Annotated in this window: 102 protein-coding genes and 1 pseudogene (2 of these 103 only partly in view); 44 read left to right on the top strand and 59 right to left on the bottom strand. The window is 56.9% G+C overall.

Going from position 1 to position 115,343, the window contains the following annotated elements; translation table 11 throughout:
- Both LT85_RS12290 and LT85_RS12285 read left to right on the top strand, forming a co-directional pair.
- Positions 1-102, top strand: the end of a protein-coding gene (locus tag LT85_RS12290) for an acyl-CoA thioesterase (protein ID WP_081992321.1). It extends 378 nt beyond the left edge of the window; only the last 102 of its 480 coding nucleotides appear in the window; the start codon falls outside the window, past its left edge; its stop codon occupies positions 100-102.
- A gap of 54 nt (positions 103-156) precedes the next feature.
- Positions 157-1,962, top strand: coding sequence for a DUF885 domain-containing protein (locus LT85_RS12285; RefSeq protein WP_253273724.1), 1,806 nt, complete (start codon positions 157-159; stop codon positions 1,960-1,962).
- 36 nt (positions 1,963-1,998) lie between these two features.
- Here the strand turns inward: LT85_RS12285 and LT85_RS12280 are convergent, their stop codons facing one another.
- The gene (locus LT85_RS12280; protein WP_038496021.1) at positions 1,999-2,796 is read right to left on the bottom strand and encodes a transporter substrate-binding domain-containing protein; all 798 of its coding nucleotides are present in this window, start codon (positions 2,794-2,796) and stop codon (positions 1,999-2,001) included.
- A 124-nt stretch (positions 2,797-2,920) separates the two neighbouring features.
- Positions 2,921-3,472, bottom strand: coding sequence for a GNAT family N-acetyltransferase (locus LT85_RS12275; RefSeq protein WP_038489112.1), 552 nt, complete (start codon positions 3,470-3,472; stop codon positions 2,921-2,923).
- Between the two features lie 265 nt (positions 3,473-3,737).
- Between LT85_RS12275 and LT85_RS12270 the strand changes: the two genes are divergently transcribed.
- The gene (locus tag LT85_RS12270) at positions 3,738-4,307 is read left to right on the top strand and encodes a uracil-DNA glycosylase family protein (RefSeq protein ID WP_367379801.1); all 570 of its coding nucleotides are present in this window, start codon (positions 3,738-3,740) and stop codon (positions 4,305-4,307) included.
- A gap of 21 nt (positions 4,308-4,328) precedes the next feature.
- On the opposite strand, the gene LT85_RS26555 is transcribed toward LT85_RS12270, so the two are convergent.
- Positions 4,329-4,532 carry a hypothetical protein gene (locus LT85_RS26555; RefSeq protein ID WP_216595063.1) on the bottom strand — a complete coding sequence of 68 codons (204 nt, stop codon included), beginning with the start codon at positions 4,530-4,532 and terminating at the stop codon, positions 4,329-4,331.
- 65 nt (positions 4,533-4,597) lie between these two features.
- Between LT85_RS26555 and LT85_RS12265 the strand changes: the two genes are divergently transcribed.
- The 6 genes from LT85_RS12265 to LT85_RS12240 are packed head-to-tail and all read left to right on the top strand — an operon-like array spanning position 4,598 to position 10,228.
- Entirely contained in the window at positions 4,598-5,563 is a 966-nt protein-coding gene (locus LT85_RS12265; RefSeq protein ID WP_081992318.1) for a fatty acid desaturase, read from the top strand.
- A 26-nt stretch (positions 5,564-5,589) separates the two neighbouring features.
- Complete coding sequence (gene osmF, locus LT85_RS12260) at positions 5,590-6,519, top strand: glycine betaine ABC transporter substrate-binding protein OsmF (protein ID WP_038496017.1); 930 nt, start codon at positions 5,590-5,592, stop codon at positions 6,517-6,519.
- A complete protein-coding gene (locus LT85_RS12255) occupies positions 6,516-7,730 on the top strand; it encodes an ABC transporter permease (protein ID WP_081992315.1) in 1,215 nt (404 codons plus the stop codon). Before osmF ends, LT85_RS12255 begins: the two co-directional genes overlap by 4 nt.
- Positions 7,723-8,655, top strand: a complete 933-nt coding sequence (locus tag LT85_RS12250) for an ABC transporter ATP-binding protein (RefSeq protein ID WP_038489108.1) — start codon at positions 7,723-7,725, stop codon at positions 8,653-8,655. The genes LT85_RS12255 and LT85_RS12250 overlap by 8 nt, the downstream gene beginning before the upstream one ends.
- The gene (locus LT85_RS12245; RefSeq protein WP_038489105.1) at positions 8,652-9,437 is read left to right on the top strand and encodes an ABC transporter permease; all 786 of its coding nucleotides are present in this window, start codon (positions 8,652-8,654) and stop codon (positions 9,435-9,437) included. Before LT85_RS12250 ends, LT85_RS12245 begins: the two co-directional genes overlap by 4 nt.
- On the top strand, positions 9,434-10,228 hold the full coding sequence (locus LT85_RS12240; RefSeq protein ID WP_038489104.1) for a phosphate/phosphite/phosphonate ABC transporter substrate-binding protein: 795 nt from the start codon (positions 9,434-9,436) through the stop codon (positions 10,226-10,228). Before LT85_RS12245 ends, LT85_RS12240 begins: the two co-directional genes overlap by 4 nt.
- Here the strand turns inward: LT85_RS12240 and LT85_RS12235 are convergent.
- The 14 genes from LT85_RS12235 to cyoA all read right to left on the bottom strand — a co-directional run bounded on the left by LT85_RS12235 (position 10,168) and on the right by cyoA (position 24,735).
- The gene (locus tag LT85_RS12235) at positions 10,168-10,626 is read right to left on the bottom strand and encodes an FAD-dependent oxidoreductase (RefSeq protein WP_367379804.1); all 459 of its coding nucleotides are present in this window, start codon (positions 10,624-10,626) and stop codon (positions 10,168-10,170) included. The two genes, LT85_RS12240 and LT85_RS12235, sit on opposite strands and share 61 nt — an antisense overlap.
- A 160-nt stretch (positions 10,627-10,786) precedes the next feature.
- Positions 10,787-11,449, bottom strand: coding sequence for a tetratricopeptide repeat protein (locus LT85_RS12230; protein ID WP_052135116.1), 663 nt, complete (start codon positions 11,447-11,449; stop codon positions 10,787-10,789).
- Positions 11,450-11,572: 123 nt separating this feature from the next.
- Positions 11,573-13,663 carry a bifunctional 2',3'-cyclic-nucleotide 2'-phosphodiesterase/3'-nucleotidase gene (locus tag LT85_RS12225; RefSeq protein ID WP_038489098.1) on the bottom strand — a complete coding sequence of 697 codons (2,091 nt, stop codon included), beginning with the start codon at positions 13,661-13,663 and terminating at the stop codon, positions 11,573-11,575.
- 200 nt (positions 13,664-13,863) lie between these two features.
- Positions 13,864-14,625: an ABC transporter permease gene (locus LT85_RS12220; RefSeq protein ID WP_038489096.1), complete on the bottom strand. Its 762-nt coding sequence runs from the start codon at positions 14,623-14,625 to the stop codon at positions 13,864-13,866.
- Positions 14,626-14,636: 11 nt separating this feature from the next.
- Positions 14,637-15,557: an ABC transporter ATP-binding protein gene (locus LT85_RS12215; protein WP_038489094.1), complete on the bottom strand. Its 921-nt coding sequence runs from the start codon at positions 15,555-15,557 to the stop codon at positions 14,637-14,639.
- Positions 15,558-15,731: 174 nt separating this feature from the next.
- A complete protein-coding gene (locus tag LT85_RS12210) occupies positions 15,732-16,850 on the bottom strand; it encodes an ABC transporter substrate-binding protein (RefSeq protein WP_038489092.1) in 1,119 nt (372 codons plus the stop codon).
- A 406-nt stretch (positions 16,851-17,256) separates the two neighbouring features.
- Entirely contained in the window at positions 17,257-17,736 is a 480-nt protein-coding gene (locus tag LT85_RS12205) for an RDD family protein (RefSeq protein ID WP_038489090.1), read from the bottom strand.
- A 44-nt stretch (positions 17,737-17,780) separates the two neighbouring features.
- Entirely contained in the window at positions 17,781-18,317 is a 537-nt protein-coding gene (locus LT85_RS12200) for a response regulator transcription factor (protein WP_038489088.1), read from the bottom strand.
- Positions 18,307-19,656: an ATP-binding protein gene (locus tag LT85_RS12195; RefSeq protein WP_038496013.1), complete on the bottom strand. Its 1,350-nt coding sequence runs from the start codon at positions 19,654-19,656 to the stop codon at positions 18,307-18,309. The genes LT85_RS12200 and LT85_RS12195 overlap by 11 nt, the downstream gene beginning before the upstream one ends.
- Positions 19,640-20,527 (bottom strand): SURF1 family protein, encoded by an 888-nt coding sequence (locus LT85_RS12190; RefSeq protein ID WP_038489085.1) that lies wholly within the window; start codon positions 20,525-20,527, stop codon positions 19,640-19,642. The genes LT85_RS12195 and LT85_RS12190 overlap by 17 nt, the downstream gene beginning before the upstream one ends.
- A complete protein-coding gene (gene cyoD, locus LT85_RS12185) occupies positions 20,524-21,048 on the bottom strand; it encodes a cytochrome o ubiquinol oxidase subunit IV (protein ID WP_052135115.1) in 525 nt (174 codons plus the stop codon). Before cyoD ends, LT85_RS12190 begins: the two co-directional genes overlap by 4 nt.
- A complete protein-coding gene (cyoC, locus tag LT85_RS12180) occupies positions 21,045-21,674 on the bottom strand; it encodes a cytochrome o ubiquinol oxidase subunit III (RefSeq protein WP_038489083.1) in 630 nt (209 codons plus the stop codon). Before cyoC ends, cyoD begins: the two co-directional genes overlap by 4 nt.
- Positions 21,667-23,670 carry a cytochrome o ubiquinol oxidase subunit I gene (gene cyoB / locus LT85_RS12175; protein ID WP_038496009.1) on the bottom strand — a complete coding sequence of 668 codons (2,004 nt, stop codon included), beginning with the start codon at positions 23,668-23,670 and terminating at the stop codon, positions 21,667-21,669. The genes cyoC and cyoB overlap by 8 nt, the downstream gene beginning before the upstream one ends.
- A 144-nt stretch (positions 23,671-23,814) precedes the next feature.
- Positions 23,815-24,735: a ubiquinol oxidase subunit II gene (gene cyoA, locus LT85_RS12170; protein ID WP_038489081.1), complete on the bottom strand. Its 921-nt coding sequence runs from the start codon at positions 24,733-24,735 to the stop codon at positions 23,815-23,817.
- Between the two features lie 175 nt (positions 24,736-24,910).
- On the opposite strand from cyoA, the gene LT85_RS12165 reads away from it, so the two are divergent.
- The gene (locus LT85_RS12165; protein ID WP_038496008.1) at positions 24,911-26,260 is read left to right on the top strand and encodes an MFS transporter; all 1,350 of its coding nucleotides are present in this window, start codon (positions 24,911-24,913) and stop codon (positions 26,258-26,260) included.
- Positions 26,261-26,571: 311 nt separating this feature from the next.
- On the opposite strand, the gene LT85_RS12160 is transcribed toward LT85_RS12165, so the two are convergent.
- Positions 26,572-27,192 carry a TetR/AcrR family transcriptional regulator gene (locus tag LT85_RS12160; RefSeq protein WP_038489079.1) on the bottom strand — a complete coding sequence of 207 codons (621 nt, stop codon included), beginning with the start codon at positions 27,190-27,192 and terminating at the stop codon, positions 26,572-26,574.
- Between the two features lie 300 nt (positions 27,193-27,492).
- Between LT85_RS12160 and LT85_RS12155 the strand changes: the two genes are divergently transcribed.
- Positions 27,493-27,777 (top strand): DUF4148 domain-containing protein, encoded by a 285-nt coding sequence (locus tag LT85_RS12155; RefSeq protein WP_081992312.1) that lies wholly within the window; start codon positions 27,493-27,495, stop codon positions 27,775-27,777.
- Between the two features lie 44 nt (positions 27,778-27,821).
- Here the strand turns inward: LT85_RS12155 and LT85_RS12150 are convergent, their stop codons facing one another.
- Together LT85_RS12150 and LT85_RS12145 are read right to left on the bottom strand one after the other, a co-directional pair.
- Complete coding sequence (locus LT85_RS12150; RefSeq protein ID WP_038496003.1) at positions 27,822-28,481, bottom strand: class I SAM-dependent methyltransferase; 660 nt, start codon at positions 28,479-28,481, stop codon at positions 27,822-27,824.
- Between the two features lie 238 nt (positions 28,482-28,719).
- Entirely contained in the window at positions 28,720-29,637 is a 918-nt protein-coding gene (locus tag LT85_RS12145) for a LysR family transcriptional regulator (RefSeq protein ID WP_038489077.1), read from the bottom strand.
- A 175-nt stretch (positions 29,638-29,812) separates the two neighbouring features.
- On the opposite strand from LT85_RS12145, the gene LT85_RS12140 reads away from it, so the two are divergent.
- Together LT85_RS12140 and LT85_RS12135 are read left to right on the top strand one after the other, a co-directional pair.
- Positions 29,813-30,553: an SDR family oxidoreductase gene (locus LT85_RS12140; RefSeq protein WP_038489075.1), complete on the top strand. Its 741-nt coding sequence runs from the start codon at positions 29,813-29,815 to the stop codon at positions 30,551-30,553.
- Positions 30,554-30,607: 54 nt separating this feature from the next.
- Positions 30,608-31,507: an SDR family oxidoreductase gene (locus LT85_RS12135; protein WP_038489073.1), complete on the top strand. Its 900-nt coding sequence runs from the start codon at positions 30,608-30,610 to the stop codon at positions 31,505-31,507.
- 67 nt (positions 31,508-31,574) lie between these two features.
- Here the strand turns inward: LT85_RS12135 and LT85_RS12130 are convergent, their stop codons facing one another.
- A complete protein-coding gene (locus tag LT85_RS12130; RefSeq protein WP_172656974.1) occupies positions 31,575-38,129 on the bottom strand; it encodes a putative Ig domain-containing protein in 6,555 nt (2,184 codons plus the stop codon).
- 418 nt (positions 38,130-38,547) lie between these two features.
- Between LT85_RS12130 and LT85_RS12125 the strand changes: the two genes are divergently transcribed.
- The 4 genes from LT85_RS12125 to LT85_RS12110 all read left to right on the top strand — a co-directional run bounded on the left by LT85_RS12125 (position 38,548) and on the right by LT85_RS12110 (position 40,786).
- The gene (locus tag LT85_RS12125; RefSeq protein ID WP_253273723.1) at positions 38,548-39,054 is read left to right on the top strand and encodes a phage tail protein; all 507 of its coding nucleotides are present in this window, start codon (positions 38,548-38,550) and stop codon (positions 39,052-39,054) included.
- A gap of 28 nt (positions 39,055-39,082) precedes the next feature.
- Positions 39,083-39,616 (top strand): phage tail protein, encoded by a 534-nt coding sequence (locus LT85_RS12120; protein WP_038489070.1) that lies wholly within the window; start codon positions 39,083-39,085, stop codon positions 39,614-39,616.
- A gap of 71 nt (positions 39,617-39,687) precedes the next feature.
- Positions 39,688-40,224, top strand: a complete 537-nt coding sequence (locus LT85_RS12115; RefSeq protein ID WP_038489068.1) for a phage tail protein — start codon at positions 39,688-39,690, stop codon at positions 40,222-40,224.
- The gene (locus tag LT85_RS12110) at positions 40,202-40,786 is read left to right on the top strand and encodes a GNAT family N-acetyltransferase (RefSeq protein ID WP_038489066.1); all 585 of its coding nucleotides are present in this window, start codon (positions 40,202-40,204) and stop codon (positions 40,784-40,786) included. The genes LT85_RS12115 and LT85_RS12110 overlap by 23 nt, the downstream gene beginning before the upstream one ends.
- On the opposite strand, the gene LT85_RS12105 is transcribed toward LT85_RS12110, so the two are convergent.
- The 10 genes from LT85_RS12105 to LT85_RS12060 form a co-directional block, all read right to left on the bottom strand.
- Positions 40,779-41,069, bottom strand: coding sequence for a DUF6916 family protein (locus tag LT85_RS12105; RefSeq protein ID WP_038489064.1), 291 nt, complete (start codon positions 41,067-41,069; stop codon positions 40,779-40,781). The two genes, LT85_RS12110 and LT85_RS12105, sit on opposite strands and share 8 nt — an antisense overlap.
- Before the next feature lie 93 nt (positions 41,070-41,162).
- Complete coding sequence (locus LT85_RS12100) at positions 41,163-42,116, bottom strand: cupin-like domain-containing protein (RefSeq protein WP_038489062.1); 954 nt, start codon at positions 42,114-42,116, stop codon at positions 41,163-41,165.
- A gap of 47 nt (positions 42,117-42,163) precedes the next feature.
- Complete coding sequence (locus tag LT85_RS12095) at positions 42,164-42,466, bottom strand: hypothetical protein (RefSeq protein WP_038489060.1); 303 nt, start codon at positions 42,464-42,466, stop codon at positions 42,164-42,166.
- Positions 42,467-42,468: 2 nt separating this feature from the next.
- Entirely contained in the window at positions 42,469-42,795 is a 327-nt protein-coding gene (locus LT85_RS12090) for a YbjQ family protein (RefSeq protein ID WP_038489058.1), read from the bottom strand.
- A 169-nt stretch (positions 42,796-42,964) separates the two neighbouring features.
- Complete coding sequence (locus LT85_RS12085; RefSeq protein WP_253273722.1) at positions 42,965-44,206, bottom strand: DUF1501 domain-containing protein; 1,242 nt, start codon at positions 44,204-44,206, stop codon at positions 42,965-42,967.
- 29 nt (positions 44,207-44,235) lie between these two features.
- Entirely contained in the window at positions 44,236-45,774 is a 1,539-nt protein-coding gene (locus LT85_RS12080) for a DUF1800 domain-containing protein (protein ID WP_038489052.1), read from the bottom strand.
- 198 nt (positions 45,775-45,972) lie between these two features.
- Positions 45,973-46,344 carry an EF-hand domain-containing protein gene (locus LT85_RS12075; RefSeq protein WP_052135112.1) on the bottom strand — a complete coding sequence of 124 codons (372 nt, stop codon included), beginning with the start codon at positions 46,342-46,344 and terminating at the stop codon, positions 45,973-45,975.
- Between the two features lie 113 nt (positions 46,345-46,457).
- Positions 46,458-48,155, bottom strand: coding sequence for a S10 family serine carboxypeptidase-like protein (locus LT85_RS12070; RefSeq protein ID WP_038489050.1), 1,698 nt, complete (start codon positions 48,153-48,155; stop codon positions 46,458-46,460).
- Positions 48,156-48,649: 494 nt separating this feature from the next.
- Positions 48,650-48,943 carry a putative quinol monooxygenase gene (locus tag LT85_RS12065; RefSeq protein ID WP_038495997.1) on the bottom strand — a complete coding sequence of 98 codons (294 nt, stop codon included), beginning with the start codon at positions 48,941-48,943 and terminating at the stop codon, positions 48,650-48,652.
- A gap of 86 nt (positions 48,944-49,029) precedes the next feature.
- On the bottom strand, positions 49,030-50,055 hold the full coding sequence (locus LT85_RS12060) for an NADP-dependent oxidoreductase (protein ID WP_038489048.1): 1,026 nt from the start codon (positions 50,053-50,055) through the stop codon (positions 49,030-49,032).
- Between the two features lie 118 nt (positions 50,056-50,173).
- Between LT85_RS12060 and LT85_RS12055 the strand changes: the two genes are divergently transcribed.
- Entirely contained in the window at positions 50,174-50,731 is a 558-nt protein-coding gene (locus LT85_RS12055; RefSeq protein ID WP_216595062.1) for a GNAT family N-acetyltransferase, read from the top strand.
- Between the two features lie 24 nt (positions 50,732-50,755).
- Entirely contained in the window at positions 50,756-51,991 is a 1,236-nt protein-coding gene (locus LT85_RS12050) for a lanthionine synthetase C family protein (RefSeq protein WP_038489046.1), read from the top strand.
- 64 nt (positions 51,992-52,055) lie between these two features.
- Here LT85_RS12050 and LT85_RS12045 read toward each other — a convergent pair whose 3' ends face one another.
- From LT85_RS12045 to LT85_RS12030, 4 genes are all read right to left on the bottom strand, one after another.
- Entirely contained in the window at positions 52,056-52,553 is a 498-nt protein-coding gene (locus tag LT85_RS12045; RefSeq protein WP_172656973.1) for a GNAT family N-acetyltransferase, read from the bottom strand.
- 93 nt (positions 52,554-52,646) lie between these two features.
- Positions 52,647-53,288 carry a 3-isopropylmalate dehydratase small subunit gene (leuD, locus tag LT85_RS12040; RefSeq protein WP_038489042.1) on the bottom strand — a complete coding sequence of 214 codons (642 nt, stop codon included), beginning with the start codon at positions 53,286-53,288 and terminating at the stop codon, positions 52,647-52,649.
- On the bottom strand, positions 53,281-54,705 hold the full coding sequence (gene leuC / locus LT85_RS12035) for a 3-isopropylmalate dehydratase large subunit (protein ID WP_038489040.1): 1,425 nt from the start codon (positions 54,703-54,705) through the stop codon (positions 53,281-53,283). Before leuC ends, leuD begins: the two co-directional genes overlap by 8 nt.
- Before the next feature lie 17 nt (positions 54,706-54,722).
- Positions 54,723-55,607, bottom strand: a complete 885-nt coding sequence (locus tag LT85_RS12030; protein WP_038489036.1) for an alpha/beta fold hydrolase — start codon at positions 55,605-55,607, stop codon at positions 54,723-54,725.
- Positions 55,608-55,699: 92 nt separating this feature from the next.
- Here LT85_RS12030 and LT85_RS12025 point away from each other — a divergent pair, with 92 nt between their 5' ends.
- The 5 genes from LT85_RS12025 to LT85_RS12005 all read left to right on the top strand — a co-directional run bounded on the left by LT85_RS12025 (position 55,700) and on the right by LT85_RS12005 (position 59,308).
- Complete coding sequence (locus tag LT85_RS12025; protein ID WP_038489033.1) at positions 55,700-56,623, top strand: LysR family transcriptional regulator; 924 nt, start codon at positions 55,700-55,702, stop codon at positions 56,621-56,623.
- A 106-nt stretch (positions 56,624-56,729) separates the two neighbouring features.
- Complete coding sequence (locus LT85_RS12020) at positions 56,730-57,269, top strand: hypothetical protein (protein ID WP_038489031.1); 540 nt, start codon at positions 56,730-56,732, stop codon at positions 57,267-57,269.
- 103 nt (positions 57,270-57,372) lie between these two features.
- Entirely contained in the window at positions 57,373-58,479 is a 1,107-nt protein-coding gene (locus LT85_RS12015; RefSeq protein ID WP_038489027.1) for a saccharopine dehydrogenase family protein, read from the top strand.
- Entirely contained in the window at positions 58,476-58,844 is a 369-nt protein-coding gene (locus tag LT85_RS12010) for a DoxX-like family protein (protein ID WP_052135109.1), read from the top strand. Before LT85_RS12015 ends, LT85_RS12010 begins: the two co-directional genes overlap by 4 nt.
- The gene (locus tag LT85_RS12005) at positions 58,841-59,308 is read left to right on the top strand and encodes a DUF2269 family protein (protein ID WP_038489025.1); all 468 of its coding nucleotides are present in this window, start codon (positions 58,841-58,843) and stop codon (positions 59,306-59,308) included. Before LT85_RS12010 ends, LT85_RS12005 begins: the two co-directional genes overlap by 4 nt.
- 28 nt (positions 59,309-59,336) lie before the next feature.
- Here LT85_RS12005 and LT85_RS12000 read toward each other — a convergent pair whose 3' ends face one another.
- From LT85_RS12000 to LT85_RS11970, 7 genes are all read right to left on the bottom strand, one after another.
- On the bottom strand, positions 59,337-60,845 hold the full coding sequence (locus LT85_RS12000; protein ID WP_156117502.1) for an efflux transporter outer membrane subunit: 1,509 nt from the start codon (positions 60,843-60,845) through the stop codon (positions 59,337-59,339).
- 10 nt (positions 60,846-60,855) lie between these two features.
- The gene (locus LT85_RS11995; protein ID WP_038489023.1) at positions 60,856-61,998 is read right to left on the bottom strand and encodes an ABC transporter permease; all 1,143 of its coding nucleotides are present in this window, start codon (positions 61,996-61,998) and stop codon (positions 60,856-60,858) included.
- On the bottom strand, positions 61,995-63,008 hold the full coding sequence (locus tag LT85_RS11990; RefSeq protein WP_038489021.1) for an ABC transporter ATP-binding protein: 1,014 nt from the start codon (positions 63,006-63,008) through the stop codon (positions 61,995-61,997). Before LT85_RS11990 ends, LT85_RS11995 begins: the two co-directional genes overlap by 4 nt.
- Entirely contained in the window at positions 63,005-64,003 is a 999-nt protein-coding gene (locus LT85_RS11985; RefSeq protein WP_081992306.1) for an HlyD family secretion protein, read from the bottom strand. The genes LT85_RS11990 and LT85_RS11985 overlap by 4 nt, the downstream gene beginning before the upstream one ends.
- Before the next feature lie 13 nt (positions 64,004-64,016).
- Positions 64,017-64,691 (bottom strand): TetR/AcrR family transcriptional regulator, encoded by a 675-nt coding sequence (locus LT85_RS11980; RefSeq protein WP_038489016.1) that lies wholly within the window; start codon positions 64,689-64,691, stop codon positions 64,017-64,019.
- 185 nt (positions 64,692-64,876) lie between these two features.
- Positions 64,877-66,835 carry an SPFH domain-containing protein gene (locus tag LT85_RS11975; RefSeq protein WP_038489014.1) on the bottom strand — a complete coding sequence of 653 codons (1,959 nt, stop codon included), beginning with the start codon at positions 66,833-66,835 and terminating at the stop codon, positions 64,877-64,879.
- 307 nt (positions 66,836-67,142) lie between these two features.
- Entirely contained in the window at positions 67,143-68,267 is a 1,125-nt protein-coding gene (locus LT85_RS11970) for a heavy metal-binding domain-containing protein (protein WP_038489012.1), read from the bottom strand.
- Positions 68,268-68,615: 348 nt separating this feature from the next.
- Between LT85_RS11970 and LT85_RS11965 the strand changes: the two genes are divergently transcribed.
- Both LT85_RS11965 and LT85_RS11960 read left to right on the top strand, forming a co-directional pair.
- Complete coding sequence (locus LT85_RS11965) at positions 68,616-69,164, top strand: hypothetical protein (RefSeq protein WP_038489011.1); 549 nt, start codon at positions 68,616-68,618, stop codon at positions 69,162-69,164.
- A 151-nt stretch (positions 69,165-69,315) separates the two neighbouring features.
- A complete protein-coding gene (locus LT85_RS11960) occupies positions 69,316-70,602 on the top strand; it encodes a TCR/Tet family MFS transporter (RefSeq protein ID WP_038489008.1) in 1,287 nt (428 codons plus the stop codon).
- 30 nt (positions 70,603-70,632) lie between these two features.
- Here the strand turns inward: LT85_RS11960 and LT85_RS11955 are convergent, their stop codons facing one another.
- The 4 genes from LT85_RS11955 to LT85_RS11940 form a co-directional block, all read right to left on the bottom strand.
- The gene (locus tag LT85_RS11955; protein ID WP_052135522.1) at positions 70,633-71,775 is read right to left on the bottom strand and encodes an acyltransferase family protein; all 1,143 of its coding nucleotides are present in this window, start codon (positions 71,773-71,775) and stop codon (positions 70,633-70,635) included.
- 210 nt (positions 71,776-71,985) lie between these two features.
- A complete protein-coding gene (locus tag LT85_RS11950; RefSeq protein WP_038489005.1) occupies positions 71,986-73,338 on the bottom strand; it encodes a sigma-54-dependent transcriptional regulator in 1,353 nt (450 codons plus the stop codon).
- Positions 73,338-75,134 carry a sensor histidine kinase gene (locus LT85_RS11945; RefSeq protein ID WP_038489002.1) on the bottom strand — a complete coding sequence of 599 codons (1,797 nt, stop codon included), beginning with the start codon at positions 75,132-75,134 and terminating at the stop codon, positions 73,338-73,340. Before LT85_RS11945 ends, LT85_RS11950 begins: the two co-directional genes overlap by 1 nt.
- Positions 75,135-75,218: 84 nt before the next feature.
- Entirely contained in the window at positions 75,219-76,565 is a 1,347-nt protein-coding gene (locus LT85_RS11940) for an MFS family transporter (RefSeq protein ID WP_038488999.1), read from the bottom strand.
- Between the two features lie 445 nt (positions 76,566-77,010).
- On the opposite strand from LT85_RS11940, the gene LT85_RS11930 reads away from it, so the two are divergent.
- Entirely contained in the window at positions 77,011-77,229 is a 219-nt protein-coding gene (locus LT85_RS11930; RefSeq protein ID WP_038488991.1) for a SlyX family protein, read from the top strand.
- Between the two features lie 12 nt (positions 77,230-77,241).
- Here the strand turns inward: LT85_RS11930 and LT85_RS11925 are convergent, their stop codons facing one another.
- Positions 77,242-79,050, bottom strand: coding sequence for an aminopeptidase P family protein (locus LT85_RS11925; protein WP_038488988.1), 1,809 nt, complete (start codon positions 79,048-79,050; stop codon positions 77,242-77,244).
- 237 nt (positions 79,051-79,287) lie between these two features.
- Here LT85_RS11925 and fusA point away from each other — a divergent pair, with 237 nt between their 5' ends.
- On the top strand, positions 79,288-81,408 hold the full coding sequence (gene fusA / locus LT85_RS11920) for an elongation factor G (RefSeq protein ID WP_038488986.1): 2,121 nt from the start codon (positions 79,288-79,290) through the stop codon (positions 81,406-81,408).
- Positions 81,409-81,472: 64 nt separating this feature from the next.
- On the opposite strand, the gene ribA is transcribed toward fusA, so the two are convergent.
- On the bottom strand, positions 81,473-82,147 hold the full coding sequence (gene ribA, locus LT85_RS11915) for a GTP cyclohydrolase II (protein WP_038488983.1): 675 nt from the start codon (positions 82,145-82,147) through the stop codon (positions 81,473-81,475).
- Between the two features lie 363 nt (positions 82,148-82,510).
- On the opposite strand from ribA, the gene LT85_RS11910 reads away from it, so the two are divergent.
- The 5 genes from LT85_RS11910 to LT85_RS11890 all read left to right on the top strand — a co-directional run bounded on the left by LT85_RS11910 (position 82,511) and on the right by LT85_RS11890 (position 87,592).
- Positions 82,511-83,155, top strand: a complete 645-nt coding sequence (locus tag LT85_RS11910; protein WP_038488980.1) for a paraquat-inducible protein A — start codon at positions 82,511-82,513, stop codon at positions 83,153-83,155.
- A complete protein-coding gene (locus tag LT85_RS11905; RefSeq protein WP_052135107.1) occupies positions 83,152-83,868 on the top strand; it encodes a paraquat-inducible protein A in 717 nt (238 codons plus the stop codon). Before LT85_RS11910 ends, LT85_RS11905 begins: the two co-directional genes overlap by 4 nt.
- A 118-nt stretch (positions 83,869-83,986) precedes the next feature.
- Positions 83,987-85,636 carry an intermembrane transport protein PqiB gene (locus tag LT85_RS11900; RefSeq protein WP_052135106.1) on the top strand — a complete coding sequence of 550 codons (1,650 nt, stop codon included), beginning with the start codon at positions 83,987-83,989 and terminating at the stop codon, positions 85,634-85,636.
- On the top strand, positions 85,633-86,274 hold the full coding sequence (locus tag LT85_RS11895; protein WP_038488977.1) for a PqiC family protein: 642 nt from the start codon (positions 85,633-85,635) through the stop codon (positions 86,272-86,274). The genes LT85_RS11900 and LT85_RS11895 overlap by 4 nt, the downstream gene beginning before the upstream one ends.
- Before the next feature lie 43 nt (positions 86,275-86,317).
- Positions 86,318-87,592: a DUF445 domain-containing protein gene (locus LT85_RS11890; RefSeq protein WP_038488974.1), complete on the top strand. Its 1,275-nt coding sequence runs from the start codon at positions 86,318-86,320 to the stop codon at positions 87,590-87,592.
- Between the two features lie 30 nt (positions 87,593-87,622).
- On the opposite strand, the gene LT85_RS11885 is transcribed toward LT85_RS11890, so the two are convergent.
- The 3 genes from LT85_RS11885 to LT85_RS11875 form a co-directional block, all read right to left on the bottom strand.
- Positions 87,623-88,357 carry an rRNA pseudouridine synthase gene (locus tag LT85_RS11885; RefSeq protein WP_038488971.1) on the bottom strand — a complete coding sequence of 245 codons (735 nt, stop codon included), beginning with the start codon at positions 88,355-88,357 and terminating at the stop codon, positions 87,623-87,625.
- A 22-nt stretch (positions 88,358-88,379) separates the two neighbouring features.
- On the bottom strand, positions 88,380-88,604 hold the full coding sequence (locus LT85_RS11880; protein WP_038488968.1) for a hypothetical protein: 225 nt from the start codon (positions 88,602-88,604) through the stop codon (positions 88,380-88,382).
- A 142-nt stretch (positions 88,605-88,746) separates the two neighbouring features.
- Positions 88,747-90,297 carry a CYTH and CHAD domain-containing protein gene (locus tag LT85_RS11875; protein ID WP_052135105.1) on the bottom strand — a complete coding sequence of 517 codons (1,551 nt, stop codon included), beginning with the start codon at positions 90,295-90,297 and terminating at the stop codon, positions 88,747-88,749.
- A gap of 1,233 nt (positions 90,298-91,530) precedes the next feature.
- Here LT85_RS11875 and LT85_RS11870 point away from each other — a divergent pair.
- Together LT85_RS11870 and LT85_RS11865 are read left to right on the top strand one after the other, a co-directional pair.
- On the top strand, positions 91,531-94,170 hold the full coding sequence (locus tag LT85_RS11870; RefSeq protein ID WP_052135104.1) for a TonB-dependent receptor plug domain-containing protein: 2,640 nt from the start codon (positions 91,531-91,533) through the stop codon (positions 94,168-94,170).
- Positions 94,171-94,485: 315 nt separating this feature from the next.
- A pseudogene (locus LT85_RS11865) lies at positions 94,486-95,214 on the top strand (YoaK family protein); the annotation flags it as partial.
- A gap of 72 nt (positions 95,215-95,286) precedes the next feature.
- Here the strand turns inward: LT85_RS11865 and LT85_RS11860 are convergent.
- The 3 genes from LT85_RS11860 to LT85_RS11850 all read right to left on the bottom strand — a co-directional run bounded on the left by LT85_RS11860 (position 95,287) and on the right by LT85_RS11850 (position 99,357).
- Positions 95,287-96,963 carry an acid phosphatase gene (locus LT85_RS11860; protein WP_038488962.1) on the bottom strand — a complete coding sequence of 559 codons (1,677 nt, stop codon included), beginning with the start codon at positions 96,961-96,963 and terminating at the stop codon, positions 95,287-95,289.
- A gap of 62 nt (positions 96,964-97,025) precedes the next feature.
- Complete coding sequence (gorA, locus tag LT85_RS11855; RefSeq protein WP_038488959.1) at positions 97,026-98,390, bottom strand: glutathione-disulfide reductase; 1,365 nt, start codon at positions 98,388-98,390, stop codon at positions 97,026-97,028.
- A 106-nt stretch (positions 98,391-98,496) separates the two neighbouring features.
- Entirely contained in the window at positions 98,497-99,357 is an 861-nt protein-coding gene (locus LT85_RS11850) for a fumarylacetoacetate hydrolase family protein (protein WP_038488956.1), read from the bottom strand.
- Between the two features lie 237 nt (positions 99,358-99,594).
- On the opposite strand from LT85_RS11850, the gene LT85_RS11845 reads away from it, so the two are divergent.
- The 5 genes from LT85_RS11845 to LT85_RS11825 all read left to right on the top strand — a co-directional run bounded on the left by LT85_RS11845 (position 99,595) and on the right by LT85_RS11825 (position 104,236).
- Positions 99,595-100,227 (top strand): LysE family translocator, encoded by a 633-nt coding sequence (locus LT85_RS11845; RefSeq protein ID WP_038488953.1) that lies wholly within the window; start codon positions 99,595-99,597, stop codon positions 100,225-100,227.
- Between the two features lie 64 nt (positions 100,228-100,291).
- Complete coding sequence (gene cls / locus LT85_RS11840) at positions 100,292-101,713, top strand: cardiolipin synthase (protein WP_081992301.1); 1,422 nt, start codon at positions 100,292-100,294, stop codon at positions 101,711-101,713.
- A gap of 36 nt (positions 101,714-101,749) precedes the next feature.
- On the top strand, positions 101,750-102,139 hold the full coding sequence (locus LT85_RS11835; protein ID WP_038488950.1) for a VOC family protein: 390 nt from the start codon (positions 101,750-101,752) through the stop codon (positions 102,137-102,139).
- Between the two features lie 117 nt (positions 102,140-102,256).
- Positions 102,257-103,417, top strand: coding sequence for a DNA polymerase IV (gene dinB, locus LT85_RS11830; protein WP_038488947.1), 1,161 nt, complete (start codon positions 102,257-102,259; stop codon positions 103,415-103,417).
- A gap of 177 nt (positions 103,418-103,594) precedes the next feature.
- Positions 103,595-104,236, top strand: coding sequence for a class I SAM-dependent methyltransferase (locus tag LT85_RS11825; protein ID WP_081992298.1), 642 nt, complete (start codon positions 103,595-103,597; stop codon positions 104,234-104,236).
- A gap of 51 nt (positions 104,237-104,287) precedes the next feature.
- On the opposite strand, the gene LT85_RS11820 is transcribed toward LT85_RS11825, so the two are convergent.
- The gene (locus LT85_RS11820; protein WP_038488945.1) at positions 104,288-105,634 is read right to left on the bottom strand and encodes a galactosyl transferase GMA12/MNN10 family protein; all 1,347 of its coding nucleotides are present in this window, start codon (positions 105,632-105,634) and stop codon (positions 104,288-104,290) included.
- A gap of 485 nt (positions 105,635-106,119) precedes the next feature.
- Here LT85_RS11820 and LT85_RS25410 point away from each other — a divergent pair, with 485 nt between their 5' ends.
- Positions 106,120-109,485: an autotransporter outer membrane beta-barrel domain-containing protein gene (locus tag LT85_RS25410; RefSeq protein ID WP_052135102.1), complete on the top strand. Its 3,366-nt coding sequence runs from the start codon at positions 106,120-106,122 to the stop codon at positions 109,483-109,485.
- A gap of 379 nt (positions 109,486-109,864) precedes the next feature.
- Complete coding sequence (locus tag LT85_RS11810) at positions 109,865-110,155, top strand: SymE family type I addiction module toxin (RefSeq protein ID WP_038488942.1); 291 nt, start codon at positions 109,865-109,867, stop codon at positions 110,153-110,155.
- Between the two features lie 224 nt (positions 110,156-110,379).
- Here the strand turns inward: LT85_RS11810 and LT85_RS11805 are convergent, their stop codons facing one another.
- The 4 genes from LT85_RS11805 to LT85_RS11790 all read right to left on the bottom strand — a co-directional run bounded on the left by LT85_RS11805 (position 110,380) and on the right by LT85_RS11790 (position 113,790).
- A complete protein-coding gene (locus tag LT85_RS11805) occupies positions 110,380-110,835 on the bottom strand; it encodes a DUF2846 domain-containing protein (protein ID WP_038488939.1) in 456 nt (151 codons plus the stop codon).
- Positions 110,828-111,364: a hypothetical protein gene (locus tag LT85_RS11800; protein WP_253273721.1), complete on the bottom strand. Its 537-nt coding sequence runs from the start codon at positions 111,362-111,364 to the stop codon at positions 110,828-110,830. The genes LT85_RS11805 and LT85_RS11800 overlap by 8 nt, the downstream gene beginning before the upstream one ends.
- 269 nt (positions 111,365-111,633) lie before the next feature.
- On the bottom strand, positions 111,634-112,248 hold the full coding sequence (locus tag LT85_RS11795; protein ID WP_038488933.1) for a molybdopterin-dependent oxidoreductase: 615 nt from the start codon (positions 112,246-112,248) through the stop codon (positions 111,634-111,636).
- Between the two features lie 117 nt (positions 112,249-112,365).
- Entirely contained in the window at positions 112,366-113,790 is a 1,425-nt protein-coding gene (locus LT85_RS11790) for an MFS transporter (RefSeq protein WP_156117501.1), read from the bottom strand.
- Positions 113,791-113,881: 91 nt separating this feature from the next.
- On the opposite strand from LT85_RS11790, the gene LT85_RS11785 reads away from it, so the two are divergent.
- Together LT85_RS11785 and LT85_RS11780 are read left to right on the top strand one after the other, a co-directional pair.
- Positions 113,882-114,571, top strand: a complete 690-nt coding sequence (locus LT85_RS11785) for an ArsR/SmtB family transcription factor (protein ID WP_038495966.1) — start codon at positions 113,882-113,884, stop codon at positions 114,569-114,571.
- Positions 114,572-114,610: 39 nt separating this feature from the next.
- Positions 114,611-115,343: the 5' portion of a DMT family transporter gene (locus LT85_RS11780; RefSeq protein ID WP_038488930.1), read on the top strand. 317 nt of this gene lie beyond the right edge of the window; the window shows 733 of its 1,050 coding nt (coding positions 1-733); its start codon is at positions 114,611-114,613; its stop codon lies off the right edge, out of view.

Raw genomic sequence — 115,343 nt, 5'->3', positions numbered from 1 at the left:
CCGTTCAGCGCTGAGGAGAAACGGCGCTTTGAAGGCGCCATCCTGCGCAAGCAGTTGCGCCAGGAACTGGCACGCCGCTTTGAAGAGGTCAAGCCGACCTGAAGACGGTCTGTGGCCTTTTTCCAGGCTTTTTATCCTGGCGGTCTGCGCCTATGCATGATCGCATCACTATCGACAGAAACGGTTCCGATGATATCTTCGCGCGCACGCTTTGCCTGCTTGTTTGGACTGTACATCTTCTCAGCGGCTGCCGCGCTTGCTGCTACCGCACCACCCGTGACCGACGCCAGCCAGCAGTTCCATGCGCTGTACACGCAGGAATGGCTGTGGCGTCAGCAACAGTTTGCCGGCGCTGACGATGAGGACAGCCAGGGGTCTCCAGCCGACCATCTGCCCAAAGTGGACGCCGCTGCCCAAACCATGCGCGAGCAGTACTGGACCAAGGTGCTCAATCGGCTCAATGCGATCCCCAAGAATCGGTTGAAAGGCGAGGACCCGGTCAATTACGCCGTCTACAAACAACAGATCGAAGTACTGCTGGCAAGACAGAAATTCCGCATGTGGGAAATGCCGTTCAACAGCGATTCGGCGTTTTGGAGCGATCTCGGCTTTACCGCACGCGGCACGTTTACTTCTCTGAAGAGCTATCAGGACTATCTCGGCCAGCTGCATGATATGCCGCGCTATTTCGACGAGCAGATCGCCAATATGCGTTTAGGCCTGGCGCACGGCTTCGTCCAGCCGAAGATCATCCTCAAGGGACGTGATGAGGCGATCGCGACCATCGCCGACGCCATCGGCGAGCAGAACCTGTTCTACACGCCTTACAAGAAAATGCCCACAGTCATTCAGGCAGAGGAACAAGCCCGGCTTCGCGCCGAAGCACTCGCTGCAATCAAGCATGATGTCATCCCCGCCTACGCCAAGCTACTCGCCTTCATGCGCAACGAGTACATCCCCAAAGCGCGCGACAGTCTCGCCGCTGAAGACCTGCCTGACGGCAAAGCGTTCTATCGCTCACAGATTCTCGAATACACCACGCTGGACATGAACCCCGATGCGATCCACGCGCTGGGGCTTCAGGAAATGACCAGCATTCATCAGCAGATGCTGGACACCATCAAGGAGACCGGCTTCAAGGGCAGCTTTGCCGATTTCCTGCATTTCCTGCGTACCGACCCGCAGTTCTACGCCAAGACACCGGACGAATTGCTCAAGGACGCTGCATGGATCGCCAAGCAGGTTGATGGTAAGGTTGGCGACTACATCGGCCGCCTGCCGCGACGTCGCTTTGCGATCGAACCGGTGCCGGCAGAGCTGGCGCCGATCTATACCAGTGGCCGGGGCGGCCCGGGCACCTACCTGGTCAATACGTATGACCTGCCTTCCCGCCCGACTTACTCGTTGCCGGCACTGACGCTGCACGAATCTTCACCCGGCCATGCCTTGCAGATGCCGCTGGCCGCCGAGATGGATGGCTTGCCCGACTTCCGTCGCCGCAACTACATCTCGGCCTACGGTGAAGGCTGGGCGCTGTATAGCGAATACCTGGGCCAGGAAATGGGCATGTACACCACGCCCTACGCACGTTTCGGTTACCTGAGCTACCAGGCTTGGCGTGCGGCGCGACTGGTAGTCGACACCGGCCTGCATCATCTGCATTGGACGCGCGAACAAGCGCAGGATTACCTGCGCGAGAACACCGCGCTGGCCGATCATGAAATCGAAACCGAAGTTGATCGCTATATCAGCTGGCCGGCCCAGGCCTTGTCCTATTACCTGGGCGAGATGGCGATACGTGATGACCGCACCCGCGCCGAGCAAGCCCTTGGGACAAAATTCGACATCCGGGCCTTCCACGATGCCGTGCTGTCCACCGGTTCGGTCCCGCTGCCGGTACTGAATGCGCGGATCGATCAATTCATCAGCGATGGCGGCAAGTCGCCTTATCCGCAGCGGTAATGGGCGTTCTACTATTGGAAAATCACTAAAGGCAGTTCATTCAAGCTGTTTCGCCAGCTTTCCGGGCAACGGCACATTCAGCCATTTTTGCACGATGCCATTCAGCGCATTATCTTTCTTCGCTTGCGTCAGCGCGGCGTTGACGCTCGCCATCAACGCCGGTTCTTCCTTCAACAAACCCACATAGCAGGCTGATTCCTGGATGATGTATTTCATTTGCGGCTTGTTGCCGGCCGCCTTTCCCGCCAGCGCTACAGCGACGAAATCGCCGGTGCCGACCAGTTGCACCTGCCCAGCCAAATATGCGGAGATCATGCCGTTGTTATCTTCATAGCGTTTGATGGTGGCGCTCGCCGGTGCGGTATCGGTAAGCTGGCTATCCTGGAAAGTGCCCCGCGCCACGCCGATGGTCTTGCCTGCCAAATCGGCAGGACCTGAGACCTTAATCCCGGCCGGACCGAAAACGCTATTGTTATAGGGCGAATACGGCTGCGAAAACGCGATGACTTTTTCACGCTCGGCGTTCTTGCCCAAGGTGGATATCACCAGATCGGCCTTGTGCGTCTGCAGATAGGCGATGCGGTTAGCGCTGCTGACCGGCACCAATTCCAGCTTCACACCCATGTTCTTGGCGATCAGCGCTGCGACATCAATGTCCAGTCCTTGCAGTTTCAGGCCTGGCGTGACGGAGCCGAACGGCGCGAAATCCTGCGGCACGGCTACCCGCAGGATGCCGCGTTTCTGGACATCGCTCAAACCGTCGGCGCGTGCACTCTGTGCACACACAAGGAATGCATTGAGGGACAGCAGAAGCAGCAGTTTTGCAAGTCTCATCAGATTCACCTGAATGAAGATATTGATGGAGGGATAGTCGCGGCGCTTCAAGCAGTGTAACCGCGATCGTGCCGGACTGGCGCGCATACAATCTTACGCAATAAATATGCCAAGACCAGGGTCATCAACGCCAGTCCCATGCAATCACGCGCCATTCCGTGCTTCCCGCGCCGCCATGTGCGATATCCGTGAATCCGATTTGCCGGTGCGCCCCCAGGGATCGGGGATTATTGACCGACACCTCTGTAACAATAAAATCACATTCAGTGCGCATGTGCTCTCTCAGCGTTTCGTAGAGCCTCCTGAAAACACCCTTGCCGCGGAACGCCTTGTCGACACAGATTTGCCCCATGAAAAAATAAGGATGATCTCGCAGCGGCCTGCCGTCAAAAACGGCAGCCTCGGCGTCATCGAACATGCTGTCGAGAAATGGGAAAGAAGTCCGGCAATCCTTCATCATGGTCAGGGCATAACCGATGACGATGCCGTCGGATTTTGCTACGGCATGCCGGTACGCGCCGCACATGAGTTGCAACTCTTGGACCGTGTATTGCATGGTGACGAAGCCTTCCGTCAGCCGCTGGTCGGAAGCAACAGCATCCGGAAGATTGATCTGCTGTAGCTCAACAATACGTTCCAGATCGCCGATCTTGTCGCTCATCTCGAAGGTAATCATTGGTGTCTTCCGCTTTGTTGTGGACGGGTGAAAAGAGCATATCTTATCTTGGCGCCGTCTTCCTGCAGACGGGTTCTAGTCACCGTAGAAACAGGTGTTTTGCGATTGGCGGCTGCTCAAGAAGTGAAGGTTACAGCAATGCCAACTGGCATGGCAGCACCTCATATGCCTTGATCAATGGTCATTGCCAGCGCATTATTTGCTGCATGCGTATGCCATTTTTTGAAATAAGAAAGACTGTATGATCTCTCCTCAGTTCAGGTCCTTGCTGAAAGACGTCCATCAATGCGATGTCTGCGCCGAATTCCTGCCGCTCGGCCCCAATCCGGTGCTTCAGGCGCATCCGGCTGCGCGGATCCTCATTGCTGGCCAGGCTCCTGGTAAAAAGGTGCATTTGTCAGGCGTACCCTTCGACGACGCCAGTGGCGACAGGCTGCGCGACTGGATGGGGATCGACAGAGAGGTTTTTTATGATGAAAAAATGTTGGCCATCTTGCCTATGGGGTTTTGCTACCCTGGCACTGGAAAGTCCGGAGATTTACCGCCTCGTCCCGAATGCGCGCCAAAATGGCGGGCCAGGATCCTGTCTCAGCTGGCGCATGTCGAGCTGACCCTGGTGATCGGCCAGTACGCGCTGGCCTACCATTTCCCTGATAAATACAGCTCTCTTACCGAAGCCGTCCAAGATTGGCCGAATCGAGCGAAGGACATCATGGTGCTGCCGCATCCGAGTCCGCGGAACAATCTGTGGGTCAAACGTAATCCGTGGTTTGAAACCGAATTGATACCGGTCTTGCAACAACGCATTACCCGGATCTTGCAGGCCAATATCTGAGTTCCTGCGCATTTTGAGATTTTATCCGGGGAATATGGTTTGCGGCAGAAATGCAACCAGCTGCATTTGTTTCTTTGTTTCTTTGTTTTTTTGTTTTTTTGTTTTTTTGTTTTTTTGTTTTTTTGTTTTTTTGTTTTTTTGTTTTTTTGTTTCTTTGTTTTCCAGTTTAAAACAGGCAAAAAGAGACTGCGCTCGCATCCTCCGAATTTGCATATGCATACTCAAAATGATTCGTTCCGCTATCCGGCTTAAGCGCTCTATATTGGTGAAAAACCAATGGAGAGCCGCCCATGTACTCTTTCTTCCAGAGCGCGGCTGCGCGTCTGCCTGTCCACACCGGTCCGAATACCGCTACCGCCGGAAACAACCTATTTCCAGCCGCAGCCTGGTGGTCGCGGCTAGAGCTGCCGACATGGGGATTGATCTTCATAATCTACGGCGGCTGGCTAGTTTGCGTGCTGCATTGGCAGGCGCTTGGTCCCTGGCTGGGAACACCTCTGCTCATTATCCTGACTGCCTGGTACATGTCGCTGCAACATGAGCTGATTCACGGCCATCCGACAGCCAACACGCGCTTCAACGCCCTGCTTGGCCAGTTGCCGCTGGCAGTGTGGTATCCGTATGCGGTATACCGCGACAGCCATCTCGGTCATCACCATAACGAGACCCTGACGCTGCCTGGCGTCGATCCGGAAACCTATTATGTGTCTCAAATGCTGCCACCCCATAGCGACCGCCGCTTGCAATGGCGACGTTTTCGCAACACGTCGGCTGGCCGCCTGCTGATCGGTCCGGCATATGCGTGGTCGCAAACCATTCGTACAGCCTGGCTGTCGCGCAACCGTAAAACCGCAATTACCTGGGGCGGCCACGCCTTCTTGCTGGCCGGGATGCTGGCATTTCTTCAGCGTGCAGGCATATCGCCATTCTTCTATGTACTGATGATTGCCTACCCGGCGTTAAGCCTGACCATGGTGCGCTCCTTGTTTGAACATCGGGCGGAGACCGCCGAACATGCGCGCTCCGTCATCAACGAGGCGGCATGGCCATGGCGCCTATTATTTCTGAATCTGAATTATCATCTGGTACATCACCTTCATCCCCGACTGCCCTGGTTTCATCTGCGGCTAGCCTACCTGGCCAAACGCGATAGTTACCTGGAGCAGTCCGAAGGGTTCGTCGAACACGGTTATCTGCCTTTGCTGTGGCGCTATCGCAACACGCCGGTGATTGCCGATGTTCACCCGTTTGCCTGAATTTGCGTCACAACAACGAAAGCAATATGAACCAGTTCATCCGCCAGCTGACCGCCGTTCTCACATTTACATTGTTCACTTCCTTGCTGGCCTGCAACGCGCAGGCGGCCGATCCGATCCGGGTAGGCTCCAAGATCGACACTGAAGGCGCGCTGCTGGGCAACATGATCCAGCTGGTGCTCGAAGCAAACGGCATCAAGACAGTCAATCGACAACAACTGGGCACCACCAAGGTCGTGCGTGGCGCATTGCTGGCAGGCGACATCGATATTTATCCGGAATACACCGGCAACGGCGCTTTTTTCTTTTCCGATGGTAACAACCCGGCCTGGAAGAATGCCGGCAACGGCTATCAGCTGGTAAAAAAGCTGGATTTCGACAAAAACCACGTGGTCTGGCTGACGCCTTCGCCAGCCAACAATACCTGGCTGATTGCGATCCGCAAGGAAATCGCGCAGGCGAACAAGCTCAAAACCATGGCGGACCTGGGGCGCTGGATCAGCCAGGGCGGCAAGATCAAGCTGGCGGCTTCGGCAGAATTCATCGAGCGCCCGGATGCTTTGCCGGCCTTTGAAGGCGCTTACGGTTTCAAGCTGAAGCAGGACCAGTTGCTGACTCTCGCTGGCGGCGATACAGCCGCCACCATCAAGGCCGCTGCGGAACAGACTTCCGGCGTCAACGCTGCGATGGTCTACGGCACAGATGGCGCGGTGGCGGCGCTGGATCTGGTTACGCTGGATGACGTCAAGGCGGTGCAGCCGGTCTATGCGCCGACTCCGGTAATACGTAGCGATGCGCTGACGAGGCAGCCCAAGATCGCCGAGCTGCTGAAACCGGTCTTCAACTCGCTCGATAGCGTGACCCTGCAAAAACTCAACGCTGGCATCGCCATCGAGGGCCGCGACGCCCGCAAAATCGCTGGTGACTATCTGCGCAGCAAAGGCTTTATTAAATGACGGCGGAGCGCCTTGCAAACCTGCCGCCGCGGTCTGTCAAACTGGCGCCATCGTCCATCAAGCTGCAAAACCCTGTACATCTGCTGCTCGCGGCGTTGGCGGTGCTCGCCGCCGTGACCCTGCCGCTGCTCACGTTTGCCCCTAACCGCCTGCTCAGCGGCCACGGTATATATCTAGGCGAGCTGTTCAGCCGCCCTGGGCCAAATTGGCTGCTGGCGATTCCGGCGCTGCCCTTGCTAGCCGCGCCCTGGTTGCGCGCTAATCGCATAAGCCGGATATTGCTGGTGATTTCAGTGGCGTTGTTCAGCGCCGGCTTGCTGGCAGTGGCCGGCCAGGAAGCCCAGCTGCGTAGCGGCGGCGCCGATTCGCTGGCGCGGGTTTCGTTTGGCGGCGCTTTCTGGGTCCTTGCCCTGACTGCCTGGCTGCAACTGACCGAAGCATTGCGCGGCCTGTCGCTTCCCGTGCCGGCCCGGGTCGCGGTGGTCATGACGGCGGCGTTGCCTGCCGCCGGTTTGCTGCTGACGGGCCAATCGGACAGCCTTTCTCTGCTCAAGGAATATCACAACCATCTGGACACCTTCGACCTGGCTCTGTTGCGCCATTTGCAACTGGTGTTCTTTTCGGTGCTGCCTGCAATCCTGATCGGCACAACCCTCGGCGTCTTGTCGTTCCGCAGCCGACGTCTGCACAAGTTATTGTTTCCAGTCTTGAATGTGATACAGACCATCCCATCGATTGCGATGTTCGGCCTGTTGATCGGGCCGCTGACCTTGCTCGGCGTCTTGCTGCCAGGCTCCGGGATTAGCGGGATCGGTATGTCGCCGGCATTGCTGGCGCTGGTGCTGTACTCGCTGCTGCCGATGACCCGTAGCGCCCTGGCCGGGCTGGAACAGGTGCCGGCTTCGGTGCGCGAAGCTGCGCGCGGCATCGGCATGTCGCCATCGCAACTTTTTTTCAAGGTCGAGCTGCCGCTGGCCCTGCCGGTATTCCTGAACGGCGTCCGCGTCACCACTGTGCAGGCCGTGGGACTAGTGGAAGTGGCGGCGCTGATCGGCGCCGGCGGCTTCGGCACGCTGATGTTTCAAGGCATGGCCAGCAGCGCGCTGGATCTGGTGCTGCTAGGCGTGATTCCGGTCGTTTTGTTGGCAATTGCCGTCGATACTGCCTTCAAGGTGGTAATTTCATTGTTAGTCAGGAAAATCGATGATTGAAATCGACAACATCTGCAAATCCTTCGACGGCCGTGCGGCAGTCAGCGAAATGTCGCTGACGATCAAGGCCGGTGAACTGATAGTGTTGATCGGTAGCTCAGGCTCCGGCAAATCCACCTTTCTGAAATTGCTTAACCGTCTGTTGGAACCCGATAGCGGCAACATCCAGTTGCATGGAAAAGACATTGCCGACTATTCGCCGGAGCAGCTGCGGCGGCGTATCGGCTACGCGATCCAGTCGGTCGGCTTGTTTCCGCACTGGACCGTGGAACAGAATATCGCCGCCGTACCGACTTTGCTGAAATGGCCAAAAGCACGGATCCGGGAACGTGTGAGCGAACTGCTGTCGCTGCTCCATCTGCCGCCGGAGGTGTTTCTTCAGCGCTATCCACACCAGCTCTCCGGCGGCCAGCAGCAAAGAGTCGGCGTTGCGCGCGCATTGGCGGCGGATCCGGAAGTGTTGTTGATGGACGAGCCGTTCGGCGCGCTGGATCCGGTCACCCGCGCCAGTTTGCAGCAGGAACTTGCCAGCATCCACGCCATGTCAGGCAAGACCATTGTGCTTGTCACCCACGATATCGACGAAGCGCTGGCATTGGGCGAACGGATTGTATTGATGGATCAGGGCCGGATTGCGCAACAAGGAACGCCACGTGATTTCCTGCTCGCCCCCGCCAGCGATTTTGTGCGCGGTTTTGTCGGCCAGAGCGATGTCGGTATCCGCTTGCTTGGATTGGACAAGGTCGCAGACCGCGTTCGCGCTGGAGATACCATCGCCGGCGAGCCGATTCGCAGCAACGACACTTTGCGCGAAGCGCTGTCCGCTTTCATTACCCGCAAGGTAGACATCCTGCCGGTCGTGGATGAACATGGCCAGTCCGCAGGCGTACTGCATTTCTCCGACTTGCTGGGCGCACCGACATGAGCCTGGCCAGCCAACTACGTAGCAGCCTGGGGCGCCATCGCTGGCTCGCCATAAGCAGCCTGCTGCTGGCCGGCCTTACCTTTGGCATGCCGTTGGCTGCCCCGCTGTTTCGCGCTGTTTTCCCGGATCTGGAGCGGCCGCTTTACATGCAAGAATCCTTTTTCGGACTGGTGCTGGCCCATCTGTACATTGTGTCGATATCAGGCGGCATCGCTGTGCTGGCAGGTATTGGCGCCGGATTGCTGGTGACCCGGCCTGCAGGAAAGGCGTTCCGTTCCCTGCTTGAAACGGTGCTGGCCATCAGCCAGTCGTTCCCGCCAGTGGCGGTGCTAGCAGTGGCGGTGCCATTGGTCGGTTTTGGCGAGACTCCCGCACTGATAGCGCTGGTCATGTATGGCATCTTGCCGATTGCGCAAGGCGCCATGACGGGCCTGTCCTCGATTCCCCAACCGATCCTGGAAGTGGCGCGCGGCATCGGCATGAGCCGCGCCCAGATTTTGTGGCGAGTGGAGTTGCCGCTGGCGGCGCCGGTGATACTGGCCGGGGTACGGACCTCGATGGTGATCAATATCGGCACAGCGGCGATTGCTTCCACTGTGGGCGCCAAAACGCTGGGCTTGCCGATTATCGTCGGCCTCAGCGGCTTCAATACCGCTTATGTGATCCAGGGCGCGCTGCTGGTCGGGTTGCAGGCCATTGTCGCCGACCAGTTATTCGAATTGCTGGCGCAAAAGTTGTCTCCACAGTCGGACAATCGTGTACAAAGCAGGAGCAGTGCATGATCTGCGCGCTGCCGATGTATCCGTTTCCAGAGGATCACTTGCGTATCTTCTGGAGCACATTGAGGCAGACGTTACAACGCACCGGCATACATGATGTGCCGCTGACGCTCGACCAGCCCGACGATCTGCTGCAGCACTGGCAGCGCAACGATTTGCTGCTGAGCCAGTCTTGCGGCTTTCCCGTTTCCACCTTGCTACGCGGCAAGGTGCAGGTCCTCGGCGCTTTTCATTTCGATGTACCAGGCTGCCAGCAAAGCGCTTACAGCAGCAGCCTGCTGGTGCGCAAAGAAGACTGCAACAAGCCGCTGGCCGGGTTTCGCGACGCGGTTGCCGTCTGCAATGAGCGGCATTCGCAATCCGGATATCACGCACTGCGTAGCGCGGTTGCGCCGCTAGCGGTCGATGGACGATTTTTTTCAAGAGTGCTGTTTAGCGGTGCGCATCGCCGTTCAGCGCAAATGATCGCTAGCGGCGAAGCAGATATTGCAGCTATCGATTGCGTCAGCGCCTTTCTGCTGCGTCAGCAAGAACCGGCTACTTTCGACCGGCTTGCCTCTATCGACTTCACCAGCCCGATGCCCGGCTTGCCTCTGATTACCTCTCAGGCCACGCCGGCCGCCGCTGTGGCGCAACTGCGCCAGGCGCTGGCGACCTGTAGCCGGATGCCGGAACTGACGCAAACTCTCCAAGCGATGCGTATCAGCGGCTTTTCCGCCCTCGATCAAGAGGATTATCGTATCTGCGCCGCCAAGGCAGAACAAACTGCCAGAGACGGCTTGGCCGAATGGTAAACCGGCTGCCGGCATTGCGCATCGACGGTAGCCGGTAATGTCAACCAAAGTACTTCAAGCCACCATGGTTCCAGCGTTTTCAGCATGGCGCCTTTCTCTTTGATGCAATTGCCCATCAGCGCAAAGCCGCATATTTCCTCCTTGCCATTGGTGTACACCGCCCGCATACCCTTGAACGCGCCCTCTTCCTGCAGCTTCTCCGCCGCTTCCCATTGGCTGGTCAAATCTATCGGCGGCACCAAGCCGTTGACTTCCTCACAATCACCCAAGGCATAGACATCATAAGCGCTGGTGTAGAGCCAGGCGTTGGTGACAATCCCGCGGCCGACAAACAATCCGGCCTTGCACGCCAACTCCAGCCGGGATGCCAGGCCGATGGCCGCTACGACGCGGTCGATTATCAGGGGCAGTCACAATGCGCGCTGGAGGGTCGACGATATGCTGAACGAGGAAACAATTAAAGAGAAAATAGTTAGCGACTTTTGATGTTTTGAATTGAACAGTAAGCATTCCGAATGCACCCTACTGCCAAATTATGTCCGACATGATCAAAGATTATCATTGGGCCTTATCCCAGTGCATCCGCCGCTCTTCAGTCGCCTCCTTGAGCAAGTGGTAGGAGCGCTCCGGATTGCTCTCCGTCGTCGATCCACCTGTATCCATCGCCAGCGCCAATGACTGCAGGGCCGGAGGGAAATCGCCTTGCGCGGATTTTTCAAGCCAGCTGCGCGCCATCGTCAGATCGCGTTGTACGCCGTCGCCAGCCTCATACGCGTTCGAGAGCAGGAACATCGCCTGCGCATTGCCATTGGCGCTGGCTTGCTGCAGCCAGGACACCGATTGCGCCAAGTCTTTTTGCATACCCTCGCCATACTTGGCCATGCGCGACAACATCAACTGCGCCCTTTCGTCATCTTGCGCTGCCGCCTTTTTGTACCATTGCACGGCGAACTCCGGATTTTTGTCCAGCTCCAGCTTGCCGTTATAGTAGGCGCCGGCAAGCACATAAGCCGCTTCCTTATCACCGCCCTGCGCCGCTTTTGTGAACCAGAACACGGCGTCCTTCGCATGTGCGGCCTGGTCTGCATAGGCTAGCGCCAGTTCTCGCTGCGCTACCGCGGAGCCTTGCCTGGCCCATGTCTGGAGCTCTTCAAGCGCATGCGTCTGCCGACCTTGTTTGGCCAGCACGCCGAGGCTTTCCAGCTGCGCGCTGCCTGGCATTGTTTGCTGCTGGCCACATGCGGCAAGCGACAAAACGAGGGCTAGCACCGCTGGGAATTTCAAATATCTCTTCATTTTTATCAAACCGGCCAGGCACCGCGGAACGGTGCCCGGCGCATCGGTTTATTTGCTCAGGTCAATTGCGTATTTGGAAAAGCCGCTTGGATCAAGCGCGCCTTCAGCTGTGACGCGACTGAGGTCGAGCGCCTGCGCCACTGCCAGCTTGCCGGGAGTGGAACGTAGTATCACCGGACCATTGGTCGCGACCTTGACGAAACTCCAGCTCTGGCCGCTGCCGTTGTTGGCCTGCGTGACTTTGCCCAGCTTTTGCAGATAACTGCTGACCACTGCCTGGCTGGCGTCGGGTGACTTGATGATGGTTTTGCTGCCATCGATGCCCGGGAAGTTACCGCCGCCACCGGCGCGGTAATCATTGGTAGCGACGATAAAATCGTCGGTGGCGGCCACCGGCTTGCCCTGGTAAGTCAAATTGACGATGCGGCTACCGACCGGCTGGGTGACGTCGATCTGGTATTGCATCGCATTGCCTTCAGCGTAAAAGACGTCATAGTTGTAGATCGTTGAATACGACGGCACCAGGTCTTGTTCTGCAGTCACGCTCGGATCGATTTTGCCGAATTGCGAAGCTGAGGTTTCCAGCCAGTTCTTCAGGTCGGAGCCTTTGATCTTTACGGCCTGGAGGTTATTGTTGCTGTACAGGTAGAGATCGCCCGGATTGCGTACCTGCAGCGCGAACGGACTGGCCTTGGATGCGGTCGGCGCTACATCGGTGAAATCCGAGGGTCCGTTGCGGCCGGCCTTGAACGGCGCGCTGCAAGAGATCACCGGGATGTTCTTGTAGCTGGACAGCGTAGCATCGGTGGAGTTCGCGATGAAATTTTTCACGTAATCGATTTGCGCCTGGTTGACGATCTGGATCGCTCCGACATCGCCCGCCAGCGAGAAATACGAGGACATCTCGAAATCCGTCGTAGTGCCCAGCGGTTGCTGCGCGTAGGCAATCGTGGCCTTGTGTTCGCTATCCACCAAGGCTGCAATGGCAGGATCTGCAGAGACGTTAGTGACGCCATCGGTGTATTTGAATCCACGCGCCTCTACCGTTGTTTGCGGTTTCTGGATCACCCATTTGCCGCCGGTATATTGCAAAGTCAGCTTGATGATGCCAAGACGGCGGCCCCAGCTTTGCGCCATTACGGTCGGTACGTTGTTGACGAAACCATTTTTGCTGTCGACGATATTTGCCGGCAGCGCAGCCAGCGAAGCGTCCAGCGCCGGCGCCTTGGCTTCCTTGGCTTGCGGGAAAATCAAATGCGAGTGGCCTACCAGCAATGCATCGATGCCGGTGGTAGACAGGTACAGGCTGCCGTTTTCCATCTTTGGACTATATGGCGAAGCGTCCAGACCGCCGTGCGACAAGGCGACGATGACGTCGGCACCGGCGCTGCGCAATTGCGGCACGTACTTGTTGGCGCTTTCCTGCACGCCGTTGACATACACTTTACCGGCCAGGTTTTTCTGGTCCCAGTCCATGATTTGCGGCGGCACGAAGCCTAGAATGCCGACGTTGAGCCTGACGTCGATGGTCTTGCCATCCGGCGTGGTGGCGGAAAACTGCTTGGGAATCACTGCATAGGGATTGAAAATCGGTTTCTGGCTGGCGACGCTGTTGACGTTGGAGAGCACCAGCGGGAATGCCGGCGCGCCGCAGGCGCCGGCCGGCTTGGCGATGCCGGTGACGCCCAGGTCGGAGTTGGTGATCTGGCTGAGGAAGTTCAAGCCATAGTTGAATTCATGGTTGCCGATGCCGCCGCCGTCATATTTAAGCGCGTTCATCACTTTGTGCACGGCCAGCGTGCCGTTGCAGGTGACCGGCGTTGCCTGCGCCTGGTAATCGCCAAGCAAGGTGCCCTGGATGACATCGCCGTCGTCGAACAGCACGTTGTTCGGATTTTCTGCACGCGCACCCTGGATCAGGGTCGAGGTGCGATCGAGGCCGAGGCTGGTATCCGGCGCCAGTGCATAGTAGTTATATCCCAGCACATTCGAATGGATATCGGTGGTCTCGAGAATCGCCATCTTCAGTACGCTGCCTTCCTGGATCTGCGCCGTCAGGGGTGCAGAACTGCTGCCGCAGGCGGCCAAGGCGATTGAGGTGGCGGCAACCAGTGCCGGCTTGCCAAATTTCTTATGCATTAAACAGTCTCCGGAAATAAGAACGCGCCGGGTATGGCGCGTTCGTCACGATGGGGGTCAGTAAAACCAGGCGTCTTTCTGGATGTTTGTAACAATCCAGTAACGCATTGTTGGGATTATGTATCCCAAATATGACCCCATGATGAATCCGCAGACCGCCCTCCCCCTTTATCAATAACAGGAAGAGCGGCTGCCTTGCATTACCCCTTGAGACGATAGCCGGTCTTGAAAATCCACCAGAGGACGCCCATGCACAACGCCAGGAACGCCAGCGTCATGCCGGCGCTGACCAGGACGTTGACGTCGGCAACGTCATAGAAACTCCAGCGGAAACCGCTGATCAGGTAGACCACCGGATTGAACAAGGCGACCTTTTGCCAGAACGGCGGCAGCATGTTGATCGAATAAAAACTACCGCCGAGGAAAGACAATGGCGTCACGATCATCAATGGAATCAACTGGAGCTTTTCGAAGCCGTCGGCCCAGACCCCGATAATGAAACCGAACAGGCTGAAGGTGACGGCGATCAGCACCAGGAACCCCAGCATCCAGAACGGATGCGCAATCTCGAAAGAAATGAAGACCCGCGCCGTGGCCAGGATCAGCAGGCCGAGAATCACCGATTTGGTCGCGGCGGCGCCGACATAGCCACAGACAATTTCAACGCTGGAAATCGGTGCAGAGAGCACTTCGTAAATGGTGCCGGAGAATTTCGGCATGTAGATACCGAACGAGGCATTCGCGGTGCTTTGCGTCATCAGCGACATGATGATCAGGCCGGGAATGATGAAGGCGCCGTAGCTGACGCCGTTGATGCTGACCATGTGGGCGCCGATGGCGGCGCCGAACACCACGAAATACAGCGCAGTAGAAATCACCGGCGAAGCGATGCTTTGCATTAGGGTGCGCCCGGTGCGCGCCATCTCGAACATGTAGATCGCGCGGATAGAGTGAAGATTCATGTTTTTCTTTCTTATGCTTTCACCAGGTTGACGAAAATCTCTTCCAGCGAGCTTTGGCTGGACTGCAGATCCTTGAAGTCGATGCCGTGCTCGCTAAGTTGCCGCAACAGGCCGGCAATCCCGGTTTGTTCGCTCTGGGCGTCAAATGTGTAGACCAGCTCGTTGCCGTCGGCGGAGAGCTCCAGCTGATTGCCGCCTAAACTGTCAGGAATACTGGCCAGCGATCGTTGCAAGTGCAGCGTCAGCTGCTTCTTGCCGAGTTTCGCCATCAACACCGCTTTGTCCTCGACCAGGATGATCTCGCCCTTCCTGATGACGCCGATGCGGTCGGCCATTTCCTCGGCCTCTTCGATATAGTGGGTAGTGAGAATGATGGTGACGCCGTTTTCGCGCAAACCACGCACCATCTCCCACATATCACGGCGCAATTCGACGTCAACGCCAGCGGTGGGTTCGTCCAGGAACAGGATCTGCGGTTCATGCGAGAGCGCCTTCGCGATCATGACGCGGCGCTTCATACCGCCGGACAAAGTGCGAATTTTTGCATCCTTCTTGTCCCACAGCGACAGGTCTCGCAGGATTTTTTCAACCAGTGCGGGATTTGCGGCCTTGCCGAACAAGCCGCGGCTAAAGCTCACCGTAGCCCAGACGCTTTCGAAGGCATCCGTGGAAAGCTCCTGCGGCACCAGGCCGATGCGCGAACGCGCGGCTCGGTATTCGCGCACCACGTCGTGGCCATCGGCCAGGACATGGCCCTGGCTGGGGTTGACGATGCCGCAGATGATATTGATCAGGGTGGTTTTACCGGCGCCATTCGGGCCTAGCAGCGCAAAGATCTCGCCGCGCCGGATTTCCAGGTTGATGCCTTTCAGCGCGCTGTGGCCCGATGCGTAGGTCTTGGTTAGGTTGTTGACTGAAATGATGGATTGCACTCGGCGTCCCTCTAAAAATCTGCATAGTCATGCATTCTAAAGGGGCTTTGCATTTGCTGCTGGCGAGTGGACTAATGCCTGCTGGCGAACTCTTCAGGCAATTATCCGCCGCCGGAGTTCGCTGGCGTAAAATTGTTTTATTTGCAATCTTGCTTTGCTGATCTTCGGCAGACCTCAATGCAGGATTGCACCTTGCTTGCCAATCATGATCATTTCCACGAATTTGGAGCCGTCATGATTGGTCGGGCTATATGACACCCTGACGCCGCCCAGATCGTAATCATGGATCGTTTCTAACGCCGCCATCAGTTTCGGCCGGGTCGGATTCGGCCCGGCCCTGCGCAATCCCTCAGTCAGCAATTTTGCCGCCACAAAACCTTCGAATGTCGAATAGGAACTAGGCGGGGGCTTGGCCATTCCTTTCAACACGCTCTGGAATTCCCTTGTCGCGGGGGCGGCAAAGTCTTTGGGATAAGGCATCACTTGCATAACGCTGACCCCGCGGCCGTCGTCGCCCAGCGACTCGAAGAAGGTTTCCGAACTCACATTGGAGAGCATCATGAATGTCGGATGGGCGCCCTTCTTGTGCATTTGCTTGACAAAATCGGCGCAGGCAGACGGCGTGCAAGCCATCAGCACCGCCTGCGGATTGGCTGCGGCGATGGCGTTGACCGCCTTGTCAATCTTCAAATCCTTGCGATCGTAGCTTGCGGTCACCACCGCGCCCAGTTTGTGCGCGGCCAGATTGCGCTCGAATCCAGCCAGTCCGTCCCTGCCGAAGCTATCGTCCTGGTACAGGATCGCCACTTTCTTGATGCCGAGCGAACCGAACAGCTCGATCATTTTTGCGGTTTCAGCCTGATAGCTGGCGCGCAAATTGAACAGATAAGGATTGAATGGCTGATGCAAACTCAGGCCACCCGAGAAAGGAGCTATCAGCGGCACTTTCTCCGACAACAGCAATGGCAACACAGCTTCTACCGTCGGCGTGCTGCGGTAACCAAACAACGCCAGTGCATTGTCTTCCTTCAGCAGTTTCTCAGTATTGAGCCGGGTCGTTTCAGGTTTGCGTTTGTCGTCATAGGACTTGAGTTCGATTTTTCGTCCGTAGACGCCGCCTTGGGCGTTGACCCAGCCGAAATAAGCCAGTGCGCCTTCCATGTTTTCTTTTCCGGTCGCCTCGCCCGACAGTTCCACCGACTGGCCGATGACGATCGGTTCATGAGCGGCTGGCTCTCCCGCCCGAGCCATTCCGATAGCCGCAAACAACAGAAAGCTGATAAACACTTTCATGCCTGGTCTCCCCTACTTGTCATTATTTTTAGCGACAATACTCTTACAAAGCTTACAGATAGCTTTCGTTTTTCGCCATTTTTGGTCGTTACGGGTTATCCGCCCCTGTGTGACAGGATCCCGGCTGTTGGGACCCGCACTGATTGCCGAGGCGGAAGCGTTGTTGTTGCGTGCTAGCCGTATGCAGACGCCCGGCCGTTTCCAGCTTGAAGCCGCAGTCCAGCCTGTACATGCGGCACGGCGTCTGACTGACCGCACCGACTGGCATGCGATTGTGCACTTGTGCGACGCGCTCCTCCGCCTCACCGATTCCATCGTGGTATGCATCAATCGCGCTGTCGCAATGGGGGCATATAAAAACGGCTCCGCAAAGGGAGCCGTCAAACAAGCGTTTTTTGGAGCGTTCTCAGGTCGTTCCCTTGCTAAAGCTGACGCTTTCCTTTTTTCCATGGTCCTTCCTGCGCACGACAACGGTGCCTGCCATCTTGTCATGCCAACCTTGTTTTTTCTTGTCAAAGGCAATCCATATGAATCCCAGGCACAGCCCGAATGCGGAAACAAAATAGCCGATATAGCGTACAGCCAGCTGTACTGGCGCTGGATCTCTTCCGGTTTTTGCATTGACGATTTTGGCGCCGATCATCATTTTTCCCGGCGAGCTTTGGGTCAACAGCCAGAATGCCAGGGTGGCGATGGCTGGAAACACCCATTCAAATAAAAAGCCGCCGTTGCCTTTGAAAATACGATCGTCTTGCCAGTATGCACTACCGTAAATTGCCAGCATTGCCGGGATGATCACCAGCAACTGCAACACAGAATCGACCAGGCTGGCCAACATGCGCGGCCAGAATCCGACGTATTCCAACTCCGATCCCACTTGCTCCATATGCAAACCTCTATTGTGAGCCGCACGATTGATGACAAAAAAAACTACTTGATGCGCTGTTTTTCCAGCTTGCGTGCTAGTGTACGTCGGTGCATTCCAAGTCGGCGCGCTGTCTCGGATATATTGAAGCCGGTCTCCACCAGTACTTCGTGGATCCGTTCCCATTCCAGGGTCTTGATTGACGTTGAACGCGTGGTCAGTTCAACTTCTGCGATTCCTGCAACGTGGCCAAATGCGGCTTCGATATCGTCGGTATTGGACGGCTTGGCCAGGTATTGGCATGCGCCGAGCTTGATTGCTTCCACCGCCGTGGTAATGCTGGCGAAACCGGTCAACACCACGATCAGCATCGCCGGATCGTGCTTGTGCAGCATTTGCACGCAAGCCAGGCCGGAAGTATTGTCACTCAGCTTGAGATCGACCACGGCATAGCCGGGCGAATGCTGCTGCAACAGCAGCGCTGCTTCATCCAGATTGGCGGCAAGCAGTACGGTATAGTCGCGCCGTTCAAATGAACGGCCGAGCGTACGTGCGAAAGTTGCGTCGTCTTCAATAATCAGCAGCAGACGATCAGCCGGCATGTTCTGGTTCCTCCTCAAGGCTGATGGCCGCCAGCGGCAATGTCAGCTGCACCAGCGCCCCACCCTCCGGACGGTTGCTGGCGGTGACGGTTCCGCCCAGTTTGCGGGCCACATTGACCACAAAAAACAGTCCCAGGCCGCTGCCCGGGCGGCCTTTGCTCGACTGGTACGGCTTGCCGATCTGGGGCAGCATGGAGGGTATGAAACCGGGACCGGCATCGGTGACAGTCAGGATCAGCGAGTCGCCGTCGCGCGTGGCTTCCATGCTGACCCATTGCGGCGATGCTTCCAGGGCATTATCCAGCACATTGCAAATCATCTGCTTGAGCGCTGAGTCGAACGCCACCGGAATATCTTGTTCAATGCGGTTTTCATAGGCAAACGAGGCGACCGGACGGGTCGCGCCCCATTCCTTCGCCAGCTCGTTCAAAAAAGTATTAATGGTGGTCTTTACCGATGATTCGCCGCGCGCTTCGCCAGCCGAAAGCAAGACCCCGCTGACGATGCTCTTGCAGCGTTGCAGCTGGGTTTGCATGTCGCCGATTTCTTCCAGCAGTTCAGGATTCTGGCTGAACTCGGGCATACGGCGCCAATCGCCCAAGATCACCGACAAGGTCGCCAGTGGCGTCCCAAGTTCGTGCGCGGCGCCTGAGGCCAGCAAGCCCATACGGACGATGTGATCTTCCTCTGCTGCGCGCTGCCGCAATTCGGCCAGCTGTGCATCGCCCGCGCGCAGGTTGCGATTGATGCGGGTGACGAAAAACACCAGCAAAGCGGCATTCATCACGAAGCACATCAGCAGGCCTTCGACGTACAGGCTGGATAAGCCGTCGCCGTGATCGGCCGGGAACGCCAGCGGCTCGGAAAACAGCGACAGGCCAGCCAGGCACAGGCTGGTGATGGCGACCATGCTCCAGGTCGACCAGGTTTCCAGCAGCACAGCACTGAGAATCACCTGCAGCAGAAACAGGAAGGCGAAAGGATTGGTGGTGCCGCCGCTCAGGTAAAGCTGTGCAGTCAGGATGCCGACATCGACCAACAATGCCAGGAACAATTCACCATTGGTGGCGACGCGGCGTTCGTGCCAGCGCAAATGACTGGCGATATTGAACGCCACCAGGCAAGCCAGCACTTTGAGCATGTGCGGCAATGGCAGCTGAATGCCGAAGCCGACGATGACGACGGCGATCGTGGTGATCTGCCCGATCACAGCAATCCAGCGTAGCTGGATCAGCTGCAGCATGTTCTTGTGACCGGCGGCGTTTTCCACGCCCGTTGCCACTGTCCACCGTTGCTTTAACTCTTCTGTATTTGCAAGAAGATCAATTTTGCTTGCCATCTTCGCTTTCACTGTCACTTTGGTCATTGCTGGCGGCGTTGCTGATTTCCGCAGCGCTGCGCGGTAATTTTCGTTCTTCGCGGACGCCCCAGTAGCAGCCTCCGACGACCATCAGAGCGAGAGCATACCAAGTGAGAGCATAAACCAAGTGGCTGTTGTGAAAGGCAATTACCGTCAGGCCGCCAACCGGACGCACAGACGAGCCGTCTCCGGCATCATCGTCGACTGGCATTTTTTTTGCATCGGCATCGACAAAATAAGGGGCAACTTGCGACAAGCCGTGGGCAGCCGCAATCGCTTGTACGTCGCGCGAATACCAGCGGTTTCCGGCGGGATCGTTATGGCGTAAAAAACCACCTCCCGGCTCGCTAATGCGCAGCAATCCATTCACCACCACCGTGCTGGAGACAGGTATGGCGCCAGGCGCGGGCTGTTCAGGTGCGGCGCTTGGAACAAAGCCGCGGTTGACCAGCACCACGCTGCCATCGGCAGTGCGCAGCGGCGTCAGCAGCCAGAAACCACTGCCAAGCTCGGTGGATGCCTGGACCCGGGTAGTCAATGCGTAGAGATAGTTGCCGCTCAATCGTACATGCCGGTACTCATCGGATTCGGCTGTGACCTGCGGCCACTGTTCAGGACCGGGAGCAGCTACGGCTGGCGCATGTACGCGCGCATCAACCCGTTGAATCAGATCCAGTTTCCATTGCAGGCGCTTGAGCTGCCAAGTGCCAAGGGCAAAGAAACCCGCAAACATGAGCACGGCGCAAACCAGCAGCGCCAGCTTTGCTGTGCTGGAGCAAGAACGCGGCGCCGTTTCCGGCGCCGCGTTCTTGTTTGCTTGTATCACCGGGCCTCGCGGCGCAGAGTTCATGGCATGTCGTGGTTTTTCGGCATGGTGGACATGTCATGCATTTCGTGCGGAGCAGGCATATTGGACATAGGTGACATGCCCGGCATGTTCTGCATCGACTCAGGAACCGTTTCGTGCATCGACGAATCGGTCATCATTCCCGGCATCATATTATGGTTCAGGTGATACATGACCCACAAAGAACCGCTCAACATGATGAATACCAGCATGATCGTGAAGATCAGCGCCAGCATCGACCAGCCGCCTTCGGACTTGGTGTTCATGTGGAGGAAATAGATCATGTGCACCACGATCTGCACGGCGGCGAAGGCCAGCAGCACCAATCCGAGGGTGCTGGACTTGTCGATGACCTTGCCCATCACCAGCCAGAAAGGAATCGCTGTCAGGATGACTGCCAGGATGAAACCGGTGGTGTAGCTTTTCAGGCTGCCGTGGTCGGCATGCATGTGGCCGTCGTGGCCATGATCATCGTGGCCGTGTCCGATGACACGCGCCGGGTGTTGTTGATGTCCGCCGCTCATGGCAAAACTCCCATCAGATAGACAAAGGTGAAGACGCCGATCCAGACCACGTCCAGAAAGTGCCAGAACATTGACAGGCACATCAGGCGACGGCCGTTTTCAGGAGTAAGGCCGTGGCGCTTTACCTGGAACATCAATGTGACCAGCCAGACGATGCCGAAACTGACGTGCAAGCCGTGGGTTGATACCAGGGCGAAGAACGACGTCAAAAAGCCGCTGCGTTGCGGTCCGTAGCCTTCATGGATCAGGTGGGCGAATTCGTACAGTTCGAAGCCGATAAAGCAGGCGCCGAGGATGCCGGTAACCGCCAGCCAGATCAGGGTGGCGCGGACACGCTTGCGTTGCATTTCCAGCATTGCAAAGCCATAAGTGATCGACGACAGCAGCAGCAGCGAAGTATTGATTGCCACCAGCGGCAAGTCGAACAGCTCGGCGCCTGTCGGGCCACCTGCGTAGTTACGGCCCAATACGGCGTAGGTCGCAAACAGACAGGCGAAAATCAGGCAATCGCTCATCAGGTACAGCCAGAAACCCAGCAAAGTGCCGTTTTCCGGATGGTGTTCGCGGACGTAGTAGCGCGCGCTCGGGTCGGCCGCGCTGTTAGTGTTCATAGTGATATCAGACATGGCTAGCCAGCAATCGTGTGCGTTCACCTTCTGTGCGGACGACTTCGTCCTCAGAGATGTGGTAATCGCGGTTGTAGTTGAAGGTGTGGGTGATGATGGCGGCCAGCATCGCTACGAAGCCAACCACTGCCACCAGCCACATGTGCCAGATCAGGGCAAAGCCGATCGCTGCGCTGAGCGCGGCGATGATGAAGCCGGCTGCGGTGTTCTTCGGCATGTGGATCGCCACGAAATCTTTCAGCGGACGGGTGTAGCCGTTGGCTTTCATGTCGGTCCACGCATCGTTGTCGTGTATCACTGGCGTGAAGGCGAAGTTGTAGTCTGGTGGTGGCGACGATGTCGACCATTCCAGCGTACGCGCACCCCATGGGTCACCGGTAGTGTCGCGCAGCGATTCGCGACGGATATAACTCACCACCAGCTGCACCACGAACGAAGCGATACCGAGTGCAATCAGCACGGCGCCAAAGGCAGCGATCTGGAACCAGATCTGCAGCGACGGATCTTCGAAGTGGCCCATGCGGCGGGTCACGCCCATCAGGCCCAGCACGTACAACGGCATGAAGGCAACGTAGAAACCGATGGTCCAGAACCAGAAGCAGCACTTGCCCCAGAAATCGTCCAGCTTGTAGCCGAAAGCTTTCGGGAACCAGTAATTGATACCGGCGAACATACCGAACAACACGCCACCGATAATCACGTTATGGAAGTGGGCGATCAGGAACAAACTGTTATGCAGCACGAAGTCGGCTGGCGGTACCGCCAGCAGCACGCCTGTCATGCCGCCGATAACGAAGGTGATCATGAAGCCGATGGTCCACAGCATTGGCAGCTCGAAACGAATACGGCCGCGGTACATGGTGAACAGCCAGTTGAAAATCTTGGCGCCGGTCGGGATCGAGATGATCATCGTGGTGATCCCGAAGAACGAGTTGACGCTTGCTCCCGAGCCCATGGTGAAGAAGTGATGCAGCCACACCAGGTAGGACAGGATGGTGATCACCACGGTGGCGTAAACCATCGAGGTATAACCGAACAGGCGCTTGCTGCTGAAGGTTGAAACCACTTCAGAGAAGATACCGAATGCCGGCAGGATCAGGATGTAGACTTCAGGATGACCCCAGATCCAGATCAGGTTGACATACATCATGGCGTTGCCGCCCATGTCGTTGGTGAAGAAGTTGGTGTCGAAGATACGGTCCAGCGACAGCATGCCGAGCACGGCGGTCAATACCGGGAAAGCGGCGACGATCAGGACGTTGGTGCACAGTGCAGTCCAGGTGAACACCGGCATCTTCATCATGTTCATGCCTGGCGCACGCATCTTGACGATGGTGGCGATCAGGTTGATCCCCGAGAGCAGCGTCCCTACCCCGGCAATCTGCAAGGCCCAGATATAGTAATCCACCCCCACATCCGGACTCGCCAATATGCCCGACAGCGGCGGATACGCCAGCCAGCCGGTACGCGCAAATTCACCGACGAACAGCGAAGCCATCACCAGCATGCCGCCGAAAGTGGTCATCCAGAAGCTGAAGTTGTTCAAGAACGGGAAAGCCACGTCGCGCGCGCCGATCTGCAGCGGCACCACGTAGTTCATCAAACCGGTCACCAGCGGCATCGCTACGAAGAAGATCATGATGACGCCATGCGCCGTGAAGATCTGGTCGTAGTGATGCGCAGGCAAGAAGCCTTCCGAGCCGCCGAAGGCAAACGCCTGCTGGGCACGCATCATCAGGGCGTCAGCAAAGCCGCGCAACAGCATGACCAGGCCGAGGACGACGTACATGATGCCGATTTTTTTATGGTCGATACTGGTAAACCAGTCGCGCCACAAAATGCCCCAGACCTTGAAATAGGTCAGTGCGCCAAGCACCACTGCGCCGCCGAGGGCGACCATGATGAAGGTCGCGATAAGAATCGGTTCGTGATAGGGAATCGCTTCCCAGGTAAGACGGCCGAAGATCAGCTTCGTCAGATCGATATGGTCTAGCATCATTACTTTCCGGTGAAAAAGGGAAACGTGGCGCATATCGCAGATACCATTGCGCCACTGCTTGCAGAGCGGAGCGCTGCTTGCGTTTGTTGCATTTGTTGCATTTATTGCATTTATTGCATTCGTTGCAGGCTTTGCCAGCCTTTATTCATGGTGCTGTTCCATCTTGTGGCCGCTCATCATCTGGTCCATGCACATCTGGCCCGGTTCGATGCAGCGGTTGAGGATGGCGTGATACAGGTCCTTGTCGACTGTGCCGTAGTAGCGCACAGGTTCTTTCTCGCTTGGCTTTTCCAGCTGCAGATAGTCAGGGCGGTTCAGATGGCCGCTGGCGGCTTTACGCGCCTGCACCCACTGATCGAAATTCTCCTGGCTCAAACCGTGGAACTTGAAGCGCATGTCGGAAAAACCGGCACCGCTGTAGTTGGCCGAGAAACCTTCAAATTCGCCCGGCTTGTTGATCACCGCGTTGAGCGATGTCTGCATGCCCGGCATAGCGTAGATCTGGCCGGCCAGCGCCGGGATGAAGAAAGAGTTCATGATGGTCGATGACGTGATCTTGAAGCGGATCGGAACATCAACCGGCGCTGCCAGTTCGTTCACTGTGGCGATGCCTTGTTCCGGATAGATGAACAGCCATTTCCAGTCCAGCGCCACGACTTCAACCGTCAAGGTCTTGACATCGGCAGGAATCGGACGGTCCGCATCCAGGCGCGACAACGGCCGATACGGATCCAGAGTGTGGGTGCTGATCCAGGTCAGCAGGCCGAGTGCAATGATGATCAACAGCGGCGCGCCCCAGATCACCAGTTCGAGTTGTGTGGAGTGGTCCCAATCCGGCTCGTAGCGCGCGGCGGTATTGTTTTTACGGTAGCGCCAGGCAAACCAGATGGTCAATGCGATCACCGGAACGATGATCAATAGCATCAATAAGGTGGAGACGACGATCAGGCGTCCCTGCTGAGAGGCGATATCGCCAGACGGATTCATGACTACTGTATTACAGCCGGCCAGTAAAAAGACGGGCAGCAGAAGCAATCCGCGACGAGAAATTAGGGAAACCATGAAGTAAAAGTCCAGTCGAAGCTATCAGATCGTGCTAATGTAGCACTGACTGGTATGTGTTGGCGATTGGACGTTTTGTCCTACCCTTGCTAGCAACGTCGGGAAGGGTTCGCCATGCCAGTAAGGCAAGGCCATAATTAATAGAGACCTGAAACCCACTAGAGACAAAATTATGATGACCAGCACCCATAGCCATAATGGCGATCTTTCCGCTAATCTCTCGTCGCATGCGTCAGCCAATGACGTCCGCAGTGCAAATTCCGACCACCCTGAAGTCGCCCCGGGCGAGATAGCCATTGGCGTGGTCATCGGCCGCGCCTCGGAATATTTCGACTTCTTCGTCTATGCGATGGCTTCGGTACTGGTGTTTCCGGCAGTGTTCTTTCCGTTTGAGCAACAGCTGGAAGGTACGCTGTACTCCTTTGTGATTTTTTCCTTTGCCTTCCTGGCACGACCGTTCGGCACCGTTGCCTTCATGACCATCCAGCGCCGTTTTGGCCGCGAGGTGAAGCTGACTGCCGCCCTCTTCATATTAGGTATATCCACCGCCGGCATGGCGTTCCTGCCGACTTTCGAACACCTTGGCTTTTATTCGATAGTCTTGCTGTCGTTGTTGCGCATCGGCCAAGGCATTGCCCTCGGCGGCTCCTGGGATGGCTTGCCGTCATTGCTGGCGCTCAATGCGCCGCAAAACAAGCGCGGCTGGTACGCCATGCTGGGCCAGCTCGGCGCGCCGATGGGCTTCATGATCGCAGGCGCCCTGTTCGCTTACCTGCTCTCCAATCTGACCACGGAAGATTTCCTGGACTGGGGCTGGCGCTATCCGTTCTACGTAGCATTCGCCATCAACGTCGTGGCGCTGTTTGCACGCTTGCGCCTGGTCTCGACACCGGAATATGCACGCCTGCTGGACGAGCGTGAACTGGAACCGACCAAAGTCATCGAAATGACGCGCTCGCAGGGCCGTAACTTGCTGATCGGCGCCTTGGCGGCTTTGGCCAGTTACGCCCTGTTCCATCTGGTGACCGTATTCCCGTTATCATGGATTAGCCTGTATTCGATGCGTTCGGTCAGCGACTTTCTGATCATCCAGGTCGTCGGCGCCGCCCTGATGGCGGTGGGCGTGGTTGCCTCCGGCCTGATTGCAGACAAACTGGGCCGCCGCACCACGCTTGGCAGCTGCGCGATACTGATTGCGATACTCAGCGCATTCGTGCCTACGCTGATGAACGGCGGCGAAATCGGCCAGAATATCTTCATTCTGCTGGGTTTCAGCTTGCTGGGCTTGTCGTATGGCCAGGCAGCCGGTGCGGTGACCGCCAATTTCCCTGCCAAATATCGCTACACCGGCGCCGCCCTGACCTCCGATCTGTCATGGCTGGTCGGTGCTGGTTTCGCACCGTTGGTAGCACTCGGCCTGTCCGCGCATTTTGGCCTGGCTTATGTCAGCTTCTACCTGTTGTCGGGCGCAGCCTGCTCGCTGGCGGCTCTGAGCCTTAATCGGGCACTTGAAATTCGCGACTAAACAAGAAATTCATCTGGCATAAATTTGATATTGCCAGGATGGTCGCCCCGACCATCCTGGCAATAGCTCTCCCACAACGAGCGTCATACCTCTCCATTGACTCCCCCTCCCTCCCCGGCAAATTAGAAAAAGCCAAAGTCATCATTGCACTCGGGAATACACTTCATTAGTCGCCTTGTGCAATTACCCAATACAAACGCACCGGCTACGACGCCAGCTATCACGAAATAAATCATTACGATCCTTTTTCGCACGATGGTGCGAATTTGATTTAAAAAACACCACTCGCATAAACCAGGCAGGCTGATGAATCAAGCGCCCTGATAATTAAAGCTCCGATAGGTAGAAATTAGCCGGTTATAAGCGTTATGCACCCGCTGTACCGCCGCCCTATCGCGCATAAGGCGAATGTCGTGGGTAAGACCTACGATCAGGCTGTAAATTTCGAAGATCAACTGCTCGGGGTCGGTATCCGGCCGCAAATGCCCTGCTTCCATCGCCTGGATTACCGTCCGTCGCATGGTTGCGCGCCAGCGGGTCACTCCGTACTGGATGCGATCCCGCAGCGGCCCCTCAATATCGTCGTATTCAAAGGCGCCGGCAATATACAGGCAACCGGCGATTTCCCGTGGGTCGCTGGCCCTTGCAATCCAGGCCATCACTTGCGAGTTCAGCCTGGGCAAACCACGCGACAATGCCGTGGACGGCAGGAACACTTCTGCGCTAAACCGGCGATCGAACTCATCAAGAACTGCTTCTTGCAGCGCCTCCAGCGAGCCCACGCGCGAAAACACCCCGCTCTTGCTGATGCCGAGATGTTTTGCGACCTCTCCCAGAGACAATTTTCCTACCCCTTCAGCTGCGGCAATCTGCAAAGCCGCATTCACGATTGCCGTGTAGGTAAGTTCGCTTTTGCTGGATTGAATCATCATGTTCGCATATTAGCACGGCCATGCGAAATTGAAATGTTTTTCCAGCCAACCACTTACTGTATTAATTCATACGAATGACGCGCCCTGACTCGACAACAAGAACAAGAACAAGAACAAACAATAATTTCAGCCCGAAAAGCGACATGACAAACTTGTCATGCCTTCGTCATCTGATCGTTTGCAATGGCGGCCTAGACTGTTTTCAGCGATGGCAGATATCTGTTTCACACGCGACGCTTCAAGCTGACCGGAGAAAACAGGGAACGCTGTCGTTACCCGTCAACTTTCCAGGAAACCATCATGCGTACCCTAAAAACCATTTTCACACTCTTGGCCTTCAGCGCAACCGCTTCAGCATTTGCAGAAGCAAGCTATCCGCCTGAACCGGCTTTCACATCGACCTTGACCAGAGCACAAGTCGAGCAAGAAGTCGCCAAGGCCCAGACCGCGGGAGTACTACTGCAAAGCGATGCCAGCTATCCGCTGGTAACTACTCCTGCCATACACGGTCAAAAACCGATGATGGCGCAAATGCGTGAAGCGGCAAAGACAGAAACCGGAGCCTCGATTTATACCGGTGCATGACGCTGACGGTACTCTCGTCATCCTGACACGCCAGCGCCGAACGCTTAGCGTTTACGCGCTAGCGTCAAACCATCTCCAATTGGCAGCATCGACAAGTCGATGCGTTCGTCGTCGTGCAATTTGAGGTTGAGCTGCTGTAGCGCTGCCGTATCGGCATCTTCCGCTGGCGCAGCCACGCTACCGCTCCATAAGACATTGTCGATGGCAATCAGGCCGCCGCGCCGCACCAGTTGCAGGCAGCGTTCGTAGTAACCGTCGTAAGCGCTTTTATCGGCATCGATAAAAGCGAAATCATATTGTCCAGCTGCGCCGGCGGCTAGCCTGGCATCGAGCGTCGTCAGCGCCGGTGCGAGCTGCAGATCGATCTTGTGTGCAACCTTTGCTTGCTCCCAGTAAGGGCGCGCTATACGCGTGTATTCATCACTGATGTCACACGCCAGGATGTGGCCGTCTTCCGGCAAGGCGAGCGCCACTGACAGCGCGCTATAACCGGTAAAAACGCCGATTTCTATAGTCTGGCGAGCACCCGTCAGCTTGACCAGAAGCGCCATGAACTGGCCCTGTTCGGGCGAAATCTGCATGCCGCCGCGTGCATGACTGCTGGTTGCCGCCCGCAACGCGGTTTGAGCCGGATGCTCGCGTAGCGAATGGCTTAGCAGATAGTCGTATAGCGTGTCGTCAAGATTGAGTGTGCGACTGGACATGGTTTGCAATCCTTTTGGCGGAGAGGAACAATTTACCATGCCCGCCATGGCGACGACGGCTTTGTCATCACGCCGGCCCATTTGCATCTGCCGCACGGATTCGAGGATTTTTCGACCAAATGATGCCGAAACTGCAAAGACGCGGCCAGTTCCAACTCGGCTATCAGGGTGCCACCCTGCGCAGCTATTTACAAAGATAAACTCCGCTCAACAGATACAACGGCGATTGCGTAGCGTGCTACCGCGCGCTTGAGGGATCTAACTGGGCTGCAGAGAATATCGTCACCAACCAGTCAACGAACACACGTACTCTGGGCGACAATTGCCGATGATGCGGATACAGCACCGATACCGTAGACGGATGCGGCCGGTAGGCGGCAAGCACCTCGCGCAACTCACCTGTCGCCAGCATCTGGGCAACGCCGTAACGCGGCAGCTGGATCAAGCCAAAACCGGATTGGCAGCACAGCTTGTACGCATCGGCATTATTTACCGATATCGAGCCGCCGATATAAAATTCGCGCAGTTCTCCATCGACATTGAATTCAAACGGATAATGTTTTCCCGTTTGCGGCGAGAAAAAATTAACTGCGCGATGCCGTGCAAGCTCATCCACGCTGTGCGGTTCGCCATGGCGTTCCAGATAGGCCGGGCTGGCGCATGTCACTTGCTCCAGGCTAGCCAGGCGTCTCGCCACCATCGATGAATCCCGCAACTCGCCCACGCGCAGCACGCAATCGACGCTTTCCGCGACCAGATCGACCAAGCGGTCGCCCATGCCGATCTGCAGTTCGATATTCGGATAGCGCGCACAAAACTGATCCAGCAGCGGCAGCACAAAATGCCGCCCCAGCGTACCGTGCATATCGATCCTGAGTTTGCCGCTCGGATTGATCGCCGCTTCCGAAAACACATTCTCAGCGTCTTCCAAGTCGGCCAAAAGGCGTGCGCAGCGTATGTAATACGCGTCGCCGTCCAGGGTCGGCGTTACTTGGCGCGTGGTCCGGTGCAGCAGACGGACCCGCAAACGCGCCTCCATTTGCTTGATGGCGTTAGTCACCGTGGATTTCGGATAGCCGAGATCCTCCGCAGCGCGGGTAAAACTTTTCAACTCGACAATCCTGGTGAAAATCCGCATGGCTTCAAATTTATCCATGGTGATTGCTCCAATTGTTAATCCATATAGAACAGTCTAAGCATATACGGCTACTTTATCCAAATTTAATTAACCTTCATGATGGTGTCACTGTCCTGCGAACGTGGACTCAGAAGCGCCAGGGTGGATTCAAGTACTCGGGGCAACACCTAAACCAATCCTCAAGGAGCATCAAATGAACAAGGAAACTCAACAGGTAGCAATCATCACCGGATCTTCCCGCGGCATCGGTGCAGCTGTGGCGCAACGCCTGGCTGGAGACGGCTTTGCAGTCGTCATCAACTATTCCGGCAACGCTGCGCCGGCGGAAGCACTGACGCAGCAGATTGTGCGGGAAGGTGGCAAAGCGCTGGCGCTGCAAGCCGATGTCAGCGACCCGGCAGCAGTGCGCGCCCTGTTCGACAACACCGAACAGGCATTCGGCGGCGTCGACATCTTGGTCAACAATGCCGGCATCATGGCAAATACCACGATCGCCGAGACCGACGACGCCAGCTTCGAGCGCCAGATTGCGATCAATCTCAAAGGCAGCTTCAACACCATGCGCGAAGCGGGCAAGCGCCTGCGCAACGGCGGTCGCATCATCAATTTCTCTTCAAGCGTGGTCGGCACGCTGCAACCTTCATATGGAATATACGCCGCCACCAAGGCTGGCGTGGAAGCCCTGACCAGCGTACTGGCGAAGGAATTGCGTGGCCGCAATATCACCGTCAATGCCGTAGCTCCGGGTCCGACCGCCACTGACCTGTTTTTCAATGGCAAATCGCAAGAGCTGATCGATCGCCTGGCCAAGATCGCTCCGCTGGAACGGCTCGGCCAGCCACAGGACATCGCCGCCACGGTCGCCTTCCTGGCTGGCGCAGAAGGTAGCTGGATCAATGGTCAGACGCTGCGCGCCAACGGCGGCATGGTCTGATCCAACCATCTCCATGCATGTACTTTCCAACCCGCATCAAACCAAGGAAATATCATGAAACAAGTCATCCTCATTAGCGGCGCCTCCAGCGGCTTCGGCGCCCTCGCCGCCCGCGCACTGGCGCATGCTGGACACACTGTCTACGCCAGCATGCGCGAAACTACCTGCCGCAACGCCCCACAGGTCGCCGAACTGCTGCGTTATGCCGCCGAACACAAGGTTGATCTGCGCACCGTAGAACTGGATGTCGCCGCGAGCGACTCGGTGGAGGCAGGCATTTCCAGCGTCATTGCTGAATGCGGCCGGCTGGATGTCGTGATTCATAACGCTGGCCACATGTCATTCGGCCCGGCCGAGGCTTTCACGCCGGAACAGTTTGCCCAGCTCTACGATATCAACGTGCTCAGCACTCAGAGAGTGAATCGCGCCGCCTTGCCTCAACTACGCAAACAAGGCAAGGGACTGGTCATGTGGATTTCGTCCAGCAGCGCGCGCGGAGGCACGCCGCCCTTCCTGTCGCCCTATTTTGCGGCGAAGGCGGCAATGGATTCGCTGGCGGTTTCATATGCGGGAGAACTGGCGCGCTGGGGGATCGAAACTTCGATCATCGTGCCGGGCGCGTTCACCAAGGGCACTAATCACTTCGTCCATTCCGGAGCCCCGGCCGACCAGCTTCGCGCAGCAGAGTATAACGACGGCCCTTATGCCGGCGTGGCCGAGCTGGCATTGGCAGGGTTAGCCGCGCTGGAGCCTGCCGATGCCGACGCCGGCTCCGTGGCTGCAGCCATCGTCGGTGTGATCGGCATGCCTTTCGGCAGCCGTCCTTTTCGCACCCATGTCGATCCATCGCAGGATGGCTGCGAGATCGTCAATGGCGTCGCCGACCGGGTGCGCAGCGAGATGTTGCGTCGTATCGGCCTTGCAGATCTGCTGCATCCGAAAACCATCGCTTAAGCAGTTCTCGACAACACACGGCAGGCGGCACCTCTGGCGAGATTGCCGCCGCCCTGGTCATGACAGATTATTGCAACGGCACTTCCAATCCGAACATGATTGACTGGCTGCGGCCGTTGCCGACATTGATGTTGCTGTTGTAGTCGATGGTAAACATCACGCCGTTGCGCATCACCAGTCTTGCGCCGATGCCGGCGAACCAGTTGCCGGTATCCTGGCTGGTGGTGTGCACGATATACGCCGGCCCCGCCGATGCCAGGTCGGCGTACGCCAGCCCGGCATCATCCTGCCCCTGGAACTGATGACGGAACTCAACGCGAGCCCGCGGCACCCAGGTGCCGATGCTGGTCAGGTACTGGCCTTCTGCACGTACTCCCAAAGAGCCGCTGGTGGTGCGCACGGTCTGCTTGAAGTAAGTCAGCGCATTCAACCCGCTGGCGGTTTCCGTATATTGATCCAGCGTGGCAGACATCAACTCTAACCGGCCATATGGCGACCACATCCAGCCTTCGCGATGGAATTCGACGCCGCTGACAATCGCGCCGAATACCTGGTCGCCATGGCGCAAGCCGGTGGCGAAACCGCCGTCGCCGGTAATGTAACGGTTGGAATTGAAGTTCAGCGTGCCGTAGCCCAGTACGCCGTCGATGAATACGTCCTTCGCCGGCCGCAAGCTGCCGTACATCGCACCGACCACGCTTTCTGCGGTGCTCTTGGTGCCGTTATTGCCGACGTCGCTGCTGTCGCGACTAAATCCGCCGCCGATACCGAAGGTGGCGAAGTCGTTGATGCGATAGTCACCGCCGATACTCACGCCATCGGTGTGGAAACGGAAACCGGCCTGGTGACCATTGACATACTGCTGGCCAAAGTCCACCGCCCCGCCCATCCACAATGACAACGGCTGTTTAGAATTGCCCTGACGCGCCGGCAGGTCGGGCAAGCCGGTGATGGTTGACTGCGTATCATTGGCCGCCAATACCGGACCGTTGCCGGTGCCGCTACCGCTAGCCGCACCTGATCCGCTACCAAAAGCTGACCCGGTGCCGCCACCATAGTTGCTACCGCCCTGCCCGCCTCCTGCTTGCGGCATCCAACCTACCTTGCGCATGTTAGGTTGCAGCGGTGAGCCATACATGCGGTCGACATCAGCGCTTAGCCAAGGCGCGGCTTCTGTGCCGGAACCCGGCCGGCCGGTTGGCGCGCTCGGCGGCGTCAGGCTGACGCCGAACCCGGAAGTACCCCAGCCGTCGCCGTGGAGGCTTTCCAGTCGCCGCGTGAAGTTGGAAATCTGCGCGCTGGCGAAGCGTCTTGCGCTATCCGCCTGCGCCGACAGCAAGCCGATCACTTCCGGATCGGTCGACATGTCGCGCCTTGCCGTGACGGTCACTGTGACAGTACCTGGCGCTGAAGTCGCGTAGGCATTGCTCAGTGTGTAACTGATTGCCGCCGCGCCGGCGAACTTGCTGGATGCAGTAAATGTCATCTGATACGACGGCTTGCCAGCGCTGCCCACATCGCGGATCACCGCGCTGCCGGCAGCCGTTGGCGACACCGTCACCAGATTGGCGGCCGTGAATGGGCCGCCGCTGGCGCCCGCCATCAGATCGACGCTGACCGCCGCACCGGCAGCCACCGTGGCGCTATGGGCGCCGACTACCGGCATCGGATTGACACTGACGGTCGCCGTCACCGGAGCAGATACACCAAAGGCATTGGCCAGGGTGTAACTGAACTTGATGTCACCGCTGCTGCCGATTACCGAGGTATAGATGATGTCGGTGCCGCTGACGGCGGCGGTGCCGACGCTCGGCGGACTGACAATCGCGACTGCGGTAAATGGCCCGCCGCTAGCGCCGCTAGCGCCATGCAACGTCACAGGCTGGCCCGCCAGGATAGTGGCATTCTGGGCTACCGCAACCGGCACCGCGAGCGCCGTCACGGTCACCGTTACCGTAGCTGGGGCGGAACTACCGCCCGGGCCTGTGGCGACATAACTCAAACTATCACTGCCGAAGTAATTAGCGGCTGGCGTGTAGACCACATTCAGGCCGCTCACAGCCGCACTGCCATGGGCTGGCGGCGTACTGACCGCAATACTCGTAATCGGACCGCTGTCGTTGGCCGTGACATTCACCGTCACCGGCTGGTTAGCCGGGGTGCTGGCGCTATCGTTCACCGCCACCGGCTGTGCCTGAGCGACGCTCAATGTCTCCGCTTGCTGCGCCGTAAAGTTCTGCGCATCGGTGGCGCGCACGGTGAAAGTAAAGCTGCCGGCCGCCGTCGGCGTGCCGCTCAGCAGGCCGGTAGCTGCATTCAATGCCAGTCCTGCCGGCAAACTGCCAGCGCTGATCGTGTAGGCATACGGCGCTATACCGCCGCTAGCCGTGAACTGCTGGCTATACGCGACGCTGGCCTTGGCGCCGACCAGCGTACTCGGCGTCAAAGTAATATTCGGCGCACCGACAGTCAATACGTAGGCATGTGAAGCCACGAATGGCGCACCGACGCCGGTGCTGCTATCGGTCGCGCTAATCGTCACGTTGAACGTGCCGCTCAGGTTGGTGGTGCCGGACAGCACACCGGTTGCAGCATTAAGCGTCAATCCGGTGGGCAAGGCACCGCCGCTGACCGCAAAGCTGTACGGCGCAGTACCGCCGCCTGCCGTCAATGTGGCGCTATAGGCAGCTTCGGCTGTCGGGTTGGGCAGCGTGGCCGGATTGAGCGTCAGCGTCGCCGAACCAATCACCAGGCTATATGCCTGGGTGCCGTTGAAACCATTGACGTCGAGTGCTTTAACGGTCACGTTGAAAGTGCCTGCGGCAGTCGGGGTGCCGCTCAGCGCGCCACTGGCGGTATTCAGGCTTATCCCTGCCGGCAACGCACCTGCGCTAACGCTGTAGGTATAAGGCGCGGTGCCGCCGCTGGCGCTGATGCTGGCCGCATAGCTGGCGGCAACGGTACCGCCTGCCACGCTGCTCGGCGCAAGGCTGATCGCCGGAGCGGCAACTGTCAACGTATAGCTTCTTGAGGCGTTGAACGGCGCCCCGGTTCCGGTGCTGCTATCGGTAGCGCGCACAGTGATCGGGAAACTGCCGCTCACGACGGTGGTCCCCGACAATACGCCGGTCGCAGCATTCAGGCTGATGCCGCTCGGGAGGGAGCCAGCAGTGAGCGCGTAAGTGTAAGGCGCAGTGCCGCCGCCGGCGACCAGCGTGGTGCTGTACGCCGCTTCCGCTGTGGCGCCGGGCAGCGTCGCGGGATTTAAGGTCACGGTAGCCGCAGCAATGGCCAGGCTATAGGACTGGACGCCACTGAAGCTATTGGCGTCTTGCGCCCTCACAGTGAAATTAAATGTCCCCGCCGCAGTCGGCGTGCCGCTCACCGCGCCAGTCGATGCATTCAGCGTTACTCCTGTCGGCAACGAGCCGCTGGAAATACTGTAAATATAAGGCGATACGCCGCCGCTGGCGCTGATGACGGCAGCATAGCTGGTCGCCACGGAACCGCCCGACACTGAACTTGGCGCCAGGCTGATGGTTGGCGCCGCGACCACTAAGGTATAACTGCCTTGCGCCGTAAATGGCGCACCCGCCCCGGTGCTGCTGTCGGTGGCGCGCACCGTAATCGGGAAACTGCCGGCCTGGACCGTGGTCCCGGAAAGTACGCCGGTAGCGGTATTCAGGCTGATCCCCGATGGCAAGCTGCCTGCGGTCAGGGCATAGGTGTAAGGCGCAGTACCGCCGCCGGCGCTAAAGGCCGCGCTATAAGCCGTCGCGACCGCCGCAGCAGGAAGCGATGCCGGCGTCAATGTCATGCCAGGCGCGCCGATCGCAACGGTATATGCACGGGTTCCGCTAAAGCTGTTAGCGTCGCTGGCGTTCACGGTGAAGTTGAAGCTACCTGCAGCCGTCGGCGTTCCGGTCAGAGCGCCGGTTGCGCCGTTAAGCGCAACGCCTGATGGCAAGGCGCCTGCCGATATCGTAAAGCTATAGGGCGCAACGCCGCCGCTGGCGCTGATGGTAGTCGAATACGATTGGCCAATAGCGCCACCCGGCGCGCTGACCGGCGAGATAGCGATGGTCGGCGCGCTGACCGTCAATGTGTAGTTGACCGATGTGCTGAACGGCGCACCGGTACCGGTCGAGTGGTCGGTCGCACTGACCGAGATCGGGAAGCTGCCGCTTTGGGTCGGGGTACCGGAAAGTGTTGCTGTCGCCGCATTCCAGCTAAGACCGCTCGGCAGGCTGCCAGTCAACACATACGCATAGGGCGCAACACCGCCGCTAGCCGTGAAAGCTTGCGAAAATGCGCTGCCGTAGCTTGGCGTCAAGGTTGGACCAGGCGGCGTCAAACTGACGGTGGGTGCAGCCACCGTCAATGTAAAACCCTGCGATTTCGTAAATGGACCGGTGCCGGTGCTGCTATCGGTGGCAGAAGCCGTGACCGTGAAACTGCCGACGGCGGTCGGCGTGCCGGAAATTGTCGCTCCGGTAGAACTGGTCGCCGTGACGGACAATCCGGCTGGCAAGCCGGTGACCGTTATACCGCTGTAAGGCGCCGCGCCACCGGCCCAGGTCAAGGTTTGGCTATAGCTGCCGCCGTCTGTCACAGACCATGAACCCGAAGGCGTAATCGTCAAGGTCGGCGACGAGACCGTTACCGTTACCGTAGCTGGACTGGAAGTTCCGGCCGTGTTGGTTGCCGTGTAGGTGAACGAATCGCCACCGGCGTATCCCGAAGTTGGTGTGTAAGTGATGCTGGTCCCAGAAGCGGTGGCAGTGCCGTGTGCTGCCGCCGATGCAACCGCAACCGAGGTGGCTGTGCCGCCGCTCAGATTCAAGGTGACCGGGTTGGCGGAGCTGCCGTAAGCGACTGTCACACTGACGGCGCCAGTCACCGGCAAACCGGCACTAACGTTGACCGAATAAGCCCGTGAACCTGTATACGGGCCGCTGCCTGTCGAACTATCGGTCGCTGTGACTGTGAAATTGAATGGCCCCGATACAGTCGGCGTACCAGACAAGGTTCCGTTTGCAGCCAATGTCAATCCATTCGGCAGTGCGCCGGCGCTAACAGTATAGGTGTAAGAGGCAATGCCGCCGCTGGCCGTCAGGTTTTGCGTAAAGCTGCTGGCAACCGTCATGGCCGGCAGGCTGACGGGGGTGATCGCGATGGTCGGCGCATTGACCGTCATGGAATAAGCCCTCGCGCCAATATATGGGCCGGTGCCGGTCGAACTATCCGTCGCGCGCACCGTAAAATTAAAGGTGCCGCCCGCAGTTGGCGTACCGGATATCGTCCCGCCGCCAGACAAAGTCACCCCCGCCGGCAAAGCGCCGGCAGAGATCGCATAGGTATATCCGGCTGTACCGCCACTGGCTACCGCAGTCTGGCTATACGCCGTAGCGACGGTCGCCGCGGGCAATGTCGTAGGCGTTATCGCGATGGTCGGCGCATTGACCGTCAGCGTATAGGCTTGCGTGCCGCTAAAGGAGCTCTGATCAGTTCCCCTGACCGTGAAATTGAAAGTACCGCCTGCGGTTGGCGTACCCGACAAGAGGCCAGCACTTGATAAGGTCAGTCCAGCAGGCAGCGCCCCTGCACTAATTGCAAAGGTATACGGCGCAGTGCCGCCGCTGGCAGACAGGCTTTGGCTAAACGCCGCGGCGACTGTGGCGGCCGGTAGCACGGTTGGGGTGATGACAATCACCGGCGACGCGTTGATCACGATCGTCACATTCTGTGCTTGGGAAAATGGCCCGGTGCCAGAGGTGCTATCGGTGTATTTGAGTGAGAAAGTAGAACTGCCGGCAGTAGTCGGGGTTCCCGAAATCAGGCCGCTGGGCGACAAGGTCAATCCCGGCGGCAGCGTTCCCAGGCCAACCTGTATCGCATAGCTGTAGGGCGCGGTCCCGCCGGTCGTGCTCATTTGCTGGCTGTACGGCAGCGATATCGTTCCCGCCGGCGGACTGGCGGGAGCCAGCACCATCGTCGGAACGGCAACCGTCATCGAATAGGTCTTGGTCGTGCTCAATGCCGTCGGAGTGGTCGAATCGAGCACGCCTACGGTGAACGTAAATGCCCCTGCGGCCGTTGGCGTGCCGGAAATCAAGCCGGCTGCGGATATGCTCAAGCCGGCCGGCAGGCTGCCTGATGAGAGGGAGTAGGTATACGGTGCAACCCCGCCTGAGGCGCTCAGGCTCTGGCTATAGGCGTTGCCGATGGATGGCGCCGGCAAGGTGGCTGGCGTTACCGTAATCGGCGAGGCTGCCGGCAAGACCGTGACCGTGAAGGTGATTGTTCCATTCAAATCGTCTAGCACGACAAAACTGTCGGAGAGCGCACCGTCACCATTGTTGACGTATATGACCTTGCTGTCGCCATTGCCGGTGGTTGGATTCATGTCTGACAGCGTGCCGTGCGAAGGCGCGGTCGGCATCCCGTCCAGGCCGAATACCGAACAGCCGGACAAGTCGGTAGTCGAGGTGCCGCCGGAGGCAACCGTTATTGACTGAATTGGCGGACATTCGGTGCTGGGGCTGAAGGCGTAGGCAAAACTCGACCAGCCGAAAATCGCCGCATAGGCAAAGCCCCGCAGAAGGTGGGCAAACCACGCCAAAACCAAGCCCTGCTTACAGCGCTGATTCGAAACATTATCAAATGCTGAAATTGACTTGGGCGATGAAAATAAACGAGCGCCGACACGACCGCATGGACTGTGCAACATGAAACCTCCCTGACATTTTTTTAGTATTCAAGACCGCCTTCATGGACGACTCGATTTCGTTTAATCAGTGTTTCAACAATTGTGTTGCGCGGTTCTCATGAGCAATTTTCGCGCGCTTGACGATTGCTATGCAGCAACGTATGCTACCTCGAATTCATGAATGTCCAACAATATTTGATTGTAAATTATTGTTTTTCATCATCTGTTGCTCAAATAACACAGTTGCCGACTAAGCCTTTACCGCTGTCATTACCACTGCAATACCAATCTTGGGAGAGAATAGATGGCTGAATGTTACGTTGGACAAATAATGTTAACTGGATTCAATTTTGCGCCGAGGGGCTTTGCACTTTGCAATGGCCAGTTACTGCCGATCAACCAAAATGCCGCGCTGTTTTCCCTGCTGGGGGTGATGTACGGCGGCAACGGCCAAACCACTTTCGCCCTGCCCAATCTGCAGGGCCGCGCTCCCCTTCATACCGGCCCTTCGGTCGATCCAGCCTGGCAGCCGTCACCTTATGTCCAGGGCCAGCCCACAGGCGTTGAAACGGTCACTTTGCTGCAGTCTCAAATGCCGCAGCACAATCATCTGGCGAACGCATCAACCACTGCCGGCAGCGTCAAGAATCCGACCAATGCCCTGTATGGAGGCAGTGGCAGCGAGGCGATTTATGCGACAGCAGCCGGGCCGCAAGTGACGTTGGCGCCGTCGACCTTGTCCAGTAGCGGCGGTAGCGGACCGCATCAAAACATGCAGCCGTGTCTGGTGTTGAATTTCAATATTGCTCTCACTGGAATTTTCCCGTCGCGCAACTAAACCAGAATAACTTTTAGGGATAACAATAATGAGCACACCATATGTAGGCGAAATTCGCCTGTTTGCTTTTTCCCGGATACCGACAGGATGGCTGGCATGCGACGGCAGTTCGCAGGCAATCTCGACTTATGAGACGCTGTATGCATTGATTGGCACCACTTATGGCGGTGATGGCCAGCAGACTTTCAACATGCCTGACATGCGCGGCCGGGTACCGCTGCACCAAGGCACCGGCCCGGGATTGACAACGCGCGTACAAGGACAGGTAGACGGCGTGGAAAACGTCACATTGCTGAGTAGCAGCATGCCGGGGCATAGCCACCCGTATGCCGCAACCACTACCCTTGCAACCGTGACGACGCCGGCAAGCAACGTCCAGCTTGGCGCAGCCGCCAACAGCGATAAGACGTACACCAACAGCGTCAGCGGACTTACCCCGTTTGTCTTGACGCCGGCGGCGATTTCGTCCGCAGGCAACAACCTGCCGCACGACAACACCATGCCGACCTTGACGGTGTCGTTTTGTATCGCCTGGGCAGGGATATTTCCGTCGCAGTCATAACAGCCAGAGCGCCTGCCGCAAAACATTTTTTGTGTGCAGGCATAGCCAACAGCAAAGACAAGAGGAATACCATGACCACGCCATACGTCGGTGAAATTCAGATTTTCGGCTTCAATTTCGCGCCGGTTGACTGGGCGCAATGCAACGGCGCCCTGCTCCCGATCAGCCAGTATTCGGCGCTGTTTTCATTGTTAGGAACCAACTACGGCGGCAACGGCCAGACCAATTTCCAGCTTCCCAATTTTGCCGGCCGCACCGCCTGCAGCCAGGGACAAGGGCCGGGGCTGACGCAACGCGACATCGGGGAACCTTTCGGCGTCGAAGAGGTGACGCTGACTAGCGCGCAAATACCTTCACACTCACACGCCATGAATATCTATCACCAGCCGGATGCCGCGTCGCAGAAAAATGTGCCAGACAATGGTTTCGGCCTTATGGGACCAACAGGCACCTCCACCTATGTTCCGGGCAATCCGACACCGAACACGACTCTGGCAATCCCGGTGATTGGCGTGGCCGGAGGCAGTCAGCCGCACGAAAATCGCCAGCCGTTGTTGGCTCTGAACTTCTGCATCGCGCTGCAAGGTGTATTCCCTTCGTTCGGCTGAGGCCGACTTACCTGCGCTGCCGGAATTTCCGGCTAGCGCAGGATTGACCGCACCCGTCTCCCTGGATGCATGCGGTGTCAGCCTGCATGCCTGCGCGACGTCGGATATCGGCTTCCTGCGCGATCTGTACCATCAACTGCGCAGCGACGAACTAGCGCAAGTGCCTTGGCCGCGTGCGCACAAAATTGCTTTTCTTGACAGCCAGTTTACGCTTCAACATAAGCATTATCTATCGCATTTCAAAAACGCAGATTTCCTGAGGATTGACGCCAATGGGCAGCCGATCGGACGTATATATCTGTCGCGCCAGGCGCCGGAATTTCTCATCGTGGACATTAGCCTGTTGCCAGCATGGCGCGGCAACGGAATAGGCTCAGCCTTGATCCGTCATATACAAATACTGGCGGAGGGCGTAGGGAGCTGTGTGAATTTGCACGTTGACGAACGCAACGCCGCAGCGCGGCGCTTGTATGAGCGCCTTGGCTTTGTGGCGACGGCGCAGGAGGGTCCGTATACAGCCATGCGATGGTTGGCCGCGGCGAAAGGCTCCTCGCCTAGTTGAACACCGCCTGATAGAGGAAACCATCGCGGTCACGCGCCACCGGCACCATGAAAATGCCAACCTGGCCTATCGCTTCATGCTTCATATTGAAAATTTTCTGGGTGAACAAGATCGGCGAACAGTTGCGGAACAGCAGGCTGAACGGCGCCCGCATCATGCCCTGCAAGGTAGGAGCCGCCAGCGGCTTGACTTCGACCAGTACGAAACTGGCATTGCCGTCGTCCACGGAAAAAAACGTCTCGTTCAGGCGCGCAGCAAAGTGTTCCAGCGTCAGGATATCCATATTTCCGTTGAGTTTGCAGGGTTGATCGGACTGCTACCCATTCTAATGGAATTTCCTACGGGCACCATAAGCATTTATGGCTGCCGGCCGGTTCTACGCCAAGTGTTTATGACAGATGCAATGCCCCCAGCGATACAGATGCATATTGTGCAGCAGGTCCTTGGTCGCAGTCGGCACGCCGCTGAGCAGGATTTCCTTGGCGGTGAGGCCGAACACCGCCAGGCTAATCGACGGCGCCAGCGATACCACGGCATGCCAGGTTCCCTTTGGAATGAACAAAGCATCGCCCTCCTCTACGCGCACATACAGGCCCTTGGCGCGCTCCAGCGCCTGCAGTTGCTCTGGATGTTCATTAAAGCGGGCGATATTGATGCTGCTTAGCGTCGCACCCCAGTCGTATTTGTCGGACGGGTTCATGTACGCTTCTTCCGACGGTGGGAACATGACAAATTCCTTGACCCCGCGCGCCTGGCAAAACCAGTTGTTCGGGACGTCGCGATGCAGTCCGGTATGGGTGTTGGCTGGGCCGATAAACACCGACTCCCAGGTCCAGCGCCAGCCCGGCCACAAGCTACGGATATCGAAATCGCTACGCAGTTGCGGAAAATCTTCTAGGATGCTCCATTGCGCCAGGTAATTGCGGTGCGGCGTAAACGATTGCATGTGAGCCCAGTTGAGATGGAATTCTTCCCCGGCCTGCAACTGGCGCCGCTGCCGGTTCGGCAACAATCCCGCATCTTCACTGACCGGCTGCGAGGCAAGCGTCGCCAGTTCGCGCAAATAAGGCGCGATAGGCAGCAATGGCCGTTCCTGGGTTTCGCCCTGCTCTACCAGACCGTTCTGGAACTTCCTGGTCGGCTCCGAACCATCTTTGTTACGCAATTGCGCCAGTTTGTCGAACGACCAGTTTTGCTGCGCCGGCCAGTTTCGCAGCGCACCTTTTACCAGTAGCGGCCGGGTCCGGCTGCCAAAACCGCCTGCTTCGGCCAGTTGCGAGACGTCGATTTCTTCGACCAGTTTGAATGAGGGGCCAAGTATTTGTGTCATGTCACTTTAAGGATAATGGCGAGCAACGGCTGTTGCTGCCTGCCACATTATGGCGCGATATCGGGATTTTCGCCGACGGCGACGTAGCGGCGTTCGCCGCTGCTCGGGCTGTAGAGAACGCGCATCAAGCGCCCTGATTCCGGATCGACAAAACGCTCACCGGTTTCCTGCCACGGTCCTTCATCGGCTGTGTGCCTACGGGTATAGCGCCAGCGCTCGATCAGCACAGCAACAAGCAGTATCAAGCCCCAGGTAGTCAATGGAAAAGCCCCCGGCGTACCACGCACACTGCAAAAAATACCGGCGCAGGTCAGCAATATGGCAAATCCAAGCAAGGCCGTGCGCAACATGATTATGGCGCGATCGGGTCGATGATTACCGCAGTGCCATAGGCAACGATTTCGCTCATGGTCTGCCCCATTTCAGAAGAGTCGAAGCGCATCATCACCACCGCATTGGCGCCCATCTGGTGGGCATTCTTGACCATACGGTCGACCGCATGGCGGCGTGCTTCTTCCAGCAACTGCGTGTATTCGGTGATTTCGCCGCCGATGATGGAACGCAGTCCCGCCATGATGTTGCCTGCAAGCCCACGACTACGAACGACTAGTCCGAATACTTGGCCCTTGACTTCCCGGACCCGATAGCCGGGGACGTTTTCTGTTGTCACTACAAGCATGTTATTCCCTTAAACGTTGCCGATATTCAATTGTAATTGAGTACGATGCAATTGAATACGGCAGGGAATACTCGCCATACAAGGGAATAACTTGAGAGCACGCTTTTTGCCGCCCATGGCCAAAGCGGCAGATCACCGGCTTGCCGTCAGCGCCACCGCATAGCGGCAACTATCCGAGCATGAAATTCAGGCCGGCTTTACTAATCGGCATCTCAGGAAATACTTGCATCAGTTGCTGGTCGCTGAGACGCAAATGGCGCTCTGAAACCTTCGCCAGCACTGAACGAAAATCGGTCGTGACCGGCAAGTCACGCCCTTCATGCAACTGACCGTCGCCCAGTCCCTGCCAATCGCCATACACCTTGCCGCCGGCGACGCCGCCGCCAAGCACCCACATCACATTGCCATGGCCGTGGTCGGTACCGCCGTTGCCATTCTGGCGGGCGGTGCGGCCGAATTCCGACATCACCACGATGATGGTATCGTCGAAAACCGGTCCAAGTCCTTGCGCCAGCGTCGCCAGCCCTTGCCCTAACGGCGCCAGCCGGTTGGCCAGCTGTCCTTTGCCATTACCCTGATAGGCATGCGTATCCCAGCCCCCCAGCGCGACAAAGGCGATCTGGATTTTCGGATCGTTGCGCATCAGTTTGGCCAGGTGCGCTGCGTCATTAGGAAAGCCGTTAGGCAACGGCGCGCCGCCATCGGCTGCCCGCATTTCATCCTTCATCGATGCCGTCATGACTTCTTTATGTGCGTCGCGGCCTTCCTGGTAGGTGCTGGCGAATTTATCGCTGCTCTGATACATCTGATCGAAGGCGCTGCCGATTTTCGGGCGATCGAGTATTGATTCCTTGGTGCCGGCGGCGCCCGCAGCCAGATTGGTAGCTGGCGCCCGTCCAGTCAGGATGCGCGGCATCAGCGGCCCGACGCTGATTGCGCGGGTAGGCGAAGTCGTACCGGGCAAGACCGTCAGCAGGCGGTTCAGCCAACCATCTTGCGTCGATTTTCTGCCCGGCGTACCGGACTCCAGATAATCTTGCGCATCAAAATGCGAGCGGGTGGCGTCCGGCGAACCGGAGGCGTGGATGAAGGCCAGTTTCTTTTGTTCCCAAAGCGGTTGCAAAGAGGCCAGCGCCGGGTGCAGGCCGAAATAGCCATCCAGGTCCAGCACGCCGCCGTCTTGCCCCGGGCGCGCCAGTCCAATAGTTGGCCGCAAGCGGGCGTAATTGGCATCGCCGTACGGGGCCACCACGTTCAGGCCATCCGCTGCACCGCGCAACATCACCACCACCAGCTTGCGCTTAGTCGCAGTGCTGTCGTCGCCGACGGCGGCCCAGGCTTGGCGCCCGACCGGAATCACCAGGCTGCCTGTCATCGCCATCATTTTTAACAGATTCCTACGGTTCATCATGTTCTCCTAGTATTCTTTGCAATAGCGGCTCAGCGCTGCATGAAATCCGGGCTGCCGAGCACCATGGCGGCGCGCAAAGCTTGGGGATTGTTGTCAATGGTGGCGCGGGTTTTACCTGAAATCGCCGGCCCCAAGGTATTCAGCAACATGACGGCATCGAGCGGTTGCGCGGCCACGGCCGGCGCGCCAGCTGCTTTGTCGTCATTGCCTGGCATTTTATTCAGCGGCAAACGGCCGGCGGCGAGCGCCGTGGCAAACGTGATGCGCCGCGTCAACGCATCGGGATTCAGCCATGCCGCCTGGGTATTCTTGTATCCGTCCGGCGTTTGCGCACCGTACAGCGGCATGCCCAACTGGTTCAACACGCCCAGCAGCGGCCGCACGTTGGTAATTGGCGCCTGGCTAGCGCGTGCTGCTGATATTACAAATTGATAAGGCGTTTTGAACTTGGCGCCGACATTGGCGGACGCCATGAATTCCGGGCTATGGAACAGCGTCCGCAACACCTCGCGAATATTGCCGTTGGTGGCCAGATAGCGTTTGGACAGGCGTTCCACCAGCTCCGGCGACGGATTGTCCTGAACAAAATATTGCGCCAGTTCGTAGCTTAGATGATGTGCAGTGGACGGATGCATGGCCAGCACGTCCAGCGCAAACTCTCCTTCGCCCTGACCCTGGGCGCCGATGTGGTGGCCCAGCCATTCTTTGTCGCCCATATCATGGCGCTGGGCGTCGAAGCGGAAAGTGTGATTGTTGCGTACCAGGTCACGCGGCTCGAAGGTCCAGCCGGTGAGCATGCGCGCTAGCTCCGTGACGTCCTTCTGGCTATATCCGCCGTCCACGCCCAAAGTGTGCAGCTCCATCAATTCACGCGCGTAGTTTTCGTTCAGGCCGGTCGCCTTGGCTTTTTGACCCTGCGCAGCATTTCTTCGCAATTGCGGCGGCTGATAGTCGGCGGAGGTGGATAGCCAGTTATCCAGGTAAAACAGCATGGCGGGATGCTTGGCCGTTGCGCCAAGCAAGTCGCGGAACGATCCCAGTACATAAGGACGGATCGCATCGCGTTCATAGCTGCCAACCAGGGCGCGGTCCAAGCCCTTTCCCGCAAAGACGTTGAAATGGTTGAACCAGAAATCCACCATTACTTCTTCCAGCTGGCGGGGGCTGTCGATGGCGCGCGCGAGCCTGGCTTCGGCATTCTGCTCGACGATCTTGCCGACCACTTCGCGCCGCTTTTGCTTGGCAGCTTCATCGCCGTCATTGGCTACCTTGCGTACCGCCAGGAATTCGGCGAGCACTTCTCCTGCACTTTCATTGCTGGTCTCAAGCATGCTCAGCCGTTGCGTCAGCGCAGCAGGAAGCGGGATAGTTTCCGGCTCGAGTTGCGCATCGATGTAGCGGTCAATGCCCATCTGTTTGACGCGTTCGATATCGCCTGGCTTGGGACCGTAGCCCAGCCGGTCCAGTACATGCAATGCTTGTTGATCTCCTGACAAAGGAGCGGCCGTCGTCGCCCATGCACTGATCGACAAGATGGCAAATGCGGCTAACCGGATCGGCAATTTCATACACGGCCCTAATTGAAATGATTGGAATAAACCCAATTTCATTAACGCATTTCAAACGCTCCTCTGCCACCATCAATATGTATCGGATGTAACGATCTGTAAAGACAGCGGATCGCCAGCCGCCGCCGCAAAAAAAACGCAGCCGTTTGCTTCAGGCTGCGCTCTTTTCTGGCTGCCTCCCCAACGGGAGGCCACCGATTATTGCTGCGACTGCAGATAATGCTTCACATCGTCGAAGGTCACCTTGCCGGTCTTGTTGACGTCGATCTTGCTGAAATTATTGGCAACATAGCCCAGCCTGCTCTTTTGCGCCTGTTGCTGCGTCAGGGAACCGTTCTTGGCGACATCGGCCGCGTCGAAATTGGCCTTCAGGCGCGCCATGGCCTGCGCCTGCAGCACGTCGCCGGTCGATGCTACGGGCGATGCCGTGGCCGGTCTTACCGCAGGAAAGAACGGCCCCTCCACGCCGTGTTTCACAACGCCTGCAGGGGACGCGGCAACATCGCTGGCTTGCGCCATGCCTGCCGTTGCACAAAGGGCAAATACCATCAGATAAAGTGTATTTTTCATAGGATTTCCTATACGCCTTTCTTCATTCATCATAGTCGATCCCGACGCCGTTGGAGCTGGTGCCGGAAGCCTATTTCGCGGATAGCAACAATAGCAACCATAGCAACGAGCGCCTAAGGCGTGCCGGCCGGCGGCTGATCAGACCAGGGTTTCGGCAACTGGGCGAAGGTCATTGCACCGCCGATTGGCCAGCCCCGGTAGTAATTCACCAGATCAGCTTTCATACGCGGCCGCGACGTGTCTTCCAGATAGATCATGTGACCGCCGGAATAATGTGTGACCTGGATATCCGGCCGGATGCCCTTCACGCTCTTGAGGCGTCCCAAATCCTTCTCTGTCATGAAAAATGGCGTGACCAGGTCGTGGTAGCCGTTTTCAACCAGCACCTTGATGTGCGGATTAAGCGTCAGCTCGGCCAGCAGATCTGGGATGGTATCCGGCACAGGCAGGCCGCCGTGGCTGAAATCCCAGCTAACGTTGGCCGTATCGCTCAAGGTTACATAGGTCGTGTTCGGCGCCGTATATTTCAGGTAGTCCGGCAACTGCTGGGCCAGGATCACGGGGAACGGCTTAGCGATCAAGGCGTCGGACGGATCGGAATCGCCGACCAGCATCGGGCTGTTGTTCGGCGCTGAAACGCGGCCATCGTAGCCGCCTATGGTGTAGCCGGGGACCAGCGTGGTATTGAGCGGATTCGATCCCAGATAGGCCGTCAGCGCGCTGACGTTGATGGTGCTCTGGCGCGACATTTGCGCATACACCGCTGGCGTCGGGAACACAGGTGGGTTAGCCAATCCTAGAAAGGTTGGGCCATATGGCAGGAATTCGTCATAGTGCCGGGTCGAAAATTCACGCATCTCCCTGGCAAAGCTGCGTACCCCGAACGGCGGCGGCGTCACCTGTCCGAAGAATGCAGCCACCTCGGCATAGCCTGGCAACAGCGACACGGTGTAATCCGTGGCCCGTTGCAGATCCGAGGCGCTAGGATATTGGTCGTTATAGTCCAGGATGCACGATTGCAAGACAATCCCGCTCAGCTTCACTCCCGCCTGTTCCAGCAACGGCGCCAGCACATCGGTGCGCGGTGTGCCATACGATTCACCGTACAGATAGATGGGAGAATCAGGCCGCGGATTGACCGCCAGATAACGCAAGATGAAATCACGCATCACGCCAGCGTCTTGGTCGACTCCCCAGAACGTCTGATTGGTATTAGGCAGCACCGCTTCGGAAAAACCCGTGCCCGGCGGATCGATGAATACCATGTCGGTCGTGTCGATCAGGCTCTCCTGATTATCCACCAGCGGGAAATTAGGCCAGCCGGTGGTGTACGGATCGGGCGTGGCTACCCGGCTTGGCGCAAACGAACCCAGCCGCAGCCAGATCGACGAAGATCCAGGACCGCCGTTGTAGAAAAAAGTAATCGGACGCGGGAACGGCCCTCTGTTCCTGGCCGTATAGGCAACATAGAACATCGACGCCTCAGGCTTGCCATTGGCGTCCGCTGCAGTGAGATGGCCGGTTGTGGTCGTGTAATCAACCCGTCTGCCGCTTTCGCGATAGGTCAGCTGGCGATACGCAAGCGCCGCCTTTTCGTTCACCACAGACGCTGCCAGGCCATCGGTAGCGCCAAATGCATATGCGGTGTTGTCCATGTAAGGCTGGTCCGGCGGAAAAACCGCAGCTGCAGCCGGTGCAGAAAAGATTCCGCTGTATCCGGCGACCAGCGTCAGCGCCGCCACTGCGGCGCGCATAAACTTTCGACATAGTTGAGGAGCAGTACTGGCATTCATGTGACGATCTGTTTTCATCTCTTGCCCTTTCTTGTGAATGGCATGCCACCGCTCTGGTCGGGAACATGTCCATGCCGGGTGATTTGACTGACAAAAGCGCTACCGTTACTTCGCCATTGTTTGCGCCGCCGGGAAAGACCAGGTCGTCGCGGCAAGCTGTTGTTTGCTCTCCCCGTGTACACAAATGACAACTGAACAGGCTACCTTTATCCGAGCGATCGGTTCGGCGATTCATTGATGAGTGCTGATTGGATGGGTAGCCGCAAGACCTTGCGACCTGGCAGGGGATTATCGCTGCGCATGCAAGCGAGCGAGATTCGATCCAGCCACCTCAGAGGTATACTACAAAAAAGAATTTCTTCAAGGAAAGTTTCAAATCAGGCCATGGTGCGATGCGCAACGACAGCCCATTGGATGCGGCGCGTGCAAGCAGGCAAAATCAGCGCCAATAAGAAGCGGGAACCAGTAGACTAGCGTCTGACCGGAACTGGAACAAAGCCGGGGTGGCAAGACTATTTCGCGGCCAGGATATCGATCTTTTCTATTACCGGCACTTGCGAAAGCAATTCATCCGCCCGCCCCATCAGCGCTGCGGCCACCCGCCCGGTAAGATGCGCCTGGCGACCGGCATCGTCGGCAAAAGTATCGAAGATGCCATATGTTGACGGCCCCAGTTTGATGGCGTACCAGGTGATGGTCGCCAGCTCTTGTTGCACGACTGCCAAGCCGTCGCGCAGAAATGCCTCGACGTCAGCCTCTTTTCCCGGTCTGGCTTCCAGCCTGACGAACAAACCAACTTTAACCATCATCGATCTCCTTGCAACGTACGTGGACGACCAGCCTTCAAGTTTAGCCGTCCAGCCGCACATTGCAATGTCACAGATTCCAGGTATCAGACCCGTACTAGCAGCTTGCCGATATTCTTGCCCTCAAACAGGCTGTTGAGCGCATCTGGCAATTGCTCGAAACCATCCACATAAGTCTCTTGAAATACGATCTCGCCGCTTTTCACCCAAGGAGCGACAACCGCCAGCATCTCGTCCATGCGATTGACATAGTCGCGCGCCAGAATACCCTGGATGGTGGCGCGCTGAAACAGCATATGCTGCAGGAAGCGCGGCCCCAAGTCTGGTGTATCCAGGCCGCCGTCGTATTGACTGATGGCGCCGCAGATGATGATGCGGGCGCGGCGCTTGATCAGCGGAATCACCGCGTCGGTAATAGGGCCGCCGACATTATCGAAATAGATATCGACACCGCCGGTAGCGTTTTGAACCGCAGCACTCAACGCTTCATGGGTCTTGTGCGCGCGATAATCAATCGCGCCGTCCAGCTTCAGCGTTTCGGTCAGGAATTTGCATTTTTCAGCACCGCCAGCGATACCGATAACGCGGCACCCTGCCCGTTTGCCGAACTGCGCAACCAAAGATCCGACCGCACCGGCGGCGCCCGACACCAGCAAGGTATCGCCAGGACGCGGACGGCCAGCCTCGGTCAGGCCAAACCAGGCAGTCCGGCCCGGCATGCCGAGTACCCCGAGCGCTGTGGAAACCGGTGCAGCGCTTGGGTCAAGCCTGGTCAATTCGCTGTGATGGCAACGCGCATACAGTTGCCAGCCGCTATAAGCAGACACCCAATCGCCAACCTGATACAGCGGACTGGCCGACGCCACCACTTCGCCCACGACGCCGGCACGCTGGACGATGCCCAATGGATGCGGCACATCATAGGTGTTGCGTTCGTGCTGCTGGATACGGATGTAGGGATCGACACTGATGAACCTGGCTCGCAGGATCACTTCATTCGTCGCCAAGCTGCCATCCAGCTCGCTTTCGCGTAATTCATAATGGTCGTTGCTAACGCGGCCATCCGGACGTTTGACGTAAAACCATTGTCTATTCTGGTAAGTGTTTTGCATGATTGATGCCTGGAGATTGTTGACTCGACAGTGTAGCGACATTGTCAAAACTGTGTTTGCTGCAACTATAAAATCACATTACCGATAATCGCCAGCAGTAATTAATTAGCGCTACTTCATGTTGCAAACTGTGATTAAATATTGCCAAAAGAAAACCAACCGCCTCCCAAGATGCGCGCCCATTTCCTTCCAAATAACCCAGATTGCCATGCACGCTGATCAACGTATCGAAGTTCGCCACGCTCGGGCAAACGATGCAGGAAAAATTGAAGCGCTATACCGCCAGCTCGTTCCCGACCAAGATATCACCGTGTCGGGCAAGCGCATCAAGCAAATTGCAGGCGATCCGAGAGCCGCGCTGCTTGTTTGCGACATCGACGGCGAAGTCAACGCCACCGCGCTGGTTGCCCTGTGCAGCGATGTCATGTACAACATGCAGCCATTTGCAGTAGTGGAAAATATCGTGGTGCACGACAGTTCCAGAGGACGCGGAGTGGGTGAAATATTGGTCAAGGCAATAGAGCGCTTTTGTGAGAGCCACGACTGTTCAAAAATCATGCTGCTCAGTTCCACCTCCAGAAGCGATGCGCACCGCTTCTTCGATAAAATGGGCTTTCGCGGCGATAGCAAGCGCGGATTTATCAAATACCGGCGAGACTTTGCCGTTTCCTGCTAACTGCCAACTTCCCAGAACGGAAAGATGCAAGTGCTATTCGACCCGACTCGCCACGCCCATCTTGAATCCATCGAATGGAATGAAGACCGCGCACGCAAAATGATTCACCGGATCGTGCAAGAAACAGAGGCTGCCTTCTCACCTTCTACCTATTGGCCGATGCATGCGCTTGATATCGAAGGCGGCGACACCAAGCCAGCATACTCGCTTTATTTTGGCGCTTGCGGCGTCATCTGGGCCTTGCAATATCTTCATGCCGTAGGTGCTGTGGCGCCGACTCTTTCCTACAACACCGAGATCCAAGCCCTGCTATCGCGCAACCGTGAGTGGCTGTCACCGGAGAACAAGCTCGACTTCAACTCCTACATGATGGGCGACACCGGTATTCTGCTTCTCGCATACTGGCTCGATCCAAATGAAGAAATAGCTGTGCAACTGGCAAATGCGATTCAGTCCAATCTGGACAATCCCAGCAGAGAATTGATGTGGGGTGCACCCGGCACGCTGCTTGCCGCGCTATTTCTCTACGAAAAAACAGCGGAGCCGCGCTGGGCCGATCTGTTTCGCGCCAGCGCGCGCAAGTTATGGTCGCAACTGCTCTGGTCGGAAAAATATCAATGCCATTATTGGACCCAAGACATGTACGGACAGACCAGCCGGTATCTGGACGCAGTGCATGGCTTCGTCGCCACGGCGTCGCCGCTGATCGGCGGATGCCAACTGCTCGCGCCGCAGGAATGGCTGGATTGGGAACAATGCATCACCAACACTATCCAGCGCACTGCAACCTGGGAAGGAAAATACGCCAGCTGGCGTCCTCAGCTCCATTATCCGGCAGGAAAAACACCGCGCATGCTGATGCAGTTTTGCCACGGTGCTCCCGGATTCGTGATTTGCCTGGCAGACATGCCCGGCACGGCGCTGGACGACCTGCTGATTGCCGGCGGCGAAGCGACGTGGGCCGCAGGGCCGCTTGCCAAGGGTTCCAACCTTTGCCACGGCACAGGGGGCAACGGCTATGCCTTCCTTAAACTCTATCAGCGTACCGGCGAAGCGATCTGGCTGGAACGCGCCCGCGCTTTTGCGATGCATGGGATCGCACAAACCGAAAGAGACAGGACACAATACGGACAGATGCGTTATTCGCTTTGGACCGGCGATCCGGGATTCGCTATCTTTTTATGGGATTGCATTCAAGGTTCCGCGACTTTTCCTAGTCTTGATGTGTTTTTCCCCGACGAAATGGCTGGCAATCATTAGAGACAGCAAGATCAATATCCGACACGCAACCAATACAATCAACCAACAAGGAATCCACTTCCACTTATTGCATTCCAATCAGCAACGCCATCATGACAACATCGTCATACCGGCCATCGAGAAACCTGGCTTTGCGCTTCACGCCTTCTTCAACGAAGCCGTGCTTGCGATAGAGTGCAATTGCGGCGGCGTTGCGAGCATATACTTCAAGCTCGACCCGCGTGATACCGCTGGTTGTGGCGCGCTCAATGGTTGCAGCCAACAATGCATCGCCGACGCCCCTGCCGCGCCATGGTTCAAGCACCCCCATCCCCAGCGTACCGCCATGGCCGAAACCTGGCAACGGATGAGGCAGGACGTCGCACCAGCCGATCAACCGGTCGCCGTCCAGCGCAACAAATTCTGCATAATTGTTCTTGATGTTGTTTGCGACAAATTCGTTAAACCATAGCAATGAACGCGCTTCGGTTTGCCCGAGATGAATGCGCTCGCGGGCGATCACATCGACCGCTTCACGGAAGCCTGCGGCGTGCTCGGCACGGATCGGCACAACATTAAACATAATTTCTTTCATCACATAGCGTCCGATTTCAAATACGGAAGTACGGTTTACGCAGTTGGGAACGCAAGCCTATCTATGTGATCGTATCGTAAATCAGTTCGTATTCCCATGACTGTTTCCGACTGATGGCAGCACCTTGGCCCAACCATATGCCGCCTCGTATTTTTTCTCGAATGCTTCAATTTGCGGCAGCAACTGTAGAGTCGCACCCACCATGTCGAGTCCCTGGACGATCATTTTCTTATGCCTTTCACCAAGCGCAAAGCCAAAGACATACGATCCGCAACGTACTTGCATGGTTTCCAGATCGATGCGCAGATGGTGATCATTCATAGCCAACTCTTCCAGCAACAAAGAAATCTTGTCCGGTTCAAGCACAATAAGCAGCAAACGGTTATTCAGCGCATTGCTGAAAAAAATCTCGCCGAAACTGGACGCAATGATTGCTTCGATTCCCAATTGCTGCAAGCCCCACACCGCATGTTCGCGGCTGGAGCCGCAGCCGAAGTTGGGGCCGCCGACCAGGATCTTCGCATTCATGTATTCCGGACGGTTCAGCACAAAATCTGGCTTTGTGCTGCCATCCGGATGAAATCGCAAATCGAATAACACGCCTTTATCCAAGCCATCTTTGGTGATCGTACGCAGGAATTGCTTGGGCATGATCTGGTCGGTATCGAGATTGTCGATCAGCAGTGGCGCTGCGACGCCTTCAATGCAAGTGGTTTCAGGCATGTTGATTCTCCAGTGTGCGGACATCGCTGATGCAACCCGTAATTGCCGCTGCGGCCGCCATCGCCGGACTCATCAGATGGGTGCGGCCGCCTCGTCCCTGGCGTCCTTCGAAATTGCGGTTGGTGGTGGATGCGCAGCGCTCGCCCGGGGCAAGGACGTCGTCATTCATGGCCAGGCACATCGAGCATCCGGGCTGACGCCATTCAAAACCGGCTGCAATGAAAATATCGGCCAGGCCTTCCTGTTCCGCTTGCCGCCGTACTTCGCCGGAACCGGGCACTACCATTGCCCTCACCGTCGACGCCACCTTTCGGCCTTTGATCATGCCAGCGGCAATGCGTAAATCCTCGATGCGGCCATTGGTGCAGGATCCAATGAAGACGCGGTCGATTGGCAAACCGAGTATCGGCGCAGCGGCAGGCAGACCCATGTACTGCAACGCCTGTGCGATGGTTGCGCCGGCATGCTGGCCGACTGCTTGCGATGGATCGGGCGTCAGTTCATTGACAACGATCGCCTGATCTGGGCTGGTTCCCCATGTGACAAAAGGTGCAACTTCCTGCGCTGCAAATACGTGCTCGGCATCGAATACGGCATCTTCGTCCGAGTACAACTGCTGCCAGTCACCAAGCGCTTGTTGGAATTTTTCCGTATCCAACGCATGGGCTCTCTGGCGAATATAGTCGTAGGTTATCTGATCCGGCCTGATCAGCGCCGCCCGCGCGCCGGCCTCTACCGCCATATTGCACAAAGTCATCCGCGCCTCTGCCGACAGCCCGACAATGGTCGTGCCGCAAAACTCTACCGCATAGCCGCGCGCGCCTTGAGCGCCGATGCGGGCGATGATCAACAGGACCAGGTCTTTGACCGAGGTGCCGGCCGGTAGTGCACCGTCGACCTTGATGCGCATGTCCTGCGCCAGCCGGTATACCAGGGTTTGCGTCGCCAGTATGTGTTCCACTTCGGATGTGCCGACGCCGAATCCCAAGGCGCCCAGTGCGCCATAGGTGGTCGTATGGCTGTCGCCGCACAGCACCACCATGCCGGGCCGGATCCAGCCATGTTCGGGCGCGATGATGTGCTCGATGCCCTGTTCTTCATGGTTGGTATCGAACAGCTTGATGCCGAATTCACGGCTATTGCGCTTGAGATTACTGGCTTGCAACGCCGATGCCGGATCGAGAATCACCCGGTTGGCGACGCTGACCGGATGCGTAGGAATGATGTGCGACACCACCGCCAGTTGCAGTTGTGGCCGCAGCACCGTGCGATTTTTCTCGCGCAGGCTGCTGAATGCTTGCGGGCTGGTGTATTCGTTCATGATGTGCAGATCCGCGTACAGCAGCACATGCTGCTGGTCGAGCTGGGCGACGGTATGCGAATCCACCAGTTTTCTATATAGGGTACGTGGCGACATAGGGCGACCTCTTCGGTTCAAATGGCAAAAAATGGCAAGACTTCAGCTAACAACGCATCCGGCGCCTCTTCCGGGATATAGTGGCCACATGCCAACGCCTTTCCCTTTAGATGTTGCACCGGAACCAGTTGCAGCCATTCTTGCATCGGATCGAAACACTTCTCGATGACGCCATTGGCGCCCCACAAGACCAGCGTCTCACATTGAATCTTGTTGCCGGCTGCCAGATCCGCGCGTTCATGCTCAAGGTCGATGCCGGCGCTGGCGCGATAGTCCTCGCAGATGCCATGAATCGTCGCGGGATCGCTCAGGCAACGCAAATATTCTGCATAAGCATCCTGCGTAAACGGCGCCAAGCCTGCACTGCGGCCTCCGATGGTGTGTTTCAGGTATTCCTCAGGATGCGAACCGATCAGCAGCTCAGGGAACGGCTCCGGCCGGATCAGGAAAAACCAATGGTAGTAAGCGGTCGCAAAAGCCAGGCTGGTTTGTTCATACATGGCCAGCGTCGGCGCAATATCGAGCAGCACCAGCTTGCTGATCGCCGCAGGGTGATCGAGTGCCATCCGATACGCCACGCGGCCGCCGCGGTCATGCCCCATCAGCAGGAATTGCGGATAGCCCAGCTGCGCCATCAGCGCTATCTGATCCTGCCCCATGCTGCGTTTGGAATAGTTGCTGTGATCCAGCAGCCCGGCCGGCTTGGCGCTATCGCCATAACCGCGCAGGTCGGCAGCGACGACCGTGAAGCGGCTGGCCAGCCGTTCAGCTACCTTGTGCCATATCACGTGCGTTTGCGGATGCCCGTGCAACAACAGCAAAGCCGGGCCGCTGCCGCCGCGGACGTAATTGATCTGGGTGCCGTTAACTTCGGCAATGCCCTGCTCGAATCCGGAAAACATTGTCAACTCTCCTTTATTTACGGAGATTGTATAGCTGGCGATGCGATTTATAATTCATTAATATTGACTCTATTATTTCTTTTAATTTAACAATGAACACGCTCTCCGATTTAGCCTTCTTTGCCATGCTGGTAAAGGCCGGCAGCCTCGCCGCAATGGCGCGCGAACTTGGCGTCACGCCGCCGGCCGTCACCAAAAGACTGGCGAACCTGGAACACCGTCTGGGCGTGCGGCTGCTGAATCGCACCACGCGGACCATGAGCGTGACGCATGAGGGAGAAATCTACCTGGCTGACGGCGCCCGGATACTGGCTGACATTGAAGCGCTGGAACGCACTATCGGCAGAAGTCGTGCTGTACCCAAGGGCTTGTTGCGCATCAATGCCAGTTTCGGCTTCGGCCGCAAACATATCGGCCCCGCCATATCGGATTTCAGCAAGCGCTTTCCAGAGGTGGAAGTTCAGCTCTTGCTATCGGAGCGGCCGCTGAATCTTGCCGATCAGGCCTTCGATATCGGCATCCGTATCGGCGAGTTGCCGGATGCGCGCATCATCGCACGCAAAATCGCCTCCAATAAAAGACTACTGTGCGCGGCGCCAGCCTATCTGAAACAACATCCCGAACCGACCATGCCGCGCGAACTGCAAACCCACGCATGCATCGTCCTGAGAGAAAACGACGCAGCTTATGGCACCTGGCATTTAAGCCGCGGCAAGCGCCAGGAAACCGTCAAGGTACGTGGCGCCTTAAGTAGTAACGATGGCGAAACGGTCTTGCAATGGGCGTTGGATGGACACGGCATATTGATGCGCTCCGAATGGGATACCGCGCCGTACTTGAGATCCGGGCGATTACGTGAAGTGCTGACCGACTGGACGCTTCCTTCGTCCGATATCTTCGTGGTCTATCCCGAGCGTCTGAACTTGTCAGCCAAAGTCACCGCTTTTGTCGATTTCATTGCGGATCGTTTTAAATCGCATCTTTTGCCGTCGAAAGATCAGCAGCATACTTGGTAATCATCTGCTGGCAGGCTAGATTGCCTTCGTATGGCGGATGAAATTTTTACCAGCTGATATCATTCAGAATCGGATCCACATTCTTCCAATACATGGGATATTCCGCATGCGCACACCATCCAACTCCATCCTGGCATACATACAGGCCAAGGACGGCAATCGTCCGCATTTGATATCGCGCGCATTTACCGAGGATGCGACGCTGTCCATGGTGGTCAACACCGGCAGCATCGCCTTTCCGCCAGAGTCGCAAGGACGCGACACCATCGCCGATCTCCTGGTGCGCCGCTTCGGCCAGGCCTACGAGAATATCTATACTTTTTGCCTGTCGGTGCCGCCGAAAAACCAGGAACCGGAGTTCATTTGCGATTGGCTGGTGGTGATGTCGGAAAAAGAAAGCCGCGCAGTGAGAGTCGGTTGCGGCCGCTATCACTGGTTCTTTTCGCAAGAATCCCATCTGGTTGAACGCCTCACCATCACAATTGAAGCAATGCAGTCGCTGCCGCCGCAGGACCTAGACAGTGTCATGGTTTGGGCGTCATCCCTTCCCTATCCGTGGTGCTCTGCGCAGACAGCGCTAGATGGCGCGCCCGATCTCGCAGACCTGAGCGCCGTTCTGGCATATCTGGGCAGGGAAAACATCTAAATCATCCCCCCCATCAGAATCGGCTTTCTACAGACAACAGCGACAAATTCGTTCGAGCTGGCTCTATAATCAAGCCCATTAAATACAGCGTGAGGAAATCCGATTGAAGACAGTCGTGTTGGGTGGCTATGGCAATTTCGGTGCGCGCATTTGCCGTGCACTGGCGGACTCTCCCGACATCGAACTGGTGATTGCGGGGCGTGATGCAAAACGGGCGACGCAACTGGCAGCCGAACTCGGTGGCCGCGCCAGCGCCATGCGCCTTGACCTGTCCCAGCCAGATCTGACGGAAGTTCTGCGCAATATCGGCGCTCAACTCGTCATTCATACAGCCGGACCGTTTCAACAGCAAAGCTATACCGTTCCCCTCGCAGTTGCCGCGGCCGGCGCGCACTATATCGACCTGGCAGACGGGAGGAGATTTGTCTGCGATTTCCCGCAAGCCTTGGATGCCGCATTCCGCAAGAACGGCCGTATCGCTATTACTGGCGCCAGCACAGTGCCGGCCTTGTCATCCGCCGTAGTGACTCAACTGTCTGAACGCTGGAGAAGCCTGGATTCGATAGATATCTGTATCGCTCCGGCGCAGACCGCGCCACGCGGCATAGCGACGATGGCGGCAGTATTGGATTATTGCGGCGCGCCGATCCAGGTCTGGCAAGACGGAAAATGGGTTACTCGCCATGGCTGGGCAGATCTGACTCGGATACATTTTGCGCGCCTGCGCCCTCGTATCGGCGCCTTGTGCGATATTCCCGACCTTGAATTATTTCCCTTGCATTACACCGGCCTGCGTTCCACCATGTTCCGCGCCGCGCTGGAAATCGGCTTAAGCCAGCGTGCACTGGCAGCTATGGCTTGGCTGCGCAAGACGGGCTTCATCAATCGTCCTGAACGATTTGCGGGCTTGTTGAATCGCACCGCAAATGGCCTGGATTTTCTGGGATCGGCGCTGGGCGGCATGGTGGTTCGCGTTGCGGGTACGGATGCCAACGGCAGGCCGGTTCGCCGCGCCTGGCATATTGCGGCCGACGATGATCACGGCCCGGAAATTCCATGCATGGCAGCGATACTCCTGGCGCGGCGCCTGGCGCAAAATACCCTGCCGGGGGCTGGCGCCTATACCAGTGTCGGGCAGCTGAATTTGTCCGATTTTGCGCCCGAATTTGCAAAATGGTGCATGTTGACCGACATTGTCGAGGAAACGTGAAAGCGTCCGACTTGCGCTTGATGCGCCTGGTGCTGGCGATTGTCTGGCTGGTGACGGGTGTGCTCAGCATCTGCAACCGGCAAGATAGCCTGGCGCTTCTGACACCTGTCGGACTGGCTGGCTCCATGGCGCTTGCTGCGCTCTATCTGGCTGCTGGACTGGATATCCTGCTCGGCCTGCTGACGCTATTCCGGCATGGAAGACTGCTTTGGGCAATACAAGCCTGCCTGATCCTTGCGTACACGCTCATCATTTCAGTCTGGCTTCCGCAATACCTGCTGCATCCTTTCGGTCCAATTCTTAAAAACCTGCCGATATTGCTGATGCTCTGGCTACTCTATAAATATGAAAAGCAAGCGCCATGAATGCCTATCTTCTGCTGAAATGGCTGCATATCCTGTCCAGCGTCCTGCTGGTCGGCACAGGATTTGGCAGCGCCTTCTATCTCTATTTCATCAACCGTACCCGTAACCCGGTGGCGATTGCCTCAGTGGTGCGGCTGGTAGTGCGTGCCGACCTGTGGTTTACCACGCCCGCCATTTTTATCCAGCCGCTGACCGGTTACGCCATGTTGACCCTGGCCGGCGCACCGCTCACGCAAGACTGGCTGCTATGGACTTTTGCACTGTATGCAGTGGCTGGCATGTGCTGGTTGCCAGTGGTCTGGCTGCAAATACAAATGGCGCGAATGGCTGCCGCATCGGTAAAGAGCAATACACCCCTTCCACAACAATACTGGCAGTTCGCGCGTTATTGGGAATGGCTCGGTTATCCAGCCTTTATCGCCATGCTGGCGATTTACTGGCTGATGATCTTTAAACCCGCCTGATGCGCTGTGAGCGGCAATTGTCAAACTATCAGCGCGGCGACGCCTCCGTCTCCGCAGCATTCCACCATCCGCCTCCCAGCGCCTGCAACAGCGCCGCCGTATCGCTATAGCGCGCAGCCTGCGTCACAGTGCGGTCCAGATCGTTTTGCATGCTTTGACGCTGTGCATCCAGCAAAGCCAAATGGCTGACCCCGCCGGCCTGATACTGCTTCTGCGTAATCGCCAGGCTGCTTCGGGAGTTCTCTGCCGCTTGCGTTCTTGACTGCAGGGTCAGCGCATCATTCTCCAGTGCGCGCAAACTGTCCGCGACCTGCTGCAGAGCCAGCAATACGGTTTGCTGGTAGCCCGCCGCTGCGGCATCGTAGGCGGCCACGGCCGAGCGCTTTTTGGCGCGCAGCTCGCCGCCGTGGAATAAAGGCTGCATCAGTTTCAGGCCGAGACTCCAGACATTGAGACTATTGGCGATATCGGAAATATGCGTCTGTTCCGCGCCAGCGCTGCCGGACAAGGTGAGTTGCGGATAAAGTCCTGCGGTAGCGACGCCTACCTGTGCGCTGGCCTGGTGCAGCGTCGCCTCCGCCGCCCTGATGTCGGGGCGCTGGCGCGCCAATGCAGAAGGCAGGCTCAGCGGTAGGCGCTCGGGCAATGTCAATTGATTCAAATCCAGCGGCCGGATGGCTGCCTCGCCCGGCGCTTTGCCCAGATAAACGGCAAGCTGATGCGTCACCTGCGCCATCTGCTGCTGTAACGACGGCAGCGCTGCTTCGCTCTGCGCCACCAATGTCCGCTGGTTCTTCAAGTCCAGTTCAGCGATGCCGCCAGCGTCCAGACGTTGCGCCATGATAGTCAATTGCCGGCGCTGCAATTGCAGCATTTGCTCCGTACTATTGATCTGGGCTTGCAATGCAGCTTGCCTGATCGCCGCAGTCACGACGTTGCCCGCCAGCGTCAGGCGCGCCGCCTGCAATTCCTCGGCCTGGTTCTGCACTTGCGCTTGCAAGCCTTCCAGCATGCGGCTATTGGCGCCGAAGGCGTCAATGGTGTAAGACACGTTGAGTGACGCGTTATACAAATTGAACGGACCAGCCTGCGGTACGTTCGGTATGCCGAGCGCAGAGGTATCGATCTGCTGACGCACACCGCCCAGCTGCAGGTCTACTTTCGGATAACGGGTGTCGCCGGTTTCGCCGCCCAGGGTTTCGCTGGCCTGGCGCAGCGTGGCTTTTGCCTGTGCAATCAGCGGACTATTGGCCAGCGCGGTCCGTACCAGCGCATCCAGTTGGGCTGAATGAAATAAGGACCACCATTGCGCCGGAATATCCATGCCCGCATCGAAATGCTGGGCTACGCCGCCCGATCCTGTACTGGAAGCGGTGCCTTGCGGCTGCGCACCTGCGGTGTATTGCGCTACGGAAGGCGCCGTCGGCGCCTGGAAATCCGGCCCCACCGCGCAGCCGCCTATCAAGCCGCTGATGCCCAAGTACAACGCTGGGGTTGCGGCACGTCGCATGCGGGCGGCCATAGCTCCTGGTTTCATGGCAATTCCCTCAATCCAGCGTACGGCGATAAAAACGGAGCGCGATGCCCATCACAATCACCGTGAACAGCATCAGCGGCCAGACATTCGGCCAGAGATCGACCCAGCCGTTCCCCTTGAGCAGGATGCCGCGTATGAGGCGATTGAAATAGGTCAGCGGCAGCATGTTACCGATAAATTGCGCCCACTTCGGCATTCCCTGGAACGGGAACATGAAGCCTGACAGCAGGATATTCGGCAGAAAATAGAACATGGTCAGCTGCATCGCCTGCAACTGGTTCTGCGCAATCGATGACAAGGTGATGCCGACCGTCAGGCTGGCGGCGATAAACAACAGCGCCGCCAGGTAGATCGCCAGCACACTGCCAGCGAATGGCACGTTAAACATGAAGCGCGCTCCGAGCAGGATGATACTGGCCTGGATCAGGCCGATTGCGATATACGGCATGATCTTGCCGGTCATGACTTCGATCGGCGAGACCGGCGTCGCCAGCAGGTTTTCCATGGTGCCACGCTCACGTTCGCGGGTCATCGACAGACCGGTCATCATCACCATGGTCATCGACAGGATCACTCCCATCAGGCCGGGCACGACGTTGTACTGGGTCACGCCTTCCGGGTTATAGAGGCGCTGTACCTGCACGTCGAAGGCTGGCGCGCCGCCGCCGAATTTCGCCAGTGGGCCTTTCAAATCCTTGTCAGCCACCGATTGCACCAGTTGCGGCAACGCTGCCAGTGCCATGCCGGTGGCGGTGGGATCAGTGGCGTCGGCCTCGACCAGCAGCGCAGGCCTGGCGCCGCGCAGCAAATCGTGGGTAAAGGTAGCGGGAATATTCAGGACAAACAACACCTTGCCTTGCGCCAGCGCAGTGCGCGCCGCCGCGTCATTCGGCAGCTCGGCGACAATGTCGAAATAGTCGGACGCTTTCATGGCCGCGATGAACGTGCGCGTGAATTCGCTGTGATCGGCAGCGATGACGGCAGTCGGCATGTGCTTGGGATCGCTGTTGATGGCGAAGCCGAACAACACCATCTGCATGACGGGAATCACAGTGATCATGCGCACGGTGACGCGGTCGCGCATCAGTTGCAGGAACTCCTTGAGCACGATGCTCCACCATCGGGAGAATGAAAAGCCGGAGGCGCTGCTCATGCCTGGTCTCCAAAGTTATCGGCGGACTTGTTCATCATGTAGATGAAGACGTCCTCCAGGCTAGTGTCGATGCGCTCCATACGCAGCCCCTGGCCTTCGGTGATGCGGCGCAGGGTTTGCTCGAGCAAGGCTGCATTCGTACCGCACACGTGCAGGGAGGTGCCAAATACGACTAACTGGTCGACGCCGGGCTGGTCATGCAATTGCCGGGACAGCCCGACCAGTTTATTGTCATGGATATCACCGTTGCGGCCGTTGTAGATGCTCCAGGTTGTCAGCGCTTGTCCTTCGACCACTTCCGCCGCAGTGCCCTGCACCAGCAGCTTGCCGTAGGCGAGATAAGCGAGTTTGTGGCAGCGTTCGGCTTCATCCATGTAATGCGTGCTGACCAGGACGCTGATGCCTTCCGCCGCCAACCTATGCAGCTCTTCCCAGAAATCGCGCCGGGCGGCGGGGTCGACGCCGGCGGTCGGCTCGTCCAGCAGCAACAGCTCCGGCCTGTGCAACATGCTGGCGGCCAGCGCCAGGCGCTGCTTCCAGCCGCCGGACAGCGAACCGGCCAATTGCTTCGCGCGGCTGGTGAGGCCGAGTTTTTCCAGGCTCTGGTCGACTACTTCCTTACGGTTTTGCATGCCATAGATGCGCGCCACGAAATCCAGGTTTTCGCGGATGCTGAGATCATCCCAATACGAAAATTTCTGCGTCATGTAGCCGACCCTGCGCTTGATCTCCCCACTTTGCTTGATGATGTCGAAACCCATGCAGGTGCCGTGGCCGGAGTCCGGCGTCAGCAAGCCGCACATCATGCGGATCGAGGTGGTCTTGCCGCTGCCGTTTGGTCCCAGGAAACCGAATATCTCGCCGCGCCTCACCTGCAGCGACAAATCCTTGACGACGTGCTTGTCGCCGAAGTGCTTGTTGATGCGATCGACATCCACCACCAGATCGCCTTTCGTCTTTTCAGCGCCGCCGGTGGGATTGCCGGTGGGATTGCTGTCAACGGCAGTCATGGCAATCTCACTTCAACCGGTTGTCCGGGGTGCAATTTAAGCGCATCGGCGGCGGCTGGTCGCGCTTCGATCATGAATACCAGCTTGGAGCGCGACTGGTTGCTGTAGATGATCGGCGGGTTATATTCGGATTCGGTGGAAATGTAAGAAATATGCGCGGCCACGTTCGCCTGGCAACCATCGCAAGCAAGCGTCACCGCCTGGTTTACCCTGAGCCGTCCGAGCGTGGTTTCGGGAACGAAGAAGCGTATCTTGAGATTCTCCGGCGGCAGCATGCGCAGCACCGGGTTGCCTGCGGCCACCCATTCGCCTTCACGGTACATGGTGTCGAACACCAGCCCGGCGCGGGTTGCCTTGACAGTCTTCTGCCCCAACTTCCAGTCAGCCTGCTCAAGCACCGCCTGCGCTGCCGCAACCTGTGCTTGTTGTGCCCGCACCTGTGCATCCCGGCTGGGCAGGCGATCCACCGCCAACTGGCTTTGCCATTGCTTGACCTGGGCGCTGGAGGTTTCCGCCGCCGCGCGGGAATCGTCAAGCTGCTGCCGCGCGATGCCACCAGCCTGGAACTGGATTTCGTCACGGTGCAACTGCAGCGCGGCTTTGCCTGCGTTGGCCTGGGCCTGGATCAGTTGCGCGCGGGTCACCTCTTGCTCCTGCTGCCGTTTGCCGCTCTGGATGTCGGCCAGCTGCGCTTGCGCAGCTTGCAACTGGCGCTGGGCCTGGTTGCGGGCAGCGATCTCATCGCCCGCCTCCAGCATGAATAGCGGCGCTCCGACTGCTGCTTGCTGGCCGCGTTCTACCGAGAGGTGATCCAGCCGGCCAGCCTGCGACGACGCCACATACACGTACTCGCCTTCGACATAGCCTTGCCAATCGTTATCGTTGGCTGGGGTGCAACCGGCTATCGAGAGATAACCGCAAGCTGCGGCAACCATGGCTGCGGATCGGGAAAACGGCTTTAACTGCTTGAGAAGGTCGGCCAGGCTGGATCGCATGAAAGTCCTCGGTTTATTCGTTAGTGTCGGCGGTGTCAGGCGCAGCCAGGCCATGTAACAGCAGCGATTTGATATGCCTGGCAAGAACGCCTTTGTCCATCAGCGCCACCTTGTGCATGATTGGCAGCAAAGGCTTGTCCTTCAGCGTGCGCGCCATCGCCAGCGGCAGCATGGTCAGGCCGATAACCGAAACAAAAATCAGGCTCGGCTCCAGCGCCGGATTGATGTCGCCGGCCTTCTGGCTGCGCGCGATGCTTTCTGCGAACAAGGCCACTTTCCCGAACGGCACCCGTCGCACCATACGTTCGCGCAGTTGGCCGCCGTCACTCAAGACTTCGCGCACCCATAATGCTGGCATCCAAGGCATTTTCTCCGTCGTACTAATCATCCTGTCGACGATGCCCAGAATCATCTCCTGCGGCGGCTGATCGCCGGTGATCGGATCCCAGATGCTGTGGATGAACAGGCTTACCCGCTCATCCACCACGGCTTCGATCAACTGGTCGCGGTTCTTGAAGTAATAGTGGACCATGGCGGGCGTAACGCCCGCCTGGCGAGCCACCGCCGCCACAGTCGTCGCGGAGATGCCTTGCGAAGAAAACAACAAGGTCGCGGTATCAAGCAGCTTTTCGCGCTTATCCTGATCGGATGCGAAAGGTCGGCCACGCGTAGGTACTGGTTTGGTCATGCATCAAATATTAATCAATGCATTAATTAATTACAAGGACGCTTACACATTGCAAAGATCAAAATTACAAAATATAAATTACTTTAACAAATCGCCATAACCATATAATTTAATTAAATATTTATAGAAAATAAAAATGGCCGTACAAAAATTGGCACGGCCATCCTCAAACACAATCAAGTAGTTTAGATCTTCGGCGTTTCATCCTGCTTCAACGACTGCGCCAACTCCCCTGCCTTGAGCGACCCCATCAGCGACAACAAAGTATTGAAGGCGTTGGTGTCACCGCCCATCTGGATCTGCGGCACCAGCGGCACCTTGGAGGTTTCAAACGCTTCGGCCAGCCGCAGCATCACGGTTTGCATCAGCTGTTTATCAGCGCCCTCGCCTTGCATGGCTTCAGACTTTGCCTTGATTGCGGAGGCTTCGGCTTCACCGACCGATTTGATCGCTGATGCACGGCCGGAGCCTTCCATTTCCTGCTTGAACTTCTCCGCATGGGCCAGCGCTTCGATCTCCTGGCGTTTCTTTTCCGCCGCTTTGACGTTGGCGGAGCCCTGGTTTTCCTTGATCGAGATATCCACCAGCGAGCCGGTCAGCTCTTTCTGTTTGGCGGCGCGCTGCTCAGCCTCGTTGAGTTCGCGCTCTTTATCGGCCGCAATCTGCTTTTGAGCGAAGGTTTCCACCTGTTCACGCGCAATCTGGCGGTCACGCAACTGCGCCATGATGTTTTCAATCTTGGTGTCGCCTGGCTGCGGTTTCGGCGTACCGATCAATACTTCCTGGAATTCCAGGGAATAGGCCTGGAAGCGCTCCTTCATGTCGGCCGAGGCATTGCCTTGCAATTCGCTGCGCGACTGGATCAGCTCAATGAAAGTTTTGGTCTGCGACACATTCTTGAAATAAGACGACACCATCGGATCGAGCGTTTGCTCCACCAGTTGCGCCACATTGCCGAAACGCTGCACCACCATTGGCGCCTTGCGGTAATCGATATGCACCACCACCGACAGCGGCAGCTGCGGCTCAAACGCATCTTTGGTGATCAAGGTGATTTCGCGCAGATTGCTGTCGAAGCTGGAGCCGCTCTCGCCTGACTTCCACATCAGAACAAAGTTTGTAGTCGGCACCAGTTCGATCTTGCCGGCATAGGTATTGAAGGCGTATTTCCCCGGCATCAAAGGATCGCGCCAGACGCCGCGGCAACCGCTTTCGACCAGTTCGCCGTGACTATATTCCTTACCCGACAAATCGGAACCCTTGCGACCGGTGTAGGAAACCACCACGCCGACATAACCGACTGGAATAATGGTCTTCCTGATCAGTTCAACCGTGGCAAACAGGCGGTTGATGTAATAAGTACCTTCAACCAACACCCGTTCCTGACGCCCGCGCTGACCGCCGGCGGCAAGGAATTTCTCCGGCTCCTGGAAGGAATTGTGCGTATCGCCTACGTCCGGCGCCAGCAACTCGTCCTTCGGCAAACCGGGGCCGTCCTGCACGGTCACAATAGCCAACTGATCCGAATCATGGGTGCCAGCCACCTCCTTCAGCACCACAGGGGTAAAACCGCTGCGTTCATCAAGCACGCCTCGCATTTGCGCGTAGTAGGCTTTCTCCTGGGCGTCCAGCGACAAGGAGTAAGTCGCTTCCTCGGTCATCACTACAAACAATGCAGGATTGATGATGTGCGTGCCTTCGCGCAGGATCTTCCGTTGCGGTCCTTTCTGGCCGCCGCCTTCAAGGAACGAGCGGACGTCACGGAAATCTTCTACCTTGGCGTTGTCAGCCAGTGTCTGTCCGGCTGGCAGATCGACGCCGTCGCGCGCAAAGACATAGCCGATACGGCCCTGCGTGACAGACACCATCGGATGAATATGCACGCGGAACTGGAACGGCGCAAAGAAATGAAAACCGCCGCGGCGCAGATCGGGCTGCAAACCCGCCTCGCCGTGCAGAGCCAGCAAGCCGGCTTTCACCGATCCGCTGGAACTCCACAGCTTTTCAACTACGCCGATCCTGTCGTTCGGAATGTAGCGGATGATGCCGGACACGGAAAAAAATACTGCGGCCAATATCGCAACCGCAACCACAATAATGAGTACCGAGGGAAACCATCCCAGGGTTGAAAATAAATTAAACATATTGTTCTTTCTTTTAGAGGCTGTTGCAAACACACCTGGCGTTGTTGCCCTTGCAGGGCGCGTCCGGGCTTGCAAGCCCGGGCCGTTCCGCAGGCAGACGACAGTGTCGTCCGAAATCCCTGCTACACCCTCCTGGCCGTACTACTCGTACTGTCTCCGTCGGAGCGCCTAACCATCTGTGTTTGCAACAGCCTCTTATTGGTCGATTACTACATTTCCCTATCGCCGAGCTAGTGCCAGCGACCCTCTAGCCAGAAAACCTATGGCAGAAGTGTGATTTTTTGATGACTATTCTAGTTCAGGCCCGTCAGGAAGCCGCGCCACGATCCAGCGAAAAACCGAAATCGCCGTCGACCCAGGTGTCCTTGTCGCGGATGATTGCCTGCGCCGGCAGCGCTGCGTTCTTGACTGAAAAGCCGGACATTTTCTTGACCGCTGTACCGATCGCCATGAACTCCACCAGGCCATTGCCTATTTCAGCAATGTAAGTCTTGACCCCGACCACCTCTTCCGCACCCAACGCATCGGCTTCGTTCTTCAAGCGGTCGATTGCAATTTCGCGGGCGTCATGGATCAGCGTCGTCAGATCACTAATTTCACCCTTGGTGAAGGATTTGAATGCCGCCATGAAGCCGCCCACCACGCCGAGCGAATAGATGGAGGTCGACATCAGTAATTTGACCGGCGCATAGCCAAGGCTGGTCATGGCCCACAGTTCTTCACCGGTAAGGTCGCTGGTGACGGGATTGGCGTCAGCGCTGGCAGGCAGCGCATTATGCCGCGACGCCGTGCCCGCCATCAGCATCTCGTGCGTACCCATCCACGGCAGGATGGTCGTGCGGATGCCTACCACTGCGTTGGCGCCATCGGCCTTGGCCTGGCTGACCAGTCGTTCGAGCGCCTTGTGGCGTGTAGCATTGAAGATATTGCTGTATTCGGCGATTTCACCGCGCACCAGCGTCTTCAGCGAGCCCATGATGCCGCCGCCGACGCCCATCGAATACGCGATATTGCCGAACGCATGCTGGATCGGCTCATAGCCGGCATCCATATGACAGTACAACTCCTGCGCATCGCCGGCGGTGGTGAAAAAGCGACCTGAGACGCCGTTGGCATGCACGCAAGAACCCACAAACAGAAACTCGGTGCTGCCGCTGAACGATCTCAACTCGCTGGAAACACCCGCCACACCTGAAGCGCCTTCCTGCATGGCTTCTTTACGCATACGTTCAAAAGCATTGGCGCGACCCTCGTGAATCGCCGCAGTGACCTGGGTGATTTCGCCACCCAGCATGTTCTTCAGGCCGGCGCCAATCCCGCCGAGAAAGCCCATTGAATTGACGCTATTGCCTACTACGATCTCGCCCGCAGAATAATTTTTTAACGCCAGGCAGAAGATTTCATTTCCGGATAAACCAGTTACTTTAGCCATACGCCTTCCTTTTTATCGACGATAAATGTCTAATCAAATGTCCAAGGGCTCACTCTGGATATCCAGGGAAATGCACCAGGGACGAATTGATTCTGAACCTTAAACTGGAAGGCTGCTACTGATTTCGAAGGGTTGCGATTCGAATGTTTCTTCAGGCATGGTGGCGTGAATCACTGATATTCAGGGGTGATATTTCTGTTTTTTTGCGGCAGATAGATAAATAGAAAACACCATAAAAATGGTCCTACGCAATGAAGACTGAAGACGACAAATGGCATTGCGGGGTAAGCGTTCGCCGGCGCGCCGTAATATACTCAGGAGCCGTCAACCAATCAGAGCCGATTTCCTATGCGCAATTCCCCTATCTCTGTCATTGCCGCTACTACCCTGCTCAGTTTCGCAGCAACGGCTGCAGGCGCCAATCCTGTAGCAGCCCCCGCCGTTGTGAGTACGCCGTTCACAGAACAGGGCTATACGATCACCACCAAAGCCACGGCGCAGGACTGCCTGGTTGCCTCGAATATCGATCTCGAGACCATGATCGCTAAAACCGCCGATCTGCAGCGCCACGGCATGGTGCGGAAAAATGTCGACGCGGCCCACGTCCGCGCACATGCATGGACGATTGCTTCGGCAATGGGCTTGAAATTGCAACCGCAACTGATTCAGGACACTTTCAAAGGACATCCCGAAATAGAACGTTGCGGTTTTTTGCAGACGATTACCGCTGCGGACAACGCACTGGTTTCGGCCTACGCGCTGGTAATGACACGGGCGCAGTATGACAAGATCAACTGGTCGACATTTACCGGGCAACAGCTGCCAGCCACGGCAGAACATTTCAGCGTCGGTCCGGTGACCCAGCAACATGTAGACGCCGAGGCGAAAGTACCCTGATCCCACAGGCTAGCGAATTCGCGTCGGCGTAAATACGCCGCCGGCACATGCTTGCACGGTTTTGGATATGATGACGGGTGGCAATATGGGATTTCCGATGATATTCCCGTTTGCCGCAATACCTTGAACCTATCTACCGGAGCAGCAAAGCGTGACCACTTCCAGCACCGAGACGCAGCACAAGGCCCGCACCGCCGCCATGCCTTTCATCATGCTGACGGTATTGATCGACATGATTTCGATCGGCCTGATCGTACCGGTGTTGCCGGCGTTGGTCGGCAAATTCGCCGGCTCGCAAGCGGATACGGCATTCTGGTATGGCGCTGTGGCGTTTGCGTTCGGCCTGGCGAATTTCTTCGGCGCGCCGATCCTGGGTGCACTGTCTGATAAATATGGCCGGCGGCCGATATTGCTGCTGGGGTTTTGCGGGCTGGCCTTGAATTTTTTCGCCACCGCTTTTTCGACCGCACTGTGGATGTTGATCGTGGTGCGCCTGGTGGGCGGCGCCATGCAGGCCAATGCGGCGGTGTGCAATGCCTACGTGGCGGACATCACGCCGCCGGAGCAACGCGCCAAGCGCTTCGGCATGATAGGCGCGATGTTCGGCGTCGGCTTCATCATCGGTCCGGTAATGGGCGGTTTGCTGGGAGCGATCAATTTGCGCCTGCCTTTCATTGTCGCCGGCAGCCTGGCGCTAACCAACCTGGCTTACGGCTATTTTGTGCTGCCGGAATCGCTGCCGGTCGACCGCCGACGCAGCTTCAGCTGGAAATTCGCCAATCCGCTGTCATCCCTGCAGGCATTATCGCGCCTGAAGACGGTTGGCCCCTTGGTGGCAGTGATTGCCTGTAGCGGCCTTGCCCAATTCGTCTTGTTCACCACCTGGGTGCTGTACACCACGTTCAAATTTGACTGGGGTCCCTTGCAAAACGGCCAGTCGCTGGCTGCGGTCGGCATCATGTCGGTGCTGGTGCAAGGCGTGTTGCTGGGTCAAATGCTCAAACGTCTCAGCCCGCAGCGGCTGGCGATCATCGGCCTGCTGTCGTCGACTGCCGCCTATCTGTTGTGGGGTGTAGCCAGTCATGGCTGGATGATGTACGCCATCATTTTCGCCAACATCTTCGGCCCCACGGTCAACGCTGCAATCCAGAGCATCATTTCCGGTGCGGCGGACTCGCATAACCAGGGCCAGACGCTAGGCGCGGTCAGCTCGCTCAACAGCTTGATGGCGGTGGTTGCGCCTGTCATCGGCGCGCCCTTGCTGGGTGCGGTATCGAGCCTGCCAAAAGGAGACTGGCGCATCGGCGCGCCCTTCTATTTTTGCGCGGCGTTGCAGTTAGCATCGCTGGTGCTGGCGTTCCTGCACTTCCAGAGGCAACGCCAGCCTAGTGAGGACACGACAATTCTTACCAGTACACCGGAAACAGAAGACGTTTGATAAACACGCTGGCGATGCCGGCTACCCTGCTCACGCAGTCGCAGTTACTGGCAAAGTTATTTCCCGGCCAAATGCGCGCGCTGAAAGACGGCTCAGCGGAATTTCCACCCAGCGGTAAAAGAAAGCGCCGGCCACCAAGCTGGCTGCCCATGCCAGAACCATCCCGCCAGCCTGGTACAGCGGCTGCGGCGGCACAAAGCGCGTGAAGGCGGCATTGATTACCAGGCACACTGGGAAATGTACCAGAAAAATGGAATAGGAAATACGTCCGAAGGAACGGATCCATGACAAACGCTGGCGCGACATCAACACCCCGCGCCGATTCACCAGCACCAAGGCGCAAGCGACAATCAGCGCCACCGCGATACGGCTACGAAAATCGATCGCCAGCGCGCACAGCGCCGGCAGCAGAATCGCCACCAGCAACAGCGCCACCACAGCGGGACGGCGGCTCACGTCACGTGCCCACCAGGCGATAATACCGAGACCATAACTGCCGAAGAAGTAAGGCGCCCATGCATCCCAGGTCGAGTTCCGGTTGAAATACAGTAGCGATGCGGTCACGCCGATCACCACCAGCACCGGCGCCAGCCAAGGCGCGGAACGACGGCCAGCGACACTGCCGGTAAACCACAGCAGCATCGTCAATAATGCATATAACTGGAAATCTATAGCGACATACCAGGCGCCGGCCGAAATTGATTCGTAGCCCAGCACCGTATGCAGCAACAGCGCGTGCGCAGCCAGTTGCAGCGCCGAGGGCATGGCGGAAATCGAATAATGGGTCATCCACATGGCAGCCCAGGCCGAAGCCCCGACTCCCAATCCGGTCGCCACCAAAAACGGCGGCACCAGCTTCATGTAGCGGCGCCATAACACGCGCATGGGATCGGCAATGCCGGAATTTCCTTGCGGCGACAAGGACTTGGCGGCAAGGAAACCGCCAACCACCAGGAACACCTGTACGGCAATGCGCGCGTAACTATCCAGCCAGTCTATCAAGGCAGGCGCCACAGGGCGTACGTAGTCGGCCATCGGGCCGTAAAACGCCAGGTGATGCAAAACGATTAACTGGGCGGCAACCACCTTTAACAGGTCGATAAACCCGAATTGAAAATTGGTATTGCGGTCTGGTGCGTAAGATGAGCTTGGCAGCTGCGAAGAAGCGCTCATTGTCACATCCATGTTAAAAAAGATGCCAATGATAAACTTCCAGACGCGATTGTCCAGTGGAATATCGTTTTGTAACAATTGGAAATTTGAGCTGAAGAAGACCAGCTATAACTTACGTGAAAGCAGTGCAATAAAACGTTATAGAGTTGTATTGCACAGTGCATAACTTGTGTCGATATGGGGCCACCTAAGTCGCGCCAAACCTGCGCATCATGCTTTGCCAACGGCTAGCTGGTATTTCTTGATTTTGTCGTACAGGGTTTTCTTGGGCAAACCGAGGCGATCTGCGGCGGCCGCAACGTTGCCGCTGGTGGCGTTGAGCATTTCCGCAATCAGCAGGCGCTCATACACATCCATTTGCTGCGGCAACGACAGGCCTGCCGGCAAATCGCCAACTTCCTCGCCGCCAAAGTCGGTAACGCCCTCCGCCACGCCCAGCACCAGGCGATCGGCAAAATTGCGCAATTCGCGTACATTGCCGGGCCAGTCGCGAGTTTGCCATTGCGCCATTTGCGCCAGGCTCCATTGCGGCAGCGGTCGCTGGTAACGAATCGCCGCACCCTGGATAAAATGCGCCAGCAACAGCGGAATGTCTTCGCGCCGCTCGTTCAGACGCGGCAAATCGATGCTGACGACCCCGATGCGATAATACAAATCCTCCCGAAAACTTCCTTGCGCGCTCATCTGCAGCAGGTTGGCCTTGCTGGCAGCAATGATGCGGCAGTCGATGGCAATGGCTTCGTTGCCGCCCAACCGTTCCAGCTTGCGCTCCTGCAGCACCCGCAGCAATTTCACTTGCAGCGCCAGCGGCATGGTTTCGATTTCATCCAGGAAAACCGTACCACCCTTGGCGTATTCCAGCTTGCCGATGCGGCGCTTCTGGGCGCTGGTGAAGGCGCCTGCCTCATGGCCGAATATCTCGCTTTCGAATACCGTTTCCGGCAGGGCGCCGCAGTTGATGGCGACGAACGGTCCTTTGCGGCCGCTGGCAAGATGAAGCTGCCGCGCCACCACTTCCTTGCCGCTACCGGTCTGTCCATTGACCAGGATATCGACCATGGTCGGACCAACGCTACGGATCATGGTCCTGACGCGTTCGATCACCGCCGACTGGCCGATAAGGCTAGGCATATCGGGATGGGCTATCCAGGCAGCCTTGAGACGACGGTTTTCCAGAATCAAACTGCGCTTTTCTTGCGCCCTGTGTGCGGTTTCCATCAGCCGCTCGGCGCCGAACGGTTTTTCAATAAAATCGTAGGCGCCGGCACGCATCGCATCCACCGCCATGCTGACATCGCCGTGGCCGGTGACCACGATGACAGGCAAGTCCGGATCCAGCGTCACTACCTGCGTCAACAACTCCAAGCCAGAGCGGCCAGGCAAGCGTACATCGGTCACGATGACGCCGGCAAAACTCGATGTCAGCCATGGTTGCGCCTGTTCAACGCTGTCGCAAGCGTGCACGGTAAAGCCACCCAGTTCCAGGGTCTGGCTGATCGCCTCCCGCACCGACTGCTCATCTTCAATCAATACTGCTTCCAGCGTCGCCACAGTCGTCTCCATCACGATTCAAGCACTTTATCCATCGATTCCAGCAAAGGTATGCGCAACACGAATTCAGCGCCGCCATCGCTGTGATTATGAGCCGCCAGCCGGCCATTCATCGCTTGCACGATGGAAGAGGAAATCGCCAGGCCCAGACCGAGTCCTTTGCCGGACGGTTTGGTCGTAAAAAACGGTTCGAACAGATGCAAAGCGACCTGCGCCGGAATGCCCGGGCCGGAATCGCGGATGCGGATTACAGCTTCCCCCGTCTCCTGTTCAAGCACCAGCGAGATATTTTTTTGCTCGGCATTATCCACCGCGTCCAGCGCATTGCGCAACAGATTGATCAGGACCTGTTCGGTGCGCACCGAGTCACCCACCACCTGTGCTGCATCGCGGATATCGATACGCAGGCTAGCGCCATGCGTCAGGAACTCATTGTTCAATAATAATGCGGCGGCTTCTATCGATTTCGACAAGTCGATGACCGCCACCGCTTCATGGCTTTTCCGGGAGAAGCCGTTCAGCTGTCCGACGATCTTTCCCATGCGGGCGCTGGCATTGCTGATATGGCTGAGATTTTCCGTAGCCTTGTCGCGCTGCTCGCGCGACAGGAAAGTAATGGCGTTGTCGGCGAAGGCCCGGATTGCCGCCAGCGGCTGGTTCAGCTCGTGTGCGATGCCCGCCGCCATTTGGCCCAGCATCGCCAACTTTCCGGCCTGGATCAGATTATTCTGGGTCGACCGCAACAAATGCTCGGTTTCCTTCAGCTTGGCGTATTTCACTTCCAGAGTGTGATTTGCCACCATCAATTCCTGGGTTCTCAGCGCTATGGTGCGGTCCAGATATTCTGCCGATGTCAGACGTTCCTCCAAACGCCGCCGCCGTTGGTATATTGCCCACATGGTAATCGCCGCGATTGCCAGCAACAGCACGGCGGCCAACGTCCATAACATGGCAATGCGGACGATTCGCGCTTGTGATGGGAACACTATCAATTGCCAGCCGAGGCGCCCTACCTCACGCGTCACATGCTGGCCGAAGCCGATCCTCTGCGCTTTCGGCAGCGAGATCAGCGGTGTTATGGGCTGGTCGGCATATTGATGGGTGCCAGTGAGATCTTGCTGCACCGCGCCGTTCAACGGTGACATGCTGTGGTATTTCCATTCTTGGCGATTACTCAAAAACACCACGCCTCTGCTGTCGGTCAGCGCGATCGGGTCTTCGCTGCTGCTCCAGGTGTGTTCGAATTCAGTCAGGTCGATCTTGACTACCATGACGCCCAGCGCAGCCTTGCGGCCGTATTCAGCAGCGCTGGCGTAAATCGGCTGGGCGATGAAATAACCGGGAACATTGGTGGCGTTGCCGATGCCGTAGAAGCGCCCGGGCTGGCCATTGATCGCTGCGCTGAAATAGGGCCGGAAGCCGAAATCCCTGCCGACGAAGCTGGTCGCGGTATCCCAGTTGCTGGAAGCCAGGGTCAAGCCTTTTCGGTCTAGTACATAGATCGCCACTACCTTCGACTGCCGCTGTATCAGTTGCAGCGCCAGATTGAGACGCTGAATGTTCTGCTGGTCACCCGGCTGCGCCAGCGCCTGCAGCACATCCGACTGGAATCCCAGGGCAAACGGCAAGGTCTCGAATTTTTGCAGCACCGACTCCAGGTCCAGCGCAACGATCTGCAACTGCCGCTCGCTGCCCTCGCTGATATCGCTGCTGGCTTTCCTCGCAGCCAGCACATAAGTGGTGACCACTACCGCGCTCGCACAAATGATCGCCAGCATCAGCAGCAGCAACGATTTTCTCGATTTCATAACGACACCTGCAGGCTAGTCGCGGCAAACGTCAAAAAGGAAGAAAGCGGCGACGGCATCGATTCAACCGTCACCGCCTGTTCCTTAGCGCGGCGTGGCTGCGGTGCCCTCGGCTGCATAGTTGTGCGTCTCAAGCGGAACATCTTTGAGATAACCTTCCTTGCTCGGATCACGCATCTTGTAGGCGACGATGAAGGCCAGCGCGCACATGACCGATACGTACCAGTAGAAACTGGATTCGATGCCGAACTCTTTCAGCTTGAGCGCCACAAATTCCGCGGAACCGCCGAAAATCGAATTGCCGACCGCATAAGACAAGCCAACACCCAATGCGCGGACTTCCGGCGGGAACATTTCTGCCTTGATCAAGCCGCTGATCGAGGTGTAGAAACTGACGATCGCCAATGCCAGGATCACCAGCCCGAACGCCGCATACGGGCTGGTCACATCCTTCAGCGCATGCAGGATCGGCACCGTCGCGATGGCGGCCAGTCCGCCGAACCACAGCATGGCGGTGCGACGCCCGATCTTGTCGGAGAGCGCGCCGAACAGCGGTTGCATCAGCATATAGACAAACAATGCCGCGGTCATGACAGTGCTTGCGGTCTTGGCGTTCATGCCGGCGGTATTCACCAGGTATTTCTGCATATAGGTGGTGAAGGTATAGAAAATCAAGGAGCCGCCAGCGGTAAAGCCAACAACAGTCATGAATGCCCGTTTATGCTTCATCAAGCCAGCCAAGGTGCCCGCATCCTTGCTTTTACGGGTTTCTGCGGTTGAGGTTTCACTGAGGGATTTGCGCAAATACAAGGCAATCAGGGCGGCAAGCGCACCCAGTACGAAAGGAATGCGCCAGCCCCAGGCATGCAACTGCTCGGACGTCAGGAATTGCTGCAAGATCACCAGCGCCAGCACCGCCAGCAGCTGTCCGCCGATCAGGGTCACATACTGGAACGAGGCGAAAAAGCCGCGCTTCCCTTCCAGTGCGACTTCACTCATGTAAGTAGCGCTGGTGCCGTATTCCCCGCCTACCGACAGGCCTTGGAACAGACGCGCCAGCAACAGCAGCGCCGGCGCCGCCATGCCGATGCTGGCGTAGGTTGGCAGGCAGGCGATCATCAGCGAGCCGCCGCACATCATCAACACCGAAATCATCATGGCGGTACGGCGGCCGTGTTTGTCGGCGATCCGTCCGAACAGCCAGCCGCCTATCGGACGCATCAGGAAACCTACAGCAAAGATGGCGGCGGTATTGACCAGTTGCGTGGTCGGATTACTGCTAGGGAAGAATACCGGCGCAAAATAGATCGCGCAAAACGAGTAGATGTAAAAATCGAACCATTCCACCAGATTGCCGGAGGAAGCGCCGACGATGGCGAAAATGCGTTTTCGAGTATCGGCCGCATGTTCGGACGGATGAAGTATGGTCATGGTGGTCTCCTGGTTTTAATGTTTTTTGTGCGATCCTGGCAACGGCCGTACCTGTGCAACATGAGCTGATGCGCAAGTTACATCATGCCATTCAGAGGGCACAACTAGCAAAGGGGGAATTTCAGATCAAAGTCAGCGTCAGGCTGCATTGCAGGCGCAACGCAGCGGGCTATCTTGGTAGGCATGTTTGTCTCCTGTTGATTATATTTATACAAAAGATATTGCAGACTTTGTGCCAGCTCTGGCGAACAGACCAAGTACTTGATTTATTGAGGAATTTCCTATTGGAAATATAGCCAAATCATGATTCCTGTGCGGGAATCCGCAATTTCCGCTTAGCGGCTTGCGGTTTTCCGCTCGGGCAGATCGTCTGCAAAGGATGAATATTCAGATACTGCGAGCGCTATTGCGCTACCATCTGCGCTGAAAAAATTAAGGAAGCAAGATGAATCAAGAAGAACGCATGGTCGACATCGAAATCAAACTGACCCGCCAGGACGACCTGCTGGACGAGTTGAACAAACTGGTCTATCGCCAGCAGTTGAAGATAGACCAGCTGGAAGCTTTATGCGCAGCTTTGGCGCAGCGCATCAAGGACGCCGCCGACAGTAATAATGCCGGCAGGGACAATTCGGCCGCCAATGAACGGCCGCCACACTACTGATATTGCGGTTTCTTACAGCGCCCGGGTACGGGTTTCCAGCCACTCTTTGGCATCGCCCCGCACATGCGGCGACAACCGTTCCCGCACCTCAGCGTGATAGGCGTTCAACCAGTCGATTTCGTCGCTACGCAACAGGCTGAGATCGAGACAACGGGTATCGATCGGACACAGGGTGAGCGTCTCAAAACGCAGATACTCCCCAAACTCGGTCGTCTCGGCCGTCTGGTTCAACACCAGATTTTCGATCCGCACACCCCAGCGGCCAGGGCGATAGACTCCCGGTTCGATCGATGTGATCATTCCGACTTCCATTGCAGTATGCGCTTCCGGCGCCGCTGCGGAAATGCTTTGCGGGCCTTCGTGGACGTTCAGGAAATAGCCCACGCCGTGACCGGTGCCATGGCCATAATCGACTCCGGCAGCCCAGATCGGCGCACGTGCGATCGCATCCAGCAACGGCGACTTGATCGAGCGCGGGAATTGCGCAGAAGACAAGGCAATTACCCCTTTCAGCACCAGTGAACAGTCGCGCTTTTGCGCAGCCGACGGCTGGCCGATCGGCACCATGCGCGTAATGTCAGTGGTGCCGCCTACATACTGGCCGCCTGAATCGATCAGCAGCAAGCCGTCGCCGTTGATAGTTGCATGCGATTCTTCGGTAGCCTTGTAGTGCGGCATGGCGCCGTTCGGATTAAAGCCTGCGATAGTGCCGAAGCTCGGGCTGACAAAACCCGGACGCCGGGCGCGGGCTGCCGTGATATGAGTATCAATCATCAATTCGGTAACGGTTTCACGGCCCAGCGCCTGCTCCAGCCAGGTAAAGAATTCGCATAACGCGGCGCCATCCTGCTCCATGGTGGCGCGTACATGCGCTATTTCTTCCGGAGTTTTGCGCGACTTGGCGAACGTGGTGGGATTGAATGCTTCCACCACCTTGAGCGTGGCTGGCACTGCTTGCCGCAATCCCAATGTGATGCGGCGCGGATCGATCAGCAGCGTGGCGTCGGCCGGCAAGGCGGCCAAAGCCTCGGTTGCCTGCGCATAGGGCGCCAGAATCACATTGTCCTGGGCGAGGATTTCGCGCAAGGCCGCCGGTACTTTACCGTCGGCGAGAAACAGCGTGGTCTGTTGCGGGCCGACCAGCGCATGGGCCAGGAAGACCGGATTGTAATTGACGTCTGCCCCGCGCAAATTGAACAGGTAGGCGATATCGTCGAGCGTCGAGATGAAGTGCCATTGCGCGCCATGCTGCTGCATGGACAGGCGCAACTGCGCCAGTTTGGCGGCGCGCGACAAAGGCGCATGGGACGCCTGATGCTGGTACACCTCAGCCATCGGCAGTCCCGGACGCTCGCTCCAGACCTCTTCCAGCAAGTCCAGATCGCTGCGCAATGTGCTGCCGCCCTTGGCCAATGCCTGTTCCAGCGCACGCGCCGTGGCCAGCCCCAGCACCGTAGCATCGACTGCCAGCGTCTTCCCGGCAGGCAGGTTGGCGGCGAGCCAGTCAAGATGCAGCAAGCTGCTGCCGGTCGGTATTTTCATCAGCACGATTTCCGTACCGGCCAGTTCGGCTTCGGCTTGCGACCAATAGCGGCTATCGGCCCACAGCCCGGCGAAATCGGCGGTAATGATCAAGGTAGCCATCGAACCTGTAAACCCCGACAGCCATTCCCTGCCCTTCCAGCGCCCTGGCAGATATTCGGATAAATGCGGATCGGCCGACGGTATCAGGCAGGCATCGACATTGTGGCGTTTCATGGCGTCGCGCAGCAACTGGATACGTGGCGCGGCGGTAGTCTGGGAGAAGGTTCGGGAGTTCATCGTTGTCGGTGGGCAGAGTAGGCTGTTCGGAACAAATCGGATGGTTGAAAATTCGCTTACCGTGAAGACAGCTAGGATACCACTACCCACGAGGAAACGGGGGCAGCAGCGGAGGTTGCACGAGGAGTGCAACGGAGCTTCCATCGACACCAGCCGGGAACTTAAAAAACGAGTAAGCTCACACGTCAATGCAGCCGAAAAATCAGATCATCATAATTTCTCCCAGAGGAAATCGTCATGACTCGCAAAACCCCTATCGAGCGCTATCGCAACATCGGCATCAGCGCCCATATCGACGCCGGCAAGACCACCACGACGGAGCGCATCCTGTTCTACTCCGGGGTCAGCCACAAGATCGGTGAAGTACACGACGGCACCGCCACCATGGACTGGATGGAACAGGAACAGGAACGCGGCATCACGATCACCTCCGCGGCGACCACCTGTTTCTGGCAAGGGATGGCCGGCAACTACCCTATTCATCGCATCAATATCATCGACACCCCGGGCCACGTTGACTTCACCATCGAGGTGGAACGTTCGATGCGGGTGCTGGATGGCGCCTGCATGGTGTACGACGCCGTCGGCGGCGTCCAGCCGCAATCCGAAACCGTCTGGCGCCAAGCCAACAAGTACGGCGTGCCACGGCTGGCGTTTGTCAACAAGATGGACCGTGTCGGCGCCGATTTCTTTCGCGTGCATCAGCAAATCACGGACCGTCTCAAAGGCAACCCGGTACTGGTGCAGATTCCGGTCGGCGCCGAGGAAAATTTCCACGGCGTGGTCGATTTGATCAAGATGAAGGCGATTATGTGGGATGACGCCAGCCAGGGCGTCAAATTCGAGTACATCGAGATTCCGGCGGCGCTGCAAGAAAGCGCCAAGGAATGGCGCGGTCGCATGATAGAAGCAGCGGCCGACGCCAGCGATGCCATGATGAAGAAATACCTGGAGGGCGACGACATCAGCGAAGACGAGATCAAGGCGGCTTTGCGGCAACGCACGATCGCCGGTGAAATCGTGCCGATGCTGTGCGGCAGCGCCTTCAAGAACCGCGGCGTGCAAGCCTTGCTCGACGCTGTGATCGACTTCCTGCCGGCGCCGACCGATATCCCGCCGGTCAAGGGACACGATCCGGACGATCTGATCGTTGAACGGCGCGCCAGCGACGACGAAAAATTCTCCGCCCTCACCTTCAAGATCATGACCGATCCGTTTGTCGGCCACTTGAGCTACTTCCGCGTCTATTCCGGCGTACTGGTATCTGGCGACACTGTATTCAATCCGAACAAAGGCAAGAAGGAAAGAATCGGCCGCGTACTGCAAATGCACGCCAACCATCGTACTGAAATCAGCGAAGTGTATGCCGGCGACATCGCTGCTGCGGTGGGCCTCAAGGAAGCCAGCACCGGCGACACCCTGTGCGATCCCGGCAGCATCATCATGCTGGAAAAAATGGTATTTCCGGATACTGTGATATCGCAGGCGGTAGAACCGAAGACCAAGGTTGACCAGGAAAAAATGGGGATTGCGCTCAGCCGCCTGGCCGAGGAAGATCCGTCTTTCCGCGTCAAGACCGACGAAGAATCCGGCCAGACCATTATTTCCGGCATGGGTGAATTGCACCTGGAAGTGCTGGTGGAACGGATGCGCCGCGAATTTGGCGTCGAAGCCTCGGTCGGCAAACCGCAAGTCGCCTTCCGCGAAACCATCCGCAAGGTGTGTGAATCGAGCGAAGGAAAATTCATCAAACAATCAGGTGGACGCGGCCAGTACGGCCACGTCGTGCTGAAAATCGAACCGCAAACGCCCGGCAAGGGTTTCGAATTCGTCGACGCCATCAAGGGTGGCACCGTGCCGCGCGAGTATATTCCAGCCGTTGAAAAAGGCGTGCGCGAAACGCTGGCGACCGGCGTCCTGGTCGGCTATCCGGTGGTCGATGTCAAGGTGACGCTGTTCTTCGGTTCCTCGCATGATGTCGATTCCAACGAAAACGCCTATCGCATGGCGGCCTCGATGGCCTTCAAGGACGGCTGCCGCAAAGCCAGCCCTGCCTTGCTTGAACCGATGATGGCGGTCGAAGTGGAAACGCCGGAAGAGAAAATGGGCGACGTGATTGGCGATCTGTCGTCACGGCGTGGCATGATCCAGAGCATGGACGACATCCCAGGCGGTGTCGGCAAAATCGTCCGCGCTGAAGTGCCGCTGGCCGAGATGTTCGGCTACTCCACCACGCTGCGCTCGCTGACCCAGGGCCGCGCAACCTATACGATGGAATTCAAGCATTACGCTGAAGCGCCGGCCAATGTGACCGATGCTGTGATCAATGCCAAGCATGTGGGGACTTCCAAGCACTGAAGTGTGTGAAGGAATATAAAAACGTAGGCCGGCCAAACGTAACGCCACCCGGCCTACGATGTCATCACATCGCGTTTTCGTCGATATCGCGCTCCAGGCCGTCTACCGGCAGCAAATGCCCCAGCTTGGCGGCCTTGGTATCCAGATATCTGGTATTGAAGGGATTGCGGTTGAGTATCAGCGGAATCCGCTCCACCACGTTGATGCCGATTTTTTGCAACGCCGCCACCTTGCGTGGATTGTTGGTCATCAGCCGCAACGCGGTAATGTCCAGATGTTCCAGCATGGTTTCGCAGATGCTGTAGTCGCGCAAATCCGCCGCAAAACCCAATTGCTGGTTGGCTTCTACCGTATCAGCGCCGCCATCTTGTATATGGTAGGCACGGATTTTGTTGATCAAACCGATGCCGCGGCCTTCCTGGCGCAGGTAGAGAATGGTGCCGCGCCCTTCGGCAGCGATTTTTTGCAATGCGCCTTCGAGCTGCGCGCCGCAATCGCAGCGCTGGCTGAACAGTGCGTCGCCGGTCAGGCACTCGGAATGGACGCGCGCCAGCACCGGCGCGCCATCGTTGACTTCGCCCAATGTCAGGGCCAGATGTTCTTTACCGGTACTGTGTTCGATAAACGCATGCAGCTGGAAAGTCGCCCATGGCGTCGGCAGCGCACACGACGTCACATACTCCAGCTCTTGGTTAACTGAGGGGGCGGATAGATTGCCTTTATTATTAGTGGTGCTCATCAGATTGATTTGAGGTGAATAAAGGGCATGTCATTGTATAAATGACACGCCCGCAGAATGCTATTTGTTCTAACATCGTCCGATACAGCGCTCATTCTACGATTATTCGAAAATATACGTATGACGACGCGTGCCACGGACAACTCCTGCGGTTATAAATAGGAAATGTAAATTGGGATTAATCAGGCGATTTCAACACTCTGCCATCTATCCGGTGAAATTATTGTTAGAATCTCATCAATTCAAATTTAGAGGCTGTTGCAAACACAGTTGGCTAGGCGCTCCGACGAAGACAGTACGAACGGTACGGCCAGGAGTAGCAACAACACCAGATGTGTTTGCAACAGCCTCTTAAAACTATCAATGCGTGAAGTCCCTGACCTGATTGCCTGTGAAGGATGCGATGCCCTGTATCGCAAGGTGTCGTTGCGTCGCGGCGAAATTGCTCACTGCCCGCGCTGCGGGACCGAACTGGACCGCGATGCGGGTCGCCAACGCGAACGCATTCTGCCGCTGACCGTCGCCAGCCTGATCATGTTTATGATCGCTAACAGCTTCCCCATCGTCGAAATCGAACTGCAAGGCTTGCGCAGCCAGACTACCTTGTTCGGCGCGGTGCTGTCTCTGACTACCGAAGGCATGTCGCTGGTGGCGATGCTGGTGCTAGCCACCACCATTCTGTTTCCGTTGCTGCAATTGCTATTTTTGCTGTACTTGCTGCTATCGCTACGCAAGCAGCACCGGCCCGCCGGCTTCAGATGGCTGGTGCGCGCCATGCAAAACCTGCGGCCATGGGGCATGGTGGAAGTATTTCTGCTCGGGGTGCTGGTGGCGGTGGTGAAGTTATCGAACATGGCGACAGTGATACCCGGCGTAGCGCTGTGGGCCTTCGGCGTGCTGACTGTATTGCTGACAGCGGTGGTTTCCTTCAATCCACGCCATTTCTGGCAGATGGCGTTTGCTGGCGACGACGCTAGCGGCAAGGATCACAAGGGAATATCACCATGAATAACGCCGACAGCCTGAGCGCCAGCGACGACGGCCCGATCATTGTCGCCGGCGACGCCGACTTGCCGGCGTATACTGCAGCCGGCCATGGCATGATGTCTTGCCATCATTGCGGCACGGTCTGGCAGGAAGTGCGCGATCACGAGGATTGCCAGCGCTGCGGCACCCCGCTGCACATGCGAAAACCGCACAGCATCATGCGCAGCTGGGCCTTTCTGATCGCCGCCTGCATCATGTACATCCCGGCCAACCTGATGCCGGTGATGGTCACCAAAACCCTGCTGGGTACGCAACAAGACACCATCATGAGCGGCGTCATCTATTTCTGGGTGTCCGGCTCCTGGGAACTTGCGGCAATCATCTTTATCGCCAGCTTCCTGGTGCCGCTGTTCAAACTGGCGTCGCTGATCCTGCTGACGCTGACGGCGCAAAAGCGAAGCCGCTGGCGCCGCCTGCAACGCGCCAAACTATACCGCCTGGTTGAAATCATCGGCCGCTGGTCGATGCTGGACGTGTTCGTTGTGTCGCTGCTGGCGGGGCTGGTGCAGATTGAAGGATTCGCCAAGATTACCGCCGGCTTCGGCGTGTTGGCGTTTGCCTCAGTGGTAGTGTTAACGATGCTGGCGGCGCTCAGCTTCGATCCGCGCCTCACCTGGGATAGCAACGATACGGAACCGACAGCAAATCAAAGTAAGAGGCTGTTACGAAATTAAGATGGCTAGGCGCGTCGACGAAGACAGTACGAGCAGTACGGCTAGGAGCGGATGGCCGCCCCGACGTAACAACGCCAGGTTAATTTCGCAACAGCCTCTAAGAGAATGAAAGCACAAGATGAGTGATGAGAATATACCTCCAGGCACGCAGCCATCGGCCCTGCCGCCGTTACCCGAGCCCAAGCTGAGCCGCAAACGCGACTGGCTGCCTTCGCTGATCTGGCTGATTCCGATCGTCGCCGCCGTCGTCGGCCTGACGCTGGTGGTCAAGATCCTGGTTGAGCGCGGGCCATCGATCACCATTACCTTCCGCACTGCCGAAGGGCTGGAGGCAGGCAAAACCAAAGTCAAATACAAGGACGTCGATATCGGCCAAGTACAAACCATTACCCTCAGCAAAGACCGTTCGCACGTACTGGCTAACGTCCAGTTGTCGAAAGAAGCGGAAAGCTTCACCGCCACCGATACCCGTTTCTGGGTGGTACGGCCACGGGTGGCTGCTTCCGGCGTTTCCGGGCTGGGAACCTTGCTGTCGGGCGCGTATATCGGCGCCGACGCTGGTACGTCCAAGGATAAAAAGGACGACTTCACCGGGCTGGAAGTCCAGCCTATCGTCACCTCGGACGCGTCCGGCAAGCAATACATGCTGCACGCTACCGATATCGGCTCGCTGGATATCGGTTCGCCGATCTATTTTCGCCGCATAAAGGTCGGCCAGCTCGCAGCCTACAACCTCGATGAAGACGGCAAAGGCGTGACCCTGCGCATTTTCATCGACTCGCCTTACGACAAATTCATTGGCGTCAACACCCGCTTCTGGCACGCCAGCGGCTTCGACATGCAAATCAACGCCAGCGGCTTCAAGCTGCGCACGCAATCGCTGGCGACCGTGGTGCTGGGCGGAATTGCGTTCCAGTCACCGGAAGACGAACTGGGCATGAAAGCCAAGGAAAACACCACCTTCAACTTGGCGGCAGACGAAGAAACCGCCTTGAAAGAGCCGGACGGCCCTTCGGAAACCGTTGTGATGTATTTCAACCAGTCCCTGCGCGGCCTGACGCCAGGCACCACGGTCGACTTCCGTGGCGTGGTATTGGGTGAAGTCAAATCGGTAGGCATCCAGTATGACGCCAAGCAGCGCGAATTTCAGATGCCGGTCGCGGTGCAGATCTATCCGGAACGGTTGGGCCGCAAATATGCCGAAGATGACCGCAAGTCCACTTATACCCCCAAGCAGCGACTGGAATTCATGGTCAACCGTGGCTTGCGAGCACAACTGCGTACCGGCAATCTGCTGACCGGCCAGCTGTATATCGCGCTGGACTTTTTCCCGAAAGCGCCGCCTGTGAAAATCGACAACTCGACGTCGGTGCTTGTAGTGCCGACCATTCCGAACAGCCTGGATGAAATCCAATCGCAGATTGCCGAAATCGCCAGGAAACTGAGCAAGGTGCCGTTCGACCAGATCGCCGCCGATCTGCAAAAGACCATCGGCACCATGAACCGTACCCTGCTCAATGCCGAGCAGCTGACCAAGAGCCTGAATAACGATGTGGCGCCGGAAATCATGGCGGCGATGAAAGACGTGCGCAAAACTCTGGATAACGCCGACCGCACCTTGTCCGATAATTCGCCGCTGCAGCAAGACATCCGCCAGACCTTGCAAGAGCTGACACGCTCGGCAGCCTCGGTGCGGATCCTGACCGACTACCTGGAACGTCATCCGGAATCCTTGATTCGCGGCAAGCAAGAGGAAAGCAATAAATGATCATGACCAAACCCACATTAAACCGCCTGCACAAAACCGTCATAACACTTGCGATGGCGGCAGCGCTGGCTGGCTGCGCCTCCAGTCCGACGCGTTTTTATACGCTCTCGGCGCCGCAGCAAGCACAGTCCCAGATGCAAACGCCAAACTCCCGGCTGTTTATCGAAGTATCGCCGATCGCCCTGCCCGAGCGCCTTGCGCGGCCGCAACTGGTGGTGAGAAGTACCGGCAGCAGCTCCGGCGCCAGGGTCGATATCCTGGAGCAGGACCGTTGGTCCTCTCCATTCAACAACGAATTGCGCGACGCCCTGGCTAGCGGCATCGCCAACCGCCTAGGCGCAATCGATGTCAGTCGCAGCGGCAGACCTACCGACCAGCCGGTCTACCGGATCGCCATCGAATTGCGTGAATTTGACGCCGCACCAGGCGATAAAGTGCAAGCCACTTATGGCTGGAGCATCACCCGCTCGGACAATGCCAAGACCAGCGTTTGCCGGTTGAGCGTATCGGAGCCGGTTGCTGCCGGTATGGACGCGCTGGTAGTAGGCGTGCAACGAACGGTGGCGGATGCAGTCAACGCAATTGCCGCCAATGTCACGGCATTCAAAAGCGGCGCTACATCCGCCTGCCAAAACTAAGCGTGTGGAACTAAAAACCGCATAAGGACAACGAGCTGCCAGGATGAACAAACAGTATGAACTGAAAAAATCCAAGAATATTGCTCTGTTATTTTTGGCAATTGTCAGCGCTGTGTTTATCGGCACCCTGTTCCTTCCGGGTGGTTTCTGGCCCGACCTGATCAAAGCGGTTTCAGAAGCGGCGATGGTCGGCGCACTGGCGGACTGGTTTGCGGTGCACGCACTGTTCAAGCGTGTGCCGATTCCACTACTGTCGCATCACACCGCCATCATCCCCAGGAACAAAGACAAGATCGCAGACAACCTGGCGATCTTCGTCAAGGACAAATTTTTTGACGTCGACTCAATCGCCGGCCTGATTCGCAAACACGATCCGGCCAACCTGCTCTCGGCCTGGCTGATCGCTCCAGGCAATACCGAAAATTTCGGCCGCCATTTGCTGACAGTGGCTGCGCGCATGCTGGATTTCATCGAGGACGCACCGGTGCAGCGCTTTATGACGCGCGCGCTTCATGTGGCACTGGCAAAAGTGGATTTATCGCAGTCAGCCGGTGTGATTCTGGGGCATCTGACCAAAGATGGACGCCATCAGGCATTGCTGGATGAGGCGCTGATGCAATGCGCAGACTTGCTGGCGAATCAAGACACCCAAGACCTGATCGCAAGCGAGATCGTGATCTGGCTCAAGCAGGACCATCCGCTGAAAGAAAAGGTCTTGCCGTCAGAGTGGATAGGCCGGCAAGGTGCTGATATCGCCGTCAATGCCGTCAGCCACCTGCTCGCTGAAATCAACGCCAATAAAGAGCACCCCTTGCGCAACAGGTTCGACGACTTTACCGAGCGTTTTATCGAACAGCTCAAGGACGACCCGGATTTTATCGCCAAAGGCGAACAAATCAAGACCTATCTGCTTAATGACCCAACCCTTAACATCTACTTGAAAGACCTGTGGGGCTCACTACGTGCATGGCTCAAAGATGACCTCGCGCGCAACGACTCTTTGCTGCACCAAAACATTGTCGCCGCCGGATTATGGCTGGGAAAAACGCTGGCTGAAGACCCCGCTTTACGCCGCTCGGTGAATGCCCATCTTGAAGACGCCGCGAAAAACATGGCGCCCGACTTCGCCGATTTTCTGACGCGCCATATCAGCGATACCGTCAAGAATTGGGACAGCAAGGAAATGGCGAAGCAGATCGAGCTCAACATCGGCAAGGACCTGCAATGGATACGCATCAATGGCACCATCGTCGGCGGATTGATCGGCTTGCTGCTGTATCTTATTTCGCAACTACGGCAATGGATGCCGCATGTTTGACAACGCTCTGCCGGTAATACTGGCGGGTCATCAGAAACGTTCGTAACCCAGAAGATAGCGCCACTCGCCAACCGCAAGGCCTGCCATCGGCAAACGACCGATGCGGATGCGCTTGATGGCCACCACTTGCAGCCCTACCTGCTCGCACATATGCACCAGCAAGCCACGCGGCGGCGCCTTGAGCGCGAAACGCAGGCGTTTTTCATTTTGCCAGCTGACCTTGATCGGCAGCAGCGGCTTGCGATTGAAACTGAGGCCATGATTCAGCAACTTCAGGCCGTCAGGGATAATGTCGCCGGCAACCTCGACGATGAATTCCTGCTCGATCTTGGCCGCGTCGTCGACCAGCTTGCGCGTCACCCGCCAGTCCTGGCTGAAAATCAGCAAGCCGCTAGCCATCGTTTCCAGCGGCTCAATCAGATTCAGATTGCTCAGATGACGCTTCAGAAAACGTAATTCAGCGCGGTCGTCGGCAGCACGCTTGTCGGGCGATACCAGGCGCGCCGCCAGATCGGCCATCGGTGTCTCGGCGAACAGATTCAGTCCGGCCGGCTTGTGGAAGAGGATGGTGACCGGATCTTGCGGTTCCAGCGTGGCTTCCGGCAGCAATTCAATCTGCTGGCCCGCACCGATGCGAAATCCCGGCTCTTCTACTACCACCCCGTCGACTTTCACCCAGCCGCCCTCGATATACTGTTCGGCTTCACGGCGGGAACACGCTTGCAGTTCTGCCAGTTGCTTGGACAGGCGGATTGTTTCAGTCATATTTGAATGCCTTGCGCGTGATTTATTTACGATACAGTTCAGGACGCGACTTGTTACGCTGTTCGTAAATGGTCTTGGCATCTTCACGCGCCCGCTCCAGCGTGCGCATGGCAGGATCGTCGTCATGCAAGGTGAAAAAATCTGCGGCTTGCGCCCGCATCACATACTTAATGGCAGCTTCATCTTTCAGATCGAAAAATTCAACCATTAATGTGGTGACTTCGTCCAGATATTCTTCGTAGGTCATGATCTTAACTCCTGTGTTTTAGGGTCCGTTCGCATCTCAATTGAGAACACGAACCGCCCCTAGCTTTGCTCACCTTCATCCACTGTGTTACAGGAAGAGCGCAGCGGCCGTATTTTCTCATCAAACAAGGCGAAGGACCAAGTTATCGGATTCCGCCGGCCTTGGCTGGCGGCGTCAGTTCCGTAAATTTGCGCCAGGCACGCTTGATTTTCGAGGTTCTCTGCCGGTCGCCGCTATCCAGCAACGCCAGCGCCAAATCGCAATGGGACTCCAGTTCAGGCTGCTGAACGGCGATCTGCTGCAGCAATCTTCCGGCCACGATGAGGTCATTTGACGCACCCAATATATCTTGCAATTCAGTCAAGCCCTGGACATAGCCCCGCGTCCGCTTAAGCGGGAAGTACGAAGCGAAGAACTCTGCCGCATAGCGCACCTTCTTCGCCGCGATTCTAAGCCGATGGCGTTTTCCCGAGCCTTGGCGCTTGAGTCCCTTGCCGCGTTTCAGCAGTTTTTCCTGCAACCCGGCCAGCTTGCCGCGCGCGAATTTCTTCAAAGGCGCCGATAGCGCGGCGATCTGCTCAGCGCTTTGCTGCTGCCGCCATCGCCTCCCCTCGAGCCAGCTCCCCAACAACAGCAAAAGCTGCGCATAAGCATGGGAACTCACCGCATTTGCCGCAGCGTGGCGATGCTTACCCGCCTCGGCGACAGCCAGTTGCCGCAGCTGATCCAATTTCGATTCACCCTGGCTGCGCCGCATCGCCTCGCTCAACGTGGAGACCGCCAGCACTTCCCAGTCGCGCGCCGGACCTAGCAAGCTAGCCAGCCAGCGCAACTGCGCAGCGATCTCTGGCGTCGGCTGGATAAACTGTTTGAACAAACCCAGCGTAGCGCGCAAACGCCGCAGGCCGACCCGCATCTGATGCAAATGCTCCGGATCGCGGCCATGTATCACGCCATCCTCATTACCCTGAACTTGCGCCAGACAGTTACTCATCAACACCTGGAACCCCTGCTCTATCGTCAGCACCGGCGACAGGCTGACTGGCTGGGCCTTGGCGACAACAGGAGCCTGCGGCGCGTGCATGGCATAGCCGCGCTCGGCCTTGCTGACATTGGCGGCACGCAGCGGCAAGCTGTTTTGCAACTCAAGGGCGACATCGAACAAACTGACCGGGTCGCCCGACTTCAATTCCAGTTCGATTTCGCAGATAGCGACAGATTGGTCGCCATGCAACACCGCCCCCTGGTCCAGCGCCAGCTCGATTTCGGCTCCAGAAGGTATCCGCAGCATCCAGATCGTGCGCCGGAATTGCGTCGTGAAAATCGGCTGCAAGCGCCCTGCAAGGGATGGCGCCGACAATAATTCGGCGACTGCCGAACCTGACTCAATCAGTCCGAGCAAGGCGGGCAAATCCGGTGTTTCTCCGCGGATCTCGGATTCCCATTCCGGCCGCTGATGCAAACCTGCAGCCACCTGACCACCACTTTTGCAGGTCTGTATCATGCGCCGCCCAATCTTGCGCACACGCAAAGCGGTGTGGTTTTGCTTCAGGTGCAGTTCAGGCGTATCGAAATAGACGCTGGTCAGCTGCCGCGCCGGCGGTTTGCTGATTGTAAAATTTTTTAGCAAAGGATGACGCCGGAAGCGATTTACATCCGATGGATCCAGCAGCAGTTTTAGTTCGATTTCCATGTTTTCCAAGGTTAAACAAAATTATAGATAAGGGTAAAGCGATCTGCCAGTGCGATCTCCGCCTGTGTACCGTACTAGCAGTATACGCAGCCTGGCCATACGCAATTGTGGATTTTCAATTGCAAAAACACAATTGACCTGGTAGGACGCTACATCTACACCAACATGCGTTACAAGATCCAGTAATCAGCAAGGCGCAGGCTGGTGTACTGCAACGACACCGGCCTGCGCATTTTCGGGTCTTCTTGATCCAACATTTTTTGAGCACGTTGCAGCACATCGGTCAGATTGGCAGACCATCTTTAGCGCCTTCTCAGCCACATCCCTTAATTCAAGTCTGAAATAACTCTGCGGCTACCGGACAGCCACTTTTGCAGATCCGCATCAAATACCGCCCTACTTCCTGCACGCGCAAAGCGACGTGGTTTTGCTTGATGCATAAATCTAGTGCGTCGAAATAAGTACTGTTCAGTTGCTTCAAGCCCGTTTAGCGACCGCTTACTTTTTTAATAACGGGTGACGCTGAAAGCGATTCACATCGACTGGATTCAGCAATAGTTTCAATTCGACATCCATATTTTCCAATGTAAAACAAGACGACGGTTAACAGTAATGCCGTCCGCTGGAACGACTTCTGCCTTCGCTACATATTTACAATAGCCATGACTTATTAGGGTTGTAGTGCAAATTTAATCGGCATAAATAATATTTATTTGACAACAACATATCAAGACCGCCATTTTACATTCATGCTCACGAGACAACGAATATTTTCCAATCAATAATTTCACACATCATCGTTTATTTTCTTCCATTTCTACTTATTTAACTCAATAAGTCATCAATATAGACGGTAAAGTCACTTGACAATTATTTCCAAAAAGAAATTTATTTATCATATTTTCCAAAAAAATAGTGGCGTACGGCAAATAAAACAACGAAAAAATAGATAAAACAGTTAAATATTTCAAGCGCATTACATCTGCTCACAGATTGATACAAAATGAAATGGCGATGCTCCAGTTGACCAAAGTGTCTGCGGAGTTCGCTCATCAAATGGACATACACAGTCTCTTTTGATGATGGTTTGCAAAACATGCCTTACGGCTGATTTACCGAATTGGCCGTAGCAAAAAGCATGAAGCGAAATTGATCATTTCCTTATAAATAAAAATGGAGCACTCATAGATGAAGAAGACGCTTTTAGCATCAGCAGTCGCCGCAATCGGGTTCATGAACATCCCTCTCGCCTTCGGCGCCGATCAAACCACCACCCCGCCAGATAGCCTTGAACGCATCACCGTTACCGGCTCCAATATCTCCCGCATCAATAAAGAAGGTCCGACCGCCGTCGAGGTGATCAAACGGGACGAGATTGAAAAATCAGGCGCAAGCACAGTCCTTGAATTATTGAGCAAGCTGCCGTCCATTTCGGTCTCACTGGATGGCAACAGCAGTACGTCGTTTGCCCAGGGTGCCGCTTCGGTTGGCTTGCGTGGGCTCGATCCCAAATATACTTTGATTCTGCTGAATGGCCGTCGCCTGGCGAATTACGGTTTTGCCGACGGTGCGGAAAACTCCTTTGTCGACTTGAACAACCTGCCGCTGGCGGCGATTGAATCTGTCGAAATCCTACGCGACGGCGCTTCGGCCATCTATGGCTCCGACGCAGTGGCCGGTGTGATCAACTTCAAGACGAAAAGAAATTATCAAGGCATCGAAGCCACTGCCAATGTCGGCGGCAATCAAAAGGGCGACGGCAGCACCGCCAGCGCCAGCGTCACGGCTGGCTGGGGTGATCTCGACAAAGACGGGCAGAACCTGCTGCTGACGGCAGACATATTCCATCGCGAACCGCTGTTGAGCGACAAACACGACGCCACCGCCAACCGCGATTTCTCGCGCTTCGGCGGCAGTGACAACAGAAGTACCGACCGCTACCTGGGCAGCATCACCGATTATTCGACCGGCGAACCTGGCTACGCCATTCCCGGCTGCCGCGGCTCGGTCGAAGTCAGCAAGGATACCCACGACACGCGTTGTTTCACCAATAATCGCGTCCAGCTTTCACCCAGGACCGTTCGCGCCGGCCTCTCCGCAATCTACACCAAGCGCCTGGGCGGGCAAGATGAGCTGTTTGCCGAAGCCGGTTTCAACCATAGCGAAACCAATGTGCAGTATGCACTGCCGGGATTTGATCCCAACTTCCTCGGCAAGACAGCTGGATCCACCAATCCTGGCCTGGCCAATTTACCGGGACCGAGCGCAGATGGCTCCTTGCAAGGATTCACCCCCGGTGACATATTGCGTGTAGGCCGCAGTATCTACGAAGCGCCGCCGACCATCAACAAGATCACCAGCGACAGCATTCGCCTGGTAGGCGGCTGGCGCGGCACCATCGGCCAATGGGACAGCGAAGCGGCGCTCAGCCTGAACCAGAACCGGTTGAAAGACGCATCCTCCAACTCGGTATTGAAAGATGTTTCATCGGCCTCCTTGCAAAGCGGCTTGCTAGGTAACGGCGGTTATGATCCGTTTGCCTACTGGAATCCCGCCAGCGTAGTGAATCCCATGTTGACGACTACCGAGCGGGTAGCAGTCTCTCGCCTGGAAACCCTGGACTGGAAAATGGCAGCGCCGGAGTTGTTTTCCTTGAATGGCGCGCCAGTCGGATTCGCCTGGGGCGCACAAGCCAGCCATGAGTCGATCGACGATCGCCCAGATCCGCGCAACGTGGCCAACAACATTGTCAATGCGGGGGCTACCGCCAGTAATGCCAGCCGCTCGATCTACTCGCTGTATGGCGAGTTCAATATACCGTTGATGAAACAGGTCGAGATGCAACTGGCCTTGCGCGGCGACCATTACAGCGATTTCGGCAACTCCGTCAATCCGAAGATTGCCGTGGCCTGGCGTCCGACAAAGGAAATACTGCTACGTGGTTCAGCCACCACTTCATTCAAGGCGCCAACACTGCCCGAGATCGGCTCCACTACCGCCGGTTACGCCAACGGCATCGCGGACTTTGCGCGCTGCAAACCACTTGGCTATATCGGCGCGTCATGCAGCTATAGCCCGAGACAATACGCAGTGGGTAATCCCGATCTGAAAGCGGAAAAAGCCAACAACTACTCGCTCGGTATCGTGTTGCAGCCAGCGAAGGGCCTGTCGGCATCTGTAGACTGGTACGCTATCAAGCAACGCAACACGATCCAGGCGCTGGACCCGCAATACATTGTCGACAACGAAGACATCATCCCGGGTTATGCCGCACTGGTCGGACGCGACCCACGCAATCCGGCATTGGAAGCAAGATATCCTGGCCTCACTAAAGGCCGCATCAACAGCGTGACGACTCCCTATATCAACGTCGGCAAGACAGATATCCAGGGCCTGGATATCGATCTTTCCTATGAATTGCCATTGGCGGGCTGGGGCAAGCTGAAGTTCCGCGAAGTCAACAATTACACGCTGACTTACAAACAAAGCGTTACTCCAAATACGCCGCCTGCAAGCAGACTTGACTCTGTCTACCATCCTAGGTGGAACAACTCCTTCCGCACCGCGTATGAATACGCCGACATGGAAGTTGCCTTGACCGCCAGGACGCAAGCCAGCACGTTGAATATCGATGATCCGACCCATACCCAGGATCCCGCCATCACCAATGCGCGTATTCCGTCATTCACGGTGTGGGATTTGAATCTGAATGCCAAGGTCAGCAAGGATATAACGCTCAATTTTGGCGTCAACAACATGTTTGACAAAGCGCCCATTTACGCAAATACAACGTATGTGAACGACTTCGTGCAAAGCCGCAATGATCTGGTAGGACGTTATTTTTACGCGAACATGCGTTATCAGTTCAAGTAATCATCAAGGCGCAGGCCGGTGTACTACAACTACACCGGCCTGCGCATTTTCTGGTTTTCTTGATCCAACATTTTCTAGCACGTTGCATTACACCGGTCAGATCAGCGAATCACCTTCAGCCACCTGCTCAGGCACATCTCATAATCCATATCTACCTTGTAGAAATGACTAATGGAGAAATCCTGTGGCTGTAGCTATGCAAGCTACCAATCCCGCCGCCCTTCTTCAATCATTTCCGCCACCCCCGCTCAAAGCTGTTCGAACCGCCGGCAACGGCGTAGTATCTACTTGTCGTCCCGTAGAGAATTGCACTACATGCCTATTCCGTACCTGAGAAAACTGACTGGCAAGGATCGCAGCCAGCAAGCGAACCGCCATCTGGCGTTTTTCCTGTCTTTTATTGCAGGCGCGATCAATGCCGGCGGCTTTCTTGCAGTTGGGCAGTACACCTCGCACATGTCCGGCATCGTCTCGTCGATGGCGGACAATCTGGCGCTAGGGTCGCTCGGGCTGATGCTGGCCGGGCTGGCTAGCCTGCTGGCTTTCCTGGTGGGAGCGATGACGTCGGCACTGCTGATCAATTGGGGCCGGCGCCAGGAGTTGCAGGCGGAATATGCACTGCCGTTGATGCTGGAAGCTGTTTTGCTGCTGTTGTTCGGACTGTTGGGTGGCAACCTGGAAGGCCATAAATGGCTGTTCGTGCCTATAACGGTCGTCCTGCTGTGCTACATCATGGGTCTGCAAAACGCCATCATCACCAAGATTTCGAAAGCAGAGATCCGCACCACCCATATTACCGGCATGGTGACCGACATCGGCATCGAGCTTGGGAAACTGGTCTATTGGAACAGACTCAAGGCGGACCATGGCAGGCCTGACGTCCTTGGCGACCGCGACAAACTGCGGCTCCTGGTTGCGCTGGTGACTTTGTTTTTTTGCGGCGGCCTGACCGGGGCGATGGGGTTCAACCATGTCGGCTTCATTGCCACTGCCCCGCTTGCCGCTACGTTGATGTGCCTGGCCATCGTACCTATTTTCGATGACTTCTTGAAATACCGGCGCAAGGCTTGAACCGACTCATGACAGGAAATGCCTCCAACCTGGCAACTATTTCGCCTAGGCCAAATTCAAGGCATTGGTCAAATCTCCCAGCGGCGCCTGCTGATTTTCCAGGAACACCACATCGCGCGCCACCAGGGCCTCCAGCTTGCGCAAGCCATACACGCGTGTAATGAAGCGCATGATCGAGGTTGTGTCATAGACCGTGTGGTCGACGAACCCCTTCTTTGCATAGGGTGAAATGATTGTCGCAGGAATTCGTGAGCCCGGCCCCCATCGGTCCCCCTTGGGCGGCGCCACGTGATCCCACCAGCCGCCGTTTTCATCGTGCGTGATGATCACCACCATGTTCTGCCATTGCGGTCCGCGCTGCAAATGAGCGATGACATTGGCAATATGGCGGTCGCCGGATTCGACGTCGGCGTAGCCGGCGTGCAGATTGAGATTACCCTGCGGCTTATAAAAGCTAACCTTCGGCAAACGCCCGGCGTCGACATCCGCCAGGAATTTATTGGTGGCAGGATCGTCACCCAGACCGCCGTCCTTCAAATGCGTCTGGCGCGCCTCGGTTCCTGGCGCAAAGCTCTTGAAATAGTTGAATGGCTGATGGTGATACTGGAAATTCGGCACGGCATCGTCGTTGGCCTTGCCGTCGAGCGCCGCTTGCCAGGCGCCGGAATACCAGCTCCAGCTGACGCCCTTCTCCGACAAACGGTCACCGATCGTCGGATACGTCTGCGGCGGCAGCACCATCGGATCGCTGGCGTCGGCATAGGCGGCATCGCCGCCCTTGGCCGGTTTGACGAAACTCGGCTGATATGGCGGCGCCATGGTGTTTACGGCATAGCCATCCGGCGTAATAGCGCGGTCGCGCAAGAATTTCGGCGGGCCGTCAAGCGCGGAGGCCGGATTCTTGTCATCCAGCTTCAGCCGTGTGCCCTTCGGATCGTCGCCTTCCACGGTGGATACATTATGCCGCGCCGGACTGTTATGCACGTCTGGATAGAAAGGCGTCTGGCCGGAAATCAGGAAGATATGATTGAGATAAGAACCGCCGAAAGCCGACATGAAAAAATTGTCGCACAAGGTGTATTGCTCGGCCAGTTTCCACAGGCGCAGCTTGCTGGCGGTTTCGCCATAATGGCCCATGGTCAGGCCGCCGGAATCGGCCCAGGCCACGAACTGGTCGTTCTTGCCACCATTGATCTGCATCTGGTTCTGATAAAACTTGTGCCACAAATCGCGCGTAATCACGCCCTGCGGCAAGGGCTTCCCCTGTGCATCGCTCAGTTTGAACGGCGCGTTCGGTAGACCGGAAATCTGTTCTTCGGCAATCGCATAGCGCCGGCCATCCACTTGCTGCGCCTGCGGCACCAGGCCACCCCATATCTTGGGCAATTGCGCCAGCGGCGTCTTGCCGTCTCGGTCCAGCTGCATCGAGCGCCCTTGCATGGCTTGCGCCAAAGGCCTTTGCACACCTGGAAAATTGCCGTACAGGTTATTGAAACTGCGATTCTCAGCATAGATCACCACGACATGCTGGACCGCCGCTTGCAGTCGCTGATCCAGCAGTTTGTCCTGGCTGGCGTCCGCCACTTGCTGGCTACCGTCGCTGGCGCAGTCGGACAAGGCCAAAGTGGCGCCGACTGCCACCACGCTGCCGAGAAAACGGCGGCGAGTGAAGCCTGTTAGCTCTTCTTCTGTTGTTGATTCCGGTTTTTCGTTTTCATTCATCGATACGATTCACAGTCTTTGTCAAATTTAATGATGACGGGCCGGCTACTATGCCGGCTTCTCTACTTCTTTTCCGGCAGCGGCGTTCTCAGGGTCACAAATTCTTCCGCAGAGGTCGGATGGATGCCGATGGTTTCATCAAATACGCGCTTGGTGGCGCCGGCCCGCAAAGCAACTGCGATGCCCTGGATGATTTCCCCTGCATCCGGGCCCACCATGTGACAACCGAGCACCTTGTCGCTATCGGCGTCCACCACCAGTTTCATCATGGTTTTTTCGTGATAGTCACCCAGGCTCAGCTTCATCGGGCGGAACTTTGCTTGAAATATTTTTACCGTATGGCCAGCGCTACGCGCCTCTTCTTCGGTCAGGCCAACCGTGCCGATGTTCGGCAGGCTGAACACCGCGGTGGGGATCAATTGGTAATCCACCGGATGATATTCCTCGGGACGGAACAAGCGCCGCGCAACCGCCATGCCTTCGGCCAGCGCCATCGGCGTCAGCTGGACCTTGCCGATAACGTCGCCGAGGGCCAGGATCGACGGCTCCGAGCTGCGGTATTGCTCGTCAACCTTGACAAACCCTTTGTCGTCCAGCGCCACGTTGACGTTCTCAAGCCCAAGATTATCCAGCATCGGCCGGCGACCGGTAGCGTAGAACACACAATCGGTTTCCAGCACGCGCTCATCTTTCAGCGTTACCTTCAGACTGCCATCGGCTTGTTTGTCGATCCGCGCGACATCGGCTTTGAACCGCAGATCGACGCCCTTTTTCTGGAATTCTTCATTCAGATGCTCTCGGACGCCCTGGTCGAAGCCGCGCAAAAACATGTCGCCGCGATACAGCAAGCTAGTCTTCGCGCCGAGGCCATGGAAAATCGAAGCGAATTCAACGGCGATATAGCCGCCGCCAATCACCAGAACGCGGCGCGGCAACTGCTTGAGAAAAAAAGCTTCGTTGGAGGTAATCGCATGCTCTTTGCCAGGAATTTCCGGCACTTGCGGCCAGCCGCCGGTGGCGATCAGGATATTGGCGGCGCTGATGCGCTGGCCGTTGATTTCGACCGTGTGCGCATCCAGTAATCTGGCATGGCCTTCGTGCAGAGCGACGCCGCTGTTGAGCAACAGGCCCCGATAAACTTCATTGAGCCGATGGATCTCGCGATTCTTGTTGGCGATCAGGGTCGCCCAGTCGAATTGCGGCTTGCCGGCAGTCCAGCCGAAACTGGAAGCGACATCGAAATCGTCGCTAAAATGCGCTCCGTAGACCAGGAATTTTTTCGGCACGCAACCGACATTGACGCAAGTGCCCCCGAGGTAGCGGCTCTCCGCCACAGCTACGCGGGCGCCAAAGCCGGCAGAAAAACGGGCGGCGCGCACACCGCCGGAACCGGCTCCAATCACAAACAGATCTACATCGAAAGACATTGGCATTCTCCTTGGCGGCCCTACAGCGATGAACAATGCCGAATCTTACGCCATTACGCCATAGAGAGTTTGCGGGTGAGCCCGGCTTCGTAAATCTCCTGGGACATTAATCCAGCAAGCTCTCATTCCACGCATGCACGGTCTGCTGCTGCTCGCCCAAGCCTTCGATACCCAGCCTGACCACATCGCCGTGCTTGAGGTACAGCGACGGTTTCTGGCCCATGCCGACGCCGGGAGGCGTACCGGTGGAAATGATGTCGCCTGGATAAAGCGTAGCGAACTGGCTGATGTAATGGATCAGGAAAGCGACATTGAAAATCATGGTCTTGGTGCTGCCGTTCTGGAAGCGCTTGCCGTTGACTTCCAACCACATCGACAGGTTTTGCGGATCGCCGACTTCATCGGCCGTGACCAGCCAAGGTCCGACCGGACCAAAGGTGTCGCAACCCTTGCCCTTGTCCCACGTGCCGCTGCGTTCGATCTGGTATTCGCGCTCAGAGACGTCATTGACGACGCAATACCCGGCCACATGCGACAGCGCCTGGTCCAGTTCGACATAACGCGCCTTGCTGCCGATGACCACGCCGAGCTCGACTTCCCAGTCGGTCTTGACGGAATTCTTCGGCATCACGATTGGGTCGTTCGGTCCGCTGAAGCAACTGGTCCATTTGTTGAATAGCACCGGCTCCTCCGGCACCGCCAAACCGGATTCAGCGGCATGGTCGCTATAGTTCAAGCCGACGCACATGAATTTTCCTAGGCTTGTGAACGGCGTGCCGATACGGCCTCGGGAAGTAATTTCAGGCAGGCTTGCGGCATCGACTTTACGCAATTGCGCCAAACCTGCGGGCGTCAACTGCTCTGCCGTGATGTCTTTGATGATGCCCGACAAATCACGCAACTTGCCGTCGGCATCCAGCATGGCTGGTTTTTCCTGCCCCTTGGGACCTACTCGTAATAGTTTCATCTATCGATTCCTTATATTTTCCTAGCCTGCCGTAATATGCTGGCAGTCAGGTATTGACATGCCGTTCAGGCACATAGGTCAATTATTGATTGGTCCGTCCATTAAACTGGAAGAGTAAAAGCGAAGGCACTCACTGTCAAACATGGCGCTATGCAATACAGCCCGTTTTACGTCAAAATACGAGGCCTGACCCGTTGCGGGTTTCACACCGTTTTCAACAAACTAAGCGAACCATCTATGTCGAATATTAATTTACTGCTGGGTTTTGCGCTGGTCGCCTTCGGTATGGTGTTGACGCCCGGCCCGAACATGATCTACCTGATTTCGCGTTCGATCTGCCAGGGTCCCAAGGCCGGCTTCATTTCGCTGGCCGGCGTCGCTGCCGGATTCTTGTTCTATATGTTGTGCGCGGCATTCGGCATTACCGCATTGCTGTTCGCAGTGCCGCTGGCCTACGACATATTGCGTTTTGGCGGTGCAGCCTATCTTCTTTACCTGGCATGGCAAGCGATAAAACCGGGCGGCCGTTCGCCTTTCGCGGTGCGCGACCTGCCGCAAGACAGCAATCGCAAACTGTTCTTCATGGGCCTGTTCACCAATCTGCTCAATCCCAAGGTCGCCTTGATGTATCTGGCGCTCATGCCGCAATTTATCGATCCGCACGGCGCTAGCGTCCTGGTACAGTCGCTGCAGCTGGGCGTAGTCCAGATTTTGATCAGCATCACCGTCAATTCGATGGTCACGCTGGCGGCCGGCAGTATTGCCGGCTTTCTTGGCACGCGGCCGAGCTGGCTGTTGATCCAGCGCTGGCTGATGGGTACCGTATTGGCAGGACTGGCAGTGCGGATTGCGTTGCAAGCAAAAAAATAAGGAAGCCGCCGGCGTCGATTATTGGCTAATATGCAAGTCACCCAAGAGATTTGGAGTTGTCTGAATGCCGCATTTGCCGTTTGCCCTGATTTCCGTCGTCGTTCTGCTGCTGCACGCTGCCGGCATAATCGCCGCGATCCATGCACTGATGCATACGCGCACACCGCAGGGCGCAGTGGCCTGGGTATTCGGCCTGGTACTACTGCCCTACTTTACGCTGCTGCCGTACCTATTCCTCGGCAGTAAGCGCTTCTCCGGTTATATCGAACTGCATCACTCCCGCCTGGCGCGCCTGCGCCAGCTGGACGATCCGGCGATACTTACGCTGGCTACGCAATATCCGCCGCATCCCGGCGCACAGCGCTATCAAGCCATCAGCGAGATGCTGGGCGTACCGTTTCTCAGCGGCCATCGCTTGCGTCTGCTAGTCAATGGCGCAGCCAGTTTCGAAGCGATGTTTGCCGCCATTGCCAGCGCCGAGCATTATCTGCTGGTGCAGTTTTTCATCATTCACGATGACGAGCTTGGCCGCAAGCTGCAAGCGGCGCTGCTGGAACGCGCCGCCGCCGGCGTCCGCGTGTATGTGCTGTATGACGGCGTTGGCAGCCACGACTTGCCCCCGTCCTACAGCGCGATCCTGCGCGCCGGCGGCGTTGAAATCCATCGCTTCGCCACCCGCCGCTGGCGCAACCGTTTTCAGCTCAATTTCCGCAATCATCGCAAGGTGGTGGTGGTGGATGGCTGGCGCGGTTTTGTCGGCGGCCTCAATGTCGGCGAGGAATATCTCGGCCACAAGCCGCCGCTGGCGCCCTGGCGCGATACGCACATGGAATTGCAAGGACCGGCGGTTGCGGACCTGCAGCTGGCTTTCGATGAGAACTGGCAGTGGATCACTGGCCAGCCGCTCAGCTTGTCGGCACCGCGCCCGGCCGACGGCCATGCCACCACGTTGATCGCGGCCACCGGCCCGGCCGATGCGCAAGAAACGTGTTCGCTGCTGTTCGTCCAGGCGATCCACGCCGCCCGCCACCGGCTGTGGTTGACCACGCCCTACCTGGTGCCCGATTCGGCCGTCAACGCCGCGTTGCAACTGGCGGTATTTCGCGGCGTCGATGTCCGCATCCTGATTCCGGCCATCGCCGATCATCGCACCGTGTTCCTGGCATCAACCTTGTACGCGCATGAACTGGTGCGTTCCGGTGTGCGCATATTCCGTTACCAGCCCGGCTTCACGCATCAGAAAGTCATGCTGATCGACGACGATACTGCCTCGGTCGGCAGCATGAATCTGGATAACCGCTCGCTACGATTGAATTTCGAAATCACCGCACTCAATATCGACAAGGCCTTCGCTAGCGAGGTCGAGACCATGCTGCTCGCCGACTTTGAACAAGTGGTCGAAATCGACGTCACCGATTATGCCAAGCTACATTATCTATACCGCGTTCTGATCCATATCGCGCGGCTGGTCAGTCCGCTGCTTTGAACCCAGCCTTGCAGGCGAAGCCACCTCGGAGAAAATATGACGCAACATAAACCCGCCGGTCACAATGCCGTCTCACCTTACCTGCTAGTGAAAGACGTGAAAGCCATGCTGGCCTTTCTCTCGGCCACATTCGATGTAGTTGAAATCTACAAAATGGCGCTGCCTGACGGTTCGATCAAACATGCGGAGGTAAAAATTGACGACTCCGTCGTCATGCTGGGCGAACGTCCGGACAGTCGTGATCCGGTCGTCTGCTCCCCCCATGTGTATGTACCTTCGGCAGACGTTTGCTATGGAAAAGCGCTCGCCGCCGGTGCAACCAACATCTCCGAACCGAAGGACCAGCCATATGGCGACCGCAGTGCCGGCATACGCGACCCGGAGGGAAATATCTGGTGGATAGGTACGCATCTGGCCAAGGCTTGACTATCACATATCAAAATAGCATCAATATAAGCAGATAAAAATCTGCTCTCGATAGCTGTATTTATATACAGTAGTGGTATCCTATGCCCGTATCGAATATCTGACATCAAACGCCTTATGCCTTCGCCAATTCGTCGTATCGCACACCTGGATATGGACGCTTTCTACGCGTCGGTGGAGCTGCTGCGTTATCCCGAGCTGCGGGGGCAACCGGTAGTCATCGGTGGCGGTTCCCGTCATCAGCCAGACGTCGGTGAAGATGGTAGCCTGCATTTCCACAAGCTGCGCGACTACGTGGGCCGCGGTGTCGTCACTACTTCCACCTATGAAGCACGCGCGCTCGGCGTATTTTCCGCGATGGGGATGATGAAAGCCGCCAAGCTGGCGCCAGACGCGCTCCTGCTGCCGACCGATTTCGAGTCTTATCGTCACTACTCGCGGCTGTTCAAAAACGCAGTCGCCGGGATTGCACCGCTGATAGAAGACCGCGGCATCGATGAAATCTACATCGACCTCAGCGACCATGATGAAGATGTCCGGTCGCTGGCGCAACGCATCAAGGACGCCGTGCGCGAAGCCACCGGCCTGTCATGCTCGATCGGCATCGCCCCCAACAAGCTATTAGCCAAGATCTGTTCGGAACTGGATAAACCGGATGGCATCACCGTCATCACTGAAGCCGATATCCCAACCCGCATCTGGCCGCTGGCAGCCAGGAAAGTCAATGGCATCGGTCCCAAGGCAGCGGAAAAACTCACCGCGCTAGGATTACACACCATCGGCGACCTGGCCGCCGCCGACCCGGCCCTGCTGCAAGACAATTTCGGGCGCACCTACAGCGAATGGCTGATGCGTATTTCCCATGGATTGGATGAGCGCCCCGTGGTCACCAGCTCGGAAACCAAATCGATCAGCCGCGAATCAACGTTTGAACGGGATCTGCACGCCAAGCTGGATCGCGACACACTCACGCCGATCTTTACAGATCTGTGCGTGCGTCTCGCCGGCGACCTGCAAAGGAAGGGATATGTCGCGCGGACCATCGGGATCAAGCTGAAATTTTCCGATTTTCGCGGCGTGACGCGGGACTTGACCTTGCCGGATGCGACGGATGACGCTGCGACAATCCGGCAGGCTGCGGGAGAATGCCTGCGCCGGGTGAAGCTGGACCGGCGCCTGCGCTTGCTTGGGGTACGTGCTACGGCACTGTCAAAGAAGGAATTTGCCGACAGCGCCCCAATGTTGGCGCAGGGTGAGTTGTTTGACGATGCATGCTAGATGACAACTTCACTCAAGATTTTCACAAGACGAAGTGTCGGCGCTGACGCTGATTTGATGGGCCAAGTACGCATACAACACCTGTTAGACACCCAAATTGCTTTTTTCTCCATTGTTCAGTAAATTGCTGGCAGCGGCCACTCGCGCCGATAAAAAACAGGGAAGAAGACACCAGCTATGAGTCAAGCGGAGAAGATTTTTACTGAAATCTATCAAGGTAACAATTGGGGCAGCAACGAATCGGTTTCCGGCCCCGGATCGGAACTTTACCGGACCCGGCACTTGCAGAGGGAACTACCGTACATGCTGGACGAGCTCAATATCCGCTCGATGCTGGACCTGCCCTGTGGCGATTTCAATTGGATGCAACATGTCGACCTCTCCAGGGTTGACTATATCGGCGCCGATATCGTACCGCAACTGGTGGAACGCAATCGCGAGCGCTTTAGCCAGCCCGGCCGGCAATTCGTGCAGCTAGATTTGTTGCATACGCCCCTACCCAGAGTAGATGCAGTGTTTTGCCGTGATTGCCTGGTGCACCTGCCATTGCAGGGGGTTTTTACGGCGCTCAAGAATATCTGCGACAGCGGCGCCCTGTACCTGCTGACTTCCAGCTATTCCTTTCGTGGTTTTGACGCCAATGGCGAGATTGCGCTAGGTGAATGGCGTCGCCTGAATCTGGAGCTGGGGCCTTTTCATTTCCCTGCCCCCAGCCGTTATATCATCGAGGGTTCGGATGAGAGCGAAGGCCGTTTGTCAGACAAGGTCATCGGAGTCTGGCCGGTCGATCAGATCAAAAAACGCCTCGCGGCGCTCTAAGTCCTCAAAATCCCTGCGCCAAACGACACAGGGATTTTGAGGATGGTTGCATCAACTCCTTTGCGACATGGCGTCGTCGTCCGCCATGTAGACCGAGCGATAAGGCTCGTCCCAACCAAAATAGTGGGTCAACAGCGTATCGCCAGTGGTGAATTGGGGCGGTGTATTGATAGTAAGGCAATCGACAATCGACTGTTCGTTGAGTTTGCCCGCGCTGCGCAATGCTTCGATGGTATGAAATTGATCGCCCTGGCTGCTGTAGACCGACGATTTATCGTCGACCTGATTGACGCATTGCCATATTTTTTCCAACAGAGCAGCGTTCTCAGCGGTATTGCGAAAGGCCATAACGCCTGAGTTTAGCTCCCAGCCGCCGATATCCTTGGCGAACAGCAAGTCGCGATTTTCCAGCAGCGGCTCCAGTTTTTTGGACTGATTGGTGAACAAGACGTCGGCATCTATCCAGATCACCCAATCGTGGTTTGCCAGATGACGCGACAGCAGCCAGCTCTTGACCCATGAACCAGCGATATTGCTATCGAGCTGCTCCGGAATGGCGCGATACACGTGATAGGCATAGCCATGCCGGTCGCAATAGCGTTTTACGTTGTGTTCGGAAACGCGAGCATAACTGGCGATGTTCTCGGTATACAGTGTCACCAGCGCAATTCTTCCCTGTGGATTAAAACTGGATTGCGCCTCGCTCGACAGCGCAGGATAGACCGGCATCTTCATCAAGGGCAAACCGTCAATCAACGCACCGTTGGCCTGTCGTACCAGCAAATTCTTCATTCGCAGGTCAAACAGAGTGTGGTACTCCGGATCGCCTGCGGGTGATGCCCAAGACGCCAGGCTGAGCACGAAAATCCGGGCGGCATGCCAATTCGGTACAAGCCAGTTGACGTTGATATAACAATCCCCCTGCCTGGCATTGATTTCCAACATCGGGAAATTTTCCAGTAGACGCAGCTCGGTTTGCCCGGCGCAATCGCGAATCAGGTTCTTGTGCAGCGTAAAAATGATGTCGTGCAAAATTTGACGATTGCTTGCCGTATTGCGCAGCGCCAGCATATTATTCATGGCGAAGGTAGGCTCGTCGGATGAAGCACGGCTCGGCCCCCTTATCACTAAGGTCTCTCGCCCCTCGAGCAAGATTTCCATTGCAACCGGATACAAGATGACTGCGTCATGATTCAACATCAAGACCCAATCATTCTCGGCGCAAGCCCGCAATTGCTGCAAGAGCAGATGATATTTATATGCCTGCCGCAGCGTTGGATGGGCGATATGCGAGGTTTCTACCCATTTGTGCGGGTAGTCGAACAGGCGGCAGTAATGCTGGTGATTGCGTAAAATTTGCTGATCCAATTGCTCGAACACACTGATGCATAAAGCCATATTACTTCTCCGTTTCCGAATTTCTCGTCATCGACGTAGCGTCAGTTGCATATTTTGACATAAGGAGGAACAAGGGTCTAATCTAGCAATAGCAAGTCATCGAAATATCGTGTTCACCCACACCATGTGTTGTTGAACGATCCGGACAGCTCGTAACGTGAGCGCAAAGCTTTCGGATATTTCTGGAGTGGTATGTCGGTGGAGTTAGGGGCCGGTCAGCTCAACAATTCGGCTCTTTATCAGGCTGTGGAAGACATTAAATTTCACACTTGATTGCGGCACACAGTCAACGCTCGCCATTGCATTTCTCCATCTGATCCAATAACCGACGCCAGAAAATTTGTATAAATAATTGTTCTGTGCGTGGCCCTTTTTTCAATCTCGCTTGGCATATCAAGTAAGACTCCCGAAGGGAGCGTTACGTCTCCGGGGTTGCCCATTATATCTATCGGCAATCACGGAGCGCCATTGACAAAGGGAGTTATATGCCGAAGATCCGGTTGCAATCGGTTGTTGAACGTCGTCTTGAAGAATTTCACCTGCAAAAAAATGGCGTGACGCCGGCCATGGCTCTGCAGCCTGCCATCGCTTCTACGTCCTCAAGAAAAAACTATTTCCCGCATTTGCCGTGGCAGAGTTTTCTCAAGCAACGCCAGTTGGTGGCCGCGATTTTGGGCGCACTGGGATTGACGACAATCGCCCCGCACGCCGACGCCATGAACATGCATGTCAATGGCAACCAGATCATCCTGTCCGGAGATGTGACCGTCAACGATGGCGACCTGTTTGCCGACATGCTAGGACGGCTGCGCGAAAGCGGCAGAAAAATTGATACGCTGGTCCTGCGCAACTCGAACGGCGGCGCGACGTTTTCCGGTTACGCAATTGCCGACATGGCGCGCCGCTGGGGGCTAAAGACGGTCGCATCGGGATATTGCATCTCGTCTTGCTCAGGCATGCTGATAGGCGGCGCGCAGCGCGCCTTCGCTGACAACGACCAGCCCTGGATGGCGCATACGCCGGTCAGCGATTCGGTCGGCCAGTTCATCGGCATCCACGGCGTCAGCATGGGCGACGCCTATGCGGATGCAAAGACGCAGAAAGATTGGTACGAATTCTTTGTAAAAGGTCTCGGCACCACAGGCCAAGACAACACCCTGGTCAAGGACGCCTTCAGCGATCACGGCGCATCCTTTGCCAGGATATGGGACCCGGCCTCCGGCAAAAATCCAGGAATCTACTGGTGCCATTCGGATTGCAGCAAACCGGATCAGTACCGGGCCTATCCACAGAACGACGTCTACAACACCAGCTTCATCACACAGCGAAAACCGGAGACCACCAACGATACGCTGGTCATTAGCAAAGATGTCTCGGGCAATATCAATCCCAATTATTCCAACCTCGACAATCCTGGCGCGCGCGATCCGTTTACGCCTTTCGAGAAGCTACTGCTCAATTACGGCATCTCGATTTCTGGTGATGGTTTCTTCAAACAGGCGAGCCAGCAAGATGAATTGCGGTCTGTCTATAACGACGATCCGGTGGGGACAAAAAGCACCGTCAAGAGACTCGTCCTGAATGCGTTCATCAGGAGCTACACGACCGCGCAAATTTTGGGGTTTCTGAAAGATCCCAATTCACGCCTGAGCAAAGATCTGGCGACCATCGACAGCGCCGGTACGCTGATCGACGCCGGCGCCCAATCCATCGAAAATGCCTACGGCGTAATCTCAGTCACCAATGGCGCGACATGGAGTCTGCACAAGAATGAACAAGGTGCAGCCGATAGCCTGATGATCCAGAACGGACGTTTGTTACTCGACGGCGGCACGCTCAATGTCGTCCAGAACTACATAGGCAGCGGCGGCGTGCTCGAAGGCAGCGGCTATATCGGCCAGATGTACTCAAAGAATACGAACACGCCGCAGCTCTGGCTTCGGCAAGGAGCTGTCCTGCATGCTACCGGCGACCTGGAAGTCACCGGACGTCCTGGAGACGGCAGCGGCAAAAATTTCTCAAGTACGCAAGTCAACTTGGATGACGCGACCTTGGCGTTGGATGTCAAACCAGACCAGACGCGTGCGCCGCTGCGCTTCGAAAGCACGATCGTGCCCTCGGACAAAAATAGCGGTTCCTACCTGGGGGACTTCCAGTTCTACAGAGGCGGATTCCTGCTCATCAGCCCGCGCTCCTCTCTCGCCCTCAACATCAAGCCCGGCTTTTACCCGACCGGCAAGGTCTATGCACTGCTGAAAGGCGAACTCACCACGTGGCTTGGATGGCTACGTTCCAATAATCCAGCCGCCTTCCAATCGCTGACGGCAGCAAAGCTGGCCGAATATGAAAAAATGCTGTCCACCAAAGCCTATTTACTGGAGCAGAATTTCGCACCCAGCCAGTTCACGCATCTGGTGCGCGCCGATGCCCAAGGCAACCCTGTCGCCGGCTACGATATCGACCCCACCGCCGACGACGCCCAGAAGATCGCCTTCCAACCCTTCGCCGACTCACTGATCAGCTATCACCTGCAGCAGGACAAAGGCATCACGCTGACGGCGGACGATGCCTTCCTCGGCAAGCACGCTCTCTGCAACCGCGCCGGTTGCGATTTGGGCACTGCGCTTAGCAACGCCTCCCGGCAAGACAGTTCGGCGCTGTCACCACTTCTGGGCGCCCTGCAATTTTCGACCAACGCCCAGGCCACGCACGTACGCCAACAGATCGAAGGCGCCGGCTACGCCGCCCAGCGTAGCGCCGCGCTATACCTGATCAACGATTTCAGCACAGCCTTGACCCAGCATCTGTCAGCGCCAGATCGCAGCGCCGAGCAGCAAGTCACCGCCGCTACAGCGGCAGCGATACCGCTGAACTCAGGCAATCCCGGCCGTGCTGTCGATGCCGCCGGCGTCTTGAGCTACCTGGGGGGTGACGGTGGCGGCGATGACGCCGCAGCTAAATCCGGCGCAGCAAACAAGGACGTTAATCTGTGGGGTCGCGTATTCGGCCACTACGGCCATCTCAACGGCCAGGATCAGATGTCGGCCTGGCGCCAAGACAGCGCCGGGTTGATGCTGGGCCTGGACCTGCGCGCCAACGAGCACATGATATGGGGCGCTGCACTTGGTTATGGCACACAAAATGTCAACGGCGCCGACAACGGTTACCGCGGCCAGGCCAATGCCATAGATGGCCGCCTTTACCTGCGCTACACCAACGAGCGCCACTACGTGGATGCGTTCGCCGGCATCACCCATCTCAACAGCTCCGCCACGCGTTCGGTAGACCTGAGCGCATCGCAACTGCCATTCTCCGCACAAGCCCAGGCGCGCAATACCGGCAGCGCCTTCTCCCTGCATCTGGAACATGGCTGGAACCTGCAAGACCAGCAAGGCTGGCTGTGGCAACCTATCCTGCCAACCGTCGATCTGGTGCGCCTGCCAAGCGTCGATTTTCAGGATAACGCCAGCGATCCGTCCATCGCCCTGTCGGTACATGCCGGTCAAGTCCTGGATAGCCGCATAGGCGCAGGCCTGCAAGTCGCCAAGACTTTTACCTTGACGACGACCGAATCCGGCACACCCGCCAGTTGGACGCCGCACGCCCGTGTCCTGCTACAGCACGCCTTCAACAGCAACTCGGGTCATTTCACCAACAGCTTCGCCAATACCCTCGAGGCAGGAACATTTACCGTGCGCGGGCCAGAGGCTGGCCGCGACCATCTGCAACTCAATCTGGGGGTAATGGCTCATCGTAGCGGCGCCTGGGCTTTCCTGGTTGACTATACGGGGGATATCGCCGCACGCAGCCAGGATCATGGTGTGGCTGCGGGGATGCGATATAGCTGGTGAAGCTTGTCTTGTCTCGAGGTTTAGCGCGGGCTTAAGACAGTTGAAGCGGATCCGCAATCGGGACTCGGGTGAATTCAGGTTCGCCGAGCAATCCTGAACTTGCGGACGGGACTGGCAGGATTGTCAGCGGTTGGAATAGCGATTATAGTGACACGTCCCTGAAAAAGAAGGGGCCGGGTTTTGCAGCCTGATTAACAAAGCGCACAAACCGCGCAATGCGGTTTTTTTGTGTGTACACCTTTGCGCGTTCTCTATGGGCGGCGATGGTGGGGAGCCTTCGGGCTGCCGGGTGCCTTTGTTACCGGTCTGCAAACCTTGCTATCTGCCGCCCTCCCGTTTTGCAGCGGGAAGCGACTTAACGCTAACAAAGGAGTCCGCAATGACTAGCACACGCACACCTCAAAAAAATATTTCGCGCCTGCATCATCATTTCAATGACGCGTCGCCGCAACCGCCCGACCTCGCCAAACAAAATCCCACACAAACCATTCCCGATCCCGCTACCGTTGACGAAGCGAGGAGGCTCACAGCTTCCTTTTATCAGGAAGAGGATCCAGAGATTTTGTGGATTCGTCTTAACGGGAAGGGAATCGAGCGTGCTGGGTTTTCACCTTATTCACCAGTCGCGGTCAGGATTATGCATGGCTGCATTGTGATCACCAGCAATTGATACGGGATTGATCGCACCGTCTTGACGCCTGCGATCTACTTGGAACATGGGCGCCCTGGGACTATATTTTTCTGTCCGGGAAGCCCGGATTATCTCTACCTGCCCCCGCGCCTTTGTGTGCTTCCGTGCTTCATGCGTACCTTCAAAGATGCGAGGAAAATAAAAAAGCGGCTTACGCAAAGCCGCTTTATAGTTCGAACTACCGCAGATAACAAACTGACCAATTACTTGGCTGCAGCCGTATCACCGGTAAAACTGAGCGAAGGCAATTCCTTGGTAGCTATCTCTTGCGTTTCCAAAGTCGGGTTGACGTGTCCCGCCAACAATCCCATCGATACAGAGGTCCGTACGTATTTGGTTTCGCCGGCATCCAGCGCAAAGCTCAAGGTTTTTTCGACTTCGGTAGAACTGGCTGCCACGTATTGGCCAGCAGGGCGATCAACGTAGAAGAAACCACCCGGTTGCGATTTACCCACGACCGTCTGATTCAAACGAACTTCCGGCTGAATCGCGGCACCCATCATTGAAGAAGAACGGAAGAAATAAATCCGGCCTTGATCTGCCTTCAGGGTTGGAATGGAACTCGCCATGTCCGAATATTTTGCGCCACTAGCTGCGCAACCACTCAACAGCACGGCCAGTGCTGCTGCGACAAACAATGGGCGGGACAATTTAATCATTTGAGACATTTCCTATGGTTAATGCTACGTGGTGGGATAAAGCGGAATAATTTGATTCACCAGGCAGATAAAATCCGACCAGAGCAGCCTCGGAAATCACCAGATAGGCTTCATGTACTTGCAGGCCTTCAATCGTGAATACGCTCTTGACCGGACGAAATACCTGTCCCTGCGGCAAATCGCCTGCATAACGCCAAATGGAATCCAGCGCTATGTCGCGTTCGTAACCAGTATCCAGGGTGATATGCGCTTTCTTCAAAACACGAATCTGCGCTGGCGCCTGGGTTGACGTCACCAGAGCAATCTTGGCTGGAGCCGTCTCCACTGCACACGCTGAAAGCCCCAGACTGACAACCACAGCAAGAATTATCGATATTCTTTTTAACATTTGCTCTCCCTGCATTCGTTTTAATTTATTTTTTAACACATTTGCAATCTGCCAAATTGCATCAGAGCAACAACACAAAAATTGCAACATAATAAATAAATCTGCAGTCGCTTGAGAAGACTGAAGTTGCTGCATTGTCATTGAAAAAGTCGGGGATCAGCGGACAGTGAAATGATGAGCAATGCGCCCCAGGAGTCATGAGTCGAAAAGCAATCATTCGCTCTCAAGCTTAATAAGCTTAATAAGTTCACCGAGAATCGCCACCGTATCCCAGGTGCTCCTTGGCCGATAACTTAGGGAGAAGTTATGCGCGACGAACGATACGCAGGCGTATTCGAGATGATGTGGTCAAGTAAGTGTGTGAAGGGTCTGGCCGTGCAATGGCACATTGTTTGGTTGAAGACGCCCTATCACTTCCCAGCAATCACCTCAACGCAATACAACCCCCAAGGACAAAGCGCAAACCGTTGCCCAAGCGGCTTTTGCGCCATTTCAGGAACCCGGTCGGCGTCGTAGATGGCGAAGATCGGACCGAAGCCGCCTATGGCCAATGGCATGCCGTCAATCTGCGTCGCCAGGATATAGCCTTGTTTGCGTAGCTGATCGAAGCCGATCTGCGGCATGTAGCCGTCAACCGAATGGAACACGATCTGCGTACCTGCCGCCTTGCTAGCGCCGAGCGTATCGAGCACTTCGGCCAGGCGCGGGCCGCGCAGCTGATGCGGCTTGCCATCGTATTCCATGGTCGGATTAATGGTAACTTGCGGCAGCTTGCCCAATGCGGCGAGGTCGAATGTGAAGGCACGGTTGAATTTCACATTTTGCTTGTGCATCATCTGGTCGATCACGGGATCGGTGGGACCTCGGTTGCTTCGATCGATGGCGCCGGCGATGGTGAGGATGGCCGGACCGGTCGGCTTGGCATCCTGGATGGCGCTATTTACAGCCAATGCGGGCAATGCAGACGCGCCCAAAGCGCTGGCGATGGATGCAGCGGCGGTCGAAATGAACTGGCGTTTTTTCATTCATGGCTCCTGGGTGAATATGGCTTGCTACATGCAGTTGCGTTGCCAGCAATTGTAGAAGCGCTTCCACCCAGCCGTCACAATGTTTTTTAAAAAAACGCAAAAAAATGCCAACTTCTATGCTGCGGTTTTCGGCTTGACCAGGTAACCCATTCCTGCCGCAATCAACAAGAGCACTGTCGCCGTCGCCAACGCGATCCTGACGCCGCTGGTCATGTCGCCGGCTACGCCATCACTCACCAGTGCGCCGAATACCGCGACGCCGACCGCACCGCCAACCTGCCTGGCGGTATTCAACACTGCTGAAGCAGTGCCTGCCCTGCTCTTTTCCACGCTCGACAAGATCGAAGTGGTCATGGCCGGCACCGCTAGCCCCATCCCGGCAGGGATCAGTATGAAGCCGGGCAGCATGTGCAGGAAACTGGCGTGGCTTGCTATGCCGATGCTGCCCAGCAAACCGTATCCCAAGGCGCCGATCAGGCCGCCTAGCATCATCGGCAGACGGATTCCAGCCTTGCCGATCAGCCAGCCACTCACCAGGTTGGAGAAAATGAAAGTACCGGTCAACGGCAGGAAGGCCAGCCCGGCTTGTACCACGCTGTAGTTCTGCACTTTTTGCAGATAGAAGCTAATGACGAAAATCACGCCGTAATAGGAAAAATTGACCAGCACTCCAAACAGCACCGCTGCGCTAAAACTGGTCTGGTGAAAGAAATTCAGCGGCAACATCGGATGTTGTACCTTGCGCTCCACCATGATGAAAGCCGCGCCAGCGATTAAGGCAACGCCAAATCCAGCGATAACCAGCGGATGCTGCATCCCTAGCGGATGGAATTCAATTACCCCGCCCACCAACGCGGTCAGCGTAATGATCGCCAATAACTGCCCGAGCGGATCGAAAGAGCGCACATGCGTGCTTGCCGCGATCGCGGGCACTACCCGTATAGTGAGCAAAAAGCCGAACGCGCATATCGGCAGGTTGACCAGAAAAATGCTGCGCCATCCCGCTGTCGCCAGCAACAGACCTCCGATCACCGGCCCAGCCGCGATCGAGACGCCGCCGGCGGCGGTCCACAGGCCGATGGCTTTGGCCAGCAGTTTCTTGTCATGGGCGCAAGCGTGATTCAGGATCGCCAGCGAGCTCGGTACCAGCAACGCGGCACCTATGCCCTGGATCGCCCGGGCAATGTTCAGGAAGGCGGCGTTCGGTGCCAGGCCGCACGCCAGGGATGCCATGGCAAACAACAGAAAGCCGGCCAAAAACAGCCGTTTCGATCCGAATTTGTCACCCAAGGCACCAGCTGAAAGCAGAAATACCGCAAAGCCGAGCGTATAGGCATCCACCACCCATTGCAGCGCTGAGACGCGCGCGCCGAGATCGACACCGATTTGCGGCAAGGCGACGTTGACGATGGTGACGTCAAGCTGGACGATGATGAAAGCGAAACTACTTGCGGCGATTGTCCACTTGACTGCGGCAGTTGCTTCATTTGCAACCGAAGGCGTCGATGAGACCGTCGATAACGCTTGGGGAGAAGTCATTTTTTCCATCCGATACCTGAGTAATCAAGACTTGATTCTGATCCACGGCGGTTCGCTTGTCACACAACAACAGTACGGTTACCATCAAACTATGGACAACGAACCCGACCTTAGCCGACTCGCCCGCACCATCGGCGATCCTACCCGCATTCAGATGTTGGCGCTGCTGATGGAGGGACGCGCCCTGACCGCCAAGGAGCTGGCCTATGGCACCGAGATCAAGCCGGCTACCGCAACCAGCCATCTGAAACAGCTAGTGGAAGACCGTTTGCTGGAGATGACCAGCCAGGGACGGCATAAGTATTTTCGGCTGTCCTCACCGGAAGTGGCGCGGCTGATCGAGTCGTTGATGGTGTTTGCCCCGAAACGCAAGCGTGTCGGTCCCGCAACTGGCAACGATGCGATCTGCACGGCGCGTTTCTGCTACGACCATCTGGCCGGAAAACTCGGTACGCGTCTGACTGAAGTACTGGTAGAGCGTGGCTTGCTGGATAATGAAGATGGTACGTTTTCGCTGTCCGAGCCGGGAGAAGCCTGGTTCAACGACTTTGGCATCGATGTCCAGGCGCTGCAAAAGAGCCGGCGTCAATTTGCCTACCCTTGCCTCGACTGGAGCGAACGCCGCGACCATCTGGCGGGGGCGCTAGGCGCAACCCTGGCCAAGCGCATGATAGAACTGGGTTGGCTCACCCGCAGCAAACATTCGCGCGTGGTGGCGATCACCACCGAGGGCCGCAACGCATTGGCGGAGCAATTCGGCATCGCCCTGGACCATGCCTGACGCTCAGGCCTAGATCCCTCAACTTTCAGGAAACAAACCATGCATCAAGGTGTGTTGTTCGCATTGCTGGCGGCTGCGCTGTTTGGCGCCAGCACCCCGTTCGCCAAGCTGCTGGTCGGCCAGATATCGCCGGTAATGCTCGCCGCTTTACTGTATCTGGGCAGCGGCGTCGGCCTCTCGCTCTGGTATGGGCTGCGACGCCTGCGCCCTGCCAATCAGCCGGCCGCCGATGGTTTGCGCAAGGCTGACTTGCCATGGCTGGCGACAGCCATCCTGAGTGGCGGCATCGCCGGCCCGGTCCTGCTGATGGCCGGTTTGTCGATGACCCCGGCTTCCAGCGCCTCGCTACTACTGAACATGGAAGGCGTGTTGACCGCCGCGCTGTCGTGGTTTGTGTTCAAAGAGAATTTTGACCGGCGTATCGTATTGGGGATGCTTGCCATCGTCCTGGCAGGCGTGCTGCTGTCATGGCAACAGGTGCCGGAATTCGGCGTGCCTTGGGGACCATTAGCTATTCTGGGGGCTTGCTTGTGCTGGGCGATCGACAACAACCTGACGCGGCGGATTTCTGCCAGCGATGCAGTACAGATTGCGGCATTAAAGGGCTTGGTCGCGGGGACAGTCAATCTGGCGATCGCCTTGTTGTTGGGAGCGACACTACCTGACATCGCAAAAATCAGCGTAGCGGCCTTGATCGGCTTCAGCGGTTATGGCCTCAGCCTGGTGCTGTTCGTGCTGGCGCTGCGCCATCTTGGCAGCGCCCGCACCGGCG

Origin of the sequence: Collimonas arenae, assembly GCF_000786695.1 — a bacterium.
In the GTDB taxonomy this organism is placed as follows: Bacteria; Pseudomonadota; Gammaproteobacteria; order Burkholderiales; family Burkholderiaceae_D; genus Collimonas; species Collimonas arenae_A.
This window is presented reverse-complemented; position numbering and strand designations above follow the sequence as displayed.

Coding starts and splice junctions, on each gene's coding strand:
- LT85_RS12285 (WP_253273724.1), top strand. CDS start 157: ATGATCGCATCACTATCGACAGAAACGGTTCCGATGATATCTTCGCGC.
- LT85_RS12280 (WP_038496021.1), bottom strand. CDS start 2,796: ATGAGACTTGCAAAACTGCTGCTTCTGCTGTCCCTCAATGCATTCCTT.
- LT85_RS12275 (WP_038489112.1), bottom strand. CDS start 3,472: ATGATTACCTTCGAGATGAGCGACAAGATCGGCGATCTGGAACGTATT.
- LT85_RS12265 (WP_081992318.1), top strand. CDS start 4,598: ATGTACTCTTTCTTCCAGAGCGCGGCTGCGCGTCTGCCTGTCCACACC.
- osmF (WP_038496017.1), top strand. CDS start 5,590: ATGAACCAGTTCATCCGCCAGCTGACCGCCGTTCTCACATTTACATTG.
- LT85_RS12255 (WP_081992315.1), top strand. CDS start 6,516: ATGACGGCGGAGCGCCTTGCAAACCTGCCGCCGCGGTCTGTCAAACTG.
- LT85_RS12250 (WP_038489108.1), top strand. CDS start 7,723: ATGATTGAAATCGACAACATCTGCAAATCCTTCGACGGCCGTGCGGCA.
- LT85_RS12245 (WP_038489105.1), top strand. CDS start 8,652: ATGAGCCTGGCCAGCCAACTACGTAGCAGCCTGGGGCGCCATCGCTGG.
- LT85_RS12240 (WP_038489104.1), top strand. CDS start 9,434: ATGATCTGCGCGCTGCCGATGTATCCGTTTCCAGAGGATCACTTGCGT.
- LT85_RS12230 (WP_052135116.1), bottom strand. CDS start 11,449: ATGCCAGGCAGCGCGCAGCTGGAAAGCCTCGGCGTGCTGGCCAAACAA.
- LT85_RS12225 (WP_038489098.1), bottom strand. CDS start 13,663: ATGCATAAGAAATTTGGCAAGCCGGCACTGGTTGCCGCCACCTCAATC.
- LT85_RS12220 (WP_038489096.1), bottom strand. CDS start 14,625: ATGAATCTTCACTCTATCCGCGCGATCTACATGTTCGAGATGGCGCGC.
- LT85_RS12210 (WP_038489092.1), bottom strand. CDS start 16,850: ATGAAAGTGTTTATCAGCTTTCTGTTGTTTGCGGCTATCGGAATGGCT.
- LT85_RS12205 (WP_038489090.1), bottom strand. CDS start 17,736: ATGGAGCAAGTGGGATCGGAGTTGGAATACGTCGGATTCTGGCCGCGC.
- LT85_RS12200 (WP_038489088.1), bottom strand. CDS start 18,317: ATGCCGGCTGATCGTCTGCTGCTGATTATTGAAGACGACGCAACTTTC.
- LT85_RS12195 (WP_038496013.1), bottom strand. CDS start 19,656: ATGGCAAGCAAAATTGATCTTCTTGCAAATACAGAAGAGTTAAAGCAA.
- LT85_RS12190 (WP_038489085.1), bottom strand. CDS start 20,527: ATGAACTCTGCGCCGCGAGGCCCGGTGATACAAGCAAACAAGAACGCG.
- cyoD (WP_052135115.1), bottom strand. CDS start 21,048: ATGAGCGGCGGACATCAACAACACCCGGCGCGTGTCATCGGACACGGC.
- cyoC (WP_038489083.1), bottom strand. CDS start 21,674: ATGTCTGATATCACTATGAACACTAACAGCGCGGCCGACCCGAGCGCG.
- cyoB (WP_038496009.1), bottom strand. CDS start 23,670: ATGCTAGACCATATCGATCTGACGAAGCTGATCTTCGGCCGTCTTACC.
- cyoA (WP_038489081.1), bottom strand. CDS start 24,735: ATGGTTTCCCTAATTTCTCGTCGCGGATTGCTTCTGCTGCCCGTCTTT.
- LT85_RS12165 (WP_038496008.1), top strand. CDS start 24,911: ATGACCAGCACCCATAGCCATAATGGCGATCTTTCCGCTAATCTCTCG.
- LT85_RS12160 (WP_038489079.1), bottom strand. CDS start 27,192: ATGATGATTCAATCCAGCAAAAGCGAACTTACCTACACGGCAATCGTG.
- LT85_RS12155 (WP_081992312.1), top strand. CDS start 27,493: ATGCGTACCCTAAAAACCATTTTCACACTCTTGGCCTTCAGCGCAACC.
- LT85_RS12150 (WP_038496003.1), bottom strand. CDS start 28,481: ATGTCCAGTCGCACACTCAATCTTGACGACACGCTATACGACTATCTG.
- LT85_RS12145 (WP_038489077.1), bottom strand. CDS start 29,637: ATGGATAAATTTGAAGCCATGCGGATTTTCACCAGGATTGTCGAGTTG.
- LT85_RS12140 (WP_038489075.1), top strand. CDS start 29,813: ATGAACAAGGAAACTCAACAGGTAGCAATCATCACCGGATCTTCCCGC.
- LT85_RS12135 (WP_038489073.1), top strand. CDS start 30,608: ATGAAACAAGTCATCCTCATTAGCGGCGCCTCCAGCGGCTTCGGCGCC.
- LT85_RS12125 (WP_253273723.1), top strand. CDS start 38,548: ATGTTAACTGGATTCAATTTTGCGCCGAGGGGCTTTGCACTTTGCAAT.
- LT85_RS12120 (WP_038489070.1), top strand. CDS start 39,083: ATGAGCACACCATATGTAGGCGAAATTCGCCTGTTTGCTTTTTCCCGG.
- LT85_RS12115 (WP_038489068.1), top strand. CDS start 39,688: ATGACCACGCCATACGTCGGTGAAATTCAGATTTTCGGCTTCAATTTC.
- LT85_RS12105 (WP_038489064.1), bottom strand. CDS start 41,069: ATGGATATCCTGACGCTGGAACACTTTGCTGCGCGCCTGAACGAGACG.
- LT85_RS12100 (WP_038489062.1), bottom strand. CDS start 42,116: ATGACACAAATACTTGGCCCCTCATTCAAACTGGTCGAAGAAATCGAC.
- LT85_RS12095 (WP_038489060.1), bottom strand. CDS start 42,466: ATGTTGCGCACGGCCTTGCTTGGATTTGCCATATTGCTGACCTGCGCC.
- LT85_RS12090 (WP_038489058.1), bottom strand. CDS start 42,795: ATGCTTGTAGTGACAACAGAAAACGTCCCCGGCTATCGGGTCCGGGAA.
- LT85_RS12085 (WP_253273722.1), bottom strand. CDS start 44,206: ATGATGAACCGTAGGAATCTGTTAAAAATGATGGCGATGACAGGCAGC.
- LT85_RS12080 (WP_038489052.1), bottom strand. CDS start 45,774: ATGAAATTGCCGATCCGGTTAGCCGCATTTGCCATCTTGTCGATCAGT.
- LT85_RS12075 (WP_052135112.1), bottom strand. CDS start 46,344: ATGAAAAATACACTTTATCTGATGGTATTTGCCCTTTGTGCAACGGCA.
- LT85_RS12070 (WP_038489050.1), bottom strand. CDS start 48,155: ATGAAAACAGATCGTCACATGAATGCCAGTACTGCTCCTCAACTATGT.
- LT85_RS12065 (WP_038495997.1), bottom strand. CDS start 48,943: ATGGTTAAAGTTGGTTTGTTCGTCAGGCTGGAAGCCAGACCGGGAAAA.
- LT85_RS12060 (WP_038489048.1), bottom strand. CDS start 50,055: ATGCAAAACACTTACCAGAATAGACAATGGTTTTACGTCAAACGTCCG.
- LT85_RS12055 (WP_216595062.1), top strand. CDS start 50,174: ATGTTGCAAACTGTGATTAAATATTGCCAAAAGAAAACCAACCGCCTC.
- LT85_RS12050 (WP_038489046.1), top strand. CDS start 50,756: ATGCAAGTGCTATTCGACCCGACTCGCCACGCCCATCTTGAATCCATC.
- LT85_RS12045 (WP_172656973.1), bottom strand. CDS start 52,553: ATGTTTAATGTTGTGCCGATCCGTGCCGAGCACGCCGCAGGCTTCCGT.
- leuD (WP_038489042.1), bottom strand. CDS start 53,288: ATGCCTGAAACCACTTGCATTGAAGGCGTCGCAGCGCCACTGCTGATC.
- leuC (WP_038489040.1), bottom strand. CDS start 54,705: ATGTCGCCACGTACCCTATATAGAAAACTGGTGGATTCGCATACCGTC.
- LT85_RS12030 (WP_038489036.1), bottom strand. CDS start 55,607: ATGTTTTCCGGATTCGAGCAGGGCATTGCCGAAGTTAACGGCACCCAG.
- LT85_RS12025 (WP_038489033.1), top strand. CDS start 55,700: ATGAACACGCTCTCCGATTTAGCCTTCTTTGCCATGCTGGTAAAGGCC.
- LT85_RS12020 (WP_038489031.1), top strand. CDS start 56,730: ATGCGCACACCATCCAACTCCATCCTGGCATACATACAGGCCAAGGAC.
- LT85_RS12005 (WP_038489025.1), top strand. CDS start 58,841: ATGAATGCCTATCTTCTGCTGAAATGGCTGCATATCCTGTCCAGCGTC.
- LT85_RS12000 (WP_156117502.1), bottom strand. CDS start 60,845: ATGAAACCAGGAGCTATGGCCGCCCGCATGCGACGTGCCGCAACCCCA.
- LT85_RS11995 (WP_038489023.1), bottom strand. CDS start 61,998: ATGAGCAGCGCCTCCGGCTTTTCATTCTCCCGATGGTGGAGCATCGTG.
- LT85_RS11990 (WP_038489021.1), bottom strand. CDS start 63,008: ATGACTGCCGTTGACAGCAATCCCACCGGCAATCCCACCGGCGGCGCT.
- LT85_RS11985 (WP_081992306.1), bottom strand. CDS start 64,003: ATGCGATCCAGCCTGGCCGACCTTCTCAAGCAGTTAAAGCCGTTTTCC.
- LT85_RS11980 (WP_038489016.1), bottom strand. CDS start 64,691: ATGACCAAACCAGTACCTACGCGTGGCCGACCTTTCGCATCCGATCAG.
- LT85_RS11975 (WP_038489014.1), bottom strand. CDS start 66,835: ATGTTTAATTTATTTTCAACCCTGGGATGGTTTCCCTCGGTACTCATT.
- LT85_RS11970 (WP_038489012.1), bottom strand. CDS start 68,267: ATGGCTAAAGTAACTGGTTTATCCGGAAATGAAATCTTCTGCCTGGCG.
- LT85_RS11965 (WP_038489011.1), top strand. CDS start 68,616: ATGCGCAATTCCCCTATCTCTGTCATTGCCGCTACTACCCTGCTCAGT.
- LT85_RS11955 (WP_052135522.1), bottom strand. CDS start 71,775: ATGAGCGCTTCTTCGCAGCTGCCAAGCTCATCTTACGCACCAGACCGC.
- LT85_RS11950 (WP_038489005.1), bottom strand. CDS start 73,338: ATGGAGACGACTGTGGCGACGCTGGAAGCAGTATTGATTGAAGATGAG.
- LT85_RS11945 (WP_038489002.1), bottom strand. CDS start 75,134: ATGAAATCGAGAAAATCGTTGCTGCTGCTGATGCTGGCGATCATTTGT.
- LT85_RS11940 (WP_038488999.1), bottom strand. CDS start 76,565: ATGACCATACTTCATCCGTCCGAACATGCGGCCGATACTCGAAAACGC.
- LT85_RS11930 (WP_038488991.1), top strand. CDS start 77,011: ATGAATCAAGAAGAACGCATGGTCGACATCGAAATCAAACTGACCCGC.
- LT85_RS11925 (WP_038488988.1), bottom strand. CDS start 79,050: ATGAACTCCCGAACCTTCTCCCAGACTACCGCCGCGCCACGTATCCAG.
- fusA (WP_038488986.1), top strand. CDS start 79,288: ATGACTCGCAAAACCCCTATCGAGCGCTATCGCAACATCGGCATCAGC.
- ribA (WP_038488983.1), bottom strand. CDS start 82,147: ATGAGCACCACTAATAATAAAGGCAATCTATCCGCCCCCTCAGTTAAC.
- LT85_RS11910 (WP_038488980.1), top strand. CDS start 82,511: ATGCGTGAAGTCCCTGACCTGATTGCCTGTGAAGGATGCGATGCCCTG.
- LT85_RS11905 (WP_052135107.1), top strand. CDS start 83,152: ATGAATAACGCCGACAGCCTGAGCGCCAGCGACGACGGCCCGATCATT.
- LT85_RS11900 (WP_052135106.1), top strand. CDS start 83,987: ATGAGTGATGAGAATATACCTCCAGGCACGCAGCCATCGGCCCTGCCG.
- LT85_RS11895 (WP_038488977.1), top strand. CDS start 85,633: ATGATCATGACCAAACCCACATTAAACCGCCTGCACAAAACCGTCATA.
- LT85_RS11890 (WP_038488974.1), top strand. CDS start 86,318: ATGAACAAACAGTATGAACTGAAAAAATCCAAGAATATTGCTCTGTTA.
- LT85_RS11885 (WP_038488971.1), bottom strand. CDS start 88,357: ATGACTGAAACAATCCGCCTGTCCAAGCAACTGGCAGAACTGCAAGCG.
- LT85_RS11880 (WP_038488968.1), bottom strand. CDS start 88,604: ATGACCTACGAAGAATATCTGGACGAAGTCACCACATTAATGGTTGAA.
- LT85_RS11875 (WP_052135105.1), bottom strand. CDS start 90,297: ATGGAAATCGAACTAAAACTGCTGCTGGATCCATCGGATGTAAATCGC.
- LT85_RS11870 (WP_052135104.1), top strand. CDS start 91,531: ATGAACATCCCTCTCGCCTTCGGCGCCGATCAAACCACCACCCCGCCA.
- LT85_RS11860 (WP_038488962.1), bottom strand. CDS start 96,963: ATGAATGAAAACGAAAAACCGGAATCAACAACAGAAGAAGAGCTAACA.
- gorA (WP_038488959.1), bottom strand. CDS start 98,390: ATGTCTTTCGATGTAGATCTGTTTGTGATTGGAGCCGGTTCCGGCGGT.
- LT85_RS11850 (WP_038488956.1), bottom strand. CDS start 99,357: ATGAAACTATTACGAGTAGGTCCCAAGGGGCAGGAAAAACCAGCCATG.
- LT85_RS11845 (WP_038488953.1), top strand. CDS start 99,595: ATGTCGAATATTAATTTACTGCTGGGTTTTGCGCTGGTCGCCTTCGGT.
- cls (WP_081992301.1), top strand. CDS start 100,292: ATGCCGCATTTGCCGTTTGCCCTGATTTCCGTCGTCGTTCTGCTGCTG.
- LT85_RS11835 (WP_038488950.1), top strand. CDS start 101,750: ATGACGCAACATAAACCCGCCGGTCACAATGCCGTCTCACCTTACCTG.
- dinB (WP_038488947.1), top strand. CDS start 102,257: ATGCCTTCGCCAATTCGTCGTATCGCACACCTGGATATGGACGCTTTC.
- LT85_RS11825 (WP_081992298.1), top strand. CDS start 103,595: ATGAGTCAAGCGGAGAAGATTTTTACTGAAATCTATCAAGGTAACAAT.
- LT85_RS11820 (WP_038488945.1), bottom strand. CDS start 105,634: ATGGCTTTATGCATCAGTGTGTTCGAGCAATTGGATCAGCAAATTTTA.
- LT85_RS25410 (WP_052135102.1), top strand. CDS start 106,120: ATGCCGAAGATCCGGTTGCAATCGGTTGTTGAACGTCGTCTTGAAGAA.
- LT85_RS11810 (WP_038488942.1), top strand. CDS start 109,865: ATGACTAGCACACGCACACCTCAAAAAAATATTTCGCGCCTGCATCAT.
- LT85_RS11805 (WP_038488939.1), bottom strand. CDS start 110,835: ATGATTAAATTGTCCCGCCCATTGTTTGTCGCAGCAGCACTGGCCGTG.
- LT85_RS11800 (WP_253273721.1), bottom strand. CDS start 111,364: ATGACAATGCAGCAACTTCAGTCTTCTCAAGCGACTGCAGATTTATTT.
- LT85_RS11795 (WP_038488933.1), bottom strand. CDS start 112,248: ATGAAAAAACGCCAGTTCATTTCGACCGCCGCTGCATCCATCGCCAGC.
- LT85_RS11790 (WP_156117501.1), bottom strand. CDS start 113,790: ATGACTTCTCCCCAAGCGTTATCGACGGTCTCATCGACGCCTTCGGTT.
- LT85_RS11785 (WP_038495966.1), top strand. CDS start 113,882: ATGGACAACGAACCCGACCTTAGCCGACTCGCCCGCACCATCGGCGAT.